Source organism: Haliea alexandrii, assembly GCF_003719295.1.
Classification (GTDB): domain Bacteria; phylum Pseudomonadota; class Gammaproteobacteria; order Pseudomonadales; family Halieaceae; genus Haliea; species Haliea alexandrii.
In genome coordinates this window covers 1-114,338 of the sequence record NZ_RFLW01000006.1, presented here as the reverse complement: position 1 = coordinate 114,338, position 114,338 = coordinate 1, and the positions used below count along the sequence as shown (strand labels likewise).

Sequence of the window (114,338 nt, the reverse complement as noted above, 5' to 3'; positions counted from 1 at the left end):
GAGGTCGTTCTGCCCTTGCACCGTCATCGCCCCGCGATAGATGTCCAGCATGGTGTCCTCCGTCTCGGGGAGGATGGTCTCCTGACTGGCGCAGCCGACAAGCGCCAGCGCAGCAGTCAGCAGAGCGGGGGATTTAATCCAGTGCACGGTAGTCTCCTTGCCGGGCACTCAGGTGATTGGTGCGCCGACCGTTGGGGTCGTAGTCGATTTCCAGTTGTTCGGTGATGTGCAGGCTGACCCGGGCGCCGGGATCGACGTAAATGGCGTCGAACTGCTGGGCCTGGCGTTCATCCAGCCAGCGGGCGATTTCCAGGCTGCCGTCGGCGATGGCCTGGCCGAGGATGTACTCGCCCATATCCCCGGTGACGATGGTGCCCACCCCGGCGCCACCGCCGTCGAAGGTGGTGATCTGCGTGGTCTGACTGGCGGCCGCCGCTTCCGCCGCCGCCGCGGCACTGACCACACCAATCCGCTGGGCGAGGTAGGTGGAGGCGTTGGAGATCCGCTGTCCCACCACACAGGGGTTGCCGTACTCGTCGGAAAGCTCACCGATAACGATGTTTTGTTGCTGGGTGTTGCCCTCGTAGACGTTCTCCGCCTTCGGCACCGTCCGGATGGTTCCGTCCTCGAATACGAAGGTGATGGAGTGCAGATCCCCGCGCACGCAACCGAGGGTCCAGTCCCCCACCGCCTTGCCGCTGGCAATGGCGTAGGCCACTTCGGGGACCTCGATACCATTGGCGGCCAGGTTGTCGGTCCCGATGATGACCTTGAAGCTGTAGGGGTCGGTCACCTGCGCCCCGATGGGTACCCGGCCCACCAGGGCGGTCATGGCGGTGGCATTCATCAGGGTCGCGTTACGCGGCACCGTGTACCAGGGCACCGGGGCTTCCTCGGCGGCGGCGCCACTCGCAGGCGTCGGCAGGCCCAGGCCTTGGCCGCTTCGGCCGGTCACCCGGTTCAGGTGATCGCTCAGGCTGTTGCCCGCGCCGCCAATCCCGCTCCCCAGCGGCGCCACCCAGGTGATGGCGTCCGGGGCGACCGCCGCGCCGGTACCGCTGCCGGCAAAGCCACCGGCGGATAGACCACCACTGGCCAGGCGGCCCTCGACGTCCCGCGCGTGTTCCTCCAGTTCGCGCAGTTGCTGTCGCACCCGCTGCACATCGTCGTCCAGCTGAGCCTGTACTTCGCGGCGGGTATTGTTCAGCTCGGTATTGAGGCCTCGCCCCAGCCGGGATTCCATCTTGCGCAGCTCGGCGTTGTCCTTGCGTAACGCGACATTGGAGTCACGCAGAGCATCGGCTTCATCGCGCAGGTTTTTCACTTCCGCCACCAGGGTTTTCACCGTGTCCGCCTCGGTGTCGCCTTCGACGCCCAGATCAACGGCCAGCCCCCGTGACACCGGAGCGCCACCGGCCACCCGCAGGGCCTCCTCCGTGGTGCGGTGCTCCCGGCCGCAGCCCCGAAACAGCAGGAGCATCACCAGAAGCAGCAGCGCCGTGCTGCCGACCTGCATCCAGCGATTCGCGCCGATCGCACTCATTGGCCTGCCCCCCGGATCACGTTGCGGATGGGCCGGTCCGTGACCACGAACAAGGTGGTGCGGTTGTCGCCCGTGGTCCCGGTGTTGCGACCTGGCAGGCTTCGGGTATAGAACGCGCTGGCGATAAAGTGGGGATCAACCCCGGTGCGGTGGGCGTGGGGTGTGTGCATCACCTTACGGTTATCCAGCGCCACCGGGTGGCTCGCTTCATTGGTCACCACGAAGGCCGTGACGAAGAAGTCGCCCGCGGACCAGGCCTGATAGGGCTGGATCACCAGTGGATGACGGCCCGCGTCATAGAGCCGGCCCTGGTTGCCCGCCAGTCCCACCGGGACTTTTTTGACACCCGGCAGCGGTGCGATCAGGCGCTGGGGCGCATAGATCGACTGGGCGGCATAGCGCAGCAACTCGAACAGATTGGCCTCGCCCGGCAGCGGGCCGCCGGCGTTTAAGCCCGGCTTACCCAGGAAGGTCTCGCTCCCCGCCAGCACCACCTGCAGGGTGTCCGCGGTCGCAGGCGGTTGTTTGAGGGTGCGGGCGCTGACGTCGAATAACAGGAACTCACCGCTCTCCAGACGCAGCTGCACCCGCTGGGTGTCGAAGGGCTCCAGCGCTGTCCAGTAGGCCGCGCCACCGGTGACCAGGGTCCGGAATACGTTGGGATTGGTGAGTGCTGGCGGCAAGCCCACCTCGGCGTTACCTGGCAATATCAGCAGCTGTTCAACGCCGACCACCAGCTCCACCGCGATGGGTGTCTTGCGCCACACCACCGTTTCCGCGTGCGCCGCGCCACTGAGTACGCTGCCAGCCGCCAGGCACAGCAGCACCAGGCATTGCAGCCCTTGTCGCATCCGTCTCATGTGGCACCCTCCCTTTCCGGTTCGTTGATCTCGATGACCCGCGGCACATCGGCCAGGCAATCCAGCGCCAGTCCCCAGGGATTGGCCTGCGGATCGACGTCGTAGGCCACCACGCGCAGGGGATAATGAATCAGGCGATCCTTGACCCGCTCGCCCCGGTAGGTTTCCTGCACGTGCAGGTCGAGGCCGACCACCCACTGGTTGGGGGCCACCACCTGCACCCGGGCATTGGAGAAACCCCGGCCGGGGATTTCCCAGACGGAACGCTGGCGACCGTTGATCTCGCGCTCGCGCTCGTCCAGGTCCTGCAATCGCTCCTCAAAACAGGCAGGCGTAAAGAACGCCCGCAGGCTGTGAATCTGGTTGTAGTAGTCCTCCTTGCCGTCCGCAGGCCAACGGTTGAGCTGCTGAAACACGTAGTGGGCAAAGACATAGATGCTGGCCTTCGGGATGTCGCCGAGCTGCTGCACCGCACCGCGGCTCAAATCCGGTGGATAGTGCAAGCGGATGTTATCGGGCGCCCGGCTCCAGCCGACCAGGGCGACCAGCAGGAGCAGGCTCAGGATGGCGAGCACACCCAGCAGCAGGCGGATCATCGCGTCCTTGGAATGGACCAGGCTGTCGTAGCGGCTCATGGCGTTCTCCAGCGGTGGATGTCCCAGCTGCGGCTTTCCCGAACCAGGGTGCGCGGCGCCAGACCGCGATCCTGCAGCCAGGCCTGGATCGCGATAACGTGGTACTGCCGGGGTTTGCCGCGCTTGACGACCCGCAGGCGCTTGCCGATCAACCACAGGCTGGCGAACACGAAGGCCAGGGACAGCGCGAAACCCATCAGGGCAACTCCCAGCAGCGCGCCCACCAGCGTCGACACCGGCACCCAGACGCCCAGGCACAGCAGAGCGGCGTACTTGATCTCCGAGTTGGTCATCGACAGGAAGACGACCGGCTCCTCATTGAGCCGGTCGGGCAAAAAGTCGATGTCGCGGCGTGCACTCATCAGAGAATCGTCGCCGCCTCGGTCAGCAGAAAGACGATGAACACCAACAGCAGTACGCCGGCGCCAAAGTTGATGCCCAGTTGTCCCCAGGTGCCCTTGCCGTCCTGCACCTCGGAGTAGGCGCCCAGGGTGTTTTTCACGACGACGATCATGGCCAGCGTGGCCAGCGCCAGGCCGATGAAGACGCCAATATCGAAGGCGTAGTCCTGCATCAGCCCGATATAGTCACCGTCCGTGCTGCCCCGGGACGGCGGCGCCGTGGTCGGCAGGCCCTGGGCCAGTGCGCCGCTGGTACCGGCGCCCAGCACGAGGCCGGTGACGTGCAGCCACAGGTGCTGCCGGCTGGCGCGCCAGCGCGCCTGGATGCCTTGATAGGCGGTGATCAAGATGTTCACTCGTTGCATAGTCAGGTCCTCTCAGGTTCCCCACACGATGTTGGCGACGGCCATAATGACCATCGCAATGAATGCCGCGCGGACAACCTTGCCGGCGGCCTCCGGAGTCTTGACCCCGGGAGTCTTGAGGAGCTGGTAGGCACTGATCGCGACCCAGGCGAGCCACACCAACATCAGAACAATCAGCACCGAGACCACCAGGGTGTGCACATCCGCCGCGCTGTGACCGCTGCCATTGGCACCGTCAAAGGCGGTCTGCTGTGCGGGGCTCATCAGTGGCATGGCGTCCCTCTCTCCTACACGAACTTCTTGAACCGGCTGGCGGCGATGTAGACCATTCCGGCAGTCAGCAACATGGTCGGCGCGAGCAAGAGCGCTGGGGGCACCGACCAGGGCAGCATCAGGTACAGCGTGACCGTCAGCATCACGCTCGGCGCGATCCAGCGTTTGGCTTTATGGAACACGTAGGCGCTCTCGTGGCCGCCGGTAAACTTGCGGATATCCCGGGCCACCAGGCCCTCGAACAGGCCGGCCACGATCGCCAGGGCGTAACCCGGCAGGGCCAGCACCACGATCACCCCGCGCAGCAACAAGAGCTTCACGGTGTTGATCGCCGCCACCCCATACACGCCCGCCGACCCGGTGATGCCGACAAGGGACAAACCGCGGTCGACCTGACCCCAGGCCAGGGCGGTAAGTTGTGTGGGCCGTAGCGGTGACAGCGGGTAGTCGTCGATGGCCTCGACATAGCCGCGCTCGGTCATGAGCAGGTCGCGGCTGTGGGTACCCGACCACCAGCCCAGGGCGATCCCGGCCCATTCCAGCAGCACCGAGAGCAGCGCAGCGGTCAGTGCCGCACCGAGCAGCGCCCCCAGGATGGCCAGCGTCATGCCGATCGGCCCGCGCTGGACCGGTCGTGCCGGTGCGCCGTTTTGCGCACTGCGAGCGGCGGCATCGCGGCTCATGTCTGCCAGCCCAGGGGCGTCGGAGTCGCCCAGTCGGTGCTCGCGGTATTGCTGTGCTGGTAGTCACGGCGCATGGCCTCGACCATGGCCTGCAGGCCGCTGGGCAGTTCCGCCTCGTCGGAAAACAGCGGCAGGCGCAGCTTGTAGAGACGGCCGGCGATCAGGGCGAAGGCGTGGCCTTTCGGTAATGCGTCGAGGTCCCCTGCGTGGATCATCGGCACCCGCTGGCTGGAGATCCGCTGGCGGGTGCTCGAGGTGAAATGCACATCATTGGTGGGATCGGCACTGTCGGTACTACCTGAGTCCAGCATCAAGTGGTTGATCTCGACGTCCTTCAGACGTGTGGTCAGCAGTTCCGCAGTGGCTTTTTCCTTGACCCGCAGCATGATAATGGTGCCGAGGTTGCCCACCACTTGCCCCGCCCGCGCTGGGTTATCAAAGCGGGCGATAATGTCCGAGAGGGTCTGTGTGTAGACCGTCAACTGGAAGCCGGCGCCGCCGGCCTTGTTGGCGAGCGGAATGAACTCCCTGCCCACCAGTTCATTGAACTCATCCGCGTGGACACAGACTTTTTTCAGGGGCGCGCCGCGCTGTGCGTCCTTATAAAGACTGCCCGCCACCGAGGTGAGGTCCGCGAACATGGCGTTGCCCACCGCACTGGCGACATCCGGGTCAGAGAGCGCGTCCAAACCGACATAGACGATACCGCCGCGCTCGATCACGCGCTTCCAGGACAGCCGCTCCGTGGTGTCCTCGGGATTGCTCTCCGGGGAGAGCAGGCGCGCCACCGGACCCGAGGTGAGTTTTTCCAGCAGGGGATAGAGGCTGGCCACCAGCTTGTCGAAGTGGCTCTTGTCGTGCTCGAAGGTTTTGATCAGCGAGGTCGCCGTGGGGTCACTCAGGCCATGGCGCCGGAAAAGCTCGACACTGGCCCAGGCGGTGCGATCCCGGCCTTTATATTGCGTCGGCATTTTGGCCTCGCTCTCGACCAGCTCCGCGAGCTGTTCGGCCCATTCCTCGGCCTGTTGTTGCCGGGCCACGCAGGCGAGGTAACGCACCACCAGAGCGTCGATATCGGTACTGCACTCCAGCAGCACCTGGTAGTTGATGGGCTCGCCGAGGACATCGAGCACCTTCGCCAGCACATTGACGTAGCGCCAGGCGAACTCCCTGAAAGCTGCGGAATTACCTTCATTGGGCAGTTGCCCGGCGATGCGGCTCGCGACTTCCGTCACCCGGGAAAACGAGCCCACCGGGTTATAGGCCACCGACTGTTCGGTAAAGCCCAGGTGAAACACCTGGAACTCCCCAGCCCTGCCCGCCCGGCGGGCCTCGGTATACAGGCGCGCCAGCAGATCGCCGTCCCCTTTGGGATCAAACACGATGACCACGTCGCCACTGCGGATATCCTGACTGGCGATCACTTCCAGCAGGCGGGTTTTGCCGACCCGGGTGGTGCCGACGACAAAGGTATGGGCGACTCGTTCGGCCTGCTGCAGGGTGACGTCCTGTTCCTTTTCAAACAGTCCGACCCCGTGCAATTCCGGGCTGCCCTCCACATAGGGCCGCGGCGGGAAGGGGTTCAGCAGCCACTGACTGTTCAGCGGTGCCATCAGCGGTTTCAGGGGTGTGGTACTGACGGCGTCCACCGTCGCCCGCGCGCTTCTATAAAACAGGCCGCGGCGGTCGAAATAAGTGTGCTCGGTGCGCTGGGTATCGGCGTAGCGCTGGGTATGTCGTGCATCCCACAGAAAACCCCGGCCCAGAAACAGCTCGCCTAGCGGGGCACGGAGTTTTTTAGGGTGGATGCGGTAGCTCGGCAACACCCGCAAGCGACGCTGGTAGCGCAACAAGCGGGTCATGCGCCGTGACAGCCACAGGGCGCGCACGGAGCAGGCAGCGGCCAGACCATAACCGACGCCTCCCGGCAACAACAGCACCTGGGGCGCGCCCACGCCCAGCAGGGCCAGCGCAATGTGTGTCGCGATGGCAGACTGTTCCACCGGGGGACGCAGCAGGGCTTCGATCGGCGCGCTCATGGGCCGCCCTCCCCTGCCCTATCCAGTTCCAGGATACCCTGCGGTACCACCAGCACGGGGTAGGTCGTGATGCCGTAGGCTTCCGTCAATCCGGTGTCGGGATACAGCGCCAGTGACAGACCGGCGGCCTGCGCCTTCTTCTGCAGTAGCAGCCAATCGTCCCGGTTCGCCGCCTGCACCACCATGCCGGTCGCATTGATCGACAGTAGGGTCGGCAGTGTCCTGGCCAGCCAGTCGAGGCTGGTGCGATCCATGCCCATAATAAAGAAGGGCTGTACCGGTGCCTCGGTCCGCTGCAGCGCCGGCGATCCGGGCTGCAGCAGCCGGGGCATGAGGGGCAACCGGGTTTCAAGGGGCATCACACCCTGCTTTGGCATACTGTTCGCGCGGCTGTCGCTTTGCGGCCGTGGTTGGGCGAGCGATTGAATATAAGGTGCCGCCGTAACCGCCTGTGCTCCGCTGTAAACCACCACCGGTGCCCTGATGGGTTGGTCAGCCTGAGCCGGCGCAAACGCCAACCCGATGAGTAACGGCAGGAAGTGAAGCGGCCTAATGCGCATCGGCCACCTCCCGTGTAATGGGCTCGCTCCGCCCGGCGGACTTCTCGGCGTAGCGCGTATGCAGGGACCTCACCCGTTCGCGATAGGCCGCTGCTGTTGCCCGATCCACGACGGTGGTCTCACTGGGGCGGTGATAGTGCCCCACCGCCAACCACCAATCACCGGACCGCTCAAAGTGTTCCTTAAGGAACGCGGCGGCGAGCTTGGCATTCACCACGGGGTCAGTAATCCGCCAGGGCGAGTCAATCCGCTCGAACTGCCAGTACCAATTGAGTTGCAGCGGCCCCACATCGACACGCAACTGACCGTTTTGCAACGCCGTCATTAGGGCGGCGAACATGGCGTCGCGATCGGGGTAAAAATGGGCGTCGCCCGCGATGTTCAGGGTCCAAGGCCACGGCGCTAACAGCCCGTCCCGCTCCCGCCCGGACTCTGCCAACGCCATCGCATAGAAAATATCCCTAGGGACGCCGACGTAGTCAGCGACCACGTCATAGTGCGCGCGGTCGGCAATCGCGAACGTTGCAACGCTTCCCAGGACGGCGCCGACCAGCGCTTGCATCACTCGACGCGCGCCCATTGCCCTACCCCATCCCTGCGGTAGATGGCCGGCAGATCGACTTCCGTGCGGAATTGATCGCCGTGATTGAGTGTTGCCCTGCCCTCGGTGAGCGCCTGTTCCAGCAGTGGGACGTCCGCGGCCCAGTCACGCAGCGCGGCGTCATCGCCGCGAGCGCCGACCACGTGCACATCGAGTTGGCCCGGATGACCCTGGAGCAGTTTGATCAAACGGTTGCGGCCCGTCGTACTGCCCAGCCTGAGAATCAGCGCGGTGCGTTGAGCGAATTGGCCCCCCGTCTGCGCCTGTTGGGGTTGGTCGTTGGTCGAGAGGCGCGGCGTCTGTGGGTATAGGCGTTGCCAGGCGTCATCGACGGCGGCTTGAAAGGCGAGCTCCTTGCGAGTGCGTTCAAACTCGGCCTTGACGAACAGCTCGGCAAAACGCCGGCGTTCCGCGGCCGAATCCGTGCTCACCCCAAGCGCCGTGATGGGATCGAGACCCGGCGACCATTGCCCGCGCCGGCCCGCCATGAGGCGTTGATAGCGCCGAAATTCGGCTTCACTGAGGCCCCAAGTCTGGGCGCTTTCAGCCAAAGGAATCTCGCTGGTGATGACGACCTCGGGAGTTTCAGCGGCAACGGCCCCGGACAGCACTGCCAGACCTGCCAGCCATCGCCACCTCATTGCGCCAAGGTCCGCCCAATCGCCAGGTAGTCGACGTCGGGATCAAACCCATCGGCCTTGAGGGCGCCGCGGGTCTTCAGGTGCAGTTCATACTGACGGCCCCGCGGCACCTGCCCCTCGCGACGCCAGCGGTAAATGTTGTGCGGCGTGGTATTCAGTGCGCGAGCGGCCGCCGAGGCATTGTTCCCGAAATACCTGATCACCTCATCTACCGACATGCTCGATCCTCCGTATCCAGGACTGCGTTCACCGCACAGGCCCGATGAGACGCCATTTAGCATTGTTAGTGTTTGCGTATATATTGTTTTAGTATCGGTTTATAGATTTAACGATAAATACCAATATGTCAACAATGCCTATAGAATTAATCTTCACCTCGACGGAAAAACGGCACAGGAGTTCATGGCGACCACGTTAGTGACTCAGAGCATGCTGCTCGATCTGGAAGCGATGGCGCGCACGCACTCGGAATTTGCGGATCGCCTCAATGCGTTGCTGGATGCACTCTCGGTACCGCCCCAGGGGCAGGGACGATCGAAATGGCTGGTCAACGCCGCGGGAATTCAGCCGGTGGCCGCGGGGAAGTGGTTTACCGGCACCAAGCCCAGACGCAGCAACCTGACGACACTCACCGCCTACATCACCAGCCACTACCCGGTGAATGCGACGCAGGACGAGCTGCTGGATTATCTGACGGGCAAGTACGTCGCACTGGATGTGAATGCCGAACTGGCGAGGAGCGGGTTGTCCCCGCCACAGCAAGGGTTTGTACAAACCGTGGTGACGAAGGCGATGCGGCAGAGAGATCTGGATCCACTCGACCCGGATCACCTGACGCTCTGGACGAAGGTCGTTGTGAGGGTAGCCCGCTACTACGCCATCAAGGTTGGCAAGGGACCCTCCCCGGACGAAGACACCGTGCTGGCGACCGCGACAGCGTTTCTAGAACTCGCCATCCTGGATGCCATCTAGCATGCCGCCCACCACACACTATCGCCGTCTGCTACGCCGGTTATTCGGGCTGTCGATCACACTGCCGATCGTATTCGTTGTCGGCGTGAATCTGTACATTCAGCTACCGGGACGCCCCCCGGCCCCGGACCCGGCGGCAACCGTTGGTTATTTCGCCTACGGCTCCAACATGAACGACCGCTATTTTACCCGGGTGAGAGGCATTCATCGGGCTGCCAGCCAGATGGCGGCGCTGCCAGACTACACCGTCACCTTTAACCTGGAGGGAATGTCAGCGCTGGAGCCTGCCTTCGCCAATCTACAGGCCAAATCCGGCGCAACAGCCTATGGGGTGTATCACCGTCTCAGTAGCGCTGAGCTATCCCGCATCATCGGCAGCGAAGGGGACTCTTACGACGTGCGCGAAGTTACCGTGACCTTCCGTGACGGTACCACTGCGCTGGCAAAGACCCTGATCTCTCCACCCAGCTTGGAGACACCCGCACTGCCTTCCCGGCGCTATCTCGCCTATATGCACGAAGCGGCCCTGCACTACGACCTGCCCCCCGACGTCGTTGCGCAATACGATCCCGCGCAAGGTGCCTATATCCCGATCCTTTCCGAGTGCTTCGGGGCCGTTATCCAAACCGCCGTATGGCTGTTCGCACGCACCTGAACTGCGCTGTCGAGACCGCGGGACTTTCGGGCCCTGAGGCTCTCCCCGTGGGCGACGCCATCGTCAAACAAGGGACCGGAAAAGCTAACCTTGACGCCATGACATTCATTGAACCACGCCGAACTGCCGCGCTAGCGGCTGCGCTTATTGTCGCCATGTCCAGAGCTGCCGCGGCGGAGACGGAGCCACTCGTCCCCGAGCCGTATGCGGCAACCGATGTCAGCGCGGAAAACCGCCCTACGTTCATCACACCGGCCCGAATGGCTTCCTCCTTCATCGATTCCCCCAACGCAGTAACCTCCCTGGAGGTCTCTACCCTGCGCAAGCTGGGCATTACCGACATGGTCGACGCACTGCGGCTCGTCCCGGGAGTGATGGTCAGTGAAACCCATGGCTCCGATGTCTCCGTCGGCTATCACGGCGCCAACGTCAACGTACCCCGACGCAGCGAGGTGCTGTACAACTCCAACCGCCTGCAACGGCCTGGCTACGCCGGCGCCCACTGGTACCGGCTACCCCTGGATCTACAGGACCTGAACTACATTGAGGTCGTGCGTGGACCCAGTCCGGAATACGGTACCAACGCCATGACCTCCACGGTCAACCTGATTCAGGACACCATCGCCACTCGGGGCCTTTACGGCTCCACCCGACTCGGCGAAGGTCAAACCCGAGACCTGTTTTTGAACGGCGGCTGGCAAATCGGCGATACCCAGTGGGGACTGCGGTATTTCCATCGGGAGAACGACGGTTTCGATGGCGCTGTCGATTTCGTCGGGGACTATGACAATGAAGTTGCCACCGACTCGGTGATGCTGAACCTGGAGCACCGGCTGGGCGGGCACTGGTTGCTTGATATTGCTGCTGCCTACGCGGACTCCAGCTACCAGGTCCCTGGCTTCGACCACCTCACCTCGGATGACCCCTTTGTGGCGGTGGCCCTAAGTCATTTCAGGGTCGCACCGCAGGCCGATGAAACCAGTGGTTTTCTTTCCAGCGAGCTGCACGGCGTGATCGATACCGGTGAGATCGCCCACGACGTGGTTTTTGGGCTGAATGCCAGCACCTATACCCGAGATCAGGTAATCAGCCTCTGCGGGAACAATTTCGCCTTTGATCCCCGGGTGGCAGAGGTGGACGCCTTGCCCTCCGTGCATTTTGATTTGCGGGATCAGCTTGCCGTGGTGGGCGCCATGCTGACGGGCAATCTGACGCTGAATCACTCTTTGGTCCAAACACCGACACCCGAAGAACAAGCCACAATCGATGCCCTTGGGCCCTACTTGCAAGCACAGGGCCTGCAGTTGCTGGATGAGCGCTGTGGCATCACCGATCAGGACCTGGATGAGGACCGTTTTGAGCTCAACGCGCATGTCGTGTCACACCTCACTGGCACGCTGCAAAACGCCTTCGGTGTGGCATACACCCGCAACGATGTGACCGCCCAGACGTATCTGGGCGGATCGGTGGATCAGGACACGGTTCATCTGTACAACACCTTGCGTTATGCACCGAACGCTCGCTGGGTCTTGAATGGCACCCTTTCCTGGGAGACCACCAGCACTGTGGAAAGTGACGACGCGTTCTCCTACCGCCTTGCCGCCAACTACCTGCTTCGTGAGCACCTGGTGCTGCGCGCCATGCACGCCCGGTCAGCCCGGCTCCCGGATGTTTATGAGACCGAGCGCAACTGGACCTACACCGTGGACTTCGATGGCGGCGAAGTGGATCACCTGGGCAGAAGTCAGGGCAACCTGATCCGCACCGCCCTTTCTCCCGAAGGTCTTGAGCCCGAAGTGTTGGAGCATTCTGAAATCGGCCTGTCCTACAGTCGCTTTCACAGCCTCCAGGCGGATGTCACTTTGTTCTATGAAGATTACCGGAACCTGATCTCCGAGCCCTTCAATTACGTGGATTTCAGGCTGACCAATGACGGCGAGCTGCGAACACAGGGCGTCGAATTCGGACTCCATCACACCCTGGCCAATGGGTTTGAATGGGGCGCTTCCTATGTCTACCTCGATACGGACACCGAAACCCCCTTCGAAGCAACGCTTCGGCCGCAGCAGGCCGGCAGTTTGTGGGGTATTGTGCCGCTCGGTGCTCATAGCGCCCTATCGGGTGTTTATTACGGGGCGGACCAGGTCGCAGATGCCTCCTACGACCGACTGGATCTGACGCTGAGCCACCGGATTCCTCTTCCCAAAGGTCACATCGATTTACAGCTGAACTACCGTCATTACCCCGACGGTATCAACGCCTATACCGAAATTTCGTCCCTGACACCCAACGTTGCGCTCATTGACGGGCAGGATCGCGTATTTATCAGTGCGGCTTTTACCTTCTTCTGAGCATCTTTTTGCGAGGAGTCCTCACCAGGTAGTCCTGCCTGCCGGTATGACCCATTGACACCTGACAAAGGCATCCCGTGCCGTTCCGCCGCCTACTCCTCCGCGAGGAGCTCTCCCTCCTCGTTTAATACGTAGGTTGTCCTGCGGAAGTGGAAGCGCGGTCCTGAATGGTCGTGGATTATCCGCAAGTGTCCGCCACAACCATGCACAAAGTCCTGAGCAGTGCCGCTTTCGGCGTCGAAAGTGACCGGTGCTGTATTGTCCGACCAGCACTTGAGGCATCTCGCCTTCGAAGAGCGACGATTCACCAACTTGATCAACTCGCCCAACTCGGCTATCTCATTGTCCAGTTGGCCGAGCTGGTACCGTAACCACCCCTTCTGCGCCCGTTTCTCGCGCAGCGCATCCGGATGTATCCGTTCAATACTGGAGTAGTCTGTACAGTCGTAGCACCATCCATTTGGTCCGCCCTGTCTCAATGAACTGCCCATTCCCAGTTTGATACCGGATCAAAATGGGGCGGAATACTTCCCGCGTTTCGTAGTCACAACCCGTACAGACGACGCGTGCTGAATCAATGGACATGGCGGCGGAGCTCAGAAGGTAAAGTTCTACTCATTGTCTGGTTTTTGTACCGTTTTGAGACGTTCTACCAGTCGATAATCGACCCGATCATCCGCTGTTTCGATGAGCTGACGCAACAGCGCATTAATCTCGGGCTTCTCAACGGGTTTTCGCACCTGAAGCACGCCGTCCTGCGACTCGGCGGCATCCAGCGCCAATACCACCACCTTAGCCCCTTCCTGGCGCTTTCTTGCTTCCGCCAAAAAGCTGTCCAGATCGATGTCCTCTATCCCCTCTTCTACCCACAGGAGGCGGACTGGATGCTTGGCGAGCAGGGCCAGCGCTTCGATTGCGGTATCCGCCTGCAAGACCTCCATACCCCATACTGACAAGCTGGATTCAATCAGGCGGTGCTGTGACGCATCCACGCCCACCGTCAGCGACGTTTGCCCCTGAAGGCCAGGTCGCGCGGTTTCAGGGCGCGTCAGCGGGACGACTGGCAGTCGGACCGTGAACTCACTACCGACCCCGCGCTGGCTCACCAGCCCCAGACTACCTCCCCTGCGAGCCAACAACTCCCGCGCGATGTACAGGCCGAGCCCACTGCCAGACGCCCCGTCATTGTCCGGAGAAAACTGCGTATACCGGTCAAAAACCTTCTCCAGGTGCTGCGCAGCGATCCCTTGGCCATTGTCCTTGACCGAAATGACCAGTTCCGGGCCCAACGTCGCCTCATTCACGACTTGCCAATGAATCCGCACCTCGCCTTGCGGTGTAAAGGCAAGCGCGTTCTCCAGCAGCTTTTCCAGGACGATATCCAGCGTCCCTGAATCGATCTGGACGTTTTCGAGGACGGTCGGCGCACTGCCACTCACATGAAAGGCCAGCCCCTTGCGGGCGAACCGGGGCCGATATCGAGTGGCCAGGTCACTAAAGTAGTCGGTGAGATCCACATCCGTCGTCACCCTGCCCTCCTGTGCCTCCTCGAGTTTTCCCAGCATCGCGAGGACGGACAGTTTGACGCGCTCGGCATTGTGCAGAATCACCGCCGGGTCCACCGGCGAGCTGACGCCCTGCTGGTTCAATTTCAGCAGTTCTACCACCTGCATTACCGGATCGGCGATCTCCCGTGTTGCGGTTTCGTAGAAGGCGCGTGTTTCCCTGTCCGATTGCTGGGCACTGTTCACCGCCACTTCAAGCTGTTGTAGCGAGGCTTCCTGCCGCGCCCGGGCTTCATCCACATTCTCCGACAATCGATTCACGCCACGCGCGATCACGTCAAACTCCGACACCAGCGGCTCGTCGTCGATGAGGATACCCCGCTCGCCTGCAGCAATTCGCCGCAAGGCGCCCGTTATCGTTCTCGCCGATCGCCACAGAATCCGGGCTGCGAGCAGAACCAGCAGTGAACCCAGCAATAACACCACCCCGATCAATCGCTGGTAGTCTTTAACCAATCGGCTTTTTTGCTCTGCCAGCACGTGTGGCGTCAACTGGAACAGCACCTCGCCCACGTACACTTCACCATCGCCTGCCCCAACTGACACCGGCTCATCCGCCAGAGCTTGAATTGTAAGCGGCTGGCGATACTCGATCAGCTGAATTCCCTGTGCGATCGGCAACTGCTGATTTTGGGCCCGGGCCACCAGACGACCTTCGGCATCCGCCACCTGCACCGCGAATACCAGGTCGTTGCGTGCCATTGCCCCGACCAGTCTTTCGACTGCCTCCTCGTCACCCACCGCCAGAGGGTAGCGCAAAGACTCACTGCCGGTGGTGCGAATCATATCTTCCAATACCTCCAACGCCACCTCAGAGGATTGAGTCACAGCGGGATCGAACAGGCGCCAGGATATCCCGCTGATCAGCAGCACACCCAACAGCGGGGGAAGCGTGAGCAAAGCCAGTAACGGCATGCGCCATCGTCTAGTCGCCACCGTTTACCTCCACTTCCAATGCGAGCACGTCCCGCTCTGCAATTACTCTGCCGTAGCCGTTGCGAAGCACGGAATGGTTCACTTTTACCTGTATACGCTCAGGTGGTCCCGCCAGCAGCTCGCCGGATTTCGCCCAGTGGCGCAGCGTACGTTGCAAGGCCGCTTCCAGCTGCTCCGGGGCGTAATAGGCCGCCGCCGCCGCGCCCTGGGGCAATAGCGACGGGATGGAGACGACTACGGGCTTGCGATGCCGAAACAGGGTTTCCAGCGCCAGGCGGTAATCGGCACCACCAAAGACCTCAGGATCAACGGGCATCAGGAATACATCCCATCGTCCCTCCTGGATGAGACGGCCCAAGCCCCTCGCGACGCCCTCCGGAGGTAGGGTTAGTTGCAGGTATGGCCCGGCAGTCCCCTCTGCGCCCGCGGCGCTGATCAGGGTGGCGGACTTACTGCCCGGAAACAGCGCCCGGGCCAAGCGGTACAGCGCCGTCAGCGGCGGATCCACGGGGATCGCCGCAACCTGCTGCTGGCACGAAGCGGCGGCCGCGGGTATGCGGCTGGTGTAGAGATAGGTGGCGAGGACGGGTCGTCCTGAGTCACTTTCGCAGAATTCGTTCAGTGCTTCGGCGCCCACGGTGATTGCGAGGTTCACACCGCTCATCTGATCTGCCGGCACTTCGGCTGTGATCAGCGACTGGATGCGCGCGCGGATCCGATCATCGCCACCATAGATCGTGACGTCGGCCCGAACGGGCGTAACTGCGATCGCCAGCCAGCACAGGGCAAGAACCGCTAGGGGACTGCGGCGGCGCAACCTTGTTGACCTGGATGCTGGCACTGAATGGTGTTCTCTCGTGGGCGCTGTGATAACCGCATCAGGCCATTCTGCCTTAAATTTGCGTCACTGTTCAGGCAGCCCGGACGTGTCCGGTGGTGCCCGCGGACACTACCGCGTCGTTCACCAGCTGAACCGTGCTGTGTAAGATTGCGGTAGCATCGAGCGCGACAATTTCACATACTCAGGTAGTCCCTGGCGGGATAATGCGCAATAACAACCACGATCCAAGGAGTGATGGCAATGGCGGGCACCTACGACCTGAAGAAAAGCCCTAGCGGTAAATTCATGTTCAACCTGAAGGCCGGTAACGGCCAGATCATCCTGACCAGCGAGCTGTATGAAAGTAAAGCCGCCGCGGAGAACGGTATCGAATCCGTGCGCAAGAATTCTCCCGACGATGGCCGTTACGAACGCAAACGCTCCAAGAAGAACGAGCCCTATTTCAACCTGAAAGCCGGGAACGGCCAGGTCATTGGCAGTAGCGAAATGTATTCCGGAGCAGCGGCGATGGAAAACGGCATCGCCTCAGTGAAGACCAATGGCCCTACTGCCAAGGTTGTGGATAACACCTGAGGCTCGGCCGATGAGCTCGGGTAGGCGCTGCAGGTCGGACTGTCCAGTCTGAGCCCATTCTACCCACAATAAACTGCGACCACGGCGAGTCTGTCGTGACCGAGCTCGCGGGATACCTGCTGCCGGGCTTCGCGGTCACGCTCGCGCTGCTCTGGCGCCAACGATTGCCGCGATGGGCCTCCCGCAGCAGGACAGGGCCAGCCTGCGATCTGCTCGTAGCGCGCCTGGGCATAGTGGTGGCGCAGGCCGTGGTTCTTGTCGAGGCCGGCCCGCACCGTGGATCGTTCGTAGGTGCGCAGGTGCTGCACATAGGTTTTGTTAGCCGGGATCAAGGAGCCGCGACCGGCCAGGCGCCGGGCCTCATCCAGCAATGCACGTTGCTCTGGGGTTCTGATCGCAATTTCGCGTGCCCTGCCCCCCTTGCACCAGGAATCCTTGAGCTGGATACGATCCCCCCGGTCAGCGTAGGCGGGACTGAATTTCAGGGACTCCTCCCGGCGCAGGCCAAAGGCCGCCTGCAAGCGCAAGGACATGCGGATGTGTTGATCGCGGACTTGAGCGAGCTTTTCCGCCTCGAGTTGACGGCTTTTGTCCTCACCGGTAACGAATCGGCGATTGTCGATACCGTAGTGGGCGTTTTCTCGAGCCACCACTGGGGCCTTGTTGATGGCACCGGCCCACCAGCGCAGGTGGGACATGCGGTTTTTCATGGTTCCGGCCGAGAGCCCCTGCTGCTTCCAGCGCTCAACCAGGGCCTCGACGTGTTTCGGCTTCAGGCTCTCCGGTTTCATTTTCCGGAAGCCCATTTCATGCAATGCCCTCGCGGCCTGCATGAGGACATCCTCCCGGGCGGCCCGGGTGCCGTAGGCGGTACGCGACGCCCGCCGCACCATCCCGCGCAATTCGTATTCCAGATCCTGCATGCCCTGCTTACCCTCCTGCCACTGATCCATCCAACGCCGTGCGCCTTGTTCCGGGCACGTCACCCGGCACTTGTCTTGCCCGCACTGTCGACCGGTTTTTTATTGGTACCGACACCGATGCTTAGTGTTTATGTCCAGCACCTTCGCCGTAGCGATGAGTGATCCCGCGCAGCGGGAAACGGACATAAGCGTTTTATGGTTGCCTGACTTTGCAGACAAACGGCGGGTTGCCCTGTGGGGAATCCCTGCCGTTCAGCGGTCGAGGGCAACGCCCTTAACTGCGGTTTGATGCTGACTTGCGGCGCAGCACACCGTGTTGCCGTTAACGACGGCCTGGCCTCCTTCACCATTTCCTGTTGCCAAAAAATGTTGAAGCGCGCCCCCGAAGGGGTGCGCTTCAACCCCTCGGGTTTGCGTCGGTTTCCCTGAAGACCAGGCCGACGTGGAACGTGCCATACAGGCTGTTCCAGTGCTGGTTTTCCAGCAGATGCGGGCGTGGCCCGCGCGCTTACATGCAGCCGAAGGCTGCGCTAAAGCCCGGTTATTTAGCCGTGGGATGGCCGGGTCTCGCAATAGTCAATTTCCTTACAATAATTGTCGTGTCACTACGGATGCGGCCGTGTGGCGGCCGCGCGAGCCCAGGGTTCACCGGGCTTGCCAACGCCAGCAGGCTGGCGTCACTACACCACTTACGGCTGCGCCGCGTTCGGTAGTGACGCCAGCGGCCTCGGCAAACCCTCATGGTTTTCAGGCATTAAGCCATGGTTAACTTGAGGGTGTTTCAGGGAGTGCCGGGGGGGTTGTCCGGCCCTTAGACGACCTCGTAGCCGATCACCCGACCGGTCTCGGTGAGGATGTTCGCCATGACCGCATCGCGCAGCTCCCGGTGGAAAACGGGACGCTTCGGGATGGCCCGGGCCCCGCGCTCGAACAGGGCGACGGCGGGTGCGTTGCCGTACATTGAGGCGCAGTAAAGCAGGCCATCGATGTCAGGGTAGGCCTCATAGAGCTGCTGCGCCCAGCGCCGGGCCCGCGGTCTGGGTCCTGAGTGGATGGCCATGGAGGCGCCGATCGCAGTGGCAAAGGGGCCTGTCAGGTCGAGCAGGGTAAGGTCGGCGGCGAGGTTGAACCCGCTGAGCACCGGGTCACGGGCATGGCGGTCGATCAGGCGCGTGGCCTGGAAGACTTCGGCCAAGCAGGTGGGGATGGCTTCCGGGCCGGTGGCCAGGTACATGATGCCCCGGTCCTGGACCTGCGCCCTCCCCTGCCCGTCCGGCAACTGGTGATCAAAGCGGCTGGTGGTCGGGCCGTAGAAGCGAAAGGTGTCCCAGGATGTCGAAAACTCACCGCCCACAAAGCACAGCCGGGCCATGGTGGTACCTTCCGGCAAGTGATGCAGCACAGGCGGGATGGCCCGCAGGGCTTCCACACCCGGCGGTTCGGGGAACTTGGCCATCAGACCTCGCGGGCCAGGACGATGACAACCTCCGGCGGATGGCCGGTCAGGAGCCACTCGTGGGGGCTCAGGGCGCGATTTAAGGTCTCGGACTCAAGATCGGGGTGCACATCCATGAAAAAGCGCTGTACGGCCACTGGGTGGGCCTCAGGACGCATGGCCCGCAGGACGGCCTCCAGTCCCGGTAGCGTCCCGCTGGGACCGAACTGGAAGCGCGGGCACACCCTCCCGCCAGTCGTGCGTACCGCGTACAGCTCGCTCGCCTCGAGCTTCTGGCGGATTCGGCTGGCGCTGACACCCAGCAAATCAGCGACTTCCTTCTGGCTGAAGGCCGTCGTCACCATCTGGGCGAACTCACCGGCGATGACCGCCACGTTGTCGGCGGCGCTGTCGTCGGACCAGGAGCCGACGCCGCGGGCACCGGAGTCGCGCAGGAAGGTCTCCTCGGCCTCGGACAGGGCATTGGTCACCGGCGGCGCCTCGTAGATCGGGTGCGCGCGCAGGAACGCCGCGGCGGCGGATGCCAGGCGGTCGATATTGGTGATACCGGCCTTGGCCAGTGTGGTGCGATCGGCTTCGGTCAACATGACTTTCTACCTCTAACAGAGATAACAATAGTTAATTATAGGCCAGCCTATGACCGCTGTCACGCCGCGGAATCAGGTGGGGATTGTAGTGATTGACCGAAGCCATGCCGGGTCAGGTGACGGATATAAAACTGGTCTGCCGGGGGCTCGCCGTCCCAGAACAGGCTCGGGTCTTCGACCACGAAGCCCTGTTGGTAGGCTTTCTGATTCCGGCGACCACCGCGCAAGAGATTCTGGCCTTTGCGGGTTCGGGTGCAGATGTTAAGGCGGCCAAACTGGTTGACCAGGGTCTTCGGGGGAACGTCCGGGTCGAGGCGCTCGTAACACCACTCGAAGACTTCGGGTACCTGCAGGAAAGTTCGCCCTTCCCTGTCGACCTGCACCCAGGATTGTTTGCGGTTGTAGGGAAGCGAGCCATCGCGCAGTCCTTCACGGATAGTCTCCACCAGCACCCAGCCTTTGGTTAAGGGATTCGCCCATTGACTACGGTGGGGCGTAAGGAAGCGCTCACACCTTTTGTTGGTGCTGGGCTGGGGTGCGGAGACGCTTGGGGGTATTGGCGGTGTGCCTGACGGGGCTGGCGCTGCCGGCTGCCAGTGGATGCCCGCGACCTGGCGTAGCCCACCATCCGCCGCCTCACCGGTGATGCAGGCCCGGATGTCCTGCCACACCGCAGGCTCGCGTTTGAGCCTGGCTAGACCTTCTGCAGGTATGGCGGTGGTGAGGGTGTCCTCCAGCGCCTCCAGCCCCCGTTTATGGTGGTGCAGCCACCACTGGGTGGTGATCACCACGATCACTGCGTAGTTGTAGATGGTTTCGAATCGCCGGTAATCGGCGCCGGGGCGATCGAGGGGAAAGCGGGTATTGGCTGCGCGGCCCAGGGCCGCCGTGATCGTAGCCAGTAGCGCCTGAAAGTCCGCGTCAGAGGCGACCTTGCGAACCTGCTCAAGTATCGGCACCACCTGGCGTTCAAATTGGTCCGCGCGCAAGGTCCCGTCGGCCCTGAACAGCGGTGCGTAGATGGGCGGGATTGCGGTAGCCGGTGTGGGGGTTGGCGCGGCCTTGTTGGGTCGACTGAACCAGCTTTTCAGCATGATTGTGCTCCCGGTGCCCTCCCCTTTGCTATCCAGTCGGCAAAGGTATTGTCCCAGTCAGCGGACACCTTGCCCTGATGGGTGCGGGTGAAGTGCTCGATGACCTCGGGAATGCGAGCGGGGCTCAGGCCCTGCTCCGAAACCAGTTGCTGCAGGGTTTTCGTGGCAGGTAGCCATTCGCCGGGCAGTAGGGACGGCAGGCGCGTACTGCGGTGACAGCAGAAGGCAAAGAAGGCCTTGCCGGGGTCGCGCAGCGCCCTGCCCTGCTCCCTGGCCGTGAGCACGAAGAGTCCGCGATAGTGGGCAATCGCGTCGGGCTGATAGCCCGCCGCCAAAAGCGCGCTGGTGATGTTGTCCGGCGGTTGCCAATGCAGGGGTAGCTCGAGGAGGTCGGCTGCCCGCTGGGCCACTACCTCATTGCCGGCAGCGTCGCGCGCGAAGCGCATGAAGGCCAGATCGGTCTGCTCCGCCGCGTCGTCCCGGAAGGCCTCGACCGAAGCCTGTATCTGGGCCGCTGACAGTCCCAGTTGCTTGAGCGTCAGGAGCGCATTACGCGACGGCTGCCAGGCGCGCTCCATGGGATCAGGCGCTCAAGGCCGCGGCCTGGCGTCGCAGCGCCTTGTTGTGATCGCTGTTGTCACCAACAAAATGGTCCCGGGTATCTCGCCAAATGGTGATCAGCGGGTAGAGCTTGGTGGTTCGGGCGCGTCGGCGTCGCATCCGCCGGTGCTCCTGGATCTTGGCTTCATCCCATTCGACCTTGTAGTAGTAACCGTACAACCAGCCGACATTGGTCCCCTCCTCCTGCCAGCCTGGTGTGGACTCTTCGTGATGGGGCTGTCCCTGCTCGTCCACGTCGTTGCACTGGCGTCGGATGAGGTTCAGGAAGTCCCGCTCAAAATTATCCAGCCGAGCGGAGGGAATCACCCGTTCACCAAACTCATCGAGGGTATAGGTAAAGGGCCGGTTGGCCGGCTTGGGCCGGACACCGATCACTGCCTTGGCCCAGTTATTGAGGCGGTGGGCCAGGCCAGAGCGCTCAGTCATCAGGCCGTCGTGGGAGATGAACGAACGGCCCCCAGAGACGAGGTTGGCAAGGATGGCGGTGTGGAATTTGACCATGTAGTAACGATCCGACTTCACCCGGCGTCGGCCCTGCTCGTCGTGCTGGTAATCCTTTTTGGCGTAAAACTCGGTAATGTAACGGTAGTGCGCCGTCTCGGCGCCGAAGGTGAAGGCCTCCCGAAAATACAGTGATTGGCTGGCGTCCACCTTGAACTCGGTGTCACGTAACCGGGCCAGCATATCGCGGACGATACGGCGGTTCTGGTCGTTGGGTCGCAGGCCCATACGCCGGCAGAGCTCGTAGAGATCAAAGAAAAAGTACTCGTCCTTGATCCCGAGGTCAGTGACAGAGAGTTGGTCGAGGGAGCCAAAGCGCGATTCCAGCTGGTCCAGGAGGATGCCATTCAGGGCGCGCATGGCGCGCTCGTCCGAGAGGTAGGCGACGTCACTGCCCTCGCGGGTCTGGGTCGAAGTCCGGATTTCGATCCAGTCGTCCTCATAGAACTGGTACTTGCACTGGATATCTTTACGCTTGTCCCGCCCCGAGAGTTTCATCCCGGCGTCAAGGATGCAGAACAGACTTTCGATGCGGGGGGGGACTTCCTCTGACAGAGACAGAAAACTGCCCTCCATTTCCAGCTGCCCTATTTCCAGGGTCAGTTGTTCCCGAGAGGGTCGGTGTGAGGGGATCAGGGTCTGGCGGTTGGCGTTACCGAAGTGCGCCAACACTGGTTGTAGGCTGGTCAATTCCACAATGCGGCAGGCCTTGCCGGCCAGATAGCAGTCCGTCTCTTTGAGGACACCGATTTCTGCCAGCTCTTTGAACCGTTTGCCAATAAGCCCGGCACTTGCGGCATGGTTTGCGTTGTTTAATCGCTGTACAAAGTCCTGTCGACTGATGCGTAGCTGATCCGCGTCCTGGCAGGCATCAACGAGAACAATTAAAAAATCCCGCAGTTTGGCGGTGAAGCTGGTGTCTTTGATCAGCAGAGGGAGTTGTGCTGATGCTTCCGGGGAAATACTGTAATAAAGGGGTTTTGCAGCCATATCTGAATTCTTTTGAGGAAGAAAACCATCCTGTTAAGCTAATCCTATTGATATGGCTGAGGGCTGTCAATGGTCAGTTTACTTACAACCCCTTTCTGCGACCTGTTTTGACATTTTTCTGCTCTCGAGTCGTCAAAAATATCAATGTGAATAGAACTGAATAAAATTGAATAGGGGTGAATCTCAGGAATAGAACAGAATATAGGGGGGAATAATCCTTTATATTCAGTGGCTTGAAAGTCTCTTTGGTTTGTTCACTGTCCTTCTGAGATGGTTCACTGTGGTTTTATGTTCGCTCACTGTCCTTCTTGAATGGTTCACTGTCCTTTGCCAGTGTTCACTGTTGATCTCCATCGTTCACTGTCCTTAAGGCATCGTTCACTGTGCTTCGGCGATTGTTCGCTGTCCTTAGTGCATGGTTCACTGTCCTTTTGGCCCAGAGCGGTGGCAGACTTATCCACAGGCCCTCTCTGCTGCCCTGTTTTGCGCCCTGGTGACGTCCTGCCATTGGGCCTGAGCGCTTTTCCGGCGACCAGCGGCTCGGACAATCGTTGTGTTGAGGGTTCCAAAGAAAGCCGTGTGTTCATTTTTCTTACATTCGACCCCTGTTTGATATTTTTCCCCAATTTTTTCCCTTAGAATGTCAATTAATATTTTTTGATACGGGGAAAACATCAACATGCCTATCAGCCAGGAAAATTTCAATAAGCTGGGCCGCTACCTCGACAATGGCCATAACCTGATCAAGGACATCAAGGCGATTGCCGAAGACCAGATGCCGCCGCGGCGTTACAGGGGCGAAGAGCTGGTCGAGCTGGTTGGCGCCAAGGTCAACACCATTTATATGGCGGAAAAGGAAGGCCGGCTCCCCTCCCCTGACCTGGATCCGAAAACCCATCGCCGATTGGGTGCCACCCTGGACCAGGTGCTGGTGATGCAGGAGTACTTTGGTACCCGCCCCTGGCGCCAGCCCAACGAAGACGCCGTGGTGATGTCCTTCACCAACTTCAAGGGCGGCTGCTGGAAAACTACTACGTCCTGGTATGCGGGTTCCTATTACGCCAACCTGGGCTACCGGGTATTGTTTGTGGACCTGGATCCCCAGGCCTCACTGACCTACAACTGCGGGATTCTGCCGGACTTCGATACGTCCCACGAAAAATCCCTGGGGCCCTATATCCTGGAAGAGGAAGGTTATCCGGCCAGCTGGGCCAAGGATGTCATCCGCGACACGCACCTGCCCAACCTCAAAATCATCCCTTCTACCCTGCAGCTGGCCGGTGTCGAATATGCTCTTTCCAACGCCATCATGGAGGCGCGTTCGGAGAGTGACCGCCTCAGCAAAATGATGCACTGGTTCCACCGGGTCAAAGACATCGTCAATGAGGTCAAAACCGATTTCGACATCGTGATCATGGACGGGACGCCGTCACTGGGTCTGCTGCCGCTCAATATCATCTTTGCCTCGGATGCGGTGGTGGTGCCGGTGCCGACCGAGATCACTGATTTTGCGTCCACCCTGTCTTTCGGCGATTTGTACAAGGACCAGTCCGAGACGCTGTACGAGACCTTTGGTGATGAAGTGGTGCTGCCGGATATGCTGTTTTTACCCACCCGGTTCTCAGCGTCTGAGAAGACGGCGACATTGGGCAGCGAGTTTGTACTGGATCAGATCCGCAGGACCTTTAGCACGGACTGCATGCACTCCGTGATCAAGAAGCATGAGGCAGTGGTGAGCAATCTGTCCTTGATGCGACGCACCGTCTTTGACGTCAACGCTGGCGATGCCAATGTGAATCGCGAGGCGCGCAAACGGGCGATGGCCAACTTCAAAACAGTGTTTGATGAAATCCTGGAACGGGCAGTGTATCCGCGCTGGCCGAGCAAGAAAGCGGTGCTGGAAGAGAAGGGGATCTACTGATGGCTGAGAAGAAAAAGTTTGGTATCCATGCGCTGTCTGCCCGCTTGGGCGATACGGCGGCTGAAAAGGCACCGTCCACCGCGGAGGCCGCCACGGAAAAGCGCGTGGCATCGCCCATCAATTCACCGGCGATTACCGCACGCGGGAAACGTCAGCAGCGGATGTATCTGGAGTTGCCGGTCTCCAAAAACACGGTGGAGTGCGATCTGATTGAGGTCAATCCTCGGCACTGTGTCGCGTCTCCGCTGAATAAGCGGGTGCAGTCCCTTTTGTCGCCGGAGGATGTGGCGGTGCAACAGCTACTGGCGGCGATTCGGGATGAAGGTCAGCGTGACCCGGTGCTGGTGCGTGAGCTGCAAAAGCCCCAGGGCGATAAGCGCTATGAGGTGATTTACGGCACTCGCAGGCGCTACGTCGCGCAATTGCTGGCCGAGGCAGGGGAGGGCAGTGGACTGCTCAAGGCCTGGTACAGCGACCAGATCACCGATGCTGACGCCAAGCGCCTAGCGGACAGTGAGAATGATGACCGGCAGGACATTTCTTCCTGGGAGCGAGCGGTCTACTTTGCCCAGCTGCGCGCTGGCAAGCCTGACATGACGCTGGAAGTCCTCGCCGGGATCGAAGGGGTCGACAGGACCCTGGCGGGTAAATACCTCAAGTTGGCGGAGTTGCCAGAAGAGATCGTCAAGCAGGTGGCCTCACCCACCAGGATCAGTCTGCGCGCCGGTCTGGATATCCAGAAAGCCCTGTCCGCGCTAGGGCCTTCAGCACGCAAGCAGCTGCTGAAGGAGTTTGCAGGGCAAACGCGATTTGAGGATGGCGCCGCTTTGCTAAAAGCATTGCGAACCGCCGCGACAAAACCCAAGCCGGCGGTGGCAGCGAAGCGCCGGGAATTGGTTGATGGTCATGGGCGCAAGCGGGCGGTGATCGGCGCCCATCGCACCAACAAAGGTCAGTACAAGGTCGACCTGTTTGAACTCTCGGACGAGCAGATAACCGAGGTTGAGGAGGCCATTCGCAGCGCTCTGAAGCTGTGAGTGTGCACGGTTCCCATTTTTATCTAACTTATTGATATATAAGTATAAAGTACTTTTCAAAAGTGCATTTTTGCAGCGTCCCCAGTGGCCGCTGAATCGCTTAGGTTCCAGTAGATCGCCGCGCGGGTTCGCTCACCCTGGCGCGGTGGTTCGCGATTATCCTCTGCCTCTGCTCCCGCGGTGAGGGGTTATTCCAGTTCGGGATCCTGGTTGGCGCCGAGTTCCAGGAGGAGGGCATTGGCTTCCCGGGTGTTGTCTACCGAGAGGCTGAGTTGGCCGCGCAGCAGAGTGTCGGTCTGGATCCGGTGATCCAGTTTATCCAGTAAGCCCTTGAGTTCCGAGAGACTGTGGAAGGCGAGTTCCACAGTGCCTTTGTGCTGTTTGGTATCCAGGACGATGGTCGTGGGGGTGCCGTAGTGTTCCGCCAGTTCGCGCTCCATCAGGCCCACATCGCCCAGGCGTTGGGCGGCCTTGCCGCGGGGCTGGGCCACCAGTTGCGGGGGCTCGTAGCCGGGGTGGACCAGGCGGTAGAGGGCCCGGGAGGACATCATGCCTTTGGCAGCCTGGGTGGCGAGGCGTTCCTGCCGGCTGGGGGAGGGTTCGCCGAGCAGAAACTTGGCAAATTGCGGTTTGATCTGGCCGCTTTGCAGCAGGGCCCGGGTGCCAGGTGCGAGGCCCTTGAGCAAGCGCAGCCGGTTGGAGAGGGTGGGGCGGGCAATACACAGGGCATTGGCCAGGGTCTGGATTTTCCAGGGCTTGTCGGGGCGGCCGAAGTGTTCCATGGCCGTGAGAGCTGCAGCGGCGTAGAGCAGAGGGCTCGTGACCAGGCCCGAGGCAGCGTGGTCCCTGGCCGCGTATTCAATGGCGTAGAAGGCGGCCTCGGCGGCATTGCAGTCGATCAGTCCGATGGGGACGGAGGGGGCCCGGGGGTAGGCGTCCCGGTGCAGGAAGGCCTGCAGGCGTTCCCAGCCCAGCAGGATCTCAATGAATTTTCCCTCCGGTGTGGTGATCTGGCGACCGATGACGGTGCCGGGGGGGCCGCCGAGCTCCAGGGCATGGTCAATCAGGGCATGTTGCTGGGCTTCCGGGACGTCGGCCTGGATGGCATAGGGGGCCCGCTGGATCTGGTCCCGAGGCACATTCTGCATAGCCGGGGCCAGCAGCCTGGTTAGCCGTGATCGTCGGTCGTCGTTGGCACTGCGGGTGGGTTGAGGCATTTGATATCCAATTGCGTTCCTCGAGGAACGCTATGTAGTATAGCGGGTGTTTTAGCCAGGGGAAACGCCCCGGGTGGATAGGGCAGAGGGTGAGTATTTGTCGCGACTTCCGCCGAAAGAGTGGTGTTCTTTCGGTGTTCTCCCTATTGGGGTTATGCCTTAGAGGTGAACGTTGCGCCCTGGGCGGGTGACGAGCGGTCGCTGTCCTGCCTGCCATTGTGTCCAGTGGCGAGGAGGGCTGTTGGTGCAGCTCAATGTGTTGGGTAGGCACGAAAAGGACGTGCATGAGCCACCATCCCGATGATGTTTTCCGTGCCCCGGGGGCTGGGCGTCAGTGGGCCTGGGCTCTATCTGCGGGGTTCTTCCTGAGCGACGTGTTGTTGTTACTGGGCATGTGGTGACAACCAAGCTCTGACGGGGGGGGGAGGGCGCCCGGGCGGGCTGGCTCCGGATTCCGCGGCCGCTGCATCCCGTAGGGATAGGCCCTGCGCATCCCTGGCGAGAGGAGGGCGATAGCGTGGATTTGGCTTGCATTGCACGCGGCGCCTGCGTGTTTTTTTATCCCTCTGGGTGAATGTCTAGCCTGGCATCCGTTGTGGCTTGCGCCAGGCATCCCCCACCTTTCACGCGTTCGCGTCCTGTTGGTTCTCCGTGTGGGTTAGGTGTGCTGTCACTGTTCTTGTACTGATTACTCGCTGCTCCTTTGCCGCTCTCTCGCTGCAAGGCGGGTGGTTCCCCCTGCCTGGCCCCGCCAAAGCCGGCTGCGGGGCTCGTACCTCGCCGGGTGGGGGCGTCTCGCCCCCAGAGGGATGGGGGTTGGGGCGACCCAAAACCAAATCCATGTGCGAGGAAAATTTTATGTCTATTCAGATGATCGGTCTGGACCGGCTGTTAGCCAGTCGGAGAAATGTGCGGGTGGCGATGGCCAGTCGTGTGACCCATGAATCCCTGATGGCGAGCATTGCCGCCGAGGGTGTACTACAGAACCTTGTGGTGGTACCGGAAGGCGAGGGGTTTGCGGTGATCGCGGGCGGACGCCGATTAAAAGCCCTGCAGGGGCTGGCCCAGGCTGGACGGATTGCCGGGAATTATCCGGTGCCCTGTGCGGTGCGCGGGGTAAAGGATTCAGTGACCGCAATTTCGCTGGCGGAAAATTTTCAGCGCGACGGCATGCATCCAGCGGACCAGATGCAAGCTTTTGCAGAGCTGGCGCGACAGGGGCTGACGGAGGCCGAGATCGCGGTGCGCTTCGGTTTGAGCGAGGCCCGTGTCCGCAAGCTGCTCAGGCTGGGCCGGGTGGCTAAGGCCATTATGGCCGATTACCGCAAGGGCCAGTTCACTTTGGAGGAAGTGCAGGCCTTCGCGCTGGTGGACGATACCAAGCGGCAGCTGGCCTGTTACCGGGAGCTCGGGGAGCACTGTTCGGCCCATGCGATCCGGCGCTGGTTGGTCGGTAAGGCCATCGAGGCGGGGCAGGGGATTGGTGCGTTTGTCGGGGTTGCCGCCTATGAAAAGGCCGGTGGGGCGGTGGAGTGCGACCTGTTCGAGGACAAGGTCTATCTCTCGGATACCGAACTGGTGGAGAGGCTGGCGCTGGAGAAATTGGGGCGCAAGGCCCGCACGATTGAGAAAGCCAGGGAATGGTCCTGGGTGGCGCACGGCCTCGACCGGGAGGAATTGACCAACGGCCTGGTACGCCTTCCCTCGGAGTTGATTGATGTCCCGCCGGACAAAGCCGCCGAATGTGATCGTCTGGCGCAGCGAGTGGCCGACCTTGAGGCCCTGGATGCGGATGCGCCCTTGCCGGAAGAGTTCGAGAACGAGGAAGCGCTGTTCGATGCGATCAATGCGGCCAACGAGGCCCTGTGGCAGCTTGAAGACGAGATCGAGAAGGCCTGCAGCGGTTACACCGCCGCGCAGCGACTGTACGCGGGTGTGGTGGTGACCCTCAACTGGCGGGGCGAGCTGGACGTCATCGAGGGGCTGGCGCGGCAGCAGGACATGCCCAAGGCAGCGAACGAAAGCGGCCCCGATGCTGCTGGGCCGGAAGTAGGGGAGGGCGGTGAGGTGGATGCATCTCAAGAGAAGCCGCTGTCACAGGCGCTGGTGAGCGATCTTGCGGCTCATCGGCGTCAGATCACCAAACTGGCCCTCCTGAAGAACCCCAAACTGGCGAGTGATCTACTGCATTTTGGCCTGTGTGTGCAGGTGCTCACAGCCCGGGCCTGGGAAGGCCGGGTTTACTGCAATGCCAGTTACTGCGAGGTGTCCTGTGACTCCGAGCGGGGAGACACCGAGGAAAGTCCCGCAGCCGAAGGCCTGCACGCTGCGCGGGAGGCGCTCGATACCACCTGGCTGGCAGAAGAAGAACCGGCGCGCTTGGCGGCGTTCTGTGTGCTCCCGAAACGGGACAAGGACAAGCTGGTGACCTACTGCACGGCGATGCTGCTGGAGGTTGGTCCGCGTGGAGCATCGCCCGAGCGGGATGCGGTGGTGGACCAGCTGGCGCCGGATTTTCGGGGGTACTGGCAGCCGAGTGAAGAACACTACTTCAAGCGAATGACCATCGACCAGTTACTCGCCACCTTCGGCCCGGTGCTGGGTGAGTTCTGGGTCGAGAGCCAGCAGGGCAAACGCAAGGGCGAAGTGATCGAGTCGCTGAAACAGGCCTTTGGAGAAGACTATCCCGCGGATGATCCCCGGGCGACCTGGATACCACCGGTATTCTAGGCGCTGAGCAGCTCGCACCTTGGCCGCCTTCGGGCGGCTTTTTTCACTTTCTAAGTGCTAGCTGCGCAGCAATGGTTACAGCATTGAACCTGGCTGCATCCGATGAACATGACCAAGTCGCGAACATGGTCAGGTAATATGGCGGCCGGGGTCCATTGCCCCGTGCAAAACGCGCAACACCAAGATTCCGTCGGGCGTTGGACGATAGTAAACGGCATGGGAGACGTGTTCGTAACGGCGAAGGCCTTCGCGCACAGTACTGTAGTCACTCCCCATGCTCGGGTTCTCAGCAATAAAGTCGATGCGCGCATTCAGTGCGATGGCGTAGCGCTCGGCCTGTGCCTGGCCGAATTGCTCAATGCCATAGAGATAAATGTCGATCAGGTCGCGTTCGGCGTCCCTTGTGAGTTCAATCTGCGCCAAGCAACAAGCCCTTCTGCCGCGCTTCCTGGCGTGCCGCTTCCAGTACTTCGGGCAATGAACGTTCGCTGACGCCGCTCTGCTCCGCGCGGTCGAGAATGGTGCGCAGCTCTCTGATCGCGTTTTCCCGGCGCTCCTGGTCGCGCCGGACGAGATCGCGGAAGTATTCGCTCACATTGCCGTAGCGACCGGCACTGATCTGAGCTTCAACCCATTCATTCATCTGATCGGGCATCGAAATGGTCAATCTGGACATGGCAGAGCCTCCGCTGTTTAACAAATCATAATAGTTCATACTAATTGCAGCAAGTAGCCGCCATCTGGCCGTCAGTCGCGTGCCGCGGTAATGGTAGGCAATGTCAGTTGGCAACTCACGCTCGGCCCGGAAGCCTAGATATGACAAAACTTTCGCAACAAATATATTTAATTGCGATTGTAAATATCATATATGGGTACTAAAGTGCAACAAAGTGATAACGACAACCACTATGGAAGGGGGCGGTGTGAGCATACTGAAACGATTAAGAATCGAGGCGGAGAAAACCCAGGAGGAACTGGCGAGCATGGTCGGGGTCTCGACCAGCGTATATCAGCGGATTGAACAGGATCCCGAGTATGCATCGCCGCGTGTCCTGATGAAGCTCTGCAGAATCCTCGGTACCGACATGGATCGGGTTCTTGAGCCCGAAGTAGAGTGCAGACGGCCGGAGATTCACAACCCCTATCAGGCGCTCTTCGCTCGATTGGGCTTACTGGATTCCTATCTGGCGGATTATGAAACGGGCAATGAGGCGACTGCTAACCTCGTGGCGATGACACGCCTCTCCATGTCTCTGGCACGACAAAAGCCTAATCTTGGTGTAATGGGCCGTTCTGATGCTGGGAAAAGCCACTTCATCAATACTCTGCTCGGTAGCACCGCCCTCCCAGCTCAGCTGCAACCCACCACCAGCGCAGTGACAATCCTCCGCCACATCGCCGACAAACCTCAATGGCAAAACGAGGATGTCCTCATCTTCAAGGAGTTGGTGGCCATCGCTAAGTTGAACGATGAGGCCTTTTGTACGGACCCGAAGCGCTTTTATGCATCAGGCGGGATTGAGCTCCTTTCCTCAGAAATCGTCCACGACCACTTCGATAGCAGCGCGACAGAAGCCTATAGCTGCGTGGTCTATGTTGAGTCGGACATCTTGAATGCCTGTAACATCGTGGACTCTCCTGGATTCGCGAATACCGACGCTGAGCGGGAGGAACAGAGCGACACCGCGAAAGCATTGTCCATGCTGCAGATGCTCGATGTCCTGGTGTATATGTCCCCGATTACGGGTTGCATGGATCACACCGACATGGTGTCGCTGAGATCGGTTTTTAAAACCTTGAACATGCCTGAGGCGGCAAATGACAAGTTACCGCCCCTCGGAAATCTCTTCATTGTGACCAGCCAGGCGGCGCCGCATATCTCGGAGAAAGATCTGCAGGGCATGATCGAAAAGGCTGCTCGGCGTGTATTCAGCCACTTTGAAACACCGGATGGTTCAGGGGCCCTGGAAGAGCGCGGTTCCAAATCCGGGAAAGGCATCACCGAAACCACGTTGAAGGCGCGGTGGTACAGTTTCTGGAGTTCTACGCCTGAGCGCAGTGATCCACTGATTGGTGATCTGTGTCATTACCTGCAGTCAGGTATCGCGGATACGGTTAAGTCCTCGGCTGATGGGCTGGTGGATAGACTCAAGGAAGAAGGCAGCGAATCACTCCAGAGCTACCTCGGCGCGGCGGAAAACCAGATTATCAAGTACGAACAACTGCTCGAGGATAGCAGGCTTGCGCTTGAACCCGTGGCGATCGCCAAGCGCTTCGAGGAAATTGAGGAAACCCGAACAGAGCTTCTGGCGGTGGTTGCCGAAGCTCGCAACAACGCGCTCAAGGAATCCCAAGAGAATATGCAGAGCATATTGGAGCAGCCAAAACTGGAAGCGCTTATAAAGGACAAATACAAGGACAAGAAAGAAGCCCAGGAGTACGCCGCCAGCCTAGTAACGGATCGTATACAGACTGCCGTTGAGCAGGCCTTCAAACTACATGGGACGAAGGTGGAGGCTTCGATCTCGGAAAGGCTGGAGCAATGCTCAGCAGTCATGAACAAGGTCGAGCTCGACAAGGACTCGGTTAGCATACCATTCGATGCCAAAGGGTATTTTACCGGTGGAATGATCGGTGCCGGTATGGCGGCTGGATTGGGCATCTACGCGTCCACCATGGGCGCATTGGGGGGCTATGCAGTTGTCGCTCAGGCGGTGGGCATATTGTCATCCATGGGTGTAGGTTTCGCCTGGAGTGGGGGTACTGCGGGCATCATTTCCGGTGTCGCGACGATTGGTGGGCCCGTCGTCGTCACCGCCGCTCTGGCTGCTGGCGTGGTATTGCTGGGGAAACGGTTATTCGGTGATTCCTGGCAGCGACGACTTTCGAAGCAGTTGCTCAAGGTTTTCGAGGAGCAGCAGGTGACGGAAAAGCTCCTGGGCAGTGTCGACACTGCGTTCGATAATCTCGATTCGTCGGTCAGAGACGGTTGCCAGGGCCTGAAGGATGGCTACCACGCCTATATCGCGGAGTTGCAGAAACTCGTCGAAAACCCGGTGCAGTCACGGGCGGATCTCGCTGCCAGTGTCGATCAGTACCGGAGGGATCTGGCTTTTTTTCTCGGAGCTCCCTGGGCTCAGGCCTAGTGGAGCGAGAAAGAAAGTCATATTTGGGCTTGAAGCGCTCGTTGGAAACACCACTGCAGGGCCGAGATCAGAACGTTTTGCGATGTCCTGAGTGTCAGTCGGACAAGGTAGGCGAGAATCTGATAAGAGTGAACAAAGCCGGCTCGATAGGCCCGGGCACTGCAGCCATAGGAGGTTTAATGGCCGCGAATGTGCTCTCAGGTGCAGGAGCGACTATCGGCATGGTTGGTGGGCCACCGGGGATGGTCGCTGGCGCACTCATTGGTGGTGGTCTTGGGTATTTGCTTGGCAAAGGTACAAAGAAAGAGGCGATTCATTTGTCAGATAACGACGCTCAGTCAATGCCTAAGTACCAATGCACCAACTGCCAACACTGCTTTAACACCTACTAACCTTCTCGCCAGTAGTGTCACGCCAGCTTGCCTAAGCGCCCTGTAAACCAAGGGTCTTCTGTGCGTCTCTTGTGACATTTCTAATGCAAATCTTAGTAATTGGAATGTTGGTAGAAAAAAGGGAATCCAGCTGGATTCCCTGTAAAGGTGATGCCCTGGCGGGTGCTGTCAGATCAAGCCATTCTCAGCGAAAGAGTAGCTGCCTTTTTCTGACACGATGAGGTGATCTAGAACCCGTATATCCAGCAGCCCGAGCCCAGAACACAAGCGCTCGGTGATCCGGCGATCTGCGGCGCTGGGCTCGGTAACACCACTGGGGTGGTTGTGCCCGAAGATGACCGCAGCGGCATTGTGCTGCAGAGCCAGCTTCGCTACTTCCCTCGGGTAAACCGCTGCCCCATCCAGGGTGCCGTGAAAGAGATCTTCCACGGCGATGATCTGATGTTGATTGTTGAGGTAGATCACCGTAAACACCTCGCGTTCCTCAGCGCCGATCCGCAAGCGCAGAAATTCCCGGGTCTTATGGGGGCTACTGAGCGTTTCACCATAGCTCCGTCCAGCTTCCTCCAAAAAGCCGATCGCGGCCTCAATCACTGCCTCTTTCGAGGCATATTGCAAAGTCTCCATTTTGTCGCACCTTGAAAATACCTCCCGAGATGCGCCCAACGGGACGTATCCCGTTGGGAGGATGCCTTGCGGCGTTATTGTTAAAGCAAAGGCCACCAGCTCGCGCGGGTGACCTTTGCAGGCTCTGGACTAGGCGTCCGGGTTATCGTCTTTGGGTTTGGGAGGGAACGCTACCAGCTCACCGCTGATCGCAATTCCGGGCTGGATGAGCAAATTGAAGCCCTCACCCTTACTGTGGGGAAACAGCTTCCCCACCTGGGTGTAGTTCTTGCGCTGCTCACCGCCAGCCTCAAACTCCTCGACAACGTACACGTTCAAATGCTTTGCCATGGATCCATCTCCTGTCAGGTAAAAGATCCGCCAGAGCCTCGTCCCGTAGGGCGCGATGCCCCAACGGGAGATGCGGAAAACTCCGCGACTTAATGCTGCTGTGAGCAGCGACTAAGTGACATTAACCTTCAGGGAAGTGGGAAAAGCTGTCAATGGAAGGGTTCTTACAGAGGGTCAGGGCGCGTGTGATCAGCGAAGGCGCCGCCACTCCCAGGGCGGGATGGGGTTGCTGTCCTGCCACAGGCCACGGCGGGCCGCTTTCGCCTCGCGTTGTGCCTGCGCCAGTTGATGATCGTTGCGTGCGTAGCGTTCGTACCACCAGGCCCAGCCATCGCGCACCAGGGCGAGGTTGATGTTCTGGCCATTGCGATAGACGGTACCCACCGTTCTTCCATAGCGGTCAGTATCCTGGATAACAACGCCGATGCGCTGGCCGGCGACATGAGCTTCCAGTGCTTCCCTGGCAGCGTTGCCGTAGGGTTGGCCCCGTTCCGGGGTATCGATGCCATGCAGCCGGATCTTGTGCTGGGTGTTACTCGCATCGAGCAGGGTGAGCGTATCGCCATCGGCGATACGGACCACTTTGCCAGACAGGTCATACTGCGGTGCAGATTCGCTGGGCGTACTGATCGTCTGATCGACGATACCGGCTGCATTGGCTTGGAGGTCCGACAGGCTGTCACGGGTACTGGCCAGTGCGCTATCCAGTGAGGCCCGGGCCGATTGCACCAGGTCGCCACTGGGCAGATCAATGGTGGCGGTCTGGTGGCGAATAGTTTGATCGATCCAGCGCAGCGACTGGGTGACCCAGGTGACGTTGCCTTCGATCAGGTACTGCCCGACGCTGCCGAGCACAAACAGGGTCAGTAGGGTACGGGAGGACAAGAGCCGCCAGCGGCGAGTGCGTGAAAAGGGGAGGATACGGGCCATGGGCCGCAAGTTTAGCACCGTCGGGCCGATTGTCGGCCGGATGTTCCCGCGATTCTTGAACGTTGTGGGTCTTGGGAGAAAAGCTGCCCCGGAAGTCCGGGGCAGGTGAGGCTTCAGTCGATGGCGCGCAGGATGTCCTGGCATTCAGCGTGTTCCAGCGCCCAGTCACGCAGGGCATAGAACAACTTGTTGAAATGCTCAGGCTCCGGTACGGACCACGCCAGATGGTTGATGGCCACCAGACTGACCACGATACCTGCGGCGTCGGTGGACAGCCTACCCTCGAAGCAGTTGCCCTGACAGACCACCTGGATGTGACTGTCCGACAGGGCAGGGGAGAGGTAGCAGCCGCCGTTGGACAGCTCCCACATATCCCACATGCCGCCGTGATAGTCGGGGCACAGTCGGTCCATGGTCTGGAAGATCATCGCTTCCAGTTGCAGGAAGTACTGACCTGCATACTTGGGGAAAAACCCGGGACGCTGATCATCACGGACAATGCTGCGAATGATCGGCGGATCCTCGTGTATCTCCCCAAACCGGGTAGGCCTCGTCGTATAAAAAACAACCTTCTGCTGTACAGACATGGATCAATCTCCTTGACGTTGAATGATCCGCTGAAGCCTTCTCCCGTGGGGCGAGGCCCCAACGGGTAATGCGGATGAACCGCAACTCAATGCTGCCGAGGGCAGCGATCAAGTAGCTTCAAGATCGAGTACTGGTGGTTTGCTGTCAATGGAAGGTTTGTAACCGAGGCCGTGCGTTATCGACAGATATACGCTACCCGGTAATGGCGTGGGCTGGACATCGCGTACACTCAGCACCCTGGCTCTTCCAATCGTAGACTATCAACATGCAGATCATCGGCATCGATTGTTCCACCAATCCCAAGGGCATGGGCTTTGCCCTTGGGCGCATAGCCGATGGGTGCTGCCAGGTTGAAACAGCGGTGGCTGGTACCTGTCATGCTGAGCATGTGAAGCGGGTGTGTCAATGGCTAGCATCAGGCACGCCGACCTTGCTTTGCGTCGATGCACCCTTGGGATGGCCAGCGCCGCTCGCGCCATCCCTCTGCGCACATGTAGCGGGCCGCCCCGTCCCAGAGGTGGCCGATCAGCTATTTCGTCGGGAGACAGACCGCGACGTCAAGCGCCGACTGAACAAGCAGCCACTCGATGTCGGGGCGGACCGTATCGCCCGGACCGCTCATGCTGCCTTGGTATTTCTCGAAGCGCTGCGCAAAGCCACCGGTGCGCCGTTGCCGATGGCCTGGTCTCCCGACGGTGTGAAAGGCCACAGTGTCATCGAAGTCTACCCAGCGGCTACGCTGGTGGCGCGTGGCTTCAAAGCCTCGGGCTACAAAAAGCCCGAACACATTCCGGAGCGTCAGGAAATTCTCACTGCGCTGGGCAACGTAATGGAACTGCCAGAGGATCCGGAACCCCTACTGAACAGCGCTGACGCGCTCGATGCTGCGGTGTGTGTTCTCGCGGGATTTGATTTCCTGTGCGGGGCCTGTCCCGCTCCGGCAGATCCAGAGCGCGCCCGGAAAGAAGGGTGGATCTGGGTGTGCTCTCCATCCACCTGATCACTGTACTGCTGGTCCGTGTCAGGTGGTAAAAAACGCGAACCAGTGCGGGGGCAGCTCGTCGGTATAGCTGAACTGCCCATCCCGGTACTCACCGACAAAGGCCATTGGGTGATCCGCCTGTGAATTGTCATAGAAACGGCAACGATCACAGAGGGGCAGCGCGGCCTTTACATTGGCCATGGTCCGGGGAATCCGGCTGGTCACTTTCTCCTCGGGTACATTGTGCCCCCCTTCGCCGACACGTTGGGCAACCCTGGCCAGGTTCAAGCCACTGCTTTCGAGGTGGATGTACACCAGAATGATCTGGTAGCCCCGGGCCTTGGCTGTACCCAGGAAATCGATCTTCGAGGTGTGGGAGAACACGGTCTCAAAGCAGAAGTTCCGGCCTTCCTGGACGAGTTGCTCACGCAGCTGTGTAGCAGCGGCCGCCGCTTCATAGCTGTTGCTTTCGGGGTCGTCCGGGAAGGCGGCCTTGGCGAGCACATCCGCATTCACGAAGGGAATGCCTTGCGGCGCCAGGAACTCGCGATAGAACGTGCTCTTGCCGGCGCCATTGCCGCCTGCCAGCACCCACAATTGAGGCATGCTAGTGCGCAGCCGCTGCAGGGTTGACTGGCTGGAACTGTCCGTTGCGGAAGGTCCCCACGGTGACCGCGCCATCGGGTGCGATCCGTTCCAGCAAGCCCGGATTGGCCCCGCTGGCCTGGTAACGGACCGCACTGGCAGTGACCCGCTCAGCCAGCTCTCCTGAGGCACGTGCGCGCTCAACCTCGCCAAAGACGGCGTCGGGATCGATGGGCTCTGCCTCCAGGTTCTCGATTTGCAGTCTGGCTATGCCGGCCTGAAGGGAGGTGATCTGCTCCGGGGTGGCTATACGCGCCAGTACCTGCCCCAGTGAGGCCCAGTACTCGATCTGTCCAGCGACGCTGCGGTGAGCCAGTTTACGGGCCTGCTCAGCGGCCTCCACAAGGGTGCTTTCCAGGCGAAGCGGGGTACTGGATTTAGCCATAGTCTATTGCTCCTTGGTCACTCGAAACTCAAGCCATGTAGCGAATGGCTACGCTTCCATTGTAGCAAATAGCTACAATCTTGCAATCGCGTAGGTCGACGGCTGCCTATCGGCGATGCCATGGGCGGGATGGCGAAGTGAGTGGCCTATACTGTCGATGGAATAAGCTGTCAGGTAATGGTTTTGGGGGGAGGTCAGATGTGTGCGGTCTAGCGCCATGCGACGTGGGACCGGCCGATTGGGCGGCACGGTGGTATAGCTGATGTGTGGTCGCTTGAACCAGAACCCTGAGCACGTTCACTCCTGGCGGGAGTACCGCGGCTTTCTGGAGCTGGAGATCCCCCGCATCAATGTGGCGCCCACGGAGTCACTGGCGCTGATCCGGGAAGGGCGGATCGATCTGGCCCGCTGGTGGCTGACGCCGAGTTGGTCGGATGGCCCGAGCCAAAAATACAGTATGTTCAATGCTCGCAGTGAAAAGCTCACCCAGTCGCCCGCGTTCCGGGGGCCTTTCAAGTCACAGCGGGGCCTTGTACCGATGGGCAGCTTCATCGAGTGGCGGACTTCGGATGGCAAGAAGCGGCCCTGGTCGATTCACAGGGAAGGCGAAACTCTTTACGCAGCCGCCCTGTGGGATGAATGGCAGGGGGAATCTGAGACGCTGCTGTCTTGTACCATCGTCACCACTGCGGCGGCGAAACCCTTTGAGCCGTGGCATCACCGGATGCCGGTGCTACTGGAGGGCGAAGAGGTCGAGCGCTGGCTGGACAGCAGCGCCACTATTGCTGCAAATGACCCTATGTTTGCTCCTCGCCTCAAGTTTGCCTGGAAAGTTAACCCATTGCCGACTGCGGTGGGCAATGCCCGCAACAAATCAGCCGAGCTCATGGAGCCTGTCGGCGACGCTGTCGAACTGGATGCAGAAGCGGATCCAGCGGCGTAATCGATACACGACACTGACGCTGATCTCTCAGGCCATTGCCACGGTGCTCTTCGGTAGCGCCATGTCCCGGACATGATCCCTCTGGGGTGAGATAGAGCCTGGCGCCCGTTTTGGTTTAGTCCAGGCATCCCCCACCCTTCGTTCGCTCGTCCCTCGCGCCCTGCAAGGCGGGCGGTTCCCCCTGCCTGGACACACCAAAGCCGGTCGACGGTGCGCGTGTCGCGCATGGGGTGGGGTCTTCGCCCCCAGAGGGATGGGAGTTGGAAAAACCCCACGGCGAGGAGCGAGACATGGGCATTCAGATCAGAACCACCTTTGAAATCATTACCCCAGACAGTGCGGAACACGGTGAGGCGGCGGAGCGCGGCTGGGTCGATGAGGAAGGCACAGAATATGGATTCCGCGAGCTGGTGGAGCTCGCCAGGTCTGGCGCGGTCTCCAGCTCTGATCCTGCCCCGTCAGCCTGGCTGACGGTGTACAAGTACGACGAGGATTACAGCACTGGCGCGGTGGAGAACCGCAGCTACCACCCGGTGAGTGCGCGGGATGCGCGGTACTTCGCCAAGGCGATGCAGGCGGCGGGCTTGTGGCGATAGGGGATACGGCGGCAATGCTTGGACTAGCGGGGGCATTTGAACAGAAACTTACGGTTTCGCCCTCGCGGACCCACCTCAAACCGTAGGTTTTCGCACGAAAACCCCTTCGTTGAGAAAGTGGCTAAATTAAGCGCGTATACTGGGCGTGGCCTCCAGGCTATAATTTCCGTACTTAAATACGGTCTTGTTAATGCCACTATGTATACTATTAGCCAGCTCGCCAAGTCCGCAGGCGTGAATGTCGAAACCATCCGCTACTACGAACGGCAAAATCTTATCGAACAACCGAACAAGCCGCCCCAGGGCTACCGGCAATATCCCGAAGATACTCTGACCAAAGTGTTGTTTATCAAGCGTGCCCAGCACCTGGGGTTTACGCTTGCCGAAATCCATGCATTGATTGAATTGAGTACTGGGTCTTGTCACGAGGTTCAACACCTGGCAGAACATAAGCTTGATATTGTTCAAGCCAAAATCAAAGATCTGAAACGCTTGGAGAATAGTCTGAAACAGTTGGTTACTTCGTGCCAGTCCAATCCCGATACCGCTTCTTGCCCAGTCATCGACGCGCTGGTTCCGGTAGGTCGCCGTCTTTCTTGACTCCGTAGTATAGTACGGAGTTTATACTGCCTCTCAGAGGTATTTCGACATGAAAAAAAATACACCTGCCTGGTTATTGGGTGGTGGCATGGTCGCTGCCATTGGCGCGAGTGTTTGTTGTGCTGGCCCCTTTGTTTTGCTGCTACTGGGAGTTAGTGGTTCCTGGATCAGTACACTAACAGCCTTTGAGTCATTTCGTCCGTATTTCATTGCTATTGTGGTTGCGCTTTATTGTTGGGCTGGTTGGCAGGTTCATCGACCTATTGAACGTTGCCCTGAAGGTAGCGTGTGCGCTATCCCCAAAAATCGACAGCGTTATCAGCTCTTCTTCTGGATTTTTACTGTTGTAGCACTGTTGCTGATTTTGAGTCCCTATTGGCTGGTCTGGCTCGCATAGGAGAAAATGGTATGAAACAGGTTTTAATTTTTGCCCTACTTATGAGTGGTTTGTTAAGCGTTGCGTGGGCAGATACCCGTACCGTGAAGCTGTCGGTACCGAGCATGAATTGCGCGATGTGTCCCATCACCGTGCGTAAAGCCTTGGAGAAGGTCGATGGCGTCAAGCAGGCTGATGTGGACTATAAAACCAAATCAGCTGTAGTCGTCTATGATGATCAAAAAGCCAGTGTGGATCTGCTTACCAAGGCGACACAAGATGCAGGGTACCCATCGACAGAAGTCATGCAGGAGTAGTTATGACGCAAGACGTTATTCTGGAGTCCGAACTTACCTGCCCGGATTGTGGGCTCAAGAAACGGGAAACCATGCCGACGGATGCCTGTCAGTGGTTCTATGAGTGTGAGCAGTGCCATACAGTGCTGAAGCCCAAGGCGGGCGATTGCTGTGTCTATTGCTCCTATGGTTCGGTTCCCTGCCCACCCATACAGCTCTCGCCACAAAGCAAGGGCAGAGGCTGCTGTTCGTAACTCGTCATTTTCGAGGGTTCTTCCACTGGCTTCCTTTGGCGGCGTCGATGTATTTATAGAGCGTGGGCTTTGAGATCCCCATCATTTCGCAGATCTGATCCACGGTGTGTTTCTTTTCATCGTAAAGCTTCACGGCCAAGGCCTGCTTATCTTTGTTGAGCGACTTAGGTCTACCGCCTTTTCGTCCACGCGCTCGCGCTGCCTGGAGTCCGGCCTGGGTGCGCTCACGGATCAGGTTCCGTTCAAATTCAGCCAGCGCTCCGAATATATGGAAAATTAGCTTGCCGGAGCTGGATGAGGTGTCGATGGCTTCTTGGAGGCTCTTCAAGCCGATTCCCTTGGATTCAAGCAATGTCACCATCTCAATCAGGTCTTTGAGTGACCGGCTCAGGCGGTCCAGCCGCCAGACCACTATGGTGTCACCCGCTCTCGCGTACTGCAAAGCCTGGTGTAGCCCTGGGCGTTCCGCTTTGGCACCGCTAAGCTGATCCTCGAAGATTTGCTCACACCCAGCCTGGTCGAGGGCGTCTCGTTGCAGGTTGAGGTTTTGATCGTCAGTCGATACTCGTGCATAACCAACCAGCATGTGCTTTTCACTCTCCAGGCAAACTTTACAGATTTGGGGGTTCTTCCACCGGGCCAAAAAAGTTGGCGGTTATCACAGCTACCCGGTCATCGCTCGCAAAAAGTTAATTTACTCGTAATTGCAGCCTGTATATTAACATTGAATTATTAACCGAGTATATTAACTTCAGATATACTGCAAATCCGTTGTCTTTTGTCGTTTTCAGAAGACGGCTGCACTGAACGTCAGAAGCCGACTGCACTATAGCAGCGGAGGGGTTGGATCCATCAGGCAACGACGGGCTGCTGCCGGCCATCAGCGGACGCAGGGAGGACTTTCCGCAACCGGCCGTTCGATGCGGCACCGATGGCCTTCGCGCAGGGGTAGTGAATCCGCCAGGATTGACTTGCGCTGCCCTACCTCTCACTAGTGAGGGGCGGCAGCGCATCAAGCGGTGAGCGCACTCCGGCACCGCCAACTTTCAGCACATGCGTGTAAATCATCGTCGTAGAGACGTCGGAATGGCCGAGCAGATCCTGCACGGTTCGAATGTCGTAACCGCTGCGGAGCAAGGCCGTCGCGAACGAGTGGCGGAGGGTGTGCGGTGTGGCGGGCTTCGTGATGCCTGCTTGTTCTACGGCACGTTTGAAGGCGCGCTGAAAGGTCTGGTCATACATGTGATGGCGACGCACGACACCGCTCCGTGGATCGGTCGAATGCGTGTGCTGCGCAAAAACCCAGAACCACGGCCAGGAATGCCCGGCGCGCGGATACTTCCGCTCAAGGGCGTCGGGAAGCGCAACGCCGCTGCGGCCCTCGGCCTGGTCCTTCAGCCACCATGCCCGTGCACGCGACAGCTGCTCGCGCAGGCTGGGTGCCAAGCTCTCGGGTAACATCAAGGCCCGATCCTTGGAGCCCTTGCCCTCCCGCACGATGATCGTGCCGTGATCGAAATCCAGATCCTTGACCCGCAGTTGCAAACCCTCACTGATCCGCATGCCCGTTCCATACAGAAGCTGGGCGAACAAACGATGCTCGCCTTCCAGAAAACCGAGGATGCGAACCACTTCATCCGGGGTCAGCACCACCGGCAAGCGCCGCGACGGCCGAGGTCTTCCGATCTCCTGAAGCCAGGGCAGATCCGTGCACAGCACCTTGCCGTAGAAGAACAGCAAGGCCGCCAATGCCTGACGATGCGTGGAGACCGAAACCTTGCGCTCGTTCGCCAGCCAGGACAGAAATGCCTCGACTTCGCTGCTGCCCAAGGTTGCCGGGTGACGCACACCGTGGAAACGGATGAAGGCACGAACCCAGTGGACATAAGCCTGTTCGGTTCGTAAGCTGTAATGCAAGTAGCGTATGCGCTCACGCAACTGGTCCAGAACCTTGACCGAACGCAGCGGTGGTAACGGCGCAGTGGCGGTTTTCATGGCTTGTTATGACTGTTTTTTTGTACAGTCTATGCCTCGGGCATCCAAGCAGCAAGCGCGTTACGCCGTGGGTCGATGTTTGATGTTATGGAGCAGCAACGATGTTACGCAGCAGGGCAGTCGCCCTAAAACAAAGTTAGTACCACTGAAACCCTCCTTTATTTCGCCCATGTTTATTCAAACGGCATTCAGTTTCTCAAACGCTGTGCAGCGCTGGGTTTGCCGTTTCTCTGGGCTTCGCCTGGTGGCGTTACGCTGGTTTGTGGTCTTTTTGGCCTCTGGCCCTTGTGTAGCAAGCGCGAGCAGCTATTTTTTTCGTAGTGCTGTGCCGCCTCGGTGGCACCGTGCCTTTTCGCAGTTAGCGCCCGTCGCCAAGTTACGGTTATCCGTTTTGGCTTCTGGCTCTAACATTTCGGTCAAGCCGACCCGCATTCTGCGGTCGGCTTACCTCGCCCGTTAGATGCACTAAGCACATAATTGCTCACAGCCAAACTATCAGGTCAAGTCTGCTTTTATTATTTTTAAGCGTGCATAATAAGCCCTACACAAATTGGGAGATATATCATGAAAGGCTGGCTTTTTCTTGTTATCGCAATAGTTGGCGAAGTAATCGCAACATCCGCATTAAAATCTAGCGAGGGCTTTACTAAGCTTGCCCCTTCCGCCGTTGTCATAATCGGTTATGGCATCGCATTTTATTTTCTTTCTCTGGTTCTGAAATCCATCCCTGTCGGTGTTGCTTATGCAGTCTGGTCGGGACTCGGCGTCGTCATAATTACAGCCATTGCCTGGTTGCTTCATGGGCAAAAGCTTGATGCGTGGGGCTTTGTAGGTATGGGGCTCATAATTGCTGCCTTTTTGCTCGCCCGATCCCCATCGTGGAAGTCGCTGCGGAGGCCGACGCCATGGTGACGGTGTTCGGCATTCTGAATCTCACCGAGGACTCCTTCTTCGATGAGAGCCGGCGGCTAGACCCCGCCGGCGCTGTCACCGCGGCGATCGAAATGCTGCGAGTCGGATCAGACGTCGTGGATGTCGGACCGGCCGCCAGCCATCCGGACGCGAGGCCTGTATCGCCGGCCGATGAGATCAGACGTATTGCGCCGCTCTTAGACGCCCTGTCCGATCAGATGCACCGTGTTTCAATCGACAGCTTCCAACCGGAAACCCAGCGCTATGCGCTCAAGCGCGGCGTGGGCTACCTGAACGATATCCAAGGATTTCCTGACCCTGCGCTCTATCCCGATATTGCTGAGGCGGACTGCAGGCTGGTGGTTATGCACTCAGCGCAGCGGGATGGCATCGCCACCCGCACCGGTCACCTTCGACCCGAAGACGCGCTCGACGAGATTGTGCGGTTCTTCGAGGCGCGGGTTTCCGCCTTGCGACGGAGCGGGGTCGCTGCCGACCGGCTCATCCTCGATCCGGGGATGGGATTTTTCTTGAGCCCCGCACCGGAAACATCGCTGCACGTGCTGTCGAACCTTCAAAAGCTGAAGTCGGCGTTGGGGCTTCCGCTATTGGTCTCGGTGTCGCGGAAATCCTTCTTGGGCGCCACCGTTGGCCTTCCTGTAAAGGATCTGGGTCCAGCGAGCCTTGCGGCGGAACTTCACGCGATCGGCAATGGCGCTGACTACGTCCGCACCCACGCGCCTGGAGATCTGCGAAGCGCAATCACCTTCTCGGAAACCCTCGCGAAATTTCGCAGTCGCGACGCCAGAGACCGAGGGTTAGATCATGCCTAGCATTCACCTTCCGGCCGCCCGCTAGCGGACCCTGGTCAGGTTCCGCGAAGGTGGGCGCAGACATGCTGGGCTCGTCAGGATCAAACTGCACTATGAGGCGGCGGTTCATACCGCGCCAGGGGAGCGAATGGACAGCGAGGAGCCTCCGAACGTTCGGGTCGCCTGCTCGGGTGATATCGACGAGGTTGTGCGGCTGATGCACGACGCTGCGGCGTGGATGTCCGCCAAGGGAACGCCCGCCTGGGACGTCGCGCGGATCGACCGGACATTCGCGGAGACCTTCGTCCTGAGATCCGAGCTCCTAGTCGCGAGTTGCAGCGACGGCATCGTCGGCTGTTGCACCTTGTCGGCCGAGGATCCCGAGTTCTGGCCCGACGCCCTCAAGGGGGAGGCCGCATATCTGCACAAGCTCGCGGTGCGACGGACACATGCGGGCCGGGGTGTCAGCTCCGCGCTGATCGAGGCTTGCCGCCATGCCGCGCGAACGCAGGGGTGCGCCAAGCTGCGGCTCGACTGCCACCCGAACCTGCGTGGCCTATACGAGCGGCTCGGATTCACCCACGTCGACACTTTCAATCCCGGCTGGGATCCAACCTTCATCGCAGAACGCCTAGAACTCGAAATCTAACGTCCGTTCGGGCATCGAGGTCCATGTCGGGGTGGGACGGGCCCGTGGCTTCAAGATCACTTGCAGTCCGACCGCGATGTCTTGGTTGCGCGAGAGGTTGTCGACAGGCCATGCTGAGTGTGCGATGGTTGATCGCTTCCTCGCCGCTCTCCACGGCGACGATGGCCGCCGCCATCAGCAAGTGCGCCAGTTCCCCTATGGTGCCCTCGCTGCGTGTGAGCAGGTAGCGAGCCATGTCCAGCGTGGCAATTGGGGAAGGCCGGCGCAGCGGGAGCGAAGCGGCGAAGCTGGCCAGCAGTGAGCAGCAATCGTCGTTGGCCTCCCATACCGGCAGCATCATCGGCTCGAAGCGATTTTCCAACTGGTCATCGGAGCGGATGGCTAGGTAGGCGTCGCGCGTGCCTACCCCAACCAACGGGATGCGCAGTTCGTTGCCGAGGAAGCGCAGCAGGTTGAGGAATTCCCGGCGGTTGACGCTGTTGCCGGCCAGCACGTTGTGCAGCTCGTCGATCACCAGCATGCGCACGCCGACCTTGCGCAGCAGTGCCAGAGCCAGTTGCTCCATTTCCGGCAACCGTGGGCGTGGGCGCAGCGGCGCGCCCATCGCGGCGAGCAGCGCGACGTAGAAGCGGATCACGGACGGCTCGGACGGCATCTGCACGACCAACACCGGGATGTGCTCCTGGTCGGCGTCGGAGCTGGCCGGGTGGGTGCGGCGGAACTTCTCGACGATCATCGACTTGCCATTGTTGGTCGGGCCAACCAGCAGCAGGTTGGGCATGCGTTGCTTGTTTGGCCACGCATAAAGGGCTTCCAGCCGGTTCAGCGCCTCGACTGCGCGCGGATAGCCGATCCAGCGGTCGGCGCGAAGGCGCTGGATGCGCTCGTCCGCCGGAAGACGGGCCAAGCCCTGGGCCGCCGGCAGCAGGTGGGACAGGTCGATGATGGGATATTCGTCCACGGCTACCACTCCTCAATCTGGTCGAACGGTTTGGCGGGTGGCAAGTTGTCTGCCTGCGGGTCGGCAATATCCGTATCCGGCGGAACGGGCTTGTCCGGCCGAGCTGATGTCTTGAGGTGCTGGCGGCGATCCGCGTCACGCCGCGCCTTGCGTGTGGCCTTCTGCGCGCTGGTCACAATCTCACGCATCTGGCCGATCATGCGGAACAGCGCCGACTCATCCACCTGTTCGCGCCCTTGCTGCCGCAGTTTCGCCAGCGCCTGCCGTTGTTCCCAGAGGGTGACAGCCGGATGCGACAAGGTACGGTAGGGAATTTCCAGGTAATGCTGTCCCTCCGGTTCCAGGACCCAGATACGGCTGATGTCGCGCGGATCGCGCCGGATCAGAAAGGACGGCCAGCGTTCACGCCGCGCAATCCACGGCTTGAGCGCATCGGCGTAGTAGTGGATGTGGTCGATGACAAAGCCGGTGCGGGTCAGCGTGCGCCGGAGGATCGGCAGAAAATCGACCAGGAACGAAGTAGCGCGTGTGACGACGGCCGGTACGCCGACACGCGCCACGGCCTCGGCCCAGCGCGCGGCCGGCGGTTGGAGCAGGCCGTTGTGCACCGAACCGTGGTAGGTGCCGACCGCCAATGTGAGCCAGCGCTCTAGCTCGCGCAGCGTCAGGGCGGCCTTGTTTTCGGAATCGTAGTCGCCGCGCTGGTCAGGGTTGGAGAAGGTCGTTCCCGGCAGTTCGTCGTGAATCATCTGCATCGCCGTGCCGATGATCCGTTCCACGATGCCGCCATAGTGCGGCTGTCCCAGCGGGCGATAGTCCAGCCGGATGCCATGCTGCTCGCAACCCCGGCGCAGGGCCTCGCTCTTGAACTCGGCCGCGTTGTCTAGGTAGAGCAGCAAGGGCTTGCCGCTCATCTGCCAATCCATTTCCACGTTCAGTCCTTCCAGCCAAGGGCGCTTGTCGCAGGCGACATGCACGAGGCACAGGCCAACCGAAACGGCAGACGGCGCTTCCAGCGTGACGACCATGCCGAGCACGCAGCGGGTGAACACGTCGATGGCGAGGGTCAGGTACGGGCGGCCAATAGGTTGCCGGTCGCGGTCATCGACCACGATCAGGTCGATGACCGTATGGTCTATCTGCACCTGCTCCAGCGGCGCGGTCACGGCAGGAGGCTCGCCGCCCACACCTTGTAGGTCACGAGCGGCATCCTGGCCTTCCCGCCGGCGGATGACCTTGCGCGGGTCAAGGCTAGCGATCCGTAAGGCCACGGTATTGCGCGCCGGCACTCGCAGTTTTTGAGCCTTGCACACCTGAGTGACTTCGCGGTGAAAGGCCGCTAGGCTGCGCTTCTGCTTGGTCAGGAACCGCTTTTGCAGTAGCTCGTGGATGACGCGCTCGACCGGTTCCGGCAAGCGCCCCTTACCTTTACCTCCACCGGACTGGCCGGGCACCAGATCCGTCACGAGGCCGCTGCCTTGCCGGGCACGCCGGATCAGAACGTATACCTGGCGCCGAGACAAGCCCAGCGCCTGAGCCGCCATATCGGCCGCTTCGTGCCCGACCGTCTCCGACTGCGCCAACGGACTGATGATCTCCGCACGACGGCGCGCACGCTCCCAAGCCTCATCAGGCAGAGTGGCCACGCCTTGTTCTGGAATCCGTGGGGTGTCCGTCGCCATGCTCACCTCGCTTTGGTGCACACGAGTATTGAGCATAGTCGAGATTGGTGCAGATCACTTCTGATATTGAACTGTCAGGAGCTGGCTGCACAACAGCCATTACGCCCAATCAACTGGTGCAGTCGTCTTCTGAAAATGACATCTTTCAAGGCCTGTGCGAATCAGTTAATAAAACGAGGGTTTTCTTTACTCTACAATTATTAAAGTAAATATATATTTTATAGTTATTGTGGTATAGTGCCTGTAATTGGCATTGAGCACTTGCTGGAGGTACCGCGATGCAGGCCGTAAATGATGAAGCCATCCAGGTAGAGAATCTGAAAATCCGGGCAACCCTGGCTCGCGCCGTGCGCGATACTCTGGTTCAAAACCATCTGACCCAAATCGAAGCCGCCGAGCGTCTTGGCATTTCCCAGCCACGGGTAAGTGCGTTGCTTAAAGGCAAAGCCAGAGAGTTCCGCGTGGACGCCCTGGTCAACATGGCGCTCAAGTTGGGTTTGAACGTATCCCTGGAGGTCGATGCACTCCCTAAGCGGGATGTTCTGACGCCCGGTGGTGTTCTGGATCGCATGTGCGAATCAGCCATTCAACAAGACACAGTGGCCTTTATGGATGACGTGCAGCTTTTCTGGCGCAAGGAGTGGGATTTGGCCCTGGTGCCGGATCCCCACGAAAAAGATGCGCTGAAATATGCGCTCAAGGCCTGCTTCCTGGAGCGCATGGCCGAAGTCTGGTCGGAGCCGCCGAAGTCTCACCCTGCGCAAGCACCTGACTGGTGTCAGCGCGTACCGGCAGTACAAAAAGAATTTTCTGTCATCCCTGAAGAATATCGGGAATTTTACGAGGGAGACTTGGTGTCGCCCATTTTCAGCAAGCGCAATATTTTTGCGCCACGCGACTTCATGTTTTTTGTATAAGGACTTTTCATGTACCAGTATTCCAGCACCGGCAAACAAATCAGTATCCATACCTTGACCCAAGCACTTAAACGCTTGGGTGATTTGCTCCAGAAGGAAAACAAGCGGCTGGAACTCACCTGTTGCGGCGGCATTATCAGCTTGATGTATTTCCACTCCCGCGCCATGACTCAGGATGTCGATGCTATCTTTCCCGAGAATCCGGCCAACAAACAGTTGCTGATTAAACTGATCAAGCAGGTCGGTGAAGAAATGGGGTTGGCGGCTGATGAAAAATCGCTGTGGTTCAATGACAGCGTGAGCTTTTTCGGTCTGGAAACCACGTCCAATGTTATTATTTTTCAGCATCCCTTCCTGGTCTTAAAAGCCGCGAGCTGGGAAGAACTCCTGGCCCACAAAGTTCACGCCTCACGCCATGACAAAGACATTCAGGATGCGGTGCGCCTGTTGAAAGAAATCAAGGGTAAGGAGAAAGAGCAGATTTACGAGGCCGTAAAAAAGTACGCGCCTTTTACCCCGCACGTCCCGGAACCCTTGCTGAGAAAACGTTTTGAAGGGGTCTGGAATATCGCCTTCAAGAAATAGCCTGGGATTTCGTCATGACCGCCAAAGAGAAGTTCCTGACCCAGAGGCAGCGTTACCAGCCGGTGACATTGCCGCAGGACTTCTCCGATGAGGAAATGGCCAGGGACTGGACGCTATCTGAGACCGACAAGAAAGAAGTCAATCGCTACCGCACCAACTCCCGCTTATTCATTGCCATCCAGCTTTGCGCCGTGCGCCTGTATGGCCGCTTCCTAGTGGAGGTCAACGACCTGTCGCGGCGCATTGTGAGCTACCTGAATAGCCAGCTTGAATTGCCGCCATCACTGACCATCAGCACCCCGGATCGAGATGCCACCTTTTCCGAGCAACGCAAGAACATCCTGACCTACCTGGGCTTTTCCAAATACGACGATACCGCACAGGCCAGTCTGGAAACGTGGTTATCCAAGCAAGCGGAACAAGGTTACTTGCCTGACGAATTGTTTCTGCGTGCAGAGCAATATCTTCTGAGTACCAAGGTAATATTGCCGGGGCCAAGTGTCATGGAGCGCTTGATTATCAGTGTCTGCTCCGATGTTCATGAGCGACTGTTTGAATCTCTCTACCAGCAACTGTCCGTGGAAATCCGGCAGGCCATCGATGAGCTGTTGATTGCCGCACCAGGTGATCAACGATCACTGTTCTACCTTCTGAAAGAATATCCACCTTCAGCCACCATCACCTCGATTCAAAGCTACCTGGAGCGTTATCGCTCCCTTGACGGTACCGGCATCGATGCCATTGAATCCAGAATCGTGGATCCGGCGTTTATGGATTACCTCTACAAACTGGCTCGCCGCTACAACGCCAAGGACATCAAACGGTTCAAGGAAAACAAGCGTTACTCGTTGATGCTGTGTTTCCTGCTGGAAACGCGCAAGGTACTGCTGGATCACCTGGTGAAAATGCATGATCAGTACATCCTGGACATGCTGCGCAAGGGCAAGCAGGTTCATGAGAAAAAGCACCGTGAATTTCGCAAACGCCAAAAGAAAGCCATCGATACAGTGCTGGACGCGACCCACTTGGTTCTGGACTGGCCGGATGAGAAGCCGCTGACCAAGGTGGATCTGTGGCAACGCATCGATGAAAAGAAGCTGCTGGAATCGGTGGATGATTTGCATATCTTCAAGCGCCTGGAAGAGCGCGGCTACGGTGATTTGCTGCTGGCTCGCTATCCCAGTTTGCGCAAGTATTTCCCGGAGTTCCTGCACCTGCCGTTCCAGGCCAAACCCGGTACTGAACCCCTCCTGAAGTCCATACAACTGATTCGCCAGCTCGATGCCGGGGAGCTGAAAACCCTGCCCGATGACGTGCCGACCTATTTCATTCCCAAAGAACTGCGGCGCTGCCTGAAAGGCAAAAACGGCAAGATCCAACGCAACGCCTGGGAGCTGGGCGTGGCTATGGCCATGAAGGAGGCCTTGCGCTCCGGGGATCTGTTTGTACCCAAAAGCAAACAGCACGTGTCTTTCTGGGATCTGATGTTGAATCAGTGCGTATTCCGCCCCATCGTGACCACCCATTCCGATTTATCGTGACCGCCTGTTCCGGGCGAGCGTGACCGCTCATTCCGATTGAACGTGACCGATTTCGGGGCTTTGCCCGGAATCGCCGGTCACGTTGTCGGAACCGGCGGTCACGTTCCCTCGGAATCCCGCCTAACTCGCTGGAATTCTTGAACAATTCACGGCATAACCGCGCCCTTTTGCCTATCGGGAGGGCCGCATGCCGGCAACGAGGATTCCAATGCGTAAAATCATGGAGATATTGCGCCTCAAGCATGAGGCCGGACTCAGTAACGAGAAGATCGCCCGCGCCTGCGGCCTTTCCAAGGGCGTGGTCTGCAAGTACCTGCACCTAGCCAACGCCCGGGGTGTTGGGTGGCCACCACCCGCAGGCGCCGACGAAGCCCAGCTCGAACGGCTGCTGTTTCCGGCAGTACAGAAACCCTCCCGCTTCGCCGAGCCCGACTACTTCCACATCCACCAGGAACTCAAGCGCAAGGGGGTGACACTGCAGTTATTGTGGGCCGAGTACGTGGCGGTGCATGAGGACGCTGCCTACCGCTACAGCCAGTACTGCAATCGCTACCGGCAGTGGCGCAAGCAGCAGCGCCGGAGCATGCGCCAGGTGCACCGCGCCGGCGAGAAGACCTTTATTGATTACTGCGGCCCCACCGTCCCGGTGGTCTGCCGCCAGACGGGCGAGATCCGGCGTGCCCAGGTCTTTGTGGCGGTGCTGGGCGCCTCCAGCTACACCTATGCCGACGCCACCTGGACCCAGTCCCTGCCGGACTGGATTGCCTCGCACCAACGTGCCTTCCGCTTCTTCGGCGGCGTCACCGAATTGCAAATCCCGGACAACCTCAAGGCCGGTGTCACTGACGCGAACCGGTACACGCCCGAGATCAATGCTACCTACACCGAGATGGCGGCCCACTACCAGACGGCGATCCTGCCAGCCCGGCCCCGCAAGCCCAAGGACAAGGCCAAAGCGGAAGTCGCAGTGCAGATCGTGGAGCGCTGGATCCTGGCCCGCTTGCGCCACCATACCTTCTTCTCCCTCGCCGAGCTCAATCGAGCCATTGCCGGATTACTGCCGGATCTCAATGAGCGCCACTTCCAGGGGCAGTCCGTCAGTCGCCGGGATCTGTATGAGCAGTTGGATGCCCCCGCCCTGAAGCCGCTACCTGAAACGCCCTACGAATACGCCGAGTGGTGCAAGGCCAAGCCGGGCATCGACTATCACGTCAGCGTCGACAAGCGCTTCTACAGCGTACCCCATGCCCTGGTGGGCCAGACCCTCGATGTGCGCCTGACCGCCGATACGGTGGAGGTCATGCACAAGGGCCACCGGGTGGCGATCCACAGCCGCCGGGGACCGGGGCGCTTCAGCACCTTGGTGGATCACATGCCCAGTTCCCACCGGGCGCACCGGGAGTGGTCGCCGGGGCGCTTCCTCAACTGGGCCCAGGACATCGGCCCCTGCACCCGGCAGGTGGTTCAGCAGCAACTGGAGAACCGGCCTCATCCGGAGCATGGCTACCGGGCCTGTCTTGGCTTGCTGAACCTCAGTCGCCGCTACAGCAGGAGCCGACTGGAAAACGCCTGTGAACGGGCGCTGGCCATCCGTTCCATCAATTACCAGAGCATCGCCTCCATCCTCAAGCAGGGACTGGACCAGCGGGCGCTCGAAGGCGACAGCCACCTGCAATCCGATCTGCCACTGCACGGCAATGTGCGCGGCGCCGATTACTACCACTGACGAGGAAATGAATGATGTTGATGCAACAAACCCGCGAACAACTGCATGCCCTGAAACTGACCGGCCTGCTACAGGCCCTGGAAGAACAACTGGAGACACCCGCGATGAGTGACCTGAGCTTCGAGGAACGTCTGGCCATGCTGATCGACCGGGAAGTGCTGTACCGGGAGAACCGCCGTCTGGATCGGTTGTTGAAGGTGGCGAAGCTGCGTGTGCACGCCTGTGCCGAGGATATCGATTACCGGCATCCCCGGGGACTGGAAAAGAGCCGCATGGCGTCTCTGCTCTCGCTGGACTGGGTACAGCAGTCCCTGAACCTGTGTCTTACCGGTCCCACCGGCTGCGGTAAAACCTGGCTGGCCTGTGCCTTCGGTAACGAAGCCTGCCGGCGCGGCTACAGCGTACGCTACCTGCGCTTGCCGCGGCTGTTTGAAATGCTGCGCATCGCCCATGGCGACGGCTCCTATGCGCGGCTGATGAACCAGCTCCTGAAAACCGATGTGTTAATCCTGGATGACTGGGGTATCCAGAAAGTCAGTGCCGCCCAGCGCAATGACCTGATGGAAGTGATCGAGGATCGGCATGGCCGCCGTTCCACGCTCATCGCCAGTCAGCTGCCAACGGAATACTGGCACGAGTACATCGGTGAAGCGACGATCGCAGACGCGATCCTCGACCGCTTACTGCACGGCGCTCATCGCCTCAACCTGACCGGCGAGTCGATGCGAAAATCCAGCACCAAATTGACGGAACGTGACCGGTCAATGTAAAACTACCGCGTCCAGCGAGCATCGGTGTGCAAGTCGGTCACGATGCCCGGAATGAGCGGTCACGTTCGTCGGAATACGCAATCAGCACCGCTGGGAGGACACCCGCGAAGCCGCTTATGAAGACCTACAGCAACCGTTCAAAGACCAGGTGAAAGCGCAATTGATTCTGCAATTCCACCAAAGTGTGGGGGAAGCGGACAAGCGTTTCGGCCTGGATACCTTTGCCGACATCAAGGATGGCAACCTTAAACTGAAGCGCGATGACAAGGCAGAAATCCCTGAGGCGGTGAAGAAACTCCAGAAGGTCATCGATGCCAGTATGCCCACCATTCGCATTGAAGAATTGCTGATGGAGGTGGACAGGGAAACCAATTTCACCCGGCACTTTATCCCGGTGCAGCAACATCACTCCAGGCCCAAGAATTTCTATAAAACGCTGATTTCGGCCCTGATTTCCCAGGCCACCAATCTTGGTGTCGTGGCCATGAGTGCAAGCGTTGATGACGTAACTGTGGACATGCTGCGCCACGTCTTGCAGTTTTACGTGCGCGAAGAAACCATTACGGCGGCCAGCGCCGAGATCGTGAACCAGCACCACCAATTACCGTTCAGTGAGGTACACGGATCCGGCCAGGTGTCGTCATCGGATGCGCAACGCTTCCGGATCCGGGCCGACAGCCTGTTGGCGGCCTATTATCCCCGGTACTACGGCTACTATGAGAAAGCGATCGGCATCTACACCCATGTGTCCGATCAATACTCGGTGTACAGCACCAAGGCCATTTCCTGTAATCCCAGGGAAGCGCTGTACGTCCTCGATGGAATATTGGAAAACAACACCATTCTGAAGATCCGCGAACATACCACCGACACCCACGGCTACACCGAAATTATCTTCGCCTTGTGCTATTTGCTGGGGTATTACTTCATGCCCCGGATCCGCGACCTCAAGGATCAACAGCTCTACCGGGTGGAGCGTAACGTCAATTACGGCGTGTTCACGCCCTTACTGAACAAGACGGCGGATCTGGATATTGTTGAAGAGCAGTGGGATGAAATGATTCATGTGGCCACGTCGTTAAAGGAACGCACGGCTCCGGCACATGTGATTGTGGAGCGACTGACCAACAGCTTTCCCTCCGACCGGCTGGCGAAGGCCTTCACCAACCTGGGCAGGATCATAAAAACCGAATACATCCTGCGTTACATTACCGACAAGGATTTGCGCCGCACGGTTCAGCTCCAACTCAACAAAGGCGAGTATCGGCACAACCTGCCGCGCTGGATCTTCTTTGCCAACCAAGGCGAGTTCACCACCGGTGATTACCTAGAGATTATGAACAAGGCCAGCGCTTTAAGCATGGTGTCCAATGCGATCCTGTACTGGAACACCTCCAGGATCAGCAATATCGTTGATGAACTCAGAAAGCAGGGTGAGACAGTGGATGACGACCTGCTGGCTCATATCTCCCTATTGCCATATAAACATGTATTGCCCAATGGCACTTACTTTATTGAACAAGAGGATACGAAATAGATGGGCGAAATCCACAACTTCCTGCCACGCCTGACAGTCAATCAATTGTTGATCCGCGATCTTATGGCCGCGCAAGCGCCGTGTTTCGCCTTGGGTTATGTGGAGGATCGGAAAGAAAAGTGCGGTTTCATCGCGGTGCGGCCAGAGAGTCCAATACCGAACCAGGTAACGCAGCGAGGCATGAACTTCGGCCACTCAGTTCTTGGCACAAGCCAGTACAAGGTGCTTCACTTTGGGTTTGAATTCTATGGCCATGCGACGTATCACGGCCTGGTACCTGCCGGAAATCCGATCATTCAGGCCGTAATTGCAACCATGCTGGATACCCAGGACTACTTTTTCTTCGCCATCAATCCGGATCAAACCGTCACAGCCTTTCGATCACAATTCGAGGCCCAAGACCTTGCGGGACTACGTACCAACCAAGAACAATTTGGCGAGGACAGCTGCTCTTTAGAGCAGTACGAAAGCGCGGTAAAGACCTTTACTAAAAACCCGGATCCACCGGGTACAGTGATGAACTGGGTATGCAGAAATAACTGGGATTACCTGGATTTAAAGAAGTATCCGCTAGATCTCAATCCCCGGCCATGAAATGAGGCAGGTGAATATTGCGCAGGAATTTACGGTTTGAGGTGGATCCGTGAAGGCGAAACCGTAAGTTTCTGTTCAAATGCCCCCGCTAGTCCTTGTACTACCACTCCTCGGTTGCATCTGTCTGGAACCAGTACTTTTGAGAGCTACTCTAGTAGAACAAATGCGATCAAGGTAACTGCTAGTCCGAAATGTATTAGCATAAGATTATTTGAAGAATCTACGTGGGTTTGTCAACGCTAATAAAAAGTAGCGCATGAAGTGTTACGTTGAAAGTGAGCTTGGGGCTGATATCAATGAAGTTCTTATCAGTAAACTGGCGCCGCCGCAGCAAGAATCCGAGAGCCATAACTACATAAATTGGAAAGGTAACCGACAGACTAAAACTTAGAGCGGCAAGTAGATTAGACATCTCTTCTGGTGTACACCGCTTCAATGACGGGGGTATTTCAGATAGCTGTAGTTGTATTAGTTCAGATAGCGAGCGTCGTCCGAATTACCCGGACGACTTCACATCAATTCGCTGCTTTGCTCGCATGCTCGCTCTTAGCTGGCCTCGCACTAGACAAAGCGCATGGACAGGTCAACAGCTTTACAGTCCTTCGTAATAGTGCCAATGGATATGTAATCTACACCGGTTTTTGCTATCGACAGTAGTGTCTGTTCATTGATTCCCCCGGAGGCCTCAATTTTGGCCTGCTTGTTGGTTCTTTTTACCGCTACGCGCATATCGTCAACGGAGAAGTTATCCAGCATGATAATGTCGGCCTTTGCTTCTAGGGCTTGTTCAAGCTCATTTAGGTTTTCCACTTCAACTTCCACGGATTTACCTGGCGCAAGTTCTCTGGCAGCCCTGACTGTCGCTGCAATGGAACCACAGGCGTTGATATGATTTTCCTTTATTAGAAAAGCGTCATACAGGCCAATACGGTGGTTGAAGCAGCCTCCAATGGTTACGGCGTATTTTTCAGCAATTCGCAGACCGGGGAGAGTTTTTCGGGTGTCGAGCAACTTTACCTTCGTTGATGACACTAGTCCGGCGTAGTGCCTGCAAACGGTCGCCACACCTGAGAGGGTTTGCAGGAAGTTGAGGGCAGTGCGTTCGCCACTTAGCAGTGCTCTGGCATTTCCCGCTATTTCTACAAGACATTGGTCTTTAGCTACTTGCTGTCCTTCTTCGACTTGCCACGAAATTGCAATATTGGGATCAAGACGACGGAATATTTCGTCGACCCATGGAGTGCCGCAAAGAGTCGCCTCCTGACGCGAATAAATTTTTGCGCGGGCGGTTGTATCCAGCGGGATGAGCTGTGCAGAAATATCGCCAGTGCCGATATCTTCGGCTAGCGCTGCATCCACATTTTGCTTTATTGCTGCATTAAGAACGTCTAAATCAATCATGAGCTGGCTTTGCCTCATTCAAAAAAAAGCCGGCCCATAAAGAGCCGGAAATAACGCTGGGTGGAACAGATGAGCTCAAAACTGGCCGAGAATAATCCTGAGAGTCACGAAATCCCTTTTTTGCCAAGCCCTTACCATTGCTGGAGCTTCTTCTCCTCACGTTCTTGAGGATCAGACCAGTCGGTTTCCTTCGGGATAATACCTTGCCAAGAGGGAATAATCTGCTCAGGTCCTTTGCGAAATATGGATTTTTCGAACGCCTTGCCTTCCTCTTGGTACTTGCTCAACTGAGCCATCATATAGCGGCGAAATTCCACTACCGCAGCGTCGCCAGCACCTAGTGTATCTTCAGAGCGATTGGCAATGGGGCCCATGGTGATCCACATAGCCATGTCCTGATTGGGAATGCCGATGATCCCGGTAAAGTTACCGTCCTTCATCATCTGTCGGTCTTGTTGGAACCAATTGCTTAGGTTGCGCTTAGAAACCCAATTTTGATCTAGATGTTCGCCCAGTGTCGCACCTAGAAAGGCGCGCCATTTTTCGGTGTCCATGGCGTTCTCACCCCAACCAATGAAATGGAATGCGGTGTTGGTGTCGTCAATAGGAACATTGATGTTTGCGACATTGTAAGACGCGTTCGGCGGGATCAGCACGGTCATCGGGGAAACGAAGACTGAGGTCCGCACATAACTGTGAGTATCCGCCTTTTTAATAGGTCTTCTGATAGCAGCGTAGTGGAAGCCATACTCGGTTGATTTGGAGCGCATGCTCGGGTTCTTGTCCGTAGAGGGTCGGTACCAAGCGTTGTCATCAGCCTCAGCCTGAACGACACGTGAAGGAACCATGTCGCTGGAGTGAAGGCTGGAGCTGTGTGAGCTGTCAATCGCGCCCTCAAGAATCTGCGCCCAGTTACACGGAATTTTGATCTTGGCAATACTGACTTTGGTATCAGCGTTGGGGGCCCATGCCGGCGGAATAAATTCAGGTACGCTATTTGCCTCCCCAAGGAAAACCCACACCAAGCCTGCCCATTCTTTGACAGGGAGAGCGCGGTGCTTGACCTTGTCTTTCAAGGGGCTCTCCGGCGGCTCAGAGGGCATATCCACGATGTTGCCGTGGCGGTCCATTTTCCATCCATGGTAAAGACAGCGCAGGCCACATTCTTCATTTCGTCCCATCACCAGTGAGGCGCGGCGGTGGGGGCAAAGCTCATCCATAACACCAACTTCGCCATTACTATCGCGAAACGCAACGAAGTTTTCCCCCAGCAACCTTACCTGGATGGGCTTGCCATCGGCTTCTGGAATTTCCTCCGATAAGCACGCGGGCATCCAATAGTGACGCATGATTTTCCCCATCGGGGCGTCGCCCTCAACTCTGCACAATAGTTCGTTTTCGGCTGGGGTTAGCATTCTGCCTCCTAATAGACCACGAGCAAAAGAATTGCATTTGATGCCCATAAATATACTTCTATATAGATATTTATTCAAGCCTTTTGTTTTGCCGCAATTGAGGCTCCAAGTTATGTGTGCACCGTGTTGAAAAAGGCGCTGCGAACGCAATTTCCGTGAATTCTCAGATCTCGATTTTGGTCTATGAGTGACTATTTTTCGCTGACGCTTGGTCTTTTTAGGCTGCTTGGTTTCAAGTTGATGGTGGTGAGTCCGAGAGAGAGTGGGGAATATTGCAAAGCGAATATCGAAGGGTGTACACTATTAAGCTTCTATAGAGAAGTATATTTGTGAGTGTTTCAGTTGTGGTCTGAGCGAGTATGAGTGGGAACGAACCGAGTTTAGAAGTTGTTATTAAAAGCAAAAGTCAAATTGCAACCAATATCTATCAATTTGAGCTGGTGCGGACCGACGGTGCGGCGTTGCCAGGCTGTGAGCTTGGATCACACATTTCGGTTGAGGTGCCCAGCGGGGCGCATCGCTGGTACTCCATTTGTGATGTGACGGAGAATAGCCAGTCCTATTTTATCGCTGTTAAGCGCGAGGCAGGCGGTCGCGGTGGCTCGGTCAGTCTGATTGACGATACTGAGGTTGGCTCGGTGCTGACCATCAGTGAGCCGGAGTGCGAGTTCGAGTTTGTCGACGCCCCAGGCTATTTGCTGATAGCAGGCGGCATTGGTATCACCCCTATTTATGCGATGTTTAAACACCTGATGAAAATCGGGCATCCCGATTTCAAGCTGATCTACCTGAGTCGCTGCGTTGCTGACGCACCCTTTATAGAAGAGTTATCACAAGCTAAGTACAAGGAGCATGTGTTGATTCATCACAGTGACGAGGTTGGAGAGCGCTTCGACTTTTGGGATATGCTGGAAAGGCCGACGGCACAGCATATTTACTGCTGTGGCCCGAAGGGATTGATGTCCGAAATCAAAGATATGAGCGGCCACTGGCGTCAGTCTCAGCTGCACTTTGAAGACTTCAAACCTGTTGAGGCGGTGCGGGTAGATGATAAGCCTTTCATCGTGCGTCTGGCCGGGTTCGATACCGAGGTTCAAGTCGGAGAATCCGAGACAATGCTGGATGCTCTGCGGCGCCAGGGTATTAAAGTGCATAGCTCCTGCGAGAGTGGAACTTGTGGCTCGTGCAAGGTTGCTTACCTAGACGGAGAGGTGGATCACCGCGACCTCGTTCTAGAAGGCGATGAGAAGAAAAGCTATCTAATGGCTTGCGTGTCGCGTGCCGCGGGTGAGTCCATTACCGTCAAAATTTAAGATTAATCAGAGCTAGGTGCATTGCATGAGTGCGGATACCGCCGATATCAAACCAGTCAAGCTCGGCGTGGTGGGCTTGGGCCGCGGTTTTATGTTGATGTTGCCGACCTTTTTGGACGACCCTCGAGTTGAATTAGTCGGTGCAGCAACGACCAGTGAATTGAAGCAGCAGGAATTTGAAAAGCGGTTTGGCTATCGTGCAGTGTCGACGACAGAAGAACTGTACGCCGACCCGAATATTGAGGCCGTCTATATCGCAACCCCTCACGAGATGCATCGCGACAATGCGATTGAGGCGCTGGCTTCGGGGAAGCATGTACTGGTGGAAAAACCGATGACGATTCGTGTAAGCGACGCGGCAGCCATTGTTGAGTCGGTGGAAAAATACCAAAGGGAAGTGATCGTCGGCCCCAGCCACAGTTTTGACGTACCAATAGTGGAGGCGGGAAAATTGATTGCCAGCGGCAAGTATGGTCGGGTCGGGATGATTCACGCTCACTACTACACTGACTTTGTTTTCCGCCCCCGACGCCCTGAAGAATTGGACTCCGCTCACGGTGGGGGAGTGGTGTTTAATCAGGGCGCCCATCAGGTAGATATGCTACTAACATTGACTGGAGCGATGCCAGTGAGTGTTTATGGATGCGTTGGCAACCTTGACGCCCGGCGTCCCTGTGATGGTGCATATAGCGCCTTAATTGAGTTCGACAATGGATGTATCGGTTCAGTAACTTATAGCGGCTATGGTCATTACGACAGCGATGCCGACCAAGGTTGGATAGGGGAAATGGGTGCGCTGAAGCCGCCTAACGTATATGCAGTGGCTCGAAAAAATCTATCGCAGGTAAAAAACGAAGTGACGGCAAAACAAAGCCGTGGTTTTGTCGCGGGCAGTCACGTCGGCGATGTTCCGAAATTTCATGAGCACTTCGGCAATATTGTGATCAGTTGTGAGAAAGCTGACCTGCGGCCCACTGCCAAAGGCATTCATGTCTATAGCGACGATGGTTACGAGTTTATTCCCTTGCCCTTGGAGGGATCTCCCCGGGCCGAGGTTGTTGCAGAGCTCTATGCATTGGTGCGCCATGGTATGTCCCCGGTGCATTCGGCCCGTCGTGGGTATGTCAATGTGGCGCTTTGTGAAGGCATTTACGAATCGTTTCGGAGCAAGCAGCGGGTTGAAATCAGGATGTCTGACTAAGTCGCTGCGCAATAATCAGAAATTACCTATTAGCTAGGTAATAGAACGGAGAAATCTATGTCAAACCTGTCCCTTTCTGTGGCCATCGGGAATTACGATCGCAACCGTGCTTTGATCGACGGCGAAGTCCAGATCGATGGTGTTAACCCCGTATTTATGAAATTGTCACCGGAGGAAATTTTCTTCCGGGCCTTCCGTCATCAGGAATTCGATATTTGTGAGCTGTCGTTTAGCAGTTATACGCTGAGCGTCAGCCGCGGTACCAACGACTATATTGCCATTCCGGCCTTTTTGTCCCGAGCCTTCCGCCACAGTTGTATATACATCCGCAATGACAAGGGCATCAACAGTCCGGAAGATCTGAAGGGCAAAAGGATTGGTGTGGCCGAATACCAGCTTACCGCTAACGTCTGGGCGCGCGCACTGCTGGAAGAAGAATATGGTGTTTGCCCCTCTGACATCACTTGGGTTCGCGGTGGTATGGAAGTGGCCGATCGCCCGGAGAAGGTTAAGTTAACCCTGCCTAAGGGTGTAGTTATGGAGCCTGCAGCGGCGGGCCGCACGTTGAATTCGCTGCTGGAAGAGGGTGAGATCGACGGCTTTATTGGGCCTCGGACCCTGTCGTGCTTCGACAAAGGCCACCCGAATGTCGTGCGTCTGTTTTCGGACTCCCGCGCTGCGGGCACCAAGTACTATAAAAAAACTGGCGTTTTCCCGATTATGCACGTTGTTGGCGTTCGCCGTTCACTGGTGGAGCAGCACAACTGGCTGCCGATGGCTCTGCTGAAGGCATTCGAGCAGTCCAAGGCAGCAGCGTTGGCTGCACTGTCTGACACATCAGCAACTAAAGTGACGTTGCCCTTTGTGGAAGAGCAGATTGAAGACGCGCGCAAGCTTATGGGTAACGACTATTTTTCCTACGGCTACAAAAACAATCTGAAAACCCTGGAAACCTTCCTGGACCATCACTACCGGCAAGGCCTGTCCGAACGTCCCGTGAAGGCCGATGAGTTGTTCTGGCCTGCTACACAGGAAGGCTACAGTATTTAATCTAATTGCTGTGGCCGGGACGCAGCGTTGAAAATAAGCCAGGAAGGTATTTGGCCCGGGCTTCCTTTCCGTAGTCAGAGTTGTACGGCGGCGTATAAAGCGGGTAACTGCGCCGCCAATTGGTGTGCGATCTGAGCTAAATGCAATACCGTAAGATTGGACACTGGCAAGTCCCAGCTGTCGGTTTGGGATGTATGAATCTGAGCCATGCTTACGGTCATCCGCCGACTGAGGCAGCGGCGACGCTAGTGCTGGAGCGGTCCTTCGACTTAGGTATCCGGCATTTTGATACCGCTGCACTCTACGGCTTTGGCGCCAATGAAGCCCTGATTGGTAAGGCGTTTAAGTCCAAACTCCATCACATCCATCTCGCCAGTAAGTGCGGTATGACCGGTGTAGATGGAAAGCGGGTAATTGATGGACGCCCCGAAACTCTGCTGAAAACTGTCGACGAGGCGCTGTTGCGTCTGCGGGTGGAGCATATCGATCGGAATTACTTGCATCGCTGGGACAAATAAATTGCCATTGAAAAAAGTCTGGGAGCCATGGCCAGGATGGTAGAGCAAGGCAATGTTGGGGCGTTGGGATTGTTGGAGGTGTCGGCTGATACACTACGCAAAGCGCATGCCGTGCACCCCATTTCGACGGTACAGACAGAGTACTTGTTTTGGACGCGAAATCCTGAAATCGCCGTACTTGATGCTTGTTGCGAGATCGGCGCAACCTTTGTTGCTTTTTCTCCTCTTTGGCGGGGCCTTCTGGCAGGGGCGGTAGAAGACCTGGATTAGTTCCCGACAAAGGAAATTTGCAATGCGATACCGCGATTTGCAGAGCCGAATTTTAGTGTCAATCAAGTATGGCTCAGCTCTCGCTAGCCTGGTTGCTGGCCCGAGTAATCACGTGTTGCCGATTCCCGGCACCACCTCGCTGATCGGTCTGGAAGAAAACTTTAAGGCGGCGTCGGTCCCCATAATAGATAGTGACATTGAGCGGCTTGATGGCCTTGTTAATCAGGGCGCCGTTCACGGTCCGCGCTATGGCAGTACGTCGCAGTTGGAAATTGATACGGAAGAGTTTGCCTGAACTCAATTTTGTACAGTACATCCTCCATCGCCGGATCACTCCGGTGATATATAACAACGGTAGCCGAAGGAGCAGCATGACCAATTGGGTTTGCTGTGGCACTCCATTCCTACTATTTGGGTAGTGCCCGGCGGAGCCGTTTTCCCCAACTTGGCCAAAAGCATAAAACCATATGCAATTTACGGGAGCAGGCCCTGCCGAATCCTTAGCCTTTTGATGTTTGAACAGTTATCTCGCATCACTGGGTTTGTGCGTAGGCTTCATAGCAATTAGACAATGAAACCGGCTCGTTACTGCGAGGTTAAGTTGCAAATTAAATAAGAAGAGTAGCGCAGCGTCTTTTAGGATCGCGTGTTGAAGGCCATATTCGATAATTAAATCTTTTATTTATTGGTGGTCGCGCTGTGATACTTAAGGTCTATTTGAAAAGCCATTTGTGAACTAGTCTGGTATATCTGGGCATGATCATGTACACCATAAGGAAAACGGCGACCGCAGTAACTGCGAGCGTATTAAGCAAGCGATTGTGCTGGATGCCTAGTAGGTTAAACAGGGGGCTAAGTATAATGGGAATAAAAAGCACTAAAGGGTAAATCGCAGACCAGGTTAGCAGGTACTGTTTCCAGCGCACCGGGATTTTTGCTCGGACGTTTCTTGGAGTAAACCAAAAGTCCAGCCCGCTAGTGATATTGAAATCATCATTTCCGGAAATGAAAGGCCTAGCCTTATCGATTAGCTGTTGCCGTTTTGGAGAAGTCATCCAGCTTTTTAATTGTTCCGCCGTTCGGAAGCGGATCATAATTGAATAGGTATCGGTGATGCCCGGTACCGGCCTGACGATATGACGATCTAGGAAACCGGGAGAGGCTTCGCTAAGCGGTATAATCTCATTAAGCCAGCTTTCGTATTCTGGCTTTCTGTTGTGGTGAACCCGGTGAGATATAACCACCGTTGCGCCGGAATTCCGATCAAGGTTATCGTGCGTCAATTTGAGGGCTCCTTTTGAGGGACTGGTGACAAAAAAATTCTCAAGAAGATAAATTAAAAGGGCCCCTGCGGTACACGGTTTGGGGTTCAAAAAATAACGCGCCTTCTGACATTGGCAGACATGCCTTTTTGTCCGGCGGAAACGGCTCAAAAGTGATGAAATCTTAATTGCCGAGTGAGACTGTCACCTCAGATAACGCCGTAGCTAGGTAGCGATCGAGTTCTTTTTTATGATGAGTATGCCGTTTTCCAGATCAAAATTGTCGTGAAATCTGGGGGCTGACATAGTAGCAACGACCTTTCCGGAGAAGGATAAGGTGGCGGTTTATGCCACCTTTGCCTTTGTAGTCGGCATAACGCGGTGGTTTATAGCGACTTCCAATCAGTTGTAAGCACTTCACTGCAAACTTCTAGCGGAATTTTCTCGATGCCCACAGCGGAATTTTACCGCGCCCAAGTCCAAAATTGTCGATTAACCACTAAATTGTTTGCGGAGGGCCTTTTTGTCGGGCTTTCCCAGATTGGTGACGGGGATGGCGTCGACGAAATGGATAATTTTTGGTGTCTGGTGGGGGCCTTTTGTGGCGCGCACCAGTTTGGAAATATCCTCGGCAGAGGCTTCCATGCCGGGTCTCAGCGCGACTGCTGCAGTGACCGCCTCGCCCCACTTTTCGTCTGGAGTGCCAAATACCGAGACCGCAGAGACGGCCGGATGGGTGGCAATTACATCTTCTACCTCCCGCGGGAACACATTGAAGCCGCCGGTAATGACCATGTCTTTAGCGCGGTCGACAATTCTTAAGAAACCATCGGGGTCCTTAATTGCAATATCTCCAGTGTGGAGCCAATCGTGGGCAAAGACTTCCTCCGTAAGATCGGGCTTGTTGTAATAACCTGGCATCACCAAGGGCCCGCGGGTGCAGATTTCGCCGGGCTCGCCATCGGGCACTGGATTGCCCTGGTGGTCGAGAAGCGCAACATCAATCCAGGGCACGGGGCGGCCGCAGGACGACAGGCGCTTGGGGTCGTCAACCAAATGCTCGCTGCGGCGCATCACCGAAATCGTCATTGGGCACTCGCTCTGGCCGTAGAATTGGAAGAAGATCGGGCCGAATTTTTTGATGGCTTCCTGCAGGCGTGGTACTGACATTGGCGAGGCGCCGTAAATTATGGTTTCCAGGCTGCTCAGGTCAAACTCGGGTGCACGAGGGTGATCCATCAGAGCGTAGATCATGGTTGGCACCATCAACATGCAGTTAATTTTATGCTCCTGAATCATTTCCATGACTTTGACTGGTTCAAACGCGGGGATCACGTACATGGAGCCACCGGCAAGCAGGGTGGGTAGAAATAGGGTGCCGCCAGTGTGGCTCAGGGGCGAGACTAGAAGTTGGCGCGTGTTTTCGGGCCATTCCCACTCCGCCATCATGATTTGGGTCATTGTCATAAAGCAGCGGTATGAGCCTTCGATTCCCTTGGGTTTGCCCGTTGTGCCGCCGGAATAGGTTAGCCGGTATACGTCTTCTCCATTTACCTCGGGGGCAATTAGCGGCGCCGCATCGTGATTAGACACAAAGGGCAGGAGGTTCTCGCCGGAGTTACTCTGTCCCAGCGACCAGACACGTTTTAGCTGGGGGCAGCGCTGTTTAAGTTCGCCAACCAAGTGATCGAATTTGGGATCGAAAATAATGGTGTCGATATTGGCGTCTTCGACGACGTACGCGAAGTCATCGACTGCGCCCATTGGGTGTAGAGAGGTGATAAGCATTGCCTCCAACAGCGCGGCATCAGTGACGTGAATAACTTCTACTCTATTGCCGGACAGTAAGGCAATACGGCTAGCGCGATTGAGTCCTTGGGCTCGGAACGCCTGGCAGTAGCGACTGGTTTCATCGGCAATCTCTCTTCCGGTTCTTGAGCTGCCGTCGGGTAGAAAGATAACTTCGCGGTCGGCATTGTCCTGAAGTGCTCGGATGAGCAGGTGTGGAGTAAAAATTTCTTTATGCAGTTGTGTGCGCATCGAACTCTCACTTTGTACGGCCGAGTAAAACTCAGCGGTGAATAATTGCCTGATTAGGAGCTGTTGAGGTTGTACAGCTGCAATCATCCAGAACGGCGCTGTATACCGTTCAATTTTTCGATACTTCGGTATCGGACATCTATTGCTGTGCTAGATCAGAGCGATTTATTCTTTCATTTTAAACACAGTATAACCTGTTTTTATTGTGGGTCAATTGAAGTTTGTCATTGGCGCTGATTAAGGCTGGCACTTCGCGTGTTCGCGCTGAGTACGCGGGCTTTGGGGCGATGGATGCCTACCTGCAGGTTAATCGTTTACATGGTTCAATTGAAGGGTGATGACCGGCTTCAGGTTTGGTGGGGAAAAGTGCTCTTGAAATGGCAGCGTAAAGACAGTATAACCTGTTTCTAAGAATCCTAGGGGTTAAGCCCGGCTCGCAGTATCCGAGATTCGTGCTTGCAGGTTTAGAGATCTAAGAAACATGGAGTGGGTCAGAATATTCTACGGCCCATCCCTGTTTGCATAGTTATTTTTCTCAGAGGCGGTTATGACTGAAAAAGTAGAGTTCCCACTGGCTAATTGCGAGTTGCGTTCTTTCGTTGGTGAAGACGCAAGGCTGTATTTATCGCTGGAGGTAGTGGAGATCGGTAGTCCTGTGGGGGATGAGTTGGTGGTGAGGGTCGAAGGAGCGCCGATGAACCCTTCCGATCTTGGGTCTATGCTGGGTGGTGTGTCCGCTGATGCATTTCGGCTTACCGACAATGGTGGGCTCGTTGCGGACATTCCAGAAGCCGATTTTGGGCGGCTTTCTGAGCGAGTTGGCCAGTCCATTGGAGTAGGTTTGGAAGGAATGGGCACCGTGGTGGCCGCCGGGGAGCTGGCCCAGCACTTGGTCGGCAACGTGGTTGCCATGGTCGGCGGAGGCATGTACACCCAGTACCGCAAGATTAATGCTGGTGATTGTCTGGCGCTGCCCAATGGCACAAGCCCTGAAGATGGCGCTGGCGCATTTGTAAATCCGATGACATCCCTGAGCTTGGTTGAGACGATGCGCCGAGATGGTCATACGGCCTTGGTTCATACTGCTGCAGCCTCAAATCTCGGTCAGATGCTAGTAAAAATCTGCAAGTCAGATGGCGTTGGCCTGGTAAATGTTGTCCGCAGCGAGGCTCAGGTGACGTTGTTAAAAGGTCTGGGCGCCAAGTATGTATGCAATAGCAGCTCGCCCACGTTCGACGATGAACTGGTCGCTGCTATCGGCGAGACGGGGGCAACCATTGCCTTTGACGCTGTTGGTGGTGGTGACCTTGCCAGCCGCATACTTGCAGCGATGGAGAGGGCAAACACCGGAAAAACACCTTACAGTCGTTACGGATCAAACGTATATAAGCAGGTGTATTTTTACGGAGGGCTCGACACCAGTCCCATTGTCCTGCGTAAGAACTACGGTATGGCCTGGGGGGCAGGTGGTTGGTTGTTGTTCCCCTTCCTTGAAAAGATTGGCAACGAGGCGACGGCGGCATTAAAGGCACGTGTCGAACGGGAAATATATACAACATTTGCCAGTGAGTTTGGGCATTCGGCCACCATTAGAGAAATTCTCTGCCCCGAAAAAATCCGGGTGGCGGCTGCGCGTTCGACGGGGTCCAAATTTTTAATAAAACCCAATTTGTAACATGTGGGTTGCCCTGGGCGGGTTCTGCTGGTGGTTGAGGACGCTATCAGTCAGGCATTTGGCGCGGGTGGCCTATGATTATCTTGTCAGCTTGAAACAGATGGTGAAATGATAATGACAAAAGTGCTTCATGTTCATGCAAGTCCCAAAAGGGAATATTCAGCTTCCGGCCAGATGGCGGATATCTTTCTTGATGAATACCGGAAAATTAATCCCGCTCACGAGATTGAAACCCTATCGCTGTTTGAGAGTGATTTGCCCGAGTTTGGCTTTGATCAGACTACAGCCAAGTTCGCGCCCATTTTTGGCGATCAGCTAACTCAGGAGCAAGAGCAGAAGTGGCAGGTTATTCTCGACGTGATCTCGCGTTTTGATAAGGCTGACAAAATCATCGTTTCCACGCCGATGTGGAATGGTTCGATTCCTTACAAACTTAAACACTACATCGACATAATTGTACAACCTCTGGTGACCTTTGGCTTTAACCCAGAGACTGGGGAGCATTTTGGTTTGCTGAAAGATCGACCATTGCAGTTCGTTCTCACACGCTCCTCAGTACCGGTTGGTGATCCGTTCGATAATCAGCTGCCGTATCTCAGATCCATTTTTGGCTTTATGGGTATCTTGGATCATCGAGTTGTGGTGGCTGAGAGTACAACTAGGCCAACGTCTGAAGAGCGTGCTCAGTATATTGCAGAATTTTCCGAAATTCTAAAGCAGGCGGCCGCCGAATTTTAGGCGTCTGGAATATATGATCTGTTGAGTGGGTATTCAGGTCTTCTTGTCATAATTTACTTTGAGGATGTACTAGTGGACGTTATTCAGAACTTCGTGCTGAGCCACTTTTTGAGCGTCAAAGCTGCTCATATCATTTCGGCTTTTTTGTGGTCATTTACCACCATTTCTCCAATGCTGTTTTACGTCAATCCGACAATGAAAAAGCTAAAGGCCAATCCCGATGATCCAGAGCTAAAGCGTCGCGGGGAATGGGTTCTGGAACAGATGGACCGGGTTGTTATTCTTGAACATATTGCGCTGGCAGTGCTGTTAATAACCGGGTTAATGCTTTACGCCTCTGGAGTGGCGAGTTTTGCCAGTGGGTGGTTTTTTGCAAAGATGTTGATAGTGGTTGGATTCTTTGTGCCTATGGAAATTTACGATATCTGGTTGACTCATGTGAAAGCGCCACGTATGGAGCGAAACAAAGAAGCCGACAGACCAAAATACGAAGCTTTTCGGAAATTTTACTACAAATACCTCACAAGGCTAGCGTATCCGATTGTTGTATTTATCCCTGCCGTATTAATTTTGGCCTTAACCAAACCATTTTGATTGACAAGTAAAGGGGTAAGGAGATGAGCCTAAGAAAAGCAAGCTGCGCCTGTGGTCAGGTAGTAATGGCAGTAGACGGTGAGCCAGAGATTGTTGCGATCTGCGGTTGTCAGCAGTGTCAACGTCGAACAGGTAGCGTGTATAGCACGCACGCATTTTTTGCCCAAAGCGGTGTAAAAATAGAGGGTGACTATAAAGTATTCGCCCGCAAAGCTGACAGCGGCAATACGGTCACGTTTCATTTTTGTCCGGAGTGCGGCAGTACTGTATTTTGGCGCGCGGAGGGACGGCCCAATTCCTGGGGGATCGCGTTGGGCGCATTGTCAGGAGTGGATATGCCGCCGCCGATTGCTGCTGTGTGGGGAAATGAGGTGAAGAAATGGGTACCGCTTCCTGAAGGAATAACTGTTTTCTCGCTGGGCGCTGATTCACCTAAATTGCGAGGTTGAGCCTTCGGAATCCCTGTGTTGGCGTTTGCGCGGGGGCGTGACGTAATTGAGTGGAGATGTGGTATGAAACAATCCTCCCTGGCGACTCCGGTGAGCGATTACGCTGTGGAGATGGCAGCGCGGGTAGAAAAATTTGTGCGCAATGTGATTGTTCCCTATGAGAAAGATGCCCGTCGGGATAGTCATGGTGCGCCCACCGAAGAGCTTGTGATGGAGATGCGTCACAAGGCGCGGGAAGCTGGGGTAATGACACCCCATATTCGACCAGATGGTCATCATCTCACTCAGCGGGAGACAGCTCTAGTATTGATAAATTCAGGATTGTCTCCCATCGGTCCTGTAGCCTGTAATACAGCGGCGCCGGACGAAGGCAATATGTACCTAATGGGGCATGTCGCCAGCCCCGCCCTCAAGATGCGCTTTTTGGAGCCGATAGCCTCCGGCGAGGCGCGGTCAGCATTTTTTATGACCGAGCCAGCGAGTGAGAACGGTGCAGGCTCCGATCCATCTATGATGAAAACCACCTGTCGTCGGGATGGTGATGATTGGGTGATCAATGGTCGGAAGGCTTTTATTACTGGTGCCATAGGTGCAAAGGTCGGTATTGTTATGGCCGCCGCCGAAGAGGGGGCCTGTATGTTTTTGGTGGATCTCCCCAACCCGGCGATTCGCCTCGATGAGCTCCCTCACACCATCGATAATGCTATGCCTGGCGGGCACGGCACCTTCACGATAGACAATCTCCGGGTGCCGGCTGAGCAGATGCTTGGGGAGGCTGGTGAGGGCTTCAAGTATGCTCAAGTGCGTCTATCCCCAGCCCGGCTTTCGCACTGTATGCGCTGGCTCGGTGCGTGCAAGCGCGCCCATGAAATCGCGACTGATTATGCCTGTCAGCGAGAGGCTTTTGGGAAACTGCTAGTTGATCATGAAGGTGTAGGCTTTATGCTTGCGGAGAATCTGATTGATCTAAAACAGGCCGAACTAATGATCGACTGGTGTGCCGCCGTGCTTGATAGTGGATCGCTTGCGACTGTGGAGAGTTCCATGACAAAAGTGGCGGTTTCTGAAGCTCTCATGCGCATTGCTGACCGTTGTGTTCAAGTTATGGGCGGGACTGGTGTGACTCAGAATACAGTTGTTGAACAGGTCTTTCGTGAGATTCGTGCTTTTCGCATCTACGACGGTCCAACCGAAGTTCATAAGTGGTCCCTGGCTAAAAAAATCAAGCGCGATTGGAAAGCGATGTAGTTATGAGTGCTTCCGATCATTCATCAAATTCTGGATCAACCCCAGTTCGGGAAGGGTTTGCCTTTAATGAAGCCGCGCTGGCTAACTGGATGAAGGCCAATGTAGAGGGCTTTGAGGGACCTCTTCGAGTTGAGCAGTTTAAGGGGGGGCAATCCAATCCCACCTATAAACTGATCACTTCTGGCCGAAGTTACGTTTTGCGGCGCAAACCGCCGGGAAAGCTGGTCAAGGGGGCGCACTCGGTGGAGCGTGAAGCCACTGTGCTGATTGGGCTGGGTAAAGCGGGCTACCCTGTCGCTCATGTTTACGGATTGTGCACTGATGAAACGCTTATTGGCAGCAATTTTTACATTATGGAGATGATTGAGGGTCGCATTATTTGGGATGCTACCTTCCCAGATGTGGCCAAGTCTGAACGCCGCGCTTACTTTGACGCCATGAATGCGACTATCGCGCAGTTGCATACCCTTGATTACCAAGCATTGGGCTTGGGCGATTATGGTCGCACGGGTAATTACTTTGAGCGCCAAATTGCCCGTTGGACGAAGCAGTACCTGGACGACGGCGACGCTGGCAGAGATGCCAATATGGATCGCCTTATTGAATGGCTGCCGGAAAACATACCAGAGGGCAATACTACAACGCTTATTCACGGCGACTTCCGTTGTGACAATGTCATTTTTCACCCTACAGAGCCGCGCATACTCGCAGTGCTAGACTGGGAGCTGTCTACTTTGGGTGACCCCCTGTCGGATTTTGCTTACCACGCAATGATGTACCGGATGCCGCCGAATATCGTTGCGGGCCTGTCGGGGGCGGACCTGCATGAGCTAGGCATTCCGACGGAGGAAGACTATATTGCTGACTACTGTCGTCGTACCGGGCGCAGTGCTATCGCCAACTATGATTTTTATATTGCTTTCAACTTTTTCAGACTGGCCGCGATTTTCCATGGTATCAAGGGGCGGGTGATAAAAGGCAGCGCCGCGTCTGCTCATGCCCGAGATCGCGCGGCATCTTTCCCGACCCTGGCGGAGCTGGCCCGCAGAGCAATGGAAGCCTGTCAATAATGTGTTATGCGTCTGGCTTTGGTGCAGGGGATAAACGTACTTTAATCATTGGGAGCTTGTTGTGACCTTGCAGGTTATTGGGGCCGGTTTCGGTCGGACGAGTACAAATTCTCTTAAGGTCGCTTTGGAGAGATTGGGTTATGCCCCATGCCACCATATGAAGGAAGTGATGCCTCGGCGCGACCAGGTCGATTTGTTTAATCGAGCAGGTGCGGGGGAGGCGGTTGAATGGAGTGTCATCTTTGAGGGCTTTCAGGCGGCTTGCGACTGGCCCTCGGCCAAGTTTCATAAAGAGCTGGCAGCCCATTATCCCGATGCCAAAATTGTTCTTTCTGTACGTGACGCAGACAAATGGTACGACAGCACCCGCAGCACTATATTTGCTTTTACCCAGAGCATGCCCCGCTGGTTGCGTTGGTTAAGTCCGCGGATGCGCACCATCCATCAAATGGTGACAGGGGTTGTTTGGGATGGGGTGTTTGGCGGTCGATTCGCTGACGAGGCGTATGCGAAACAGGTGTTCCTGCAAAATACTGAAGACGTCAAAGCGTACTACCCGCCTGAGCGCCTGCTGGTGCACCACCCCGCTGATGGATGGCAACCGCTGTGTGAATTCCTGGGGAAGGATATTCCTGCTGAGCCATATCCGCGGGTGAATGAGGCCCATGAAATTGAGCGCATTGTTAAAATTTTCAAGGCTCTAAGTTACCTACCTTATATCTTGATGGGGCTGATTATTATGCTTTGGGTGTTTTAGCGGCTACTCTCTATCGCGATTCGCCAACTATTGTGTTTCGGAAGTTGCCCCGGAATAGTGAGCGGCATGGAATTGTAGGGAGCTGCAGTGTTGTCCGTATTACAAATAGTTGCGGCTACTTGTTGTTGCCGCTTGGTAATGCCGGTAAGAGGTGAGGGTTTTTGCACTTTATCGATGGTTCTGTAGGCACGGTTTGATGGTTGCGCAGAGCTTGGAATTGTGCTTGAATCCACAACTATATAGACAGTACAACCTGTTTGTAACATGCCCGAAAGGTCCGGGCCTTATAACTTCTGGATAAGGTAGCTGAGGAAAAATAATGAGTGACAATATCGATATGAAAAACATTCCGTCCCTGTGGGAGGCTGCAAAGCAGGAAATGGAGGGATACAGCTTCCTTGGGGACTACGTGCAGCCAAAGTGGGATGTGCCTGAAATTATTGGTATCTCCTGTGCAGTATCAAATCGTTTTGGCGATGACGCAAAGGCCGGTGCATCCAAATCTTCTGTTGAAAAGTACATTGATGAGGCCTCTGCAGTAATTGAGGAAGGTGCTTGGTCTGTCCACATTGATTTTACCTGGGTGACGGATGAGAAGGGCCGCCGTTTGGACCAGATTCCCCCTACTGAAGCTTACCCGATGGTGCTTGAGCCGCTGCGCAAGCGTTATGGTTATAGCTTTATGGCAGACCTGAATGTTCTGAACGGAGCGACCTTCGAAGAGTGCATGAGCCCGGTGAAAGCCGGTTTGGCGGAGACTGCACCCTGTGCTCCGGGTCACCCAGAAGTGTTTGTGACCAATGCGGTCAAGACATTGTTCGAATACGGCGTACTGCCCCAAGTGGCAATTCACAACTCCGGTGAAATCGAGTTGATGAAGCGCCGTATTATCGACAAAGGGCTGATGAAGGGGCCGGTTCTGTGGGGGCTGCTGTTCGGTCTGCCTTTTGACGTAGGGCGCACGCTGTTGTCAGGTAATACGGTAATGGATATGGATGATTTGGTTCGGCAGATGCTGCTGCTGCAGCACCAGATACGGAAAATCGATCCCAACGCCCAGTTCATTGGTTGTGCAGCAGGTCGTGGCACGATGTACTTCACCACGCTGGCGACCATGCTGGGTATGCACATTCGAGTTGGTACTGAGGATACCGAATTCAAGTATCCTAACTCTGATGAGAAATTCACCAGCAACTTAGAAATGTTCAAGCGCGCAAAGGAGATTGCCGAAATGCACGGTCGCAGACCTGCGACCGCCAATGAAATGCGTAGAATGTTCGGTATGCCCGAACGATAGCTTTTGGATTTTGATGGTTTATTTTCTAAATACGAAGGTGGGCTCGGAGCTCATCCGTCAAAGTACTTAAGGTCGTTGACGCAAGTTATTTTTGGAGAGATATCATGGCATTTACTGGTGTACACCATGCCGCTTTCATAACAAATGATATGAAAACGCAAATTGAGTTTTATACCCAGGTTCTCGGTATGAAGCTGGTTGGGATTTTTCCTATGCACGGAGTTCCTGGTGCTTCTCATTGCTTTATTGAAGCGGGGAAAGACGCATATGTGAGCTTCGTGCAAATAAAGGACGTCAATGTCGAGCCTGTCTATGGCGTGAGCCACGCAATTGACACCGCGCACCCGGTGGCTGGCGGTGCAATGCAACATATGGCCTTCGGTTGCGACAGTCTTGAGGAAATGATGACCCTGAGGGATCGCCTGAGAAGCAATGGCTACGCTGTTTTTGGTCCGCTGGAGCATGGCATGAGTCACTCCATGTACTTTGGTGGTCCTGAAGGGATGCAACTTGAGTTTGCTACCACGGATCAATGTGAGCCAGTGCGAGCGGAAGACTGGGTCGACCCTAGTACCGCTAAGACACTCGGAATGAGCGAAGCGGATTTGAAACGCTACCTCAATCCACCGGCGTTTGCCAGTCAAGGAGGTGCGGTGAAGCAACCCAGTCTGGATAACGCTATGTACCCGACGCCGATTCCACGGCCGATGTTTGACGCTCTTGGCTATCTTTCTGACGAAGAGCTCAAAGAAGCAATGCGATTCAATGCGCCTGAGTAATCGTCAGCAAGCATGGAGCGGTGAGGGTTATGGACATAACCCAAGGTCTTTGACGTCATAACGATCGCCTTTGTGTTGTCGAACTTAAGTTGATTTGAAGCAGGCGTAAAGGATTAGCACAATTTCGACAGCGTCGCACAAAGCGTTGAAGAGGCTGGTTGAAGTAGCATGGAGCGGGCTGGCCTCTATCATCTGCACTGCTGCCTATTTTGATCTGCATATTGTTCATGCTGCGGGGTGTTATGGAAATATCGAGCTGAAGGTAGTTATAAAACACCCTGGGTGGTCTGCGTTCAATCTCAGGCATGTTGACAGTCCAATTCGAAAACCCAGGTACTGACCAAGTATTGAATAGTTTATAAGTGTCATGCCTTCAAGGCCTCTCGCGCTTTCGTTTTCTAGGATTGGCTCTTCGAGGCATGGTTATACTTCCTTGCCTTTAAGGAGTAACCCATTTAACATCACAGGGTACTGCCGTATTCTGAATTTGTTTCGTTGATTTTCCGGCTCTGTCATCCCCCCTAGGTAACATGTCTGCAGACAATGCTTCCAAGTACAAAAAAGAGTAGCCCCAGAAAAAGGCGACGCACGCAAGAAGAGCGCCGCAGTGAAACGTCTGGTAAACTCCTTAAGGCCACCGTCGACCTCCTTCTTGAAAATGGTTATTCGCGCTTTCGAATAGCCGATGCTGCTGCTCGTGCTAAAGTCTCCAGGGGTGGTCAAACCCACCATTTTTCCACCAAAAAGGAACTTATTGAAGCGGCAATCGAGCGTCTGTTCGAGAGTGAGGTGGGGCAGGCCGAGTTTGATGCGGCCAAAACAGCGGATGAGGACGTTATTGATCAGGCGGCCCGCCACGCTCAAGATTTTTTAACGAGCAAATTATATACCGTTAGTTTAAATATGCTGGTTTCTGCGGGCGAAGAGGAGCATCTTGCTGACGGCGTCAGAGAAATCTCAGCAAATAGTCGGGTACCAATTGAAGAAGCGTGGGTTCATCGAATTGCCCAGTCAGGTATCAGCCGCCAGGAAGCTGCAGCAATCCTCGTGCTGTTGTGGAGTATTCAGAGGGGTTACGTTGTTGGCCGAAAAATAGAGGGCGGACGTGGGAAGAAAAATGCTGGCGAGCTCGAATTTGCTGTAGGCCTTCTTACCGGTTATCTCAAGTCGAAAAGACTTGGCTCTCCCGCTCTGCCAAGCTCTCCCCCGAGTCCGCCCGGGTCGAAGCTAGGCAATGGCATACCTGTGGAAGGGGCAGTCGATCATAAAGGCCAACAAGGGCGCAGTGCCTCCACTCGGGACCAAATTCTCGATACAACGTACCAAATTATGCGGGATTTGGGGCATGCTGGACTCCGTTCAGCCAAGGTTATCGATCAGTCAGGAGTCTCCCGGGGCGGGCTGTTACACCATTATCCTACCAAGGACCTACTCGTTGCAGCGGTATACGAGCGTATAGTAGACCGGATAGAACAGGACAGTTTGCGTCGAATTGGCGCAACTAAAGATGCAGACATCCTATCTGCTATTGTCGAGGATGCTCAGGCGCGTTTCTTTGATGATTCTTATAAAGTCACGCTGGATATACTGATCGCTTCTGGAAAAGATGAGTCTCTGGCAAAGGTGCGCAAAGCGCTGGAGGAGCGCTATTCTCCGGGCGCTCAGAACCAGTGGGCGAGCCGTTTGATGGAATCGGGGGTTGAGGCCGGTAAGGCCTACCAAATCACCAGTTTTTTGTGGAATATGGTGAAGGGCATTGCAGTTCGGAATTTGGTCCAGAAGCAGGGGGACTTGTCAGAGCAAGTTATTGCTCTTGGTCTTGAGTTGGCAGGTCAGGCGGCGCGGTCGTAGCTTGCGTCGTTGTGATCTGTGGGTTTTGCTGCGAGACGCAGCATTGCGCTGGGCTTGGTAGAGTTTGGTTTTTTATTCTTGCCTTCTCTGTTGGCGACCGAATTGCGTTGCGAGTCTTCGTTCTGGAATTAGGCTTCGACTTCTTTCTCCCAGCTAGCGGTAAGTTGAGGATGCGGGCGATTGCGGGTACGGCGGGCAAGGGAGATAAACATTGGCGTCACTTCCACCGAAGGCGAGTCTGGGCTATCAGGTTCGCATAGCGCATAGAGCTTTTGATCGTTTACTGGCAGCTCGACTAGCGCCGTTTGGTCTTAAGGCGGGCTACTGGTACTACTTGAGGGTACTCTGGCTGCGTGAGGGCCTGACGCAAAAGGAGTTGGGTGATGCTATCAATGTCAAGGAAAACACCACGGTAGCGATGATTCTGGGCATGGAAAAAGATGGATTGCTAACCAGAAAGCGGGACGAAATTGATCGTCGCAAGATGTGTGTTTATTTGACTCCGAAGGGGCGTGATCTCGAAAAGAAGCTTATGCACATTGCGCCTGAAATTAATGAAGCTGCGACTAAAGGCATTTCAAAGCGGGAATTGGAAAAGTGCCTGATGGTGCTTCATCACGTCAGTGAAAACCTTCAAACTATCGACTTCTAGGCGGCAGCTTTTCATGCTGTGGAATCGGTTATGTAGATCGGGGTTCCCTAAAAGTTGTCCAGAAGCGCTAGGAAGCGTTTCTGCAATCGTGTCGGCTGCCAGTTTTTCCTAACGGTTATTCCTATATCGCGACCCGTTCCCTCGAGAGGCTGGGGACTGGCAGCGAGTATCCCCATCTCCACTTCCAGTTCAACCTGCCGGGCGGGGAGCAGGGCGACCCGGTCGCTGTCTAGTAGCAGACTACGGATGGCAACCAACGAACTGCATTCAATCATTTGTGTAGGCGGATCAAAGCCCGAATCGGCAAAAAAACGGCTGAAGGTTTCTCGCGCAGGGGTATTGTGCTTGGGCGCAATCCATCCCAAGTTGCGCAGTTCTGCTGTGGGTGGCGCAGCGCGGCCAGCCAGGGGGTGGCTTGCACGTACCACCAAGTGGAGGGAATCCCGAAATAAAAATTGTTGCTCGATCTCTGGGCTAGGACTGGGGTGGCGCAGCGCGCCGACTATCATGTCCAGCTGGCCGTGCAGTAAGGCGTGTAGCTGTTCCTCGTAAGGCCCATCGATAATACTGATATGTGCTGCAGGAAATTCATTCAGTAAGTGCGTGACCGCATGCGGAACCAGTTTGGTTCGCGCTAGTGGCAGGCAGCCAATCCGCACACTACCTGCGCTAAGCCCTTTCAGCTCTTCGACTTCTTCGCGACCCAGGCGAATTTCGGAAAGAAAGAGGCTTGTGAGTCGAGCCATTTTTCTGGCCAACCAGCTCGGCTCCATACCCGCTGGTGAACGCTGGAATAGCTCCTGGTTACAAACAATTTCCAATTCTTTTATCGCGCGGTGCACTGTGGGCTGGGTCAGTCCAAGGTGCTGTGCTGCCCGAGAATAACTGCCTTGTTCGACAACGCTGAGTAGGGTTCTGAGTTGGGTGGAGGTGAGGCGTCGGTATAGGGGCTGCGTTTTTCGGCCTGAGCGTAGGCTGGTGGCTTGCTCAATGGCGGTCAGCCAATTCACTGCCCGTTCGGCCCGGCGAAGAAAAATTTCGCCTGCCTCGGTGGCATGCAGGCCAGTACTTGAGCGGGTAAAGAGCAATATATCCAGTTCTTGCTCCAGTTTGGCCAGGCCTTGGGTGATGGCTGATTGGGATAGATGCACGCTAGAGGTGGCGCGGCTGATGCTGCCCAATTTCCATATAGTCAGAGCGGCGCTGAGGTGGCGCAAGTTGGGTGGTGAGGGAGCGGTGTCTCTCATGGACATAACTGAGTCGAGGTGCAGTGAAATAAGAACATTATAGAAAAAACTTATACCTGGGTACAGCTTTCGAACATGCCGAGATGAGTACGCTGGGCCATAATAAAGTTCGGAATTTTAGTAAATAGGGGAAGCGACCATGCCTGTTTGTGTAACCGATATTACGCGTGTTTCGGCTGAGGTGCTGGAACAGTACCAAGGTGCTGAAGTGGCCACTGTTCACGAGGCGCAAGGCCGCAAGGGCTTGATGGCTTCGTATATGCGCCCTATTTACCGCCCAGCCAAAATCGTTGGCACCGCCGTAACCTGTGAAGTGGCGCCAGGTGACAACTGGATGCTGCATGTGGCTGTAGAGCAGTGCCAACCAGGCGATGTGTTGGTTGTTGCTCCGACTAGCCCTTGTGAAGACGGTTATTTTGGTGATCTGTTGGCCACCTCATTGAAGGCGCGGGGGGTTGTCGGGCTGATTATCGATGCTGGCGTGCGGGACATTGCCACTTTGACCGAGATGGGATTCCCGGTGTGGTCCAAAGCGGTGTTTGGTCAGGGCACGGTTAAAGAAACCGTGGGCAACGTCAATGTGCCGGTGGTATGTGCGGGCGCGTTGGTCAATCCCGGTGATTTGATTGTGGCCGACGATGATGGCGTGGTGGTAGTGCGCCGCCAGGAAGCCGAGGCGGTGCACACCAGTGTGCTCAAGCGGGTGGCTAACGAAGACAGCAAGCGCGAACGCCTGGTCGCCGGTGAACTAGGGCTGGATATCTACAATATGCGCGAGCGTCTGGCGGAAAAAGGCCTGCGTTACGTGAAGTCGCTGGACGAAGCCTAATCATGCAAAAGGCGATTCCCTGTCAGGTTATGCGCGGCGGCACTTCCAAGGGCCTGTATTTTCTGGCCAGTGACTTGCCTGCCGACGCCGAAGCTCGCAACCGTTTGTTGCTGGCGGCGATGGGCTCTCCGGATGCCCGCCAGATTGACGGCATGGGCGGTGCTCACCCGCTGACCAGCAAGGTGGCGGTGATCTCGCCGTCATCGCTGCCCGGCGTCGATGTGGACTATCTTTTCCTACAGGTGGTGGTCGATAAGGCCGAGGTCAGTGACGCCCAAAACTGCGGCAATATTCTGGCTGGGGTGGGACCTTTTGCCATTGAGAATGGCTTGGTCGCGGCTCAGAACGGACACACCGATGTCAGCATCCATATGGTGAATACCGGTGCCCGCGCGGTGGCTCGGGTGGAAACCCCCAACGGCTGTGTAAATTACGTCGGGCAGGCCCGTATTGACGGCGTGCCGGGTACGGCAGCGCCGATCCCAATCGATTTTCTCGATATTGCCGGCTCCAGTTGTGGTGCCTTGTTACCCACAGGTAACACCCTCGATGTGATCGAAGGAATTGAGGTGAGCTGCATCGATAACGGCATGCCGGTGGTCTTACTGCGGGCGGCAGACTTTGGCCTGAGCGGGTTGGAGTCTCCGGCGGAGCTGGAAGCCAATGCCGAGTTGAAAGCGCGCATCGAATCCATCCGTCTGGCGGCGGGCAAACTGATGAATCTGGGTGACGTGACCAGCAAAACCGTGCCCAAGATGAGTCTGATCTCTGCGCCGCTGGCCGGCGGTTCGATCAATACCCGCACGTTTATCCCTCACCGGGTTCACGAAGCCATTGGTGTGCTGGGTTCGGTCAGTGTGGCCTCCGGCTGCATGTTGCCGGGTTCGGTCGCGCAGTCCGTGGCAGCGGTGCCTGCGGCCGATGGCGTATGTCAGCTGGAGGTGGAGCACCCGACCGGGTTTTTCACTGTAGAGATGGAAGTGGCCGGTAGCGATAGCCTCGATAGCTTTACCGTTAAGCGCGCGGCCCTGTTGCGCACGGCGCGGCTGCTGATGCGCGGTGAGGTGATGGTGCCCGCCGAGTTGGAGAGCGAGCATGGCTGACCTTGAGCTGGCTAAAGTGAAGCGCATCGCGCTGATTGGTTTAGGCGAAGTGGGCCTGGCCGTGGCCGAGGACCTGCTGGCGAAAACCGAACTGGACTTGCAACTGTGGGACGCGCAGTTTGGCACGACCGGCAGTGCGGCAGAAGCGCACTGGGCGTCGTTGGCATCCTCTGACCGGGTGAGTCGGGCTGCGGATGCGGCAAGTGCTGCCAAAGACTGCCAGCTGGTGCTGTCGATGGTGACCGCCGAGCAGGCGGTGCCCGCCGCGGAGTCGGTGTTGGCGGGACTAGCTGCCGAGGCTTGGTTTGTCGACCTTAACTCCATCTCGCCGGCAGCCAAAAAGCAACTGTCAGAAATGGTGACGGCCGCAGGCGGACGCTTTGTCGAGGCCTCGGTGATGTCGCCGATTCACCCCAAGCGCACCGACGCGCCGATCTTGTTGGGTGGCCCCCACGCGGCGGCCTTCGAAGCTATTGGAGAGCAGCTGGGCTTTAGCGACATGCGTGCCACTTCGGCGGAGCTGGGCATCGCGGCGGCTACAAAAATGTGTCGCAGTGTGATTATTAAAGGCATGGAGGCACTGGTAACCGAGTCCTTACTGGCCGCGCGGCACTACGGTGTTGATGAGGTGGTGCTGGCCTCGCTGAATAACCTGTTCCCCCGCCCCGACTGGCCGGAACATGCCCACTACCTGATTACCCGCTCACTACTGCACGGAGAGCGGCGCGCGGCAGAAATGCGTGAAGTGGCCAAGACCGTCAACGAAGCGGGTTTGTCACCGTGGATGAGCGCGGCCTGTGCCGAGCGCCAGGACTGGGCGGCAAAATTCAAAGCCCAGCTGAGTGAAACAGAATTGAACCCTTTGCTGGACGCGATCAACGCCCAAATTAGTACTATGAATGGAGAAGCCTAGAATTATGAAAATTATCGATTGCCACGGGCACTACACTACTGCTCCAGAACCCCATCAATTGTTCCGTGAGGCACAGCTGGAAGCCTTTAAAAAAGGCGAAGCGCTGCCTGAAGTGCCGCAAATCAGCGATGACCAGATTCGTGAGAGCATCGAGCAGAACCAGATGCGCCTGCTGAAAGAGCGTGGCGCCGACATGACCATCTTCTCGCCACGCGCCTCCACCATGGCTCACCATGTTGGCGACGAGGCGGTGTCCAAGCAATGGACCAGCGCCTGTAACGATCTGATTAAGCGAGTAGTCGATCTCTACCCCGAAACCTTTATTGGCGTGTGCCAGTTGCCTCAGTCGCCCGGTGTGCCGATTGCCAACTCCATTGCCGAGCTGGAGCGCTGCGTCAACGAGCTGGGTTTTGTCGGCTGTAACCTGAACCCCGACCCTTCCGGTGGTCACTGGACTTCCGCGCCGCTGACCGATAAAAGCTGGTACCCGTTCTATGAAAAAATGGTTGAGCTGGATGTGCCGGCGATGGTGCACGTGTCCGGTTCCTGCAACCACAACTTCCACGCTACCGGTGCCCACTACATCAACGCCGACACCACCGCGTTTATGCAGTTTCTGCAGGGCGATCTGTTCAAGGATTTCCCTGAGCTGCGCTTTATTATTCCCCACGGCGGCGGCGCGGTGCCCTACCACTGGGGTCGCTACCGTGGTCTGGCCGACATGCTCAAGCAGCCGCCGTTGGACGAGCACGTGATGAAGAATGTGTTCTTCGATACCTGTGTTTACCACCAGCCCGGTATCGACCTGCTGTTCAAGGTGATCGACATCGACAATATTCTGTTTGGCTCGGAAATGGTCGGTGCGGTGCGCGGTATCGACCCGCAAACCGGACAGTATTTCGACGACACCAAACGTTATCTGGATGCGTTGCCGCTTTCCGACGAAGACCGCTACAAGGTCTTTGAAGGCAATGCCCGCCGGGTGTATCCACGACTGGATGCCTCATTGAAGGAGCGAGGAGAATGAGCCAGTTCACCCCCGACGCCGACTGGCTGCACTGGCACCAGTCGCCCAGCAAACCGAGCTACGTGCCACCTGCTGGCGCGGTAGATGCCCACTGCCATGTGTTTGGCCCCGGGGATTTATTCCCCTTTGCGCCGGAGCGCAAGTACACCCCCTGTGACGCCTCCAAAGATCAGTTGTGGGCGTTGCGGGATTATCTCGGCTTTTCCCGTAATGTCATTGTTCAGGCAACCTGCCACGGCGCAGATAACCGCGCGCTGGTTGATGCCTTGAACCACTCCAATGGTTTGGCTCGCGGCGTGGCCACGGTCAAGGCCAGTGTCACCGACAAGGAACTAGCAGCGCTGCACGCCGCCGGCGTGCGCGGTGTGCGCTTTAACTTTGTGAAGCGTCTGGTGGATGCGCTGCCCTTTGACAGCCTGAGCAGTATTGCCGAGCGTATCAAGCCGCTGGGCTGGCACATCGTGATTTATTTCGAGGCGCAGGAACTGCCCGAGCTGTATGACTTTTTTACGGCGCTGCCCACCACTGTGGTGGTGGACCACATGGGTCGCCCCGATGTCAGCAAGCCGGTTGACGGGCCCGAGTTTGAGTTGTTCGTCAAGCTGCTGCGTGAGAACGAGAATTTCTGGTCGAAGGTGACCTGCCCCGAGCGTTTGTCGCTGAGTGGCGCACCGACCTATGACGACTTTGTGCCCTTTGGCCGCCGCATTGTAGAGCTGTTTCCCGACCGCGTATTGTGGGGCACAGACTGGCCGCATCCGAATATGAAAAGCCATATGCCCGACGACGGCCATCTGGTTGATATGATTCCCCGCATTGCACCCACCGCCGAGTTGCAGCAAAAACTGCTGGTGGCTAACCCGATGCGGCTCTACTGGTCGGATTAAGCGGCTGGAATAACAGGAGGCTATTTATGGCACTAGACAAACCCTATCAGGATATTCCCGGTACCACGATTTTTGACGCCGATATGGCACGCCAGGGTTTCCACCTCAATCAGTTCTGTATGTCGCTGATGAAGGCGGAAAACCGCGAGCGCTTCAAGGCGGATCAGCGCGCTTACCTAGATGAGTGGCCGATGACCGAAGACCAAAAGCTGGCGGTACTTGCGCGGGACTACAACCGCATGATGTCACTGGGCGGCAATATTTATTTTCTGGCCAAGATTTTTTCGTCGGATGGACTGAGCTTCCAGCACGCAGCGGCGACTATGACCGGCATGAGTCAGCCTGAATACGCGCAGATGATGCTGGATGGGGGTCGTTCTCCAGAAGGCAATATGTACAAGTAACGCTCTACACTTAATACGCTCCGGTTGGGGCGCAATGAGGTACCACAATGGCAAAAATTACCGCGAGTGTATACTCGTCGCACGTGCCGGCCATCGGCGCGGCACTCGATAACGGCAAGTCTGGTGAGGACTACTGGAAACCACTCTTTGCCGGTTACGACTACTCCAAGGGGTACTAGGGATTTTCCGTCCAAAAACGACAAGAATCGCTGAAAGCCCCGCCATCCGAGGCCTCCCAGGGGGTATTACTTTTCCCGAACCGGTAAATATCCCTCGATTGTGCGCATCAGTTCCTCCAGATCCGGTAGTTTTTCACTCATTTCGAAGGTATAGATACCCTTCAAGTTGATGTTATACCAAGCCACTGGAGAAGCCTGTTTGACAATCTGTATTCGCTTATCGTCATTCTGATATTCGAAGCTCGTCAGCAGCTGGCTGAGTATGCTGGAATTGAAGTAAATAATGGCGTTGGTGACCAAGCGCGCGCATTCGTTCCATAGTTGGATTTCTTCATCAGAGCTGCCCCGGAACTGATCCCCATTGACGTTGCTGATTGCTCGACGCAGCTGGTGGTAAGCTTCCCCCCGATTAAGGGCTCGCTGAACGTAGTTACGCAGGCTGGCATCATCGATGTAGTTCAACAAGTAATTCGCTTTTACCAAGCGGTTGTACTCCGTTAGGGCCTCCAGCAAGGGATGGTTTTTCTTGTACCCGGAGAGTTTACGAACCAGCGTGGCCTGTGTCGTTTTTCGCTCCTTGAGTGACACTGCGATCCGTTGGATGGTGTCCCAGTGCTGCATGATACGTTTGGTATTGATGGCTTTTTTCAGGCGTAGCTGAATTCTCTGATCTTTGTCTTCTTTTACATCAAACATCTCGTTGATGACGCGACTAACCTGCGCGTAACGCGGTGCAAAGCTGTATCCAAACAAGTCTAGCAGAGCGAAGTTGACGTGATTAACTCCGTGGGTATCCGTAGAGAGCACGTCCGGAATGATTTCCGAGCTGTTATTCATCAGCAAGTCAAAGATGTAATGGGATTCGTGTTCATTCGCTCCGATCACCCTGGCGTTAATAGCGGCATGGTTAGCGATTAAGCTCATGGCCGAGACGCCTTTCTGAGTTCCAAAGTACTTCGATGAATAGCGGGTTTTGAAGGTCTCTCGCCGGGCCTCAAACTTTTGACCATCGGCACTGGCGTGGATAATATCCTCTTGGATATTGTAATGCTTGAAGATTGGAAGCATGGCCGTCGCATTGTTGATGTTGTCGTTGGCAGCATTCAGGGTTTCCAGTCGCAGGTAATTCGCTTGGATGGTACTGAGCTGATCATAAGTGCGATCGGAGATTTGAGCCATGCCGTAGATGCCTTGGTTCGTTGCATTCCCCACCAGAATCGCCAGAAGGTCATATTCGTGGGCTCGGTTCTTGGACTGAGCGCCCAGCACATGTTCAAAGCACTCAATGAAGCCGGTATCACGGTCCACCATGCGCAGCACATCGGCAACGCCCGTCGTCGGTATCTGCTGGAAGAAGGGGTTGTTGACCAAGTACTTTTTACTCCCCGTCGGCAACCGCCATAGGCGCTTACCCTTCGGATTACGTAGGATAATGTTCCGGTTGTCATCCTGTTCCAGGTAGTCACTGACCTCATACAAACGGATCTCCAGATCATTGGCTGTTCGCTCGATCAGCTTACTCGGTTCAGCGGTCAACTTTGGTAGCTGAGTTTGCTCCAGCAAATTGTGCTTTTCTCTTCGCCAGCGTTCTCGACTCACCAGATCTGCATCCAAGGCCCGGTATTTAATGACATCAGGCAAGGTCAGCTGGCCATTCAACCGATCGGGGATCTGTAGATACAGGTACCATTCGTAGCGATCTGGGTTAAACGTCCCACCCTCGTCCTGCAAGAACGGTAATTGTTTCTTGGAGGGCAACCGGGCGTCTATCGTTGCATTTGAGATGACCCCTTGTGCTGCAAGATCAAGCCGAGCGTGATTCAGTGCTGCTGCCAGGCGTTGGGCGCCTGCGCTGGCTTCATAGCGTAGGCAAAGAAACAGCTGCCGAAGCAACCCTTCCCTTAAGCTATCTCTCTGGTCATAGTATTGCCACATAGCTTCCTCAACGGAACGCTTTTGTTCATTCAGGAACAGGTAGACAGACTTCAGATCTTTCTCCGCAAGCAGCTTCAGCGCTTTCTGTCTTACCGCCCCAAACGGTTGCTGTTGATCGATGCTATCATCAATGAACAGATGTAGAACTTCCGCAGCCTTGCTGACATTTTTAGCGGCTTTTTGCCAATCTTGATAAACTACTTCCTGCGCATAAGCCTTCGATTTATTCTTGGCCTGTCGGACATGATGAACAAAACCATCGGCTATGCGTTCCAACGCCTGCTGCCAGCGGAACTGCAAATAGCACAGGAGATAAAGCCTCTGATTTCCCACAGACTGCCGCTTCAGTTTAGCCCCATAGTAATCGACCCGTTCTGCAAAGTGCTGCTGATTTTTCTGGGACAACGATAGCGTACTCAATATGGCATTCACTTGCGACATCCAGTGCTGGATGTGGCGATGTACGGTCAGCTCCTTCTCCAGCTCAGTTCCTGTGAAGTTACGGGCAGATTGACGTAACTGTCGCAACGTTAGCGATCCGTCTACGTTTACGAGGGCAGCCAATGCGTCTTTTAGCTCCTGAGGCAGTTCGAGATCTACGTGGGTAATCAGCCGATCTTGCTCCTGACCAACAACCTGGCTGATGATCTTTTGCAGGGTGCTGTAGGCAGGGATCGCAATTTTCTGCCCTGATAAATACTCAATCGCTGCGTCGAAGAGGTGCCTCGGAGCAGACCAGGCTTTGGCCTGCTGCGTTAGGTGGGCTACCAAAGCAGATCCATGGGCTTTAAAACTCCAGCGCTGGTATTCGCAGAGTTCGAATATCCGCTTGTAAATCCTCTCGTTTTCTTTCTGCGAGAGATTGAACGGTCTGAAGCCGGGTCCTGGCAGTACCGTTTCGTGGACGTGCTTTAGATCATGTTTTATCTGATGAAATCCAGGATTCAGCACTACAGGTTTAGCCTTAAAATAACCCAGCAGCACAATAAACATGTAGCGCTGCCCACGATTTCGGAATTTATTAGCGACAGCCAGTTCCTTGTCGTTCAGAGCGAAAATGAAGCGTTGATCGTTGGACGTGAAAATTGGGGGCCCATAAAAATCGTCTTGTTCTGCATCGGACAAGATTTGAACACGTTCTTCATATGCCATACGTTTAGCCTAAAAAGGCCAAATCTTAACCAAAATTGGTGTAAATATGGACTTCAGAAAAAGCAATCCCCTCTTGGAGGCCCCGGATGGCGGGGCTTTCGGCGATTATTGTCGTTTTTGGACGGAAAAACCCTAGTACCCCAAGACGAAGCCGTGACTGCCTGGGAGTTGGGTGTAAAACAGGACTTCATGGATGGCCGTGCGCGCGTCGCGACAGCCATTTACAGATCTGAGCTGGAAGATCTGCAGGTTACTTCTTGGGGTGGCACAAGTTTTGTCGTAGGCAACGCGGCGGAGCTGACCGTCCAGGGTATCGAGATCGAAGCGCAGTTCGCCGCTACCGATGCACTGGAAATCGGCGGCAGCTATGCCTACCTCGATCACGAGTTCGATTCGTATCCGGGGGCGGGTTGTTCCGTTGTCGAGATTGGCCTGGGTACCTGCCCGAACTCCTCTGGTGAGGGTACAAAGGATCTGTCCGGCGAGCGCGGGGCGTTCGCACCGGAGCACAGTGCCTCGCTCTACCTGGACTACAATCACGCATTTGATTGGGCGGAATTCAATTTCCATGTCGATGTCAATTACAAGGATGAATTCTTCCTGGATGGCGACCTCGATGAAAATGTGCTGCAGGATTCCTACACCAAGGTCGATGCCAGTATCTCCCTGATGTCCCTGGAAGGTACCTGGGAGGTGGTGCTCTACGGACGGAACCTGACCGATGAGACCACCTACACCGCTTCGGTTGATGCTCCCTTGAGCCCAGGAGTTTATATTGGCTGGGTTGAGGAACCCCGCGTCTACGGAATATCTGCAGCATACAATTTCTGATAGTCCCTTTGCGGCGCTTGATGCCGGCACCCTGCCTGGTATCAAGCGCTGTTTTTTTTATTTCTTCCCCGATTCGCCCGAATCGACTCTCAAAGCCCCCGTTAACAATTATCATCCAGACAAGTATTTAAGCTCTGATGACAAGGGGCTTACAGCCGCCTGCGCTTATAGTATTCCCAGAACACGGGAGTGAATACCCAGCGCGGGTTTCCGCTAACAATATCGGTCCACAGATGGATCAGTGTCAGGAGTTTTTCTAATGAGTGAAGCTGCCCTTCTATTCGAAAACAGGGATGGAGTAGCCTGGTTGACCATGAACCGGCCCGAGGCCATGAATTCCATCAGCCTGGAAATGATTACCCTGTACGAGGAGTACCTGGAACAGATTCTGGGGGATGAGTGTATCAAGGTTGTTGTCATCAGCGGTGCGGGCAAGGCTTTCTGCGCCGGCGCTGACTTGAAGCAGGTATTGGATAGCCTCGACGTCCCACCCGGTAAGCCTGATTTCCTCGATCGCCTGTGCGACAGGGTTTTGAACCCGCTGCGCGATTTCCCCAAGCCGGTGATTGCCGCCCTCAACGGTATCACCATGGCAGGTGGCCTGGAGACCGCCATGTGCGCCGATCTCGTCGTGGCCGCTGAGAGTGCCAGGATAGGCGACGCTCACGCCAACTTCGGTGTCTACCCGGGGGCGGGGGGAGCAGCAGTACTGCCGCGTATCGTTCCCCACAACGTGGCTAAGTACCTACTGTTTACCGGCAGAACTCTTTCCGCACAGGAGATGAAAAACTACGGCTTCGTCAATGAGGTGGTAGCCGACGGTGAGCTGCAGGAAGCCGCCCAGGCATTGGCCCTGCATATCGCTGAGAAGAGCCCCATCGCCCTGCGCCGGATGAAGTCCGTGGCTAATGCCGCCGCTGACAAGACCCGAGACGACGCGCTGCGGCACGAGATGTACGAATTCCGCAAGCACCAGCGCTCCTGGGATATGCAGGAAGGCCTGGCCGCCTTTGCCGAGAAACGCAAGCCACGGTTCCAGGGCCGCTAATAGGAGTAGAGAAAATGACAGATGTATATATCGCCGGCGTCGGCATGACCCCCTTCGGTCGGCATATGGACAAGAGCTACAAGGACCTGACCGCTGAGGCTGTACAGGGGGCCCTGACTGATGCGGGTGTAGACAAGGACGAGGTGGGCGAGGCCTTCTTCGCCTCCTGTGTCATCGGCTTTCTGCAGGACCAGCATATGGTGCCCGGCCAGGTGGCCCTGCGCTCCATGGGTTTTGAGGGCATCCCTATATTCAATGTTGAAGGCGCCTGCGCTTCCGCCACGTCCGGCCTTTACCTGGCTGCCCAGGCGATTCGCGCCGGCAGCTGCGATATCGCAATCGCGGTGGGTACGGAAAAAATGTTAACCGAGGACAAGGCGAAGATGTTCGCCGCGTTCGATTCCGCCTGGGATGTGACCACGGTTGAGGCCAACAAGGAGTACCTGCTCAAGATGGGGGAGGGGATTACCCTGCCGGAAGGCTCCCTGTCACCCAAGCCCTACAGCATGTTCATGGATGTGTACGCAGCCTTCTGCCGCCAGCATATGAAGACCTTCGGCACCACCCAGGAGCAGATCGCCGCGGTTTGCGCCAAGAACCACACCCACTCGGTGCACAATCCCCTGGCCCAGTACCAGAACCCTTACACCGTTGAAGAGGTGATGGCCGCACCGCCGATCACTTACCCCCTGACCCTGCCCATGTGCGCGCCCATCTCCGACGGCTCTGCCGCGGCGGTGCTGTGCAGTGCCGAGGGCCTCAAACGGCTCAGGGGCGATGCCTCCCGGGCGGTGAAGCTGCTCAGCTGCGTCTTCCGCTCCGGTATCAACCGCACGGCCGAGGAGTATGAAAAGCACATTACTGCGCTGGCGGCCGCAGAAGCCTACGAGAAGGCCGGCGTTTCCCCGGAGGATGTGAGCGTGGTGGAGGTGCACGACGCGACTGCCATGGGTGAGATCATCCAGGTGGAAAACCTGCGCCTGGTGCCCTGGGGGGAGGGCGGCCCCGCCGCCGCGCGCGGCGATTTCACTGTCGGCGGCCGGGTGCCGGTCAATCCCTCCGGCGGCCTGGAGTCAAAAGGGCACCCCATCGGCGCCACAGGCCTCGGCCAGATATTTGAGCTGGTAACCCAGCTGCGCGGCGAAGCCGGCGCGCGCCAGGTTGAAGGCGCGCGGATCGCAGTACAGGAAAACGGTGGTGGCCTCGTCGGCCTGGAAGAGGCAACGGCCGCGGTAAGCATACTCGCAAAGCAGTAGAGGAGAACAAAGCGATGAATTTCCAACGCAGTGAAGAACAGCAGATGATTATCGAGAATCTGCGCAAATACCTGGACTCGGAGATCGAGCCGGCCTTTCGCGAGCACGGCGAGGGCTTCATACCGCGGGAGAAAATGCAGGAGTGGACCCAGGGGCTGACCGAGTTCGGCTTGATCAAGGCGCCATTCGGTGAGGAGTGGGGCGGCTTTGGCATGGACTGGCTCACCCACCTGATGGTATTTGAGGAGATCGCCTACACCTCTCTGGATATCGCCATCCCCGGTTTTATCAACGCGGTCAATGCCGAGCTGTTAAGACAGCTGGCGCCCGAGGCCATCAAGGAGAATTACCTCGCGGACATCATCAACTGCGACAAGTTCATCGCCATGGGTATCTCTGAGCCGGACGTGGGTTCAGACGTGTCTGCAGTCAAGACGCGTGCGGTGCTCGATGGCGACCACTGGGTGATCAATGGCGAAAAGACCTGGATTACGAATGGCGAGTACTCAGACGTGTTCATCTGTACCTGTCGCACCGGTGAGAACGAGATCAGCCATATACTGATCGACCGTGAGGAGCATGGCTACGAGACGGTGGGAATTCCCAAGATGGCGTTGAACGGTCAGTCCACTTCGCAGGTTTTCATGTCTGATGTGCGGGTGCCGGTGGAGAACGTGGTGGGTGGCCGCGGTACCGGGCTCAAAAATACCCTGAAGATATTCGAATACGCTCGCTGCCACATGGCAATGTGGGGAATTGGCGTGGCGCGTCGCGCCATGGACGAGGCCATCAAGTACGCCCAGGAGCGCAAGCAGCACGGCAAGTTGATTGGCGGTCACCAGCTGATCGCCGACAAGCTCGCCACCATGGCCACCCAGATCGATGCCGCCCGGCTGCTGACCTACCGGGCCATGGATATGGTGATGCGCGGCGAGCGCGCGGACAAGGAGTGCGCCATGGCCAAGTGGTACGGCACCGAAATCGCGGTGACCGCGACACGCGACGCGCTGGAAATTCACGGTGGTAACGGTGTGACCAAGGAATTCATCGTTGAGCGCCTGGCGCGGGAGGCTATTGTCGCGCCGATCCCCGATGGCACTACCGAAATCCAGAAGCTGTTAATCAGCCGGGCCCTGACCGGTTTGAATGCGTTCAGTTAAGTAAGGGAATTTGGAGGTTTTTGTGAAGCTGAAAAATAGAGTTTTGGTAATCACCGGCGGCGCCTCGGGTCTGGGCCAGGCCACCGCGCGTTATATGGTGAGCGAGAAGGGTGCAAAGGTTGCACTTCTGGACCTGAATGAGGCAGCCGGCACAGCGACAGTAGAAGAATTGGGCGAGGAAAATGCCATTTTCTGCCAGACCGATGTGACCTCCGAGGAGAGCATAGATGTCGCTATCGCAGCGATCATGGACAAGTTCGGCGCGATCCATATGAATGTTAACGCCGCTGGTATCCCGCTGCCCTGCAAGATCCTCGACCGGGAAGGCAAGGCCAGCAGCCTGGCAAAGTACGCTACGGTGATCAACGTAAACCTGATGGGCGTGTTTAACGTGATGGCCAAGTGCGCCGAGCAGATGGCCAGGAACGAGCCGGACGAGAACGGTGAGCGCGGTGTGATTGTGAACGTATCTTCCGGCGCAGCCTTTGAAGGCCAGATCGGCCAGAGCGCCTACAGTGGGTCCAAGGCGGGCGTGAATGGCATGAATATTCCCGCTGCCCGCGAACTCGGCCCCCTGGGTATCCGGGTGAATTCAATTGCCCCGGGACTGTTTGGAACACCTCTGGTGAAGGGGCTGGACCAGAAAGTGCAGGACTCACTGATCGCGATGTGCGAGGCGCCCAAGCGCATGGGCGAGGTGGATGAGTTCGCCCACGCCTGCGCCTTCCTAGCGGAGAATGGCTATATGAATGGCCGGGTCCTGCGCCTGGATGCTGCCACGGTGATGCAGGCCAGGTAGGCCATACAACCAACGCCTTGAGGAGAGAGACGTGGGACCGCTAGCCGGAATCAAAGTTTTAGAAATCGCCGGTATCGGGCCCTGCCCGATCGCCGGTATGATGCTGGCCGATCTGGGGGCGGAAGTCATCCTGGTTGAACGCGCAGCCGCTAACAAAAACGCGGCTGAGGTGGGTCAGAACGGCTTTTTCAACCGAGGCAAACAATCCATAGCTCTGGACCTGAAAGACCCGAAAGCGGTGGAAAGTGTGTTGCAGTTGGCGGAGCAGTCCGACGTGCTGATCGAGGGCTTTCGCCCCGGTGTAATGGAGCGGCTGGGGCTGGGGCCAGAGGTCGTGCATCAGCGAAAGGCCTCCCTGGTCTATGGTCGGATGACCGGCTGGGGGCAGGATGGCCCCCTGTCGCATGCGGCTGGACACGACCTGAATTACCTCGCCATCTCGGGGATTCTCCACTACGGCGGCCTGCCGGGCGATGCGCCTTATCCCACGCCCACAGTGCTGGGTGACATCGGTTCCGGTTCGAATATGTTGGTATTGGGCATCCTGGCAGCGCTGCTGCACGCGCAGCGCACCGGCGAGGGGCAGGTAATCGACGCAGCCATCTGCGACGGTGCCATCTATAACCAGACCCTGATCGCGGGCCTGCGAGGGGAGGGCGCAATCAGCGAGACCCCCAGTGAAACGTTCTTCGGCGGGGCATCACCCTGGTGCAACAGCTACCCCTGTTCGGACGGTCGCTACATTACGGTACAGGCCCTTGAACCCAATTTTTACCGAGAATTGATTGCCCTGTGCGGGTTTGAAGACGATCCTGACTTCGCCCGCCAGCACGACAAGAAGACCTGGCCTGCCGCCCGAGAAAAAATGGCGGTCCTGTTTGCCAGTAAACCCAGGTCACACTGGTGCGAATTGCTGTCGGGCACCGATGCCTGTTTCGCACCAGTACTGTCGCTGCCGGAAGCGGCGGAAGACGAGCACATCAGGGCACGCGAGTGCTTTGTTGCGGGTGAAGGCCTGTTGCAGCCAGCTCCTGCGCCGAAATTCAGTGCGACCCAGCAGGAGGTCGGTGATGTTCCGCGTTCCGGCGAACACACAGAGAGGATTCTGCGATCCCTTGGTAAGGCCGGCTGAATGTGCAGTGCTTATAAGGCTCCCAGAACATAAGCGGACGTGATTCTCCGCTCAGTGGGTTTAAGCCGTTGATTTCCCAGTAATTTTTCCCGCCACTTTTACAGGGAGTGAATTCGCATCTTTTTCGCTGATTTGTGCCGCTCTGGGTCCGCGGGCATAAGGGGACGAGATATTGCGTTCCCCCCACTTAAGCTATTTTATTTATAGTGATTCCTCACCACCTTTTCCTGAGACGCTTGATAGGGCATGCTTTTGGCCGAATCTGGCCCAGGTCTTTACATCGGGCTAAGGTTGATTTCTAAGGTCATCCCAAGCACTGCCGCTGCTCTACTAGCAGTTTGAAGTGTTATAGTTTCATTGTCTGGATCAAGCAATCTATCAAGCTGTGAACGGCTGGTTTTCAAGCGTTTAGCCATATCGGTTTTTGAAATATTTTGGTCAAGCATGGCAGCTTCTAGTTTTGCAGACAGTACTTTTTTGATCGCGGCATTTTGAACATCTTCATAGATACCATCTGCCTTTAGAAAGTCGTCAAAACTTGAACCTGCTCGAGGGTTTCTTTTAGCCATTTTTCTGATACTCCGTCTTCCGCTTCTGAGCGAGCTTTAAATCTCTGTCCGGTGTTTTCTGGGTCTTTTTAACCAGTCCATGCAATAGGATCATCTCTGAATTGTCGATATAGAAAAACACACGGGCGATCCCGCTCTTAATATTACTTCTGACCTCCCACAATCCAGGATAGCCAGATAAGGATTTGCACAGCGGTTCACCACAAGGCCAACCGAACTCCACTGCCATAATGTCCTGCCCGATTGTTTGCCGATCTTCTTGGGTCAGTCCAAGCAACCAATCTCTAACAGGTTCTTTCCCGCTGGAGAGCTGGTAAAAAACAGCGGTTATTTTTTTCTTAGGTGCTATCATTCTGCTGAATGTACCATATATGGTACGCTCCAGGCAACAAAAACAGTTTCTTACTTTTGTTTACGGCCTTGGGACCTGGGGGCCGAGGGTGAATGAATGAGATTTTCTGATCAGTGGAACCAACTCATTGTCTTGAAAGGATTCGTCCTTCTCCTTATATCAAAGCCAGAGGTCAACCCAGTTTCAGCGCAAGAATTTTCGCCATATCAAAGACATCATCATTAGCGGCGGGCCGTGTAAAATCATATTCCCCCTGCATATTGACATGTGCCCAGGCTATGATCGAACCACTGGTAATGGCCTCGAGCATGTCCTGCCTGTCGTCGGGATCAGCCGTGGATGATAGCCGTTGGGACAGGTACAGGTAATTCCACAGGACAATGGCATTTTGCATGAGCACTTTACAGGCCGTTGCTATTTCCTGTTCCTCCTTGGTGCCTACCTGGAATTCCTGGTTGTTAGCAAAAAATACAGCCGCTGAAAACCTGTTGGCTAATTCCACTTTATTCAGTTGCTTTTCAATACGCTGACGTAGCTCTACGTCATCATAGTAAGTCAGTATAAACTGGGATTTTATAATGCGTCCGAACTCCTTTAATGCCCGGTACAACGGATGATCTTTCGCATAGGAGCTTAACCGCTTGAACAGTTGCGAGGCGCTGGAATAGCGCAGTTTAATCGTAGCCATAAAGCGGAGGATGTCATCCCAGTTTTTGAGGATGAGTTTCCGGTTGATTGTGCGACTCGGCACAATACTGTAACCGCGCCTTTGATATGTAGATTTGCTGGAGAATCCATACAGCCGCTGTTCGCCAATCTTCTTAAAACGTGGGGCAAATGCAGTATCTATCATATGCGTGGCCGTAAATATGGCTTCAGAAAATCCGTGTGTATCCGTCGAGTGTATGTCACTCTTGACGACTTCATTCTGCATCAAGCCATCAATGACATAGGCGGCCTCTCTATCGGATGCACTAATCACGGTTGAGTGGAACAGGGCATGGCGCTCATCGATGAAAGTATACATCGTGACGCCTTTATCCTTGCCGAAGTATTTGAATGAATAACTTGCATGCAGTGAATCTACTCCAACGTTTACCTTGCGCCCGTCACTGCTGGTATGCAGCTGGTCCGGATATTTTTGAAACGCGTTGGATAAAGCGAGCTTGTCAATCTGGCCAATAATAACGTTGTTCGCTGCCTGAATATTTTTCAGGCTAAAGCACCAGTTAACGGTGTTTTTCAGCGTGCTTTCGTTGATACCTACAGAGATCTGGGACAGTTTATCAATACCAATGTTACAGCCCATGCCCATAATACCAGCCAGAACCGTTTCGACATTCGGCTTGAGCTTGTGGTGTTTGGGGCTTAGATGTTTAAAGTAGCGGGTGAAGTCGCTCGTTCGGTTAATGTCCCGAAGAACGCGCAAAATGGGAACGATGCCGTTCTCCTTCAATAGGGTGCCATTATATCCGTCTTCACTAAATGACGTACCGGGCGTACTGACCTTGGCATAGCCAGAGTCGTCAACAGATAGGTACGTGTTATTCCCCTCACCAAAGCGTCCATTGACAGCCTGGTATGTGCTTTCTAGTGTTGTTTTGAGTTCCGCAAGGTAGCTTGCGCCATCTGCGAATTTTTGTAGGCCTGCCAATGTCAGCAAGCGATCCCTTTCTTTCCGCCAGCGTGCAGTAGGAATCAGGTAGTCCTGTATAGCGCGATAACGGTATGAATACTGGAGGTTAAGCTTGCCCGCGCGCACCGCATCCGCAACGGATTGAAAAAGTAGTATTTTGTACAGCGATGTGCGGAATGTGGTATCGCCTGCGACAATGTCTTGTTCCTTTTCTGGCAGGAAGTCCAGAGGTGGTGAGTGTCCGACATTACCATCCGTCACTTGAAAATGTGTCATGGCTGCAAATAACGGCTCCTCCGATGACGCCTTATCGAATACCAAATTCTTAAGCACTGAGGACACCTTGCGCTGGAGGCGCAGAGATTGGTTTTCCAGGGTATCGTAATAGTGCTGACCCTCTGTGTGTTGATCGAGTAGTTGTTCATAGAATTGTAATTTCTCTGTCTTGATATCTCCCTGCAGAGCCTCATAGTCATCGATCAGACGTTCAATCTTTTCCATTCTCTCAGAATCTGATTGGTCCTTGCATCGGACAATACGCGTAATTTCGTCCAGTAGATGGCGTGAATTTCTATGGGACGTGTTGATTGTTTGGATAGCAGTCTTTCGCTCTGACTGCGTTTTTTGCTCTTTTTGAGCAAGCTTCTTATTAACGCCATTCGTAGCGGTGCGGACACTTTTTAGGAAAATATCCATCAAGACATCTTGGCGGAAATAGTACTGGTGCTTGATGAAGGACAGTAAATGGAGGTGACGTTTCTGTGGATTGGGAAACTGCTTCACTTGTGTCAGCGTTGCCTTCTGTACCCAGGTAGCGTAGTACTCTGTGGCTTGTTGGTTCAAATTTAACTCGTCAAAAATTGATCGAAACTGTTCGAAGTGATCTCTGAGCGTCCGGGATGCGTTGACATTTTGCTGAATATCCTTGGCGCGCAATGACTGGTTAACCTGTTTGATTTGCCCGAGCAAAGGTAGCCAGTGATTCTTCGGATTTGCTAGCAATACGTCTAGCGAGGATTTTTCATCCTCGCGCAATTCTGACGACAGGGTGTTTAGCAGGCTGGATTCCACGATATTGAAGCTGTCCGTAATCACTGTGGATAACTGATGGTAGGTCGGTATTTCGATGCGTTGCTTCCAGCAAAAATCAATTGCAGCAACAAATACCTGATCTGGCTTCAATTGCTGCTGGGCCAACAATTGGATGCGTTCAGCAATCAATGTAGCATTGGACTCATCGAAAGGTGTCCAATCCAGCAGTGTCAGAATGCGTGATCTATGCTGTAAAATTCGGGCTGAAGGATAGCGATCGAAATTGAATTCATCTGTGACGCTGAGAAGTCGCTTCACGTATTGGATATCCCTACGGCGATACACAGATGGCACAAAGAATTTCCCGCAGTACCGGAAATACCCGAGCTGCAAAAGGAAGCCGACTTTATTTGTCGTTGTGCGTAGCTGACTCAGAGTTCGTCGAATATCCTCAGTCACGACAAAGTAGGCGTGACGTTGTTCTTTTGTAAAGACGGGAGGGGAGTCGAATTTCCGTTTTTCAGTGGGCGACAGAAAGACCAATCGCGTCATATAGGGACTCCTGAATACATATTGCCTTGCCTATTATTATCTATATACTGTGATAACTATTATTAATACGGTAAATGTATCAGCGTGAGCAGCCGATGACAACCGCTAGCATGAGACGGCCTCCACTAGCATACCTGGATGCCATGGAGTATATCGATAACGCGAGTCCGCCCGACGACCTGTCGGAAGCGCAGAGTCGCGATTTCACCATTGCTGTGCAATTCCTCCAACAGTACACCGGTAGCGCCGCAACGTTTAATAGTTACCGTCGTGAAGTCGAAAACTTGCTGCAATGGACCTGGCACATTGCCCTGACCACACTGGATGGACTGAAGCGAGAGGATATCGAGAAATTTATTCGGTTTAGTCAGCGTCCACCAGCCGCCTGGATCGGCGTTAAGAAAGCGCCACGTTTTATTGACAGTGAAAGTGAGCGCCGACCAAACCCCGAGTGGCGACCCTTCGTGGCAACGGTCTCGAAATCTGCCCACAAAAAGGGCGAAGCGCCCTCTAAAAAGGACTATTTCGCCTCAAATAACAGCATCAAACAGCTGATGGCTATCTGCAGTAGTTTTTACCAATATCTGCTGTTAGAGGAATATGTCTACAGCAACCCGGTGGCCTTGATTCGGCAAAAAAGTAAGTTCGTGCAGAAGCGTCAGGGCCAAACTAGAGTACGTCGATTGAGTCCACTTCAGTGGCAAGTGGTCATCACTACCGCTGAGCAGATGGCCGCAGACAACCCGGGATCTCATGAGCGAACGCTCTTCATGTTATCCGCGCTTTACAGTATGTATTTACGGATATCAGAGTTGGCGGCTAGCGACCGCTGGACACCCACGATGAATGACTTTCACAAGGATAACGATGGATTGTGGTGGTTTACCACGGTAGGAAAAGGCAATAAAGAGCGGCAAATAGCGGTTAGCGATACAATGCTGGCTGCGCTAAAACGCTGGCGGAAGTTTCGGGGGTTATCGGTACTACCCACGCCAGCTGATGACTCGCCACTACTTCCGGTTCATCGGGGCCAAGGGCCTATGGCCAATACCACACACATACGGTCTATAGTACAAGACTGTTTCGACAAGGCGATTCAGAGCCTGGTTGCTCAGCAACAAACAGAGGAGGCCGAATCACTGATGGGTGCTACCGTGCATTGGCTGCGCCATACAGGTATCTCAGAAGACGTCAAAACCAGGCCCAGAGAGCATGTGAGAGACGATGCAGGCCATAGCTCCAGCGCCATTACCGACAAGTACATTGATATAGAGCTCAAAGAGCGGCACAAATCAGCGAAGAAGAAGCGAATTCACTCCCTGTAAAACTGGCGAGAAAAAATACAGGGAAATCAACTACATAAACCCACTGAGCGGAGAATCACGTCCGCTTATGTTCTGGGAGCCTTTCCTGGGGCTTACCGGCATACCCGAGCCGGATGATCTGAGTCCGATGCTGCGAAGTCTGAAAGGCACTGCGGGTATTAGCGCCAATATGGTGTACCGGATCGTCAAGGAGACGGTCACTGCTGCGGCCGATGTCATCGAGGAAACGGCCCCGGTCTCAGCGGCCAAGCTGCGCAAAGCCTCGACGCACTGGTTCCGCCACACCGCCGTCACCCACGCCGACGATGCCGGGGTTAACCTCAAGTACCTGCAAGCTTCAGCCCGGCATGAGAAGGTGGAGACAACGGCGATTTACCAGCATGCCGAAGATCATCGCTGGCACGATGCTTGGAACAAATTAAGTTATGATAGATAAAGAACAACATTCCGCGAAGACGTGCCTGAAGTCCAGAAGACCTGCCATCCCGCGCTTCTAACGGAGATAGCTAACCTCAACAGGCATTGGTCATTTCCTGATCATAATTTTTGAAGCGCCAGCAACAGGAATGCCCCGGAGCGAGACACGACACCGCTAGTACCATAAACTACGTATCGATTAATTTTATTAAAAAGAAGCCGAACTACACTCATAATACAATCGCTGTGAAGGAGAACATCACTTGCGCTGGCTACATCTGACAGACCTTCATTGGGGAAATGATAATGAGCAGCAAACAGTCGCGGCAAGTTCATTGCTTACCGCAATAGCCCAAGCTGACGTTCAATTTGACCTAGTAGTGATTACGGGCGACATCTCTTACTCAGGAAAAATTTCCGAGTATGAGTCTTTCGAAAATAACTTCCTAACGCCGCTTCGAAAAATAGACAATGTAAAAACAGCGATCGTGGTATCTGTACCTGGAAATCATGATATAGACTGCTCCCTTGGCACCCCCATCAGTTGGAACTCGATAGGATCATCAAGGCAGGAAAAGTTTTTCAACTTTGACGAAAGAGGTCGAGAAATCCGGGCGATGCGCCTTCAAAACCTGCAAGCTTACATCGATTTCACGGAAAGAAACGCAATACTAACACCAGATTTTACTCAGCATCCAGCCGGAGTAATTGACCTTCCAAACCACCCGGATATAAAACTGATAGCGCTGAACACATGCTATTTTTCAGACTTTGAACAGTCAGATAGACACAACACACCCGCACCTTACCACCCACTTACTTATCTTTGCAGGGATGTAGGGACACACAACCAGGTTCTTGTGCTGGGGCATTACCCTATATCATGGTTCACTCCTCGGTCTCAAAAACCTTTCATTTCAGCGCTTATGGATTGCTCAGCGCTTTATGTTCATGGACATGAACATGAAATAGAAGCAGAATTTGAAGCAACGGGTTTAATTTCGCTTGGGTTTGGTGCTTCTTACGTTTCACCGATGAACGCAGAACCAACGCCATTCTATCGGAATAGCTTTGCTATTTGCGCCTTGGATGACTACTTGCATGTATCCCCGTATGTTTGGGACTGTGAGAATGGCCGGTGGATTCCTGAGAAGCAAGTCCCTCCTTCATTCAAAACAAATAGCAGTATCCTAAATTCAGGTTACAAGCTGGCTATTTCTAGAACACCAGCTTCTGCCGGCTCCCAGGCTGAAAGCCAAAGAAATTACAATCTGGCCGTCGAGCAACGCTGGTCGTTAGAGGAAGCTATTCTACTTTCTCAAAATGAGGAAGATATTTGGAAGGAAATAATATCAAAACTAAGTCTAATCCATGGAATAGATACGATTTCTACCCTGCCCAGAGATGCCAGAGGCAGAAATTATGTTCAGTTTATTATTACAGCGAAATCCGGAAAGTACTTGGTTCGAACGATCTCTGCAGTTGGAGATACCCTGTCTAAAAAGTCTGTGGAAGAAACCAATACTACCATAGATACGCAGTCACTTGACCAAGCAATAATTCTTACCCTCGGATCGGTCTCAGAAGATGCTCGAACTCTCGCGGACCAGCTTGAACGAAATAGAAAACCAATCCGTATTTTTGACGGGAAAGAGATAAACCAAAGGCTTTCCAAATCATATCTTTCCAATAGTATCGGCCGTATCTCAGAAAATTTTGGCCAAAGAATATCAATACGACCGCTTTTCTGTTCAAAAGGAATATTATTATTAATAACAGATCAGATGAGCAAAACATGGTTTACAGTGTCTGATCTGCAGGGCACGTTAGAACCTAGCGCATCCGAAATAGTGTATGAACTTCGTCAATCACGCCCAAGGTATATGCATCTTCAATACACTGCTACTTACGATACTGAAGATAAAACTTCAGAGCAGAATAGAGAACCTCAGCAAGAACCATTTAACCTTGCTGAGTATAAAAAGCGGTGTTTTGATATTCATGACGATATTCAGTATCCAGGTTTGGCCGCTATTGGGTTACAAATACCAAACAAATCTGTCAAGCAAATCTATGTGGCTACAGCTGCAGATTCTGTTCGATCGGATACCGAGCAAGAATCGATCTCACTTGCAATTACTGATGCTGTAAACGCTCTTGATCTCCCGTCCGACCAGCGCTCCCAATTACAACAGGCGTTAACCGGGCAATACGGGATATCCGGGACGGCCGAATCTGGTGCGGCTGCTGAGATGTATGAGCTGTATGGAAACATACTAGTAGAAGGCGACCCAGGATCGGGTAAAAGTCTTTTCGTCCGTAATTCAATTCTTAATTACTGCGACACAACTACAGAGAAGATTTCCTGGTACTCACAACACACTCCAGTTTTTCTGCCGCTAGCTGAAGTAAGCAGGCTAAAGCGTCATCAGTCAGATCTTTTATCAGTATGCGCAGAGTATGCTCGTACCACTCGACTACAAATAAGTACCGCAGATCTGGAACAACTTGTTACCGTTGGACAAGCTGCTTTCTTTTTCGATGGACTAGACGAAATCGCTACTATAGAAGAACGTAGTGAAATAGTTAGCGAAATCTCTAGCCTAGTTGATCAGTTCGCTCCGTTAGGTAATAGATTCGTACTCACTTCGAGGCCAGCAGCGGTTCAATCGGTTGATGTTCCTTCCCATCTTGCACGCCTTAGTTTACGAGGGCTCACTGACGATGAGATGAGACTGCTAGCGGAGAGAATACTTGCTACCTCGATTTCCAATGATGGTACCGTCGAGCTGTCTGATGCCCAACGACAGACTGTCGATCGATTGGTCAGTGACTGTAATGAAGTTCCTGGTATACGTCGACTAGGTCGTAATCCTCTTCTTCTTACTCTTTTAGTTCTTATCTACGCAAATAGTGGACCGATGGTAGCCAAAAGGCACATTGTCTATGCCCAAGCTATCAGAACTCTTGTTTCAGTACGACAACGTCAAATTGAACGTGAGATGCTTTCGGAAGCAGATCTCAGACGTGAGCTTGGAATCATCGCTCTGGCAATTTATGAGGGAATGATTAATGAAATTCCATCTCGTGCTGAAATCCACCAGCTTTTAATGAGCAATTCTGCTTCAAGTTTTTATGAAAATGAAAACTCAGCTGCCATCGATATCTTTCTACAGACAATCTCCAATTCAACTGGTTTAGTGCGTTTTCACCAACGTAGCGAAGAAGGCGGAGAAGATGACGTCCTAACTTTTATGCACCACTCTTTCCTCGAGTTTTACGCAGCTATTAAGTTGGTTGACAACAACTTCCTTACTAATCTTCATCAACTTGCTCTAGAAAATAGATGGAGAGAGGTTATTGTACTTGCAGCTGGAATATATGCAGATCGAGCTGAAGTTACTGATGTAGTTCGGGAGCTAAAGTCGCTGCCTGAAGTGGCTGAAAAGGTAACTGGTAAACTATTAATTCTAGCTATAGAGTGCGCGTCGGAGTCTGATGTCCCGCCAGTAGAAGCCCAGTCTTTGCTTGCTTCGTGGGTTCTCGAATATCTTATCAATGGGGCTGCAAAAATTTCATCATCAGCACGCGAAGAGCTGGCCAAGCCGCTTGGTAATCTTCTTGAAACTACTCGCAGCACTTCAATTACACAAGCTCTGTCAGAAGGGCTAAAACATGAAGTTCCGCAAGTTGCGGCTGCCACAATTGAAGTTGCTGGGTTTCTTGGATCTTCATTACAGAGCTTCTCTGACGTGGTGGATGCATTAGAGAAGGCCTGTGAACGAGAAGAGCCCACTGTGCGTGCAGCCATCATCCGATCAGCAGGACGGTCCACAGCGTTCGTGAATAATGCCACACAAAAAATAATGAGCAGGGCGATAACAAGGGGGACAGCCGAGGAGCGGCATGCTGCCTTCCAATCTCTTGAGTTGAATATTCCACTAGGCGCCCAGTTCCCCCTAGAGCTTAGGGAGGCAGTTTTTGGTGATGGACCATATGCTCATAACGCCGCCAGAGTTATTGTTAGGTCATCTGCTTACAGAACTCCCTCGGGAATCGATCTAGAGCTGCTTGACAAAGCCCTGAACGCTCTTATTCTGAGCTCTAGGCATAATCAAGGTGCTAGGTTATCTCTAACGCTAGACTACGATGAACTGGAAGGTTGGCTTCACTCCTCTGATAACGTTGAGAGAATTAGAGCCATAAGATTGATTGGTCTTTCTGAACATAATTTTGTTCGCGCCTATGAGTTGCTAATAGAAATAGTATTGAAGGAGTCTGCGCCAGATATTGTCACTGAAGCGCTAAATGGCATCTCAAGAAATGCAAATATTCATAAACTACTAAGGCTTGATGATGTAAATTCAATTCGGAATCTTAGTCGGAAGCCCAATAGTAATGTACGGATTGCGGCAACTCTTGCATTAGGTCAGGTACCACCACTTCAGGATGTTATTGTCCATTTAATCGAACAGGCGATAGGTTGCGAAAAAGGATCTAAATACAGTGAATATGAGGCATGTATCGAAAGTCTCGCGCACCACGCTGATACAAATATATCCGCATCGGATTTCTTAGTAAGCGAATTCGTATCGGAACTATCTAAACCTGAGCGAGGGTGGGGAAGAGCACGGATAAGCAAGATCCTTAATCTTTCCGCCGCTATAGATCTGGCCACACCAAAAATAGAGGACGCCGCCATTCGTCAAATTTATGCTCATATAGTCGATCACAAGGTCCCCAATGAAGTACAAAAATCCTTTCTCCAGTTGTTCGGCAAGATTGCTACACCTACTACCGAAAATGCAGAGTTCATGGAGAGGTTGGTCGATCAAAATATCGGCGTCAATCGTACTCATGTAATTCGCTCCATTCTTTCTTTCGTTAGGCGCTGTAGAGGTAAAGTTGAGTTTGTTAGAGCCGTGTACCCAAATTTACAGAGTATTCAACAAATACTGCTGAAGAATTGGGATAGAGAATCTAAGAGAGAAATCGGCCATGACCCCGAATCATCACTCAATACGCTAAGAAACTGCATCATCGAAATTGACAGATTGCTGCGTAGTTACCGTGATATTGGATTTTCTGCTTAGGAAGGTATATTTAGAAGAATTGAACTAGGCGGTCACGTTTGGTCGACTTTCCCCGTGCACCCCTGAGCGGAAAGACAAAAACACGCCTGGCAGAACTTGAGAGCCATTCGTTGATCTGTTGAACGCCGTCTTCAATATGACTGGCTCAATTTCTCGAACCTAGGTGATCTCTCACCTGACCGCGAGCACCTCCGCGGTGACGGAGCCAATGCGAAACAGGCCTCTGAACGATCAGCAACTTACTTTGGCTACCCATACTCCTCGTTTCGTGGCCGATCAGCTATATCTCTTGCAGGAGAGGCATTTTCTGCCATAGCCACTTTTCAGCGATTCGTCATAGAACTCATCTGTTGATTTGCATCCAAAATTGACCCACCGGACAGTTTTCCACGCCAACTCACACCTGCTGCCGTCGGTACCGACCTCGACCCAGATGGCGTCGGATTTCAGCGCTCAAGCCACTGAAATACTAGCTATCGCCCGAGATTACCGTCTGGCCCAGACAGCAGTACCGGACGGCTGGCCGACCTATATCCGTACTTTCGAAGAAGCGGGCGTGGTCCATACCAAAGTGCGTTTTCGGTTACCCGGAGAATGGCACCTCAACGGACGCACCTCAGTGATCATCAACAACAGTACCGGCGAGTTGGTTATCAGTGAGCGCTCCGATGAGTCCAGTGCGACACGACGCCTGGTCAATCAGCTGTACCCTCTGCACTCTGGCTACGGCATGCATTTTGGCTATCGCCTTCTGATCCTGATCGCCGGCATCGCTCTGGCCTGGCTCGCCTTTACCGGCGGCAGTCATTACTACACCCGCTGGCTGCACAGGCGGAAACGACGCTGGTATCATCCTGATTGACTCGGGGCGCCTCGCTGTGAGGCCCAGTAGTAACCGTCGAGATCATCAAGGGCTTCTTCCCGGGCAGCGATCGCGAGTGCTTTGGCCTTCCTTTCACCGAATTCATTGACCGAGAAGGCCTGGTGGCCTTGCTGGCTCCTCCCAATCGGCCAGGTGGCCTCCCAGTACCACGACGCGATGACTTTACCGTTCGTCAGCGTGTACTTCTTGGCGTACCGGTAGACGCCGCTGATGCCACTGCGATTGTTGCTGCGCAGGGCGGTACAGAACTCACGCCGCGTCAGTGGTTCGGGCAGTTCCGATAGCAAGGCATCCCGATATGCTTTCGCCTGTACCAGGGCTTTGCGTTTGCCTCCCCAGCGCTTGTCCGGAAAGTTCTTAACGTAAACCACCCCGCGGCGAACCAGCTTTACACGCCAACCGTGGGTATAGAAACGATCCGAATCCATCCTGGAAACGCCGTACATCGCATTACTGGTATTGTTATTCTTGCGTCTTGTCTGCATTGCGCTTTCGTCACCTGATATTGCCCGAGCGATCTGGTTAATAACTTGATTTGCGAGATTGGACCTACCCCATGAGCTATCAACCATTCTTGTGATATGACGATAAGCTCGCGCAAGTACAAATCCCAGCCTAGATAGACCCAATCGTATCGAGCGAGTTCCGCTCTCGGCCTGCTTCCCGAGGATGAGCGCGAGTAACTCACCAGTATTAAGCGCTGTAACACGTTTGCGGTCGCGCTCGCTGTCGCTGATGCGTTGCTACAGCAGGTATATAGTCAGGTCTGAGTCAGGTTCCAGTAGGACTATGAAACCAAAGTATCCGTGCGCGCTAATTGGGCATGTCGTCACCGTCTTCCAACGGCATTGAGTTCCGAACGGTACTAGTTCCTTGTATATCTCAGTGCTACCGGTAGATAAATTGAATTCAAATCGACATAATTGCGCGGTTTTTAATCAATGGACAATGGAGTTCACATGAGCGACACCACAAACGCGCTGGTAAAAGAGATCGAAGCACTGCGCGCCAAGCTCGGAAAGGCGATCGAAGCAGATGCTAAAGCAGGCACCAAAGCGCTGGCGGCCCAACAGAAGAAAACCGCTGCGCTGCGCAAGAAGGTTGCAGCGGCCACAACCCGAGCAACCAAAGCGCGCGCTGCCGCCAAAGCGCGTCCGACCGCAGCCAACAAAGCCAAAATCGCCAAATTGCGAGATGAGCTCGCGGCCCTGAAAGTCGACCTGAAAGCCGCCAACGATGCTAAGCGTGACATCAATGCTGGCATTGCCGCCGCCAAGAACCTGTTGCGCGAGCACAAGGCCGTCGAGAAGGCGATTTCTGGCGCTCAGCGTGCAGTGACCAAAGCTGCCAGGAAGAAAGCGCCGGCCAAACGCAAGCCGACTGCTAAGAAGACCGTTGCCGCCAAGAAGCCTGCGGCCAAGAAAGTGACGAAGCAAAAAGTGGCTAAGCAGAAGGCGCCTGCTACCAAGCCCGCCGCTGCGAAGAAACGTGCTCCGGCAAAGCGCAAAGTGGCCGCGAAACGTAAAGCCGCACCGAAGACCGCGGCTCCCAAAGCGACCGCTCCTACCCAGGGCGAGTAAGGTCGATTGCAGTCACCGGCCACGGATCCGTGGCCGGTGACTTCTGCCCTCCCCCACACACCATCACGACTTTTTACATCTCCTGACGAGTGGTCAGGCAACAAGATCGTTTCGCGAACGTTGCCAACACCCCTCACATCACTATCTCTGCGGTTATTGATTTCTCTATCTGATGGGCCGTGGTCTCGGGGCCATTGAACGGATCATTGGTACGCTAGTACCGAGTTGAGCCGTATTTTTGTGATTGCCTTCCGATATCTTCACGCCAATCTGAATTACATTTCCAACCGAGAAATCTCTCTGTTATAACAGGCCGCAGTTCCTCGACGAGCGCATCGTTCAAGGAACTATCACTGTTTCAGTAGCGCCCGATTACGGGTATTCAGGATACGGCCATAATCCAAGCGTATTGGCCGAGGAGATGATAATAGTCATTCGGTAACCGCCGGATGTAAGGGAGAGCCTTGTGGAAACCATCAAGTTCGGCGACATCGCCGTGTCCGATAAGGACACGGGCATTCAGTTCAAAGTCACACTTGGCAGTACCGCCGATATTGACACCTCGGATGTTCCACTCCTCATCGATTTTCTCAAGCAGCACCTGGATGAGAGCGCCAACCGACGATCCAGCTGGCGACTCCCCCTGAACAGTGTTCGAGGCACAGAAGCGGACGATCTGCGGGTGACTATCCTTTCCGGAGACTCCGAGCAGCGGGTCACCGCCGAAGACATCTCACTCACGGGCATCTTCATTGAGTCTTTTAACCCGATCGGTGAACGGGGAGAAAGCGTGAATGTTGACATTGAGTTTGCCGGTTATCACGCCAGCCTACGTGGCTTGATCGTCCGCCAGGATAAAGCGATGACCCGTTGCGCTCTCCAGTTTCACGATTGTATGGATGCACAGGGCATACCGTGTCCACCTGCAGCCCTCAGTGAAATATTCTACAAACTCGAACAGATCTGGCTCGACAAGCAACTCACGCTGGAATGGCGGTAGTTTGTCTTCGTCATTCGTCGCGGCACTCGGATGCATACATACTGAAGGGTGATCAATGCCAGCACCTCGAGATCAGTCACCTGGTCACAGCTAAACCTGTTCTTCCGATTATGCTTAGCGGAACTAACCGCTTTTTCTGATTTGATCAGGGCGCTAGACTGGCGCTTTTTTTGTCGAAGCATTCGGTCTCCATGAATCCACCCCAGCCAGATCGGCAGGATAGACGCCACACAAGATTACAGACAGAGGTGGCCAGTTTCCTTGGCCTGGGCCCTCGCAATACGTCCCACCGGGAAAAGTGGCTCTCGGCTGTGGGAGCTTTTGTCGGGATACTCAGCCTCTGTCTGCTCGCCCCCCAACTGTGGGGTGAGGCCGGTGTCCTCATCGCCACGTCCATCGGCGCATCTACCGTGTTGCTGTTCGCCATACCCCACGGTCCGCTGTCTCAGCCCTGGCCCGTACTACTGGGCTATATTGTGTCCGCTGCGATCGGTGTCAGTTGCGCCCGTTTTATTCCTCACCTCGCCCTGGCCGCAGCCTGCGCCGTCGGTGGCGCCGTGTTGGTCATGCACTACCTGCGTTGTCTGCACCCACCGGGAGGAGCCGCGGCGCTGGCCGCCGTGGTGGGTGGAGAGCAGGTCCGGGCGCTGGGTTACGATTATCTGCTCAGCCCCATTCTCTACAATGCCCTGCTGATGGTTGTCGTCGCGCTCGCCTTTAACATCTGGTTCCGCCACCGCCGCTACCCCGCCTACCTCTCGCACATCGGTCCACCGGCACACACTGCAGCGACACTCACCCGGGACCCCGCGGGCCAACACGTCACCCACGAGGACATGGCCTGGGCGTTGCAGAAGCTGGATCTGTTTGTGGACGTCTCACCGGAAGATCTATGTGAATTGTTCGAGCTGGCTGGAGAACATGCCCGCGACGGGGCTGCAACAGATGAAGCCGTGTTGCCGGGGTCCTATTACAGCAATGGGCTCACCGGCTTCCAGTGGCAGGTGTTGCGGGTCGATGCTCTGACGAATCCGACCAGTACATCCCGGACCCGCGTCGAGTTTCAGGTGGTGCACGGCCCCTCCCTGGGCGAGTACGGTTCACTACCCCTGGCAGCGTTCAGGGAGCGCGCCCGGGTGCGGGTGCGCTGGGAACAGGGGCACTGGATCCGGGACACCGCGGAACAGTAGCCGGGCGGGGTTGAGCGAAGCTATCCCTGATGCCACTGCTAGTTTCTCTTTGCGCCATTGAACCGCCGTCATCACGTCAGTGTGCGGCAGGCGCCTCATTGGGACTTCGGCGGCGCCCTGAACGCCCGCATGGACTGGAGATTCCGCTTTCTCGGCCACGGCTTCCCTGCAAGACAGACCTGTCGCATCCCTGACGCGGTTCGTCACTTCACCCGCACTACCATGGTCTGTGCGCTGCGCTCCCTGGGCCGAAGCGGGTCTATCAAGCAACGACTGTGCCGGGCGCAGGCGCCTGCGTATTGCTTTATCCCTCTGGGGGAGGTTTTAGCCTGGCATCCGTTGTGGCTTGCACCAGGCATCCCCCACCTTTCGCGCGTTCGCATCCTGATGGCTGCTCGCTCTCTGCAAGGCGGGTGGTTCCCCCTGCCTGGCGCCGCCACAGCCGGTTGCGGGTGCTCGTACCTCGCACGGTAGGGGGCTTCTCGCCCCCAGAGGGATGGGGGTTGGGGCGACCCAAAAACCAAATCCAAGTGCGAGGAACCCATTATGTCTATTGAACTGATTACGCTGGACCGGCTGGTGGCCAGTCGGCACAACGTGCGGGTGGCTAAAGCCAACCGCGAGACCCACGACGCCCTGAAGGCGAGCATTGCGGCTGAGGGGGTATTGCAAAACCTGGTGGTGGTGCCAGAGGGAGACCACTTTGCAGTCATCGCCGGCGGGCGGCGCTTGAAGGCGTTGCAGGGTCTGGCAACGACAGGGCAGATACCCGGCGGCCACCCGGTACCCTGTGCGGTGCGCGGCGCCGGGGACGCCGTGACCGCCCTGTCGCTGGCCGAAAACTTCCAGCGGGAGGCTATGCACCCGGCCGATCAGGTGCAGGCTTTTGCCGAACTGGCGCGGCAGGGATTGAGTGAGTCCGACATTGCGCTGCGCTTTGGGCTCTCGGAGGCCCACGTTCGCAAACTACTCAAACTCGGGCGGGTGGGCAAGGCCATCATGAACGATTACCGCAAAGGCCGACTAACGCTGGAGGACGTACAGGCCTTCGCGCTGGTGGACGATCCCAAGCGGCAGCTGGCCTGTTATCAGGCGCTGGGAGAGCACTGTTCGGCCTATGCAAGCCGCCGCTGGCTGATTGGTGAAGCCATCGAGGTGGGGCAAGGCATCGGTGCCTTTGCCGGTATCAACGCCTATGAACAAGCCGGTGGCGCAGTGGCGCGCGACCTGTTCCAGGAGAAGGTCTATCTCTCGGCCACAGAACTGGTCGAGCGACTGGGGTTGGAGAAGCTGAGTCGTGCCGCCCGTCAGCTGGAAAAAGGCGGCGAGTGGGCCTGGGTCGTACACGGCCTCGAGCGCGAGTCCCTGACCACTGGCCTGATACGATTGCCAGCCGTGCTGATCGATGGTCCCCCTGACAAGACCAGCGAACGCGAGCGACTGGCGCAGTGCGTGGCTGAGCTGGAGGCACTCGATGCCGACGCGCCATTGCCCGATGGGTTTGACAGCGAGGACGCGCTGTTTGAGGCCATTGATCACGCCAATGAAGCCCTGTGGCAGCTGGAAGACGAAATAGAACAGACCTACAGCGGCTTCACCGAGGCGCAGCGCCGCTATGCCGGTGTGGTGGTAACCCTCAACTGGCGGGGCGAATTGGAGGTGATAGAAGGATGGGCGCGACCGCAGGATATCCCCAAAACGGTGAAGGACGGCCAACCTGATTCCGATGAGCCAGGCGCCGGAGAAGGCAGTGATGGCACAACAACGACCGAAAAGCCCCTGTCCCAGGCGCTCGTGAGTGACCTGGCCGCCCACCGGCGGCAGATCACCAAACTGACCCTCCTGCAACATCCCAAACTGGCGAGTGATCTGTTGCACTACGGCCTGTGCATCCAGGTCCTGACCGGTCGCAGTTGGGAGGGACGCATTTACTGCAACGCCAGCTACAGTGAGGTTCCCTGCGCATCGGAGCGGGGCGATACCGAGGACAGCCCCGCCGCAGAACGTCTGCGCCTGGCGCGAGAGACACTCAATACCGCCTGGCTAGCCGAGGACGACGAGAAGGCCCGTTTAGCGGCGTTTTGCGCGCTGGCCAAACGGGACAAAGACCAACTGGTGACTTACTGCACAGCAATGCTATTAGAGCATGGGCCACGGGGAGCCAACGTGGAACGGGATGTGCTGGTGGATCAGCTGGCGCCGGGTTTTCGGGAACACTGGCAGCCGACCGGTGAGTACTACTTCAAGCGCATGACGATGGATCAGTTACGCGACACTTTCGGGCCGGTGCTGGGGGACTTCTGGGCCGAGAGCCAGCAGGGCAAGCGCAAGGGCGAGGTTATCGAGTCACTACAGCAGGCCTTTGCCGAGGACTACGCCGCGGATGATCCGCGGGCGACCTGGCTACCCGCCGTTTTCTAAATCAATACCGGCTCGCACCTTGGCCACCTCCGGGTGGCCTTTTTTGATCCCGATGCACAGTGCGCGCGGGCAACAATCCAACTGAACCCGGTATAATGCAAACGATGACGCTAGCGACACACCACGCACAAGGAGCGAAGCGTATTACGATGGTTGAACGTACCGACTGCCACAGGCGAAGGCCACTGCCTACGGCCAACACAACGGGATGCTGCCAATGACGGTCAGTCGAGGCGACTTCCAGTTATCACCGGAGCAGCGGCGTTTTCGGGACCTGATAACACCCTACAGCTACTTGACCCGCTACTGGGATTGGGAAGCCCGCTGTCTCGATGAACCCGGCCTGGAGCAGGCCATGGGGGTCTTCTCCCACGGTGAGCGGATCATGGCCGCGTTTTTCCGCAATGTCTGGTGCGGCAGTGACCAGGCACCACTGGGTTTGGTCGATGCGGTCCGCACGCTGGACAGTGAAGATCTCGCCATCATTGTCGGCTGGATGCGCGATCCCTTTTTCCCCTAATGACGGTTGAGCACAGCACCGCATGAGTGAACGTAAATCCCGCAGGGAGATCGACAAGGCCATCAAACATCTCATGGCCTATACCGGGCCACATGATGAGTGGGCGGGGCGATGGGACCAGGTCCAGGAGGATTTACTTAATCCGCTGGCAGAAAAGCTCGACGTGAGTTTCGAGGCGTTGGAGGATTTCTTCTACGCGGGCCCCTACAGCCACATGGTCATTGGCTTCAGTTTTGAGGAATATGCCACCGTCCTGTGGGATAACGAACCGCACAATCTGATCGAGGCCTACCTCGCACACCGCGGGTGGCGGGAAGGCCCTGCGGGTCGTCGATACCTGCAGGCCCTCGGTGCATCCGAGCTGCGATTCTGGGAAGTCACCGCAGTGAAACCCGGGGCTTACGCCGACATTCGCCCCTATGGCACCCGGGACGAGACGATACGCGTCAAAGAGAAAGCAGCGACCGAGAGTCTTCACCAATGGGATGGGCTGGTGGCCCGCGTGCTGTACACGGGGGCAACCCCCACATTCAGCGGCGCCATGCTGCCTTTGCCCCCGGAGTTGGCTGCCCGTATCCATGGGGTACTCTCTGCCATTCCGGCGGAAACACGGCAATTGATGCAACAGCTGGTTGAGCAGGGAGAGATCGAGCGTCTACCCGATGATCTCGACGACATCATCCGCCACACGCAGGAATCGGAACTCGCCGGGGTGGCCTTCCTGATCTGGGCCATGGATGTCTATCTACAGACCACGGGGCCGTCCCCAACCCTGCGGAACATGGATGACGAGCCCATCGCACCCACCAGTGTGCGATTCCCCCTGCAGGGCTCTCGCACGGCCGTTCTGCGCGCACTCGACGCGTCGCCAGTATTGCACAGAGAGGCGGAGGCCCTGTCCTGGACCTGGTTCCCCGAGCCCCACCAGGACATCGACGTTGGCGAGCGCGTGAGCGTGTTGGGGCATATCGCACTGGACGATAACGCCCTGGAACTGGACACCAACTCGACCGCCCGGGCTGAACGGGGCACCGCGCTACTGGCCGCGCTGCTCGGTGACCTTGTGGGGTCGCCCCTGACCGTCCACGAAAATATGGCGCTGATGGAGGATTGCGGCGATATGCCGATGCCCGCCGCCGACATCCCCGCCGAGGTACAGGCAGCAATCACAGCCCAGTTGACCAACCACTACCGCAAGACACTGGACGAGCCCATTCCCATGCTCGAGGGCCTGAGCCCGCGCCAGTGCGCAGCAGACCCCTCGTTACACAACGAGGTCATCAGCTGGCTCAAACACCTCGAAAACACCAGTGATCGCGGCCCGGACGCAAGCTATGATTTCAGCTGGCTATGGGATGAACTCAATCTGGAACGCCAGTAGTACACTGTCGCGATACAGCACGATAACGGGCACTGACGGCCATGGATAACACCACGTAACCCGCCTGGCGCTACCTTCTGGAAACAGGGGCCCTGGTCCCCTTCCGGGTGATTGATACGCACACTGAGGTCGGCCTGGACGGCGAGAACATTGCCGTACGCGCCGATCTTGTTTTTGCCGAGGCCGGAGCAGATAGCGAGCCCACAGCGATTGCCGAATGGGGCGCGCTGGGCTTCCTGTACACACTCGCAGTACTGTCGTTTAACGACGCGCAACCGCGAGGCGACTCGAAGCAGGACTTCGCAGCCAAAGACCACTTTGCCGTGAATGATTTCTTCCATCATGGTGCTGAACTGGTGCGGATCTTTGATGGATACTCACGCTCGAAGATGCTCACCCAACTCGCCATGCTGCACCATCACGGCCTGCTTGAACCCGACGAACTGGCGAATCTCAGTAAATCCACCCGGACATTCTTCGCACAATTTACACCATAGTCGGTGTGGCGTGGAGTACGCGCTGAACAGAGCGGTAGCAATTCGCTCACTCGCTTCAGTAAGGGACAAGTGTCACGCACTTCGATGCACTCTTGACGGGATCAGCGCCACTTGGGAGAGTGAAGACTCAAAACATACAGCGACCAGACGGGATGGCAGTATGGCGGCAAATCGTTCGAAATCTGATAACAAGGATCAGTCGGTCCTGTACGTCTATCGCTGTCCAGCGTGCGGGCACCGGGGCGAGGTACACCATGAAGACGACACGCACGAAGGTGATGCCGCCGTTTGTAGTGACTGCGGAGCACTGGTTACCCTCGAATGGGATGGCGGTGTGCAGTTAGCGTTTTCGGCTCCCAGCTACGTCCAGGACGAATCTTGAGTGGTTGAGGCAGACGGAAAAAAGGGAATCCGGCTAGATTCCCTTGAAGGTTATACATCATTCGCCGTTTGCGATCTCAGAGTAGACCGTGCTCTGCGAAGGAATAGCTCGCGCCCTCAGTGACGATGAGGTGATCCAGCACCCGAATATCGAGCAGGCCCAGACCGGACTGAAGCCGTTCGGTGATTCGCCGGTCCGCGGCACTGGGCTCGGTCACCCCACTGGGATGGTTGTGCCCGAAAATTGCCGCCGCCGCGTTGTGCTCCAGCGCGCGGCGGGCCACTTCCCTCGGGTACACCGCAGCCCCGTCGATCGTGCCGTGGAACATGTCCTCGGTCGCGATGATCTGGTGCTGATTATTGAGGTAGATCACCGTAAACACCTCACGCTCACTGGCACCAATCCGCAACCGCAAATACTCCGCGGTTCTGCTCGGGCTGGTGAGCGCCTCGCCATAGGTCCGTCCGTTCTCCTCCAGAAAGCCAATCGCGGCCTCGATCACAGCCTCTTTCGAGGCGTATTGCAAAGTCTCCATTGTTTCGCACCTTGAAAATATCTCCCGAGATGCGCCCAACGGGACGAATCCCGTTGGGAGGATGCCTTGCGGCGTTGTTGTTAGAACGAAGACCACCGGCTTGCGCAGGCGGTCTTCGTAGACTCTGGACTAGGCGTCCGGGTTATCGT

At 56.1% G+C, this 114,338-nt stretch carries 110 protein-coding genes and 1 pseudogene (1 of these 111 running past the window's edge); 66 read left to right on the top strand and 45 right to left on the bottom strand.

Annotation, left to right across the window (positions count from 1 at the left end; all coding sequences use genetic code 11):
• The 13 genes in view from EGJ68_RS17765 to EGJ68_RS17705 are tightly spaced (at most 14 nt apart) and all read right to left on the bottom strand, a layout consistent with a single transcriptional unit that may run on beyond the window.
• On the bottom strand, positions 1–147 hold the 5' end (the start) of the coding sequence (locus EGJ68_RS17765; RefSeq protein WP_199228099.1) for a TIGR03751 family conjugal transfer lipoprotein. 564 nt of this gene lie to the left of the window's left edge; the window shows 147 of its 711 coding nt (coding positions 1–147); its start codon is at positions 145–147; the stop codon falls past the left edge of the window.
• Positions 134–1,543, bottom strand: coding sequence for a TIGR03752 family integrating conjugative element protein (locus EGJ68_RS17760; RefSeq protein ID WP_123035813.1), 1,410 nt, complete (start codon positions 1,541–1,543; stop codon positions 134–136). The genes EGJ68_RS17765 and EGJ68_RS17760 overlap by 14 nt, the downstream gene beginning before the upstream one ends.
• Complete coding sequence (locus EGJ68_RS17755; protein ID WP_123035812.1) at positions 1,540–2,403, bottom strand: DUF3438 family protein; 864 nt, start codon at positions 2,401–2,403, stop codon at positions 1,540–1,542. The genes EGJ68_RS17760 and EGJ68_RS17755 overlap by 4 nt, the downstream gene beginning before the upstream one ends.
• Positions 2,400–3,038, bottom strand: coding sequence for a PFL_4703 family integrating conjugative element protein (locus tag EGJ68_RS17750; protein WP_123035811.1), 639 nt, complete (start codon positions 3,036–3,038; stop codon positions 2,400–2,402). Before EGJ68_RS17750 ends, EGJ68_RS17755 begins: the two co-directional genes overlap by 4 nt.
• The gene (locus tag EGJ68_RS17745; protein WP_123035810.1) at positions 3,035–3,400 is read right to left on the bottom strand and encodes a TIGR03750 family conjugal transfer protein; all 366 of its coding nucleotides are present in this window, start codon (positions 3,398–3,400) and stop codon (positions 3,035–3,037) included. The genes EGJ68_RS17750 and EGJ68_RS17745 overlap by 4 nt, the downstream gene beginning before the upstream one ends.
• Entirely contained in the window at positions 3,400–3,804 is a 405-nt protein-coding gene (locus tag EGJ68_RS17740; RefSeq protein ID WP_123035809.1) for a TIGR03745 family integrating conjugative element membrane protein, read from the bottom strand. Before EGJ68_RS17740 ends, EGJ68_RS17745 begins: the two co-directional genes overlap by 1 nt.
• A 12-nt stretch (positions 3,805–3,816) precedes the next feature.
• Positions 3,817–4,077, bottom strand: coding sequence for a TIGR03758 family integrating conjugative element protein (locus tag EGJ68_RS17735; protein ID WP_116369062.1), 261 nt, complete (start codon positions 4,075–4,077; stop codon positions 3,817–3,819).
• Positions 4,078–4,091: 14 nt separating this feature from the next.
• A complete protein-coding gene (locus tag EGJ68_RS17730) occupies positions 4,092–4,760 on the bottom strand; it encodes a DUF4400 domain-containing protein (protein WP_116369061.1) in 669 nt (222 codons plus the stop codon).
• Positions 4,757–6,799 (bottom strand): type IV conjugative transfer system coupling protein TraD, encoded by a 2,043-nt coding sequence (gene traD, locus EGJ68_RS17725; protein WP_116369060.1) that lies wholly within the window; start codon positions 6,797–6,799, stop codon positions 4,757–4,759. Before traD ends, EGJ68_RS17730 begins: the two co-directional genes overlap by 4 nt.
• The gene (locus EGJ68_RS17720) at positions 6,796–7,359 is read right to left on the bottom strand and encodes a PFL_4695 family integrating conjugative element protein (RefSeq protein WP_123035808.1); all 564 of its coding nucleotides are present in this window, start codon (positions 7,357–7,359) and stop codon (positions 6,796–6,798) included. Before EGJ68_RS17720 ends, traD begins: the two co-directional genes overlap by 4 nt.
• Complete coding sequence (locus EGJ68_RS17715) at positions 7,349–7,939, bottom strand: lysozyme family protein (RefSeq protein WP_116369058.1); 591 nt, start codon at positions 7,937–7,939, stop codon at positions 7,349–7,351. Before EGJ68_RS17715 ends, EGJ68_RS17720 begins: the two co-directional genes overlap by 11 nt.
• The gene (locus EGJ68_RS17710) at positions 7,921–8,601 is read right to left on the bottom strand and encodes a TIGR03759 family integrating conjugative element protein (RefSeq protein WP_116369057.1); all 681 of its coding nucleotides are present in this window, start codon (positions 8,599–8,601) and stop codon (positions 7,921–7,923) included. The genes EGJ68_RS17715 and EGJ68_RS17710 overlap by 19 nt, the downstream gene beginning before the upstream one ends.
• On the bottom strand, positions 8,598–8,819 hold the full coding sequence (locus tag EGJ68_RS17705) for a Cro/CI family transcriptional regulator (protein ID WP_116369056.1): 222 nt from the start codon (positions 8,817–8,819) through the stop codon (positions 8,598–8,600). Before EGJ68_RS17705 ends, EGJ68_RS17710 begins: the two co-directional genes overlap by 4 nt.
• Before the next feature lie 184 nt (positions 8,820–9,003).
• On the opposite strand from EGJ68_RS17705, the gene EGJ68_RS17700 reads away from it, so the two are divergent.
• The 3 genes from EGJ68_RS17700 to EGJ68_RS17690 all read left to right on the top strand — a co-directional run bounded on the left by EGJ68_RS17700 (position 9,004) and on the right by EGJ68_RS17690 (position 12,579).
• Positions 9,004–9,573 (top strand): hypothetical protein, encoded by a 570-nt coding sequence (locus EGJ68_RS17700; protein WP_116369055.1) that lies wholly within the window; start codon positions 9,004–9,006, stop codon positions 9,571–9,573.
• A gap of 1 nt (position 9,574) precedes the next feature.
• Positions 9,575–10,228: a gamma-glutamylcyclotransferase family protein gene (locus EGJ68_RS17695; protein WP_157976782.1), complete on the top strand. Its 654-nt coding sequence runs from the start codon at positions 9,575–9,577 to the stop codon at positions 10,226–10,228.
• 98 nt (positions 10,229–10,326) lie between these two features.
• On the top strand, positions 10,327–12,579 hold the full coding sequence (locus tag EGJ68_RS17690; RefSeq protein ID WP_158283734.1) for a TonB-dependent receptor plug domain-containing protein: 2,253 nt from the start codon (positions 10,327–10,329) through the stop codon (positions 12,577–12,579).
• A gap of 611 nt (positions 12,580–13,190) precedes the next feature.
• Here EGJ68_RS17690 and EGJ68_RS17680 read toward each other — a convergent pair.
• On the bottom strand, positions 13,191–15,017 hold the full coding sequence (locus tag EGJ68_RS17680; protein WP_158283733.1) for a hybrid sensor histidine kinase/response regulator: 1,827 nt from the start codon (positions 15,015–15,017) through the stop codon (positions 13,191–13,193).
• Positions 15,018–15,069: 52 nt separating this feature from the next.
• Entirely contained in the window at positions 15,070–15,744 is a 675-nt protein-coding gene (locus EGJ68_RS17675) for a hypothetical protein (protein WP_158283732.1), read from the bottom strand.
• A gap of 417 nt (positions 15,745–16,161) precedes the next feature.
• On the opposite strand from EGJ68_RS17675, the gene EGJ68_RS17670 reads away from it, so the two are divergent.
• Complete coding sequence (locus EGJ68_RS17670) at positions 16,162–16,494, top strand: YegP family protein (protein ID WP_116369049.1); 333 nt, start codon at positions 16,162–16,164, stop codon at positions 16,492–16,494.
• 59 nt (positions 16,495–16,553) lie between these two features.
• Here the strand turns inward: EGJ68_RS17670 and EGJ68_RS17665 are convergent, their stop codons facing one another.
• The 6 genes from EGJ68_RS17665 to EGJ68_RS17640 all read right to left on the bottom strand — a co-directional run bounded on the left by EGJ68_RS17665 (position 16,554) and on the right by EGJ68_RS17640 (position 22,666).
• The gene (locus tag EGJ68_RS17665; RefSeq protein WP_233248878.1) at positions 16,554–17,447 is read right to left on the bottom strand and encodes a phage integrase N-terminal domain-containing protein; all 894 of its coding nucleotides are present in this window, start codon (positions 17,445–17,447) and stop codon (positions 16,554–16,556) included.
• Between the two features lie 781 nt (positions 17,448–18,228).
• Positions 18,229–18,873: an RES domain-containing protein gene (locus EGJ68_RS17660; RefSeq protein ID WP_116369048.1), complete on the bottom strand. Its 645-nt coding sequence runs from the start codon at positions 18,871–18,873 to the stop codon at positions 18,229–18,231.
• Positions 18,873–19,460, bottom strand: coding sequence for a MerR family transcriptional regulator (locus EGJ68_RS17655; protein WP_116369047.1), 588 nt, complete (start codon positions 19,458–19,460; stop codon positions 18,873–18,875). Before EGJ68_RS17655 ends, EGJ68_RS17660 begins: the two co-directional genes overlap by 1 nt.
• A 59-nt stretch (positions 19,461–19,519) precedes the next feature.
• Positions 19,520–20,554: a hypothetical protein gene (locus tag EGJ68_RS17650; RefSeq protein WP_116369046.1), complete on the bottom strand. Its 1,035-nt coding sequence runs from the start codon at positions 20,552–20,554 to the stop codon at positions 19,520–19,522.
• Positions 20,548–21,132: a hypothetical protein gene (locus EGJ68_RS17645; protein ID WP_116369045.1), complete on the bottom strand. Its 585-nt coding sequence runs from the start codon at positions 21,130–21,132 to the stop codon at positions 20,548–20,550. Before EGJ68_RS17645 ends, EGJ68_RS17650 begins: the two co-directional genes overlap by 7 nt.
• A gap of 4 nt (positions 21,133–21,136) precedes the next feature.
• Positions 21,137–22,666, bottom strand: a complete 1,530-nt coding sequence (locus EGJ68_RS17640) for a hypothetical protein (protein WP_116369044.1) — start codon at positions 22,664–22,666, stop codon at positions 21,137–21,139.
• A gap of 679 nt (positions 22,667–23,345) precedes the next feature.
• On the opposite strand from EGJ68_RS17640, the gene EGJ68_RS17635 reads away from it, so the two are divergent.
• Together EGJ68_RS17635 and EGJ68_RS17630 are read left to right on the top strand one after the other, a co-directional pair.
• Entirely contained in the window at positions 23,346–24,587 is a 1,242-nt protein-coding gene (locus tag EGJ68_RS17635) for an AAA family ATPase (RefSeq protein WP_116369043.1), read from the top strand.
• Entirely contained in the window at positions 24,587–25,624 is a 1,038-nt protein-coding gene (locus EGJ68_RS17630; RefSeq protein WP_116369042.1) for a ParB/RepB/Spo0J family partition protein, read from the top strand. The genes EGJ68_RS17635 and EGJ68_RS17630 overlap by 1 nt, the downstream gene beginning before the upstream one ends.
• 188 nt (positions 25,625–25,812) lie before the next feature.
• Here EGJ68_RS17630 and EGJ68_RS17625 read toward each other — a convergent pair whose 3' ends face one another.
• Positions 25,813–26,841 carry a hypothetical protein gene (locus tag EGJ68_RS17625; protein ID WP_157976781.1) on the bottom strand — a complete coding sequence of 343 codons (1,029 nt, stop codon included), beginning with the start codon at positions 26,839–26,841 and terminating at the stop codon, positions 25,813–25,815.
• An 858-nt stretch (positions 26,842–27,699) separates the two neighbouring features.
• Here EGJ68_RS17625 and EGJ68_RS17620 point away from each other — a divergent pair.
• Positions 27,700–29,571, top strand: coding sequence for a ParB/RepB/Spo0J family partition protein (locus tag EGJ68_RS17620; protein WP_157976780.1), 1,872 nt, complete (start codon positions 27,700–27,702; stop codon positions 29,569–29,571).
• 129 nt (positions 29,572–29,700) lie between these two features.
• Here the strand turns inward: EGJ68_RS17620 and EGJ68_RS17615 are convergent, their stop codons facing one another.
• Both EGJ68_RS17615 and EGJ68_RS17610 read right to left on the bottom strand, forming a co-directional pair.
• A complete protein-coding gene (locus EGJ68_RS17615) occupies positions 29,701–29,994 on the bottom strand; it encodes a type II toxin-antitoxin system RelE/ParE family toxin (RefSeq protein ID WP_116369039.1) in 294 nt (97 codons plus the stop codon).
• Complete coding sequence (locus EGJ68_RS17610; protein WP_116369077.1) at positions 29,981–30,247, bottom strand: type II toxin-antitoxin system ParD family antitoxin; 267 nt, start codon at positions 30,245–30,247, stop codon at positions 29,981–29,983. Before EGJ68_RS17610 ends, EGJ68_RS17615 begins: the two co-directional genes overlap by 14 nt.
• Positions 30,248–30,494: 247 nt before the next feature.
• Here EGJ68_RS17610 and EGJ68_RS17605 point away from each other — a divergent pair, with 247 nt between their 5' ends.
• Entirely contained in the window at positions 30,495–32,717 is a 2,223-nt protein-coding gene (locus EGJ68_RS17605) for a helix-turn-helix domain-containing protein (protein WP_158283731.1), read from the top strand.
• A gap of 560 nt (positions 32,718–33,277) precedes the next feature.
• Here EGJ68_RS17605 and EGJ68_RS17600 read toward each other — a convergent pair.
• The 4 genes from EGJ68_RS17600 to EGJ68_RS17585 all read right to left on the bottom strand — a co-directional run bounded on the left by EGJ68_RS17600 (position 33,278) and on the right by EGJ68_RS17585 (position 35,583).
• Positions 33,278–33,736, bottom strand: coding sequence for a JAB domain-containing protein (locus EGJ68_RS17600; RefSeq protein ID WP_116369037.1), 459 nt, complete (start codon positions 33,734–33,736; stop codon positions 33,278–33,280).
• 129 nt (positions 33,737–33,865) lie between these two features.
• The gene (locus EGJ68_RS17595) at positions 33,866–34,066 is read right to left on the bottom strand and encodes a hypothetical protein (RefSeq protein WP_116369036.1); all 201 of its coding nucleotides are present in this window, start codon (positions 34,064–34,066) and stop codon (positions 33,866–33,868) included.
• Positions 34,067–34,255: 189 nt separating this feature from the next.
• Positions 34,256–34,951 carry a thermonuclease family protein gene (locus tag EGJ68_RS17590; protein ID WP_199228098.1) on the bottom strand — a complete coding sequence of 232 codons (696 nt, stop codon included), beginning with the start codon at positions 34,949–34,951 and terminating at the stop codon, positions 34,256–34,258.
• A gap of 158 nt (positions 34,952–35,109) precedes the next feature.
• On the bottom strand, positions 35,110–35,583 hold the full coding sequence (locus EGJ68_RS17585) for an antirestriction protein (protein ID WP_116369034.1): 474 nt from the start codon (positions 35,581–35,583) through the stop codon (positions 35,110–35,112).
• A 266-nt stretch (positions 35,584–35,849) separates the two neighbouring features.
• Here EGJ68_RS17585 and EGJ68_RS17580 point away from each other — a divergent pair, with 266 nt between their 5' ends.
• On the top strand, positions 35,850–36,584 hold the full coding sequence (locus tag EGJ68_RS17580; RefSeq protein WP_116369033.1) for a DUF429 domain-containing protein: 735 nt from the start codon (positions 35,850–35,852) through the stop codon (positions 36,582–36,584).
• A 21-nt stretch (positions 36,585–36,605) separates the two neighbouring features.
• Here the strand turns inward: EGJ68_RS17580 and EGJ68_RS17575 are convergent, their stop codons facing one another.
• Positions 36,606–37,172, bottom strand: coding sequence for an AAA family ATPase (locus tag EGJ68_RS17575; protein WP_116369032.1), 567 nt, complete (start codon positions 37,170–37,172; stop codon positions 36,606–36,608).
• 1 nt (position 37,173) lies between these two features.
• Positions 37,174–37,596 carry a TA system antitoxin ParD family protein gene (locus EGJ68_RS17570; protein ID WP_116369031.1) on the bottom strand — a complete coding sequence of 141 codons (423 nt, stop codon included), beginning with the start codon at positions 37,594–37,596 and terminating at the stop codon, positions 37,174–37,176.
• A gap of 274 nt (positions 37,597–37,870) precedes the next feature.
• On the opposite strand from EGJ68_RS17570, the gene EGJ68_RS17565 reads away from it, so the two are divergent.
• The 6 genes from EGJ68_RS17565 to EGJ68_RS18435 all read left to right on the top strand — a co-directional run bounded on the left by EGJ68_RS17565 (position 37,871) and on the right by EGJ68_RS18435 (position 40,661).
• On the top strand, positions 37,871–38,539 hold the full coding sequence (locus EGJ68_RS17565) for an SOS response-associated peptidase (protein WP_233248877.1): 669 nt from the start codon (positions 37,871–37,873) through the stop codon (positions 38,537–38,539).
• A gap of 290 nt (positions 38,540–38,829) precedes the next feature.
• Positions 38,830–39,135, top strand: coding sequence for a hypothetical protein (locus EGJ68_RS17560; RefSeq protein WP_116369029.1), 306 nt, complete (start codon positions 38,830–38,832; stop codon positions 39,133–39,135).
• A 198-nt stretch (positions 39,136–39,333) separates the two neighbouring features.
• A complete protein-coding gene (gene merR, locus EGJ68_RS17555; protein ID WP_103682759.1) occupies positions 39,334–39,735 on the top strand; it encodes an Hg(II)-responsive transcriptional regulator in 402 nt (133 codons plus the stop codon).
• Between the two features lie 49 nt (positions 39,736–39,784).
• Positions 39,785–40,132, top strand: coding sequence for a mercuric transporter MerT family protein (locus tag EGJ68_RS17550; protein ID WP_103682695.1), 348 nt, complete (start codon positions 39,785–39,787; stop codon positions 40,130–40,132).
• Positions 40,133–40,143: 11 nt separating this feature from the next.
• The gene (gene merP / locus EGJ68_RS17545) at positions 40,144–40,428 is read left to right on the top strand and encodes a mercury resistance system periplasmic binding protein MerP (protein ID WP_103682696.1); all 285 of its coding nucleotides are present in this window, start codon (positions 40,144–40,146) and stop codon (positions 40,426–40,428) included.
• Between the two features lie 2 nt (positions 40,429–40,430).
• A complete protein-coding gene (locus EGJ68_RS18435) occupies positions 40,431–40,661 on the top strand; it encodes a GDCCVxC domain-containing (seleno)protein (RefSeq protein ID WP_103682697.1) in 231 nt (76 codons plus the stop codon).
• A 4-nt stretch (positions 40,662–40,665) separates the two neighbouring features.
• On the opposite strand, the gene EGJ68_RS17535 is transcribed toward EGJ68_RS18435, so the two are convergent.
• Both EGJ68_RS17535 and intI1 read right to left on the bottom strand, forming a co-directional pair.
• The gene (locus tag EGJ68_RS17535; protein ID WP_103682698.1) at positions 40,666–41,247 is read right to left on the bottom strand and encodes a recombinase family protein; all 582 of its coding nucleotides are present in this window, start codon (positions 41,245–41,247) and stop codon (positions 40,666–40,668) included.
• A gap of 395 nt (positions 41,248–41,642) precedes the next feature.
• Positions 41,643–42,656, bottom strand: a complete 1,014-nt coding sequence (gene intI1, locus EGJ68_RS17525; protein WP_000845048.1) for a class 1 integron integrase IntI1 — start codon at positions 42,654–42,656, stop codon at positions 41,643–41,645.
• Here intI1 and EGJ68_RS18440 point away from each other — a divergent pair.
• The 4 genes from EGJ68_RS18440 (at position 42,586) to EGJ68_RS17500 (ending at position 45,029) form a co-directional block, all read left to right on the top strand.
• Entirely contained in the window at positions 42,586–43,116 is a 531-nt protein-coding gene (locus EGJ68_RS18440; RefSeq protein ID WP_312257649.1) for a DUF1010 domain-containing protein, read from the top strand. The genes intI1 and EGJ68_RS18440 overlap by 71 nt on opposite strands.
• 104 nt (positions 43,117–43,220) lie before the next feature.
• Positions 43,221–43,568 carry a quaternary ammonium compound efflux SMR transporter QacE delta 1 gene (locus EGJ68_RS17515; RefSeq protein WP_000679427.1) on the top strand — a complete coding sequence of 116 codons (348 nt, stop codon included), beginning with the start codon at positions 43,221–43,223 and terminating at the stop codon, positions 43,566–43,568.
• Entirely contained in the window at positions 43,562–44,401 is an 840-nt protein-coding gene (sul1, locus tag EGJ68_RS17510) for a sulfonamide-resistant dihydropteroate synthase Sul1 (RefSeq protein ID WP_000259031.1), read from the top strand. The genes EGJ68_RS17515 and sul1 overlap by 7 nt, the downstream gene beginning before the upstream one ends.
• A 127-nt stretch (positions 44,402–44,528) precedes the next feature.
• The gene (locus EGJ68_RS17500) at positions 44,529–45,029 is read left to right on the top strand and encodes a GNAT family N-acetyltransferase (RefSeq protein WP_000376623.1); all 501 of its coding nucleotides are present in this window, start codon (positions 44,529–44,531) and stop codon (positions 45,027–45,029) included.
• Here the strand turns inward: EGJ68_RS17500 and EGJ68_RS17495 are convergent.
• The gene (locus tag EGJ68_RS17495; protein ID WP_001381192.1) at positions 44,998–45,990 is read right to left on the bottom strand and encodes a TniB family NTP-binding protein; all 993 of its coding nucleotides are present in this window, start codon (positions 45,988–45,990) and stop codon (positions 44,998–45,000) included. The two genes, EGJ68_RS17500 and EGJ68_RS17495, sit on opposite strands and share 32 nt — an antisense overlap.
• A gap of 2 nt (positions 45,991–45,992) precedes the next feature.
• Positions 45,993–47,672 (bottom strand): Mu transposase C-terminal domain-containing protein, encoded by a 1,680-nt coding sequence (locus EGJ68_RS17490; protein WP_000179844.1) that lies wholly within the window; start codon positions 47,670–47,672, stop codon positions 45,993–45,995.
• A gap of 278 nt (positions 47,673–47,950) precedes the next feature.
• Here EGJ68_RS17490 and EGJ68_RS17480 point away from each other — a divergent pair, with 278 nt between their 5' ends.
• The 7 genes from EGJ68_RS17480 to EGJ68_RS17450 all read left to right on the top strand — a co-directional run bounded on the left by EGJ68_RS17480 (position 47,951) and on the right by EGJ68_RS17450 (position 55,342).
• Entirely contained in the window at positions 47,951–48,589 is a 639-nt protein-coding gene (locus tag EGJ68_RS17480; RefSeq protein ID WP_103682699.1) for a helix-turn-helix domain-containing protein, read from the top strand.
• Between the two features lie 9 nt (positions 48,590–48,598).
• Entirely contained in the window at positions 48,599–49,174 is a 576-nt protein-coding gene (locus EGJ68_RS17475; protein ID WP_103682700.1) for a hypothetical protein, read from the top strand.
• Positions 49,175–49,188: 14 nt separating this feature from the next.
• Entirely contained in the window at positions 49,189–50,715 is a 1,527-nt protein-coding gene (locus EGJ68_RS17470) for a DUF4158 domain-containing protein (protein WP_199228096.1), read from the top strand.
• A gap of 187 nt (positions 50,716–50,902) precedes the next feature.
• Complete coding sequence (gene istA / locus EGJ68_RS17465) at positions 50,903–52,441, top strand: IS21 family transposase (protein ID WP_199228095.1); 1,539 nt, start codon at positions 50,903–50,905, stop codon at positions 52,439–52,441.
• 14 nt (positions 52,442–52,455) lie between these two features.
• A complete protein-coding gene (gene istB / locus EGJ68_RS17460; protein WP_123035804.1) occupies positions 52,456–53,211 on the top strand; it encodes an IS21-like element helper ATPase IstB in 756 nt (251 codons plus the stop codon).
• Positions 53,212–53,359: 148 nt separating this feature from the next.
• Positions 53,360–54,748, top strand: coding sequence for a Tn3 family transposase (locus tag EGJ68_RS17455; RefSeq protein WP_199228094.1), 1,389 nt, complete (start codon positions 53,360–53,362; stop codon positions 54,746–54,748).
• Positions 54,749–55,342, top strand: coding sequence for a hypothetical protein (locus tag EGJ68_RS17450; protein WP_103682702.1), 594 nt, complete (start codon positions 54,749–54,751; stop codon positions 55,340–55,342).
• Positions 55,343–55,903: 561 nt separating this feature from the next.
• Here the strand turns inward: EGJ68_RS17450 and nadC are convergent.
• Both nadC and EGJ68_RS17440 read right to left on the bottom strand, forming a co-directional pair.
• Positions 55,904–56,743: a carboxylating nicotinate-nucleotide diphosphorylase gene (gene nadC / locus EGJ68_RS17445; protein WP_008250860.1), complete on the bottom strand. Its 840-nt coding sequence runs from the start codon at positions 56,741–56,743 to the stop codon at positions 55,904–55,906.
• 131 nt (positions 56,744–56,874) lie between these two features.
• Positions 56,875–58,158, bottom strand: a complete 1,284-nt coding sequence (locus tag EGJ68_RS17440; RefSeq protein ID WP_008250861.1) for a Rieske 2Fe-2S domain-containing protein — start codon at positions 58,156–58,158, stop codon at positions 56,875–56,877.
• A 359-nt stretch (positions 58,159–58,517) separates the two neighbouring features.
• Here EGJ68_RS17440 and EGJ68_RS17435 point away from each other — a divergent pair, with 359 nt between their 5' ends.
• The 5 genes and pseudogenes from EGJ68_RS17435 (at position 58,518) to EGJ68_RS18265 (ending at position 62,805) form a co-directional block, all read left to right on the top strand.
• Positions 58,518–59,471, top strand: a complete 954-nt coding sequence (locus EGJ68_RS17435; RefSeq protein ID WP_008250862.1) for a PDR/VanB family oxidoreductase — start codon at positions 58,518–58,520, stop codon at positions 59,469–59,471.
• Between the two features lie 25 nt (positions 59,472–59,496).
• Positions 59,497–60,672: a Gfo/Idh/MocA family oxidoreductase gene (locus EGJ68_RS17430; RefSeq protein WP_008250863.1), complete on the top strand. Its 1,176-nt coding sequence runs from the start codon at positions 59,497–59,499 to the stop codon at positions 60,670–60,672.
• A gap of 57 nt (positions 60,673–60,729) precedes the next feature.
• Positions 60,730–61,722, top strand: a complete 993-nt coding sequence (locus tag EGJ68_RS17425; protein ID WP_008250864.1) for a PhnD/SsuA/transferrin family substrate-binding protein — start codon at positions 60,730–60,732, stop codon at positions 61,720–61,722.
• Positions 61,723–61,862: 140 nt separating this feature from the next.
• Positions 61,863–62,510 (top strand): annotated as a pseudogene (locus tag EGJ68_RS18375) (aldo/keto reductase).
• Positions 62,511–62,532: 22 nt separating this feature from the next.
• Positions 62,533–62,805: an aldo/keto reductase gene (locus EGJ68_RS18265; protein WP_008250865.1), complete on the top strand. Its 273-nt coding sequence runs from the start codon at positions 62,533–62,535 to the stop codon at positions 62,803–62,805.
• A gap of 418 nt (positions 62,806–63,223) precedes the next feature.
• Here the strand turns inward: EGJ68_RS18265 and EGJ68_RS17415 are convergent, their stop codons facing one another.
• Together EGJ68_RS17415 and EGJ68_RS17410 are read right to left on the bottom strand one after the other, a co-directional pair.
• Positions 63,224–63,793, bottom strand: coding sequence for an antibiotic biosynthesis monooxygenase (locus EGJ68_RS17415; RefSeq protein ID WP_040803791.1), 570 nt, complete (start codon positions 63,791–63,793; stop codon positions 63,224–63,226).
• 471 nt (positions 63,794–64,264) lie between these two features.
• Complete coding sequence (locus tag EGJ68_RS17410; protein ID WP_040803792.1) at positions 64,265–65,812, bottom strand: AMP-binding protein; 1,548 nt, start codon at positions 65,810–65,812, stop codon at positions 64,265–64,267.
• A 547-nt stretch (positions 65,813–66,359) separates the two neighbouring features.
• Here EGJ68_RS17410 and EGJ68_RS17405 point away from each other — a divergent pair.
• From EGJ68_RS17405 to EGJ68_RS17355, 11 genes are all read left to right on the top strand, one after another.
• Complete coding sequence (locus EGJ68_RS17405) at positions 66,360–67,487, top strand: zinc-binding dehydrogenase (RefSeq protein ID WP_008250869.1); 1,128 nt, start codon at positions 66,360–66,362, stop codon at positions 67,485–67,487.
• A gap of 114 nt (positions 67,488–67,601) precedes the next feature.
• The gene (locus EGJ68_RS17400) at positions 67,602–68,225 is read left to right on the top strand and encodes an FMN-dependent NADH-azoreductase (RefSeq protein WP_040803719.1); all 624 of its coding nucleotides are present in this window, start codon (positions 67,602–67,604) and stop codon (positions 68,223–68,225) included.
• A 72-nt stretch (positions 68,226–68,297) separates the two neighbouring features.
• Positions 68,298–68,819 carry a hypothetical protein gene (locus EGJ68_RS17395; RefSeq protein WP_008250873.1) on the top strand — a complete coding sequence of 174 codons (522 nt, stop codon included), beginning with the start codon at positions 68,298–68,300 and terminating at the stop codon, positions 68,817–68,819.
• 23 nt (positions 68,820–68,842) lie between these two features.
• Positions 68,843–69,268 (top strand): GFA family protein, encoded by a 426-nt coding sequence (locus tag EGJ68_RS17390; RefSeq protein WP_008250874.1) that lies wholly within the window; start codon positions 68,843–68,845, stop codon positions 69,266–69,268.
• 63 nt (positions 69,269–69,331) lie between these two features.
• Positions 69,332–70,516 (top strand): acyl-CoA dehydrogenase family protein, encoded by a 1,185-nt coding sequence (locus tag EGJ68_RS17385; RefSeq protein WP_008250875.1) that lies wholly within the window; start codon positions 69,332–69,334, stop codon positions 70,514–70,516.
• 2 nt (positions 70,517–70,518) lie between these two features.
• Positions 70,519–71,586 (top strand): phosphotransferase, encoded by a 1,068-nt coding sequence (locus EGJ68_RS17380; RefSeq protein WP_008250876.1) that lies wholly within the window; start codon positions 70,519–70,521, stop codon positions 71,584–71,586.
• 61 nt (positions 71,587–71,647) lie between these two features.
• Complete coding sequence (locus EGJ68_RS17375) at positions 71,648–72,343, top strand: sulfotransferase family protein (protein ID WP_040803722.1); 696 nt, start codon at positions 71,648–71,650, stop codon at positions 72,341–72,343.
• A 319-nt stretch (positions 72,344–72,662) separates the two neighbouring features.
• Complete coding sequence (locus tag EGJ68_RS17370; protein ID WP_008250885.1) at positions 72,663–73,640, top strand: 3-keto-5-aminohexanoate cleavage protein; 978 nt, start codon at positions 72,663–72,665, stop codon at positions 73,638–73,640.
• A gap of 104 nt (positions 73,641–73,744) precedes the next feature.
• Positions 73,745–74,419, top strand: a complete 675-nt coding sequence (locus tag EGJ68_RS17365; RefSeq protein ID WP_008250887.1) for a VOC family protein — start codon at positions 73,745–73,747, stop codon at positions 74,417–74,419.
• A 543-nt stretch (positions 74,420–74,962) separates the two neighbouring features.
• The gene (locus EGJ68_RS17360; RefSeq protein WP_008250889.1) at positions 74,963–76,270 is read left to right on the top strand and encodes a TetR/AcrR family transcriptional regulator; all 1,308 of its coding nucleotides are present in this window, start codon (positions 74,963–74,965) and stop codon (positions 76,268–76,270) included.
• Between the two features lie 211 nt (positions 76,271–76,481).
• Positions 76,482–76,922: a MarR family winged helix-turn-helix transcriptional regulator gene (locus tag EGJ68_RS17355; RefSeq protein WP_008250891.1), complete on the top strand. Its 441-nt coding sequence runs from the start codon at positions 76,482–76,484 to the stop codon at positions 76,920–76,922.
• A gap of 47 nt (positions 76,923–76,969) precedes the next feature.
• On the opposite strand, the gene EGJ68_RS17350 is transcribed toward EGJ68_RS17355, so the two are convergent.
• Entirely contained in the window at positions 76,970–78,169 is a 1,200-nt protein-coding gene (locus EGJ68_RS17350; RefSeq protein WP_040803725.1) for a LysR family transcriptional regulator, read from the bottom strand.
• Between the two features lie 139 nt (positions 78,170–78,308).
• Between EGJ68_RS17350 and EGJ68_RS17345 the strand changes: the two genes are divergently transcribed.
• From EGJ68_RS17345 to EGJ68_RS18430, 7 genes are read left to right on the top strand one after another with little or no spacing between them, the layout of a single operon-like run.
• On the top strand, positions 78,309–78,998 hold the full coding sequence (locus EGJ68_RS17345) for a 4-carboxy-4-hydroxy-2-oxoadipate aldolase/oxaloacetate decarboxylase (protein ID WP_008250894.1): 690 nt from the start codon (positions 78,309–78,311) through the stop codon (positions 78,996–78,998).
• Positions 78,999–79,000: 2 nt separating this feature from the next.
• Complete coding sequence (locus EGJ68_RS17340; RefSeq protein ID WP_008250895.1) at positions 79,001–80,101, top strand: 4-oxalomesaconate tautomerase; 1,101 nt, start codon at positions 79,001–79,003, stop codon at positions 80,099–80,101.
• On the top strand, positions 80,094–81,014 hold the full coding sequence (locus EGJ68_RS17335; protein ID WP_008250897.1) for an NAD(P)-dependent oxidoreductase: 921 nt from the start codon (positions 80,094–80,096) through the stop codon (positions 81,012–81,014). Before EGJ68_RS17340 ends, EGJ68_RS17335 begins: the two co-directional genes overlap by 8 nt.
• Positions 81,015–81,018: 4 nt before the next feature.
• Positions 81,019–82,041, top strand: coding sequence for an amidohydrolase family protein (locus tag EGJ68_RS17330; RefSeq protein WP_008250899.1), 1,023 nt, complete (start codon positions 81,019–81,021; stop codon positions 82,039–82,041).
• On the top strand, positions 82,038–82,928 hold the full coding sequence (locus EGJ68_RS17325; protein WP_008250900.1) for an amidohydrolase family protein: 891 nt from the start codon (positions 82,038–82,040) through the stop codon (positions 82,926–82,928). Before EGJ68_RS17330 ends, EGJ68_RS17325 begins: the two co-directional genes overlap by 4 nt.
• Before the next feature lie 26 nt (positions 82,929–82,954).
• Positions 82,955–83,332 (top strand): protocatechuate 4,5-dioxygenase subunit alpha, encoded by a 378-nt coding sequence (gene ligA / locus EGJ68_RS17320; protein ID WP_008250901.1) that lies wholly within the window; start codon positions 82,955–82,957, stop codon positions 83,330–83,332.
• A 47-nt stretch (positions 83,333–83,379) separates the two neighbouring features.
• On the top strand, positions 83,380–83,511 hold the full coding sequence (locus EGJ68_RS18430) for a hypothetical protein (RefSeq protein WP_269845679.1): 132 nt from the start codon (positions 83,380–83,382) through the stop codon (positions 83,509–83,511).
• 66 nt (positions 83,512–83,577) lie between these two features.
• Here EGJ68_RS18430 and EGJ68_RS17310 read toward each other — a convergent pair whose 3' ends face one another.
• Positions 83,578–86,598 (bottom strand): Tn3 family transposase, encoded by a 3,021-nt coding sequence (locus tag EGJ68_RS17310; RefSeq protein ID WP_008250937.1) that lies wholly within the window; start codon positions 86,596–86,598, stop codon positions 83,578–83,580.
• A 153-nt stretch (positions 86,599–86,751) separates the two neighbouring features.
• Between EGJ68_RS17310 and EGJ68_RS17305 the strand changes: the two genes are divergently transcribed.
• From EGJ68_RS17305 to EGJ68_RS17280, 6 genes are all read left to right on the top strand, one after another.
• Entirely contained in the window at positions 86,752–87,429 is a 678-nt protein-coding gene (locus tag EGJ68_RS17305) for a TonB-dependent receptor domain-containing protein (RefSeq protein WP_123035802.1), read from the top strand.
• Between the two features lie 259 nt (positions 87,430–87,688).
• A complete protein-coding gene (locus tag EGJ68_RS17300) occupies positions 87,689–88,477 on the top strand; it encodes an enoyl-CoA hydratase/isomerase family protein (RefSeq protein ID WP_027951048.1) in 789 nt (262 codons plus the stop codon).
• Between the two features lie 14 nt (positions 88,478–88,491).
• Complete coding sequence (locus EGJ68_RS17295; RefSeq protein WP_027951049.1) at positions 88,492–89,733, top strand: thiolase family protein; 1,242 nt, start codon at positions 88,492–88,494, stop codon at positions 89,731–89,733.
• Positions 89,734–89,747: 14 nt separating this feature from the next.
• A complete protein-coding gene (locus EGJ68_RS17290) occupies positions 89,748–90,893 on the top strand; it encodes an acyl-CoA dehydrogenase family protein (protein WP_027951050.1) in 1,146 nt (381 codons plus the stop codon).
• 22 nt (positions 90,894–90,915) lie between these two features.
• Positions 90,916–91,692: an SDR family NAD(P)-dependent oxidoreductase gene (locus tag EGJ68_RS17285; RefSeq protein ID WP_027951051.1), complete on the top strand. Its 777-nt coding sequence runs from the start codon at positions 90,916–90,918 to the stop codon at positions 91,690–91,692.
• A 31-nt stretch (positions 91,693–91,723) separates the two neighbouring features.
• Entirely contained in the window at positions 91,724–92,824 is a 1,101-nt protein-coding gene (locus EGJ68_RS17280; protein ID WP_027951052.1) for a CaiB/BaiF CoA transferase family protein, read from the top strand.
• A gap of 275 nt (positions 92,825–93,099) precedes the next feature.
• Here EGJ68_RS17280 and EGJ68_RS17275 read toward each other — a convergent pair whose 3' ends face one another.
• The 3 genes from EGJ68_RS17275 to EGJ68_RS17265 form a co-directional block, all read right to left on the bottom strand.
• Entirely contained in the window at positions 93,100–93,393 is a 294-nt protein-coding gene (locus EGJ68_RS17275; RefSeq protein ID WP_123035801.1) for a helix-turn-helix domain-containing protein, read from the bottom strand.
• The gene (locus tag EGJ68_RS17270; RefSeq protein WP_123035800.1) at positions 93,386–93,745 is read right to left on the bottom strand and encodes a type II toxin-antitoxin system RelE/ParE family toxin; all 360 of its coding nucleotides are present in this window, start codon (positions 93,743–93,745) and stop codon (positions 93,386–93,388) included. The genes EGJ68_RS17275 and EGJ68_RS17270 overlap by 8 nt, the downstream gene beginning before the upstream one ends.
• Before the next feature lie 172 nt (positions 93,746–93,917).
• Positions 93,918–96,965: a Tn3 family transposase gene (locus EGJ68_RS17265; RefSeq protein ID WP_123035799.1), complete on the bottom strand. Its 3,048-nt coding sequence runs from the start codon at positions 96,963–96,965 to the stop codon at positions 93,918–93,920.
• A gap of 143 nt (positions 96,966–97,108) precedes the next feature.
• Between EGJ68_RS17265 and EGJ68_RS17260 the strand changes: the two genes are divergently transcribed.
• The 4 genes from EGJ68_RS17260 to EGJ68_RS17245 all read left to right on the top strand — a co-directional run bounded on the left by EGJ68_RS17260 (position 97,109) and on the right by EGJ68_RS17245 (position 104,662).
• A complete protein-coding gene (locus EGJ68_RS17260; protein WP_199228091.1) occupies positions 97,109–98,290 on the top strand; it encodes a tyrosine-type recombinase/integrase in 1,182 nt (393 codons plus the stop codon).
• Between the two features lie 67 nt (positions 98,291–98,357).
• A complete protein-coding gene (locus EGJ68_RS17255; RefSeq protein WP_123035798.1) occupies positions 98,358–98,726 on the top strand; it encodes a site-specific integrase in 369 nt (122 codons plus the stop codon).
• 244 nt (positions 98,727–98,970) lie between these two features.
• A complete protein-coding gene (locus EGJ68_RS17250) occupies positions 98,971–103,800 on the top strand; it encodes a metallophosphoesterase (protein ID WP_123035797.1) in 4,830 nt (1,609 codons plus the stop codon).
• Positions 103,801–104,167: 367 nt separating this feature from the next.
• Positions 104,168–104,662 (top strand): hypothetical protein, encoded by a 495-nt coding sequence (locus EGJ68_RS17245; RefSeq protein WP_158283730.1) that lies wholly within the window; start codon positions 104,168–104,170, stop codon positions 104,660–104,662.
• On the opposite strand, the gene EGJ68_RS17240 is transcribed toward EGJ68_RS17245, so the two are convergent.
• Positions 104,650–105,168 carry an AP2 domain-containing protein gene (locus EGJ68_RS17240; protein WP_158283729.1) on the bottom strand — a complete coding sequence of 173 codons (519 nt, stop codon included), beginning with the start codon at positions 105,166–105,168 and terminating at the stop codon, positions 104,650–104,652. The two genes, EGJ68_RS17245 and EGJ68_RS17240, sit on opposite strands and share 13 nt — an antisense overlap.
• A 474-nt stretch (positions 105,169–105,642) precedes the next feature.
• Between EGJ68_RS17240 and EGJ68_RS17235 the strand changes: the two genes are divergently transcribed.
• The 7 genes from EGJ68_RS17235 to EGJ68_RS17205 all read left to right on the top strand — a co-directional run bounded on the left by EGJ68_RS17235 (position 105,643) and on the right by EGJ68_RS17205 (position 113,272).
• Complete coding sequence (locus EGJ68_RS17235; RefSeq protein ID WP_123035794.1) at positions 105,643–106,263, top strand: histone H1; 621 nt, start codon at positions 105,643–105,645, stop codon at positions 106,261–106,263.
• Positions 106,264–106,729: 466 nt separating this feature from the next.
• A complete protein-coding gene (locus EGJ68_RS17230) occupies positions 106,730–107,263 on the top strand; it encodes a PilZ domain-containing protein (protein ID WP_123035793.1) in 534 nt (177 codons plus the stop codon).
• A 248-nt stretch (positions 107,264–107,511) separates the two neighbouring features.
• Positions 107,512–108,453, top strand: coding sequence for an HPP family protein (locus tag EGJ68_RS17225; protein ID WP_158283728.1), 942 nt, complete (start codon positions 107,512–107,514; stop codon positions 108,451–108,453).
• 546 nt (positions 108,454–108,999) lie between these two features.
• Entirely contained in the window at positions 109,000–110,874 is a 1,875-nt protein-coding gene (locus EGJ68_RS17220) for a ParB/RepB/Spo0J family partition protein (protein WP_123035791.1), read from the top strand.
• A gap of 217 nt (positions 110,875–111,091) precedes the next feature.
• On the top strand, positions 111,092–111,394 hold the full coding sequence (locus EGJ68_RS17215; protein WP_027951233.1) for a hypothetical protein: 303 nt from the start codon (positions 111,092–111,094) through the stop codon (positions 111,392–111,394).
• Between the two features lie 22 nt (positions 111,395–111,416).
• Positions 111,417–112,775, top strand: a complete 1,359-nt coding sequence (locus EGJ68_RS17210; RefSeq protein ID WP_123035789.1) for a hypothetical protein — start codon at positions 111,417–111,419, stop codon at positions 112,773–112,775.
• A 107-nt stretch (positions 112,776–112,882) separates the two neighbouring features.
• Positions 112,883–113,272 (top strand): hypothetical protein, encoded by a 390-nt coding sequence (locus tag EGJ68_RS17205; protein ID WP_123035788.1) that lies wholly within the window; start codon positions 112,883–112,885, stop codon positions 113,270–113,272.
• 458 nt (positions 113,273–113,730) lie between these two features.
• Here the strand turns inward: EGJ68_RS17205 and EGJ68_RS17195 are convergent, their stop codons facing one another.
• Complete coding sequence (locus EGJ68_RS17195) at positions 113,731–114,189, bottom strand: JAB domain-containing protein (protein ID WP_051230665.1); 459 nt, start codon at positions 114,187–114,189, stop codon at positions 113,731–113,733.
• Positions 114,190–114,338 lie beyond the last annotated feature (149 nt).

Bases quoted from the DNA above. Each gene is read 5' to 3' on its own strand.
- EGJ68_RS17760 (WP_123035813.1), bottom strand. From the start codon at position 1,543: ATGAGTGCGATCGGCGCGAATCGCTGGATGCAGGTCGGCAGCACGGCG.
- EGJ68_RS17755 (WP_123035812.1), bottom strand. From the start codon at position 2,403: ATGAGACGGATGCGACAAGGGCTGCAATGCCTGGTGCTGCTGTGCCTG.
- EGJ68_RS17750 (WP_123035811.1), bottom strand. From the start codon at position 3,038: ATGAGCCGCTACGACAGCCTGGTCCATTCCAAGGACGCGATGATCCGC.
- EGJ68_RS17745 (WP_123035810.1), bottom strand. From the start codon at position 3,400: ATGAGTGCACGCCGCGACATCGACTTTTTGCCCGACCGGCTCAATGAG.
- EGJ68_RS17740 (WP_123035809.1), bottom strand. From the start codon at position 3,804: ATGCAACGAGTGAACATCTTGATCACCGCCTATCAAGGCATCCAGGCG.
- EGJ68_RS17735 (WP_116369062.1), bottom strand. From the start codon at position 4,077: ATGCCACTGATGAGCCCCGCACAGCAGACCGCCTTTGACGGTGCCAAT.
- EGJ68_RS17730 (WP_116369061.1), bottom strand. From the start codon at position 4,760: ATGAGCCGCGATGCCGCCGCTCGCAGTGCGCAAAACGGCGCACCGGCA.
- traD (WP_116369060.1), bottom strand. From the start codon at position 6,799: ATGAGCGCGCCGATCGAAGCCCTGCTGCGTCCCCCGGTGGAACAGTCT.
- EGJ68_RS17720 (WP_123035808.1), bottom strand. From the start codon at position 7,359: ATGCGCATTAGGCCGCTTCACTTCCTGCCGTTACTCATCGGGTTGGCG.
- EGJ68_RS17715 (WP_116369058.1), bottom strand. From the start codon at position 7,939: ATGGGCGCGCGTCGAGTGATGCAAGCGCTGGTCGGCGCCGTCCTGGGA.
- EGJ68_RS17710 (WP_116369057.1), bottom strand. From the start codon at position 8,601: ATGAGGTGGCGATGGCTGGCAGGTCTGGCAGTGCTGTCCGGGGCCGTT.
- EGJ68_RS17705 (WP_116369056.1), bottom strand. From the start codon at position 8,819: ATGTCGGTAGATGAGGTGATCAGGTATTTCGGGAACAATGCCTCGGCG.
- EGJ68_RS17700 (WP_116369055.1), top strand. From the start codon at position 9,004: ATGGCGACCACGTTAGTGACTCAGAGCATGCTGCTCGATCTGGAAGCG.
- EGJ68_RS17695 (WP_157976782.1), top strand. From the start codon at position 9,575: ATGCCGCCCACCACACACTATCGCCGTCTGCTACGCCGGTTATTCGGG.
- EGJ68_RS17690 (WP_158283734.1), top strand. From the start codon at position 10,327: ATGACATTCATTGAACCACGCCGAACTGCCGCGCTAGCGGCTGCGCTT.
- EGJ68_RS17675 (WP_158283732.1), bottom strand. From the start codon at position 15,744: ATGAGCGGTGTGAACCTCGCAATCACCGTGGGCGCCGAAGCACTGAAC.
- EGJ68_RS17670 (WP_116369049.1), top strand. From the start codon at position 16,162: ATGGCGGGCACCTACGACCTGAAGAAAAGCCCTAGCGGTAAATTCATG.
- EGJ68_RS17665 (WP_233248878.1), bottom strand. From the start codon at position 17,447: ATGGATCAGTGGCAGGAGGGTAAGCAGGGCATGCAGGATCTGGAATAC.
- EGJ68_RS17660 (WP_116369048.1), bottom strand. From the start codon at position 18,873: ATGGCCAAGTTCCCCGAACCGCCGGGTGTGGAAGCCCTGCGGGCCATC.
- EGJ68_RS17655 (WP_116369047.1), bottom strand. From the start codon at position 19,460: ATGTTGACCGAAGCCGATCGCACCACACTGGCCAAGGCCGGTATCACC.
- EGJ68_RS17650 (WP_116369046.1), bottom strand. From the start codon at position 20,554: ATGCTGAAAAGCTGGTTCAGTCGACCCAACAAGGCCGCGCCAACCCCC.
- EGJ68_RS17645 (WP_116369045.1), bottom strand. From the start codon at position 21,132: ATGGAGCGCGCCTGGCAGCCGTCGCGTAATGCGCTCCTGACGCTCAAG.
- EGJ68_RS17640 (WP_116369044.1), bottom strand. From the start codon at position 22,666: ATGGCTGCAAAACCCCTTTATTACAGTATTTCCCCGGAAGCATCAGCA.
- EGJ68_RS17635 (WP_116369043.1), top strand. From the start codon at position 23,346: ATGCCTATCAGCCAGGAAAATTTCAATAAGCTGGGCCGCTACCTCGAC.
- EGJ68_RS17630 (WP_116369042.1), top strand. From the start codon at position 24,587: ATGGCTGAGAAGAAAAAGTTTGGTATCCATGCGCTGTCTGCCCGCTTG.
- EGJ68_RS17625 (WP_157976781.1), bottom strand. From the start codon at position 26,841: ATGCCTCAACCCACCCGCAGTGCCAACGACGACCGACGATCACGGCTA.
- EGJ68_RS17620 (WP_157976780.1), top strand. From the start codon at position 27,700: ATGTCTATTCAGATGATCGGTCTGGACCGGCTGTTAGCCAGTCGGAGA.
- EGJ68_RS17610 (WP_116369077.1), bottom strand. From the start codon at position 30,247: ATGTCCAGATTGACCATTTCGATGCCCGATCAGATGAATGAATGGGTT.
- EGJ68_RS17600 (WP_116369037.1), bottom strand. From the start codon at position 33,736: ATGGAGACTTTGCAATATGCCTCGAAAGAGGCAGTGATTGAGGCCGCG.
- EGJ68_RS17595 (WP_116369036.1), bottom strand. From the start codon at position 34,066: ATGGCAAAGCATTTGAACGTGTACGTTGTCGAGGAGTTTGAGGCTGGC.
- EGJ68_RS17585 (WP_116369034.1), bottom strand. From the start codon at position 35,583: ATGTCTGTACAGCAGAAGGTTGTTTTTTATACGACGAGGCCTACCCGG.
- EGJ68_RS17580 (WP_116369033.1), top strand. From the start codon at position 35,850: ATGCAGATCATCGGCATCGATTGTTCCACCAATCCCAAGGGCATGGGC.
- EGJ68_RS17575 (WP_116369032.1), bottom strand. From the start codon at position 37,172: ATGCCTCAATTGTGGGTGCTGGCAGGCGGCAATGGCGCCGGCAAGAGC.
- EGJ68_RS17570 (WP_116369031.1), bottom strand. From the start codon at position 37,596: ATGGCTAAATCCAGTACCCCGCTTCGCCTGGAAAGCACCCTTGTGGAG.
- EGJ68_RS17560 (WP_116369029.1), top strand. From the start codon at position 38,830: ATGGGCATTCAGATCAGAACCACCTTTGAAATCATTACCCCAGACAGT.
- merR (WP_103682759.1), top strand. From the start codon at position 39,334: ATGTATACTATTAGCCAGCTCGCCAAGTCCGCAGGCGTGAATGTCGAA.
- EGJ68_RS17550 (WP_103682695.1), top strand. From the start codon at position 39,785: ATGAAAAAAAATACACCTGCCTGGTTATTGGGTGGTGGCATGGTCGCT.
- merP (WP_103682696.1), top strand. From the start codon at position 40,144: ATGAAACAGGTTTTAATTTTTGCCCTACTTATGAGTGGTTTGTTAAGC.
- EGJ68_RS18435 (WP_103682697.1), top strand. From the start codon at position 40,431: ATGACGCAAGACGTTATTCTGGAGTCCGAACTTACCTGCCCGGATTGT.
- EGJ68_RS17535 (WP_103682698.1), bottom strand. From the start codon at position 41,247: ATGCTGGTTGGTTATGCACGAGTATCGACTGACGATCAAAACCTCAAC.
- EGJ68_RS18440 (WP_312257649.1), top strand. From the start codon at position 42,586: ATGCGCTCACGCAACTGGTCCAGAACCTTGACCGAACGCAGCGGTGGT.
- intI1 (WP_000845048.1), bottom strand. From the start codon at position 42,656: ATGAAAACCGCCACTGCGCCGTTACCACCGCTGCGTTCGGTCAAGGTT.
- EGJ68_RS17515 (WP_000679427.1), top strand. From the start codon at position 43,221: ATGAAAGGCTGGCTTTTTCTTGTTATCGCAATAGTTGGCGAAGTAATC.
- sul1 (WP_000259031.1), top strand. From the start codon at position 43,562: ATGGTGACGGTGTTCGGCATTCTGAATCTCACCGAGGACTCCTTCTTC.
- EGJ68_RS17500 (WP_000376623.1), top strand. From the start codon at position 44,529: ATGGACAGCGAGGAGCCTCCGAACGTTCGGGTCGCCTGCTCGGGTGAT.
- EGJ68_RS17490 (WP_000179844.1), bottom strand. From the start codon at position 47,672: ATGGCGACGGACACCCCACGGATTCCAGAACAAGGCGTGGCCACTCTG.
- EGJ68_RS17480 (WP_103682699.1), top strand. From the start codon at position 47,951: ATGCAGGCCGTAAATGATGAAGCCATCCAGGTAGAGAATCTGAAAATC.
- EGJ68_RS17475 (WP_103682700.1), top strand. From the start codon at position 48,599: ATGTACCAGTATTCCAGCACCGGCAAACAAATCAGTATCCATACCTTG.
- EGJ68_RS17470 (WP_199228096.1), top strand. From the start codon at position 49,189: ATGACCGCCAAAGAGAAGTTCCTGACCCAGAGGCAGCGTTACCAGCCG.
- istA (WP_199228095.1), top strand. From the start codon at position 50,903: ATGCCGGCAACGAGGATTCCAATGCGTAAAATCATGGAGATATTGCGC.
- istB (WP_123035804.1), top strand. From the start codon at position 52,456: ATGTTGATGCAACAAACCCGCGAACAACTGCATGCCCTGAAACTGACC.
- EGJ68_RS17450 (WP_103682702.1), top strand. From the start codon at position 54,749: ATGGGCGAAATCCACAACTTCCTGCCACGCCTGACAGTCAATCAATTG.
- nadC (WP_008250860.1), bottom strand. From the start codon at position 56,743: ATGATTGATTTAGACGTTCTTAATGCAGCAATAAAGCAAAATGTGGAT.
- EGJ68_RS17440 (WP_008250861.1), bottom strand. From the start codon at position 58,158: ATGCTAACCCCAGCCGAAAACGAACTATTGTGCAGAGTTGAGGGCGAC.
- EGJ68_RS17435 (WP_008250862.1), top strand. From the start codon at position 58,518: ATGAGTGGGAACGAACCGAGTTTAGAAGTTGTTATTAAAAGCAAAAGT.
- EGJ68_RS17430 (WP_008250863.1), top strand. From the start codon at position 59,497: ATGAGTGCGGATACCGCCGATATCAAACCAGTCAAGCTCGGCGTGGTG.
- EGJ68_RS17425 (WP_008250864.1), top strand. From the start codon at position 60,730: ATGTCAAACCTGTCCCTTTCTGTGGCCATCGGGAATTACGATCGCAAC.
- EGJ68_RS18265 (WP_008250865.1), top strand. From the start codon at position 62,533: ATGCGATACCGCGATTTGCAGAGCCGAATTTTAGTGTCAATCAAGTAT.
- EGJ68_RS17410 (WP_040803792.1), bottom strand. From the start codon at position 65,812: ATGCGCACACAACTGCATAAAGAAATTTTTACTCCACACCTGCTCATC.
- EGJ68_RS17405 (WP_008250869.1), top strand. From the start codon at position 66,360: ATGACTGAAAAAGTAGAGTTCCCACTGGCTAATTGCGAGTTGCGTTCT.
- EGJ68_RS17400 (WP_040803719.1), top strand. From the start codon at position 67,602: ATGACAAAAGTGCTTCATGTTCATGCAAGTCCCAAAAGGGAATATTCA.
- EGJ68_RS17390 (WP_008250874.1), top strand. From the start codon at position 68,843: ATGAGCCTAAGAAAAGCAAGCTGCGCCTGTGGTCAGGTAGTAATGGCA.
- EGJ68_RS17385 (WP_008250875.1), top strand. From the start codon at position 69,332: ATGAAACAATCCTCCCTGGCGACTCCGGTGAGCGATTACGCTGTGGAG.
- EGJ68_RS17380 (WP_008250876.1), top strand. From the start codon at position 70,519: ATGAGTGCTTCCGATCATTCATCAAATTCTGGATCAACCCCAGTTCGG.
- EGJ68_RS17370 (WP_008250885.1), top strand. From the start codon at position 72,663: ATGAGTGACAATATCGATATGAAAAACATTCCGTCCCTGTGGGAGGCT.
- EGJ68_RS17365 (WP_008250887.1), top strand. From the start codon at position 73,745: ATGGCATTTACTGGTGTACACCATGCCGCTTTCATAACAAATGATATG.
- EGJ68_RS17360 (WP_008250889.1), top strand. From the start codon at position 74,963: ATGCTTCCAAGTACAAAAAAGAGTAGCCCCAGAAAAAGGCGACGCACG.
- EGJ68_RS17350 (WP_040803725.1), bottom strand. From the start codon at position 78,169: ATGAGAGACACCGCTCCCTCACCACCCAACTTGCGCCACCTCAGCGCC.
- EGJ68_RS17345 (WP_008250894.1), top strand. From the start codon at position 78,309: ATGCCTGTTTGTGTAACCGATATTACGCGTGTTTCGGCTGAGGTGCTG.
- EGJ68_RS17340 (WP_008250895.1), top strand. From the start codon at position 79,001: ATGCAAAAGGCGATTCCCTGTCAGGTTATGCGCGGCGGCACTTCCAAG.
- EGJ68_RS17335 (WP_008250897.1), top strand. From the start codon at position 80,094: ATGGCTGACCTTGAGCTGGCTAAAGTGAAGCGCATCGCGCTGATTGGT.
- EGJ68_RS17330 (WP_008250899.1), top strand. From the start codon at position 81,019: ATGAAAATTATCGATTGCCACGGGCACTACACTACTGCTCCAGAACCC.
- EGJ68_RS17325 (WP_008250900.1), top strand. From the start codon at position 82,038: ATGAGCCAGTTCACCCCCGACGCCGACTGGCTGCACTGGCACCAGTCG.
- ligA (WP_008250901.1), top strand. From the start codon at position 82,955: ATGGCACTAGACAAACCCTATCAGGATATTCCCGGTACCACGATTTTT.
- EGJ68_RS18430 (WP_269845679.1), top strand. From the start codon at position 83,380: ATGGCAAAAATTACCGCGAGTGTATACTCGTCGCACGTGCCGGCCATC.
- EGJ68_RS17310 (WP_008250937.1), bottom strand. From the start codon at position 86,598: ATGGCATATGAAGAACGTGTTCAAATCTTGTCCGATGCAGAACAAGAC.
- EGJ68_RS17300 (WP_027951048.1), top strand. From the start codon at position 87,689: ATGAGTGAAGCTGCCCTTCTATTCGAAAACAGGGATGGAGTAGCCTGG.
- EGJ68_RS17295 (WP_027951049.1), top strand. From the start codon at position 88,492: ATGACAGATGTATATATCGCCGGCGTCGGCATGACCCCCTTCGGTCGG.
- EGJ68_RS17290 (WP_027951050.1), top strand. From the start codon at position 89,748: ATGAATTTCCAACGCAGTGAAGAACAGCAGATGATTATCGAGAATCTG.
- EGJ68_RS17275 (WP_123035801.1), bottom strand. From the start codon at position 93,393: ATGGCTAAAAGAAACCCTCGAGCAGGTTCAAGTTTTGACGACTTTCTA.
- EGJ68_RS17270 (WP_123035800.1), bottom strand. From the start codon at position 93,745: ATGATAGCACCTAAGAAAAAAATAACCGCTGTTTTTTACCAGCTCTCC.
- EGJ68_RS17265 (WP_123035799.1), bottom strand. From the start codon at position 96,965: ATGACGCGATTGGTCTTTCTGTCGCCCACTGAAAAACGGAAATTCGAC.
- EGJ68_RS17260 (WP_199228091.1), top strand. From the start codon at position 97,109: ATGGAGTATATCGATAACGCGAGTCCGCCCGACGACCTGTCGGAAGCG.
- EGJ68_RS17255 (WP_123035798.1), top strand. From the start codon at position 98,358: ATGTTCTGGGAGCCTTTCCTGGGGCTTACCGGCATACCCGAGCCGGAT.
- EGJ68_RS17240 (WP_158283729.1), bottom strand. From the start codon at position 105,168: ATGCAGACAAGACGCAAGAATAACAATACCAGTAATGCGATGTACGGC.
- EGJ68_RS17235 (WP_123035794.1), top strand. From the start codon at position 105,643: ATGAGCGACACCACAAACGCGCTGGTAAAAGAGATCGAAGCACTGCGC.
- EGJ68_RS17220 (WP_123035791.1), top strand. From the start codon at position 109,000: ATGTCTATTGAACTGATTACGCTGGACCGGCTGGTGGCCAGTCGGCAC.
- EGJ68_RS17215 (WP_027951233.1), top strand. From the start codon at position 111,092: ATGACGGTCAGTCGAGGCGACTTCCAGTTATCACCGGAGCAGCGGCGT.
- EGJ68_RS17210 (WP_123035789.1), top strand. From the start codon at position 111,417: ATGAGTGAACGTAAATCCCGCAGGGAGATCGACAAGGCCATCAAACAT.
- EGJ68_RS17195 (WP_051230665.1), bottom strand. From the start codon at position 114,189: ATGGAGACTTTGCAATACGCCTCGAAAGAGGCTGTGATCGAGGCCGCG.